The organism is Allobosea sp. 2RAB26, assembly GCF_052115465.1.
Taxonomy (GTDB): domain Bacteria; phylum Pseudomonadota; class Alphaproteobacteria; order Rhizobiales; family Beijerinckiaceae; genus Allobosea.
Map to the genome: position 1 here is coordinate 283,401 of NZ_JBFRGS010000002.1, position 111,093 is coordinate 394,493.

General features: G+C 65.3%; 112 protein-coding genes and 1 pseudogene (2 of these 113 running past the window's edge). 50 read left to right on the plus strand and 63 right to left on the minus strand.

What is annotated here, in order from left to right; all coding sequences use genetic code 11:
• The 5 genes from AB4118_RS04425 to AB4118_RS04445 form a co-directional block, all read right to left on the minus strand.
• Window positions 1–347, minus strand: the 5' end (the start) of a protein-coding gene (locus AB4118_RS04425) for a M81 family metallopeptidase (RefSeq protein ID WP_441488589.1). Its footprint begins 1,141 nt before the window's first position; only the first 347 of its 1,488 coding nucleotides appear in the window; the start codon lies at window positions 345–347; the stop codon falls past the left edge of the window.
• 62 nt (window positions 348–409) lie between these two features.
• Window positions 410–1,273, minus strand: coding sequence for an ABC transporter permease (locus tag AB4118_RS04430; RefSeq protein ID WP_441488590.1), 864 nt, complete (start codon window positions 1,271–1,273; stop codon window positions 410–412).
• A 2-nt stretch (window positions 1,274–1,275) separates the two neighbouring features.
• Window positions 1,276–2,220, minus strand: coding sequence for an ABC transporter permease (locus tag AB4118_RS04435; RefSeq protein ID WP_441488591.1), 945 nt, complete (start codon window positions 2,218–2,220; stop codon window positions 1,276–1,278).
• Between the two features lie 107 nt (window positions 2,221–2,327).
• The gene (locus AB4118_RS04440; protein ID WP_441488592.1) at window positions 2,328–3,866 is read right to left on the minus strand and encodes an ABC transporter substrate-binding protein; all 1,539 of its coding nucleotides are present in this window, start codon (window positions 3,864–3,866) and stop codon (window positions 2,328–2,330) included.
• Between the two features lie 32 nt (window positions 3,867–3,898).
• Window positions 3,899–4,936 carry a succinylglutamate desuccinylase/aspartoacylase family protein gene (locus tag AB4118_RS04445; protein ID WP_441488593.1) on the minus strand — a complete coding sequence of 346 codons (1,038 nt, stop codon included), beginning with the start codon at window positions 4,934–4,936 and terminating at the stop codon, window positions 3,899–3,901.
• A 99-nt stretch (window positions 4,937–5,035) separates the two neighbouring features.
• Between AB4118_RS04445 and AB4118_RS04450 the strand changes: the two genes are divergently transcribed.
• The 4 genes from AB4118_RS04450 (at window position 5,036) to AB4118_RS04465 (ending at window position 9,312) form a co-directional block, all read left to right on the plus strand.
• Entirely contained in the window at window positions 5,036–5,782 is a 747-nt protein-coding gene (locus tag AB4118_RS04450; RefSeq protein ID WP_441488594.1) for a GntR family transcriptional regulator, read from the plus strand.
• A 23-nt stretch (window positions 5,783–5,805) separates the two neighbouring features.
• The gene (locus AB4118_RS04455; RefSeq protein WP_441488595.1) at window positions 5,806–6,978 is read left to right on the plus strand and encodes a mandelate racemase/muconate lactonizing enzyme family protein; all 1,173 of its coding nucleotides are present in this window, start codon (window positions 5,806–5,808) and stop codon (window positions 6,976–6,978) included.
• Window positions 6,979–7,282: 304 nt separating this feature from the next.
• A complete protein-coding gene (locus AB4118_RS04460; protein WP_441488596.1) occupies window positions 7,283–7,489 on the plus strand; it encodes a hypothetical protein in 207 nt (68 codons plus the stop codon).
• Window positions 7,490–7,644: 155 nt separating this feature from the next.
• Window positions 7,645–9,312 carry an ABC-F family ATP-binding cassette domain-containing protein gene (locus AB4118_RS04465; protein WP_441488597.1) on the plus strand — a complete coding sequence of 556 codons (1,668 nt, stop codon included), beginning with the start codon at window positions 7,645–7,647 and terminating at the stop codon, window positions 9,310–9,312.
• A gap of 88 nt (window positions 9,313–9,400) precedes the next feature.
• Here the strand turns inward: AB4118_RS04465 and AB4118_RS04470 are convergent, their stop codons facing one another.
• A complete protein-coding gene (locus AB4118_RS04470) occupies window positions 9,401–10,087 on the minus strand; it encodes a TetR/AcrR family transcriptional regulator (protein WP_441488598.1) in 687 nt (228 codons plus the stop codon).
• Window positions 10,088–10,304: 217 nt separating this feature from the next.
• Here AB4118_RS04470 and AB4118_RS04475 point away from each other — a divergent pair, with 217 nt between their 5' ends.
• From AB4118_RS04475 to AB4118_RS04490, 4 genes are read left to right on the plus strand one after another with little or no spacing between them, the layout of a single operon-like run.
• Window positions 10,305–11,423 carry a TonB-dependent siderophore receptor gene (locus tag AB4118_RS04475; RefSeq protein WP_441488599.1) on the plus strand — a complete coding sequence of 373 codons (1,119 nt, stop codon included), beginning with the start codon at window positions 10,305–10,307 and terminating at the stop codon, window positions 11,421–11,423.
• Window positions 11,332–12,339: a TonB-dependent siderophore receptor gene (locus AB4118_RS04480; protein ID WP_441488838.1), complete on the plus strand. Its 1,008-nt coding sequence runs from the start codon at window positions 11,332–11,334 to the stop codon at window positions 12,337–12,339. The genes AB4118_RS04475 and AB4118_RS04480 overlap by 92 nt, the downstream gene beginning before the upstream one ends.
• Window positions 12,340–12,347: 8 nt before the next feature.
• Complete coding sequence (locus AB4118_RS04485; RefSeq protein ID WP_441488600.1) at window positions 12,348–13,490, plus strand: ABC transporter substrate-binding protein; 1,143 nt, start codon at window positions 12,348–12,350, stop codon at window positions 13,488–13,490.
• Window positions 13,487–14,626 carry a siderophore-interacting protein gene (locus AB4118_RS04490; protein WP_441488601.1) on the plus strand — a complete coding sequence of 380 codons (1,140 nt, stop codon included), beginning with the start codon at window positions 13,487–13,489 and terminating at the stop codon, window positions 14,624–14,626. The genes AB4118_RS04485 and AB4118_RS04490 overlap by 4 nt, the downstream gene beginning before the upstream one ends.
• Before the next feature lie 123 nt (window positions 14,627–14,749).
• Here AB4118_RS04490 and AB4118_RS04495 read toward each other — a convergent pair whose 3' ends face one another.
• Together AB4118_RS04495 and AB4118_RS04500 are read right to left on the minus strand one after the other, a co-directional pair.
• Window positions 14,750–15,553 (minus strand): lipid II flippase Amj family protein, encoded by an 804-nt coding sequence (locus AB4118_RS04495; RefSeq protein WP_441488602.1) that lies wholly within the window; start codon window positions 15,551–15,553, stop codon window positions 14,750–14,752.
• Between the two features lie 120 nt (window positions 15,554–15,673).
• Window positions 15,674–16,198, minus strand: coding sequence for a hypothetical protein (locus AB4118_RS04500; protein ID WP_441488603.1), 525 nt, complete (start codon window positions 16,196–16,198; stop codon window positions 15,674–15,676).
• Between the two features lie 30 nt (window positions 16,199–16,228).
• Here AB4118_RS04500 and AB4118_RS04505 point away from each other — a divergent pair, with 30 nt between their 5' ends.
• The 3 genes from AB4118_RS04505 to AB4118_RS04515 all read left to right on the plus strand — a co-directional run bounded on the left by AB4118_RS04505 (window position 16,229) and on the right by AB4118_RS04515 (window position 18,204).
• A complete protein-coding gene (locus AB4118_RS04505; protein ID WP_441488604.1) occupies window positions 16,229–16,636 on the plus strand; it encodes a hypothetical protein in 408 nt (135 codons plus the stop codon).
• Between the two features lie 415 nt (window positions 16,637–17,051).
• Window positions 17,052–17,585 (plus strand): peptidase associated/transthyretin-like domain-containing protein, encoded by a 534-nt coding sequence (locus AB4118_RS04510; RefSeq protein WP_441488605.1) that lies wholly within the window; start codon window positions 17,052–17,054, stop codon window positions 17,583–17,585.
• Window positions 17,566–18,204, plus strand: a complete 639-nt coding sequence (locus AB4118_RS04515) for a ferric reductase-like transmembrane domain-containing protein (RefSeq protein ID WP_441488606.1) — start codon at window positions 17,566–17,568, stop codon at window positions 18,202–18,204. Before AB4118_RS04510 ends, AB4118_RS04515 begins: the two co-directional genes overlap by 20 nt.
• A gap of 59 nt (window positions 18,205–18,263) precedes the next feature.
• Here AB4118_RS04515 and AB4118_RS04520 read toward each other — a convergent pair whose 3' ends face one another.
• Window positions 18,264–19,157 carry a LysR family transcriptional regulator gene (locus AB4118_RS04520; protein ID WP_441488607.1) on the minus strand — a complete coding sequence of 298 codons (894 nt, stop codon included), beginning with the start codon at window positions 19,155–19,157 and terminating at the stop codon, window positions 18,264–18,266.
• Window positions 19,158–19,270: 113 nt separating this feature from the next.
• Between AB4118_RS04520 and AB4118_RS04525 the strand changes: the two genes are divergently transcribed.
• The gene (locus AB4118_RS04525) at window positions 19,271–20,011 is read left to right on the plus strand and encodes an SDR family oxidoreductase (protein WP_441488608.1); all 741 of its coding nucleotides are present in this window, start codon (window positions 19,271–19,273) and stop codon (window positions 20,009–20,011) included.
• 67 nt (window positions 20,012–20,078) lie between these two features.
• Window positions 20,079–20,990 (plus strand): SDR family oxidoreductase, encoded by a 912-nt coding sequence (locus AB4118_RS04530; protein ID WP_441488609.1) that lies wholly within the window; start codon window positions 20,079–20,081, stop codon window positions 20,988–20,990.
• 63 nt (window positions 20,991–21,053) lie between these two features.
• On the opposite strand, the gene AB4118_RS04535 is transcribed toward AB4118_RS04530, so the two are convergent.
• Window positions 21,054–22,469: an aldehyde dehydrogenase family protein gene (locus AB4118_RS04535; protein ID WP_441488610.1), complete on the minus strand. Its 1,416-nt coding sequence runs from the start codon at window positions 22,467–22,469 to the stop codon at window positions 21,054–21,056.
• A 103-nt stretch (window positions 22,470–22,572) separates the two neighbouring features.
• On the opposite strand from AB4118_RS04535, the gene AB4118_RS04540 reads away from it, so the two are divergent.
• Window positions 22,573–23,475: a LysR family transcriptional regulator gene (locus AB4118_RS04540; protein ID WP_441488611.1), complete on the plus strand. Its 903-nt coding sequence runs from the start codon at window positions 22,573–22,575 to the stop codon at window positions 23,473–23,475.
• 6 nt (window positions 23,476–23,481) lie between these two features.
• On the opposite strand, the gene AB4118_RS04545 is transcribed toward AB4118_RS04540, so the two are convergent.
• Both AB4118_RS04545 and AB4118_RS04550 read right to left on the minus strand, forming a co-directional pair.
• A complete protein-coding gene (locus AB4118_RS04545) occupies window positions 23,482–23,784 on the minus strand; it encodes a HigA family addiction module antitoxin (protein ID WP_441488612.1) in 303 nt (100 codons plus the stop codon).
• Entirely contained in the window at window positions 23,784–24,071 is a 288-nt protein-coding gene (locus AB4118_RS04550) for a type II toxin-antitoxin system RelE/ParE family toxin (protein WP_441488613.1), read from the minus strand. The genes AB4118_RS04545 and AB4118_RS04550 overlap by 1 nt, the downstream gene beginning before the upstream one ends.
• Before the next feature lie 444 nt (window positions 24,072–24,515).
• Between AB4118_RS04550 and msrB the strand changes: the two genes are divergently transcribed.
• The 4 genes from msrB to AB4118_RS04570 are packed head-to-tail and all read left to right on the plus strand — an operon-like array spanning window position 24,516 to window position 28,059.
• Window positions 24,516–24,998 (plus strand): peptide-methionine (R)-S-oxide reductase MsrB, encoded by a 483-nt coding sequence (msrB, locus tag AB4118_RS04555; protein ID WP_441488839.1) that lies wholly within the window; start codon window positions 24,516–24,518, stop codon window positions 24,996–24,998.
• Window positions 24,999–25,009: 11 nt separating this feature from the next.
• On the plus strand, window positions 25,010–26,842 hold the full coding sequence (locus tag AB4118_RS04560) for a cytochrome c biogenesis protein DipZ (RefSeq protein ID WP_441488614.1): 1,833 nt from the start codon (window positions 25,010–25,012) through the stop codon (window positions 26,840–26,842).
• A 15-nt stretch (window positions 26,843–26,857) separates the two neighbouring features.
• A complete protein-coding gene (gene msrA / locus AB4118_RS04565; RefSeq protein WP_441488615.1) occupies window positions 26,858–27,610 on the plus strand; it encodes a peptide-methionine (S)-S-oxide reductase MsrA in 753 nt (250 codons plus the stop codon).
• Between the two features lie 29 nt (window positions 27,611–27,639).
• Window positions 27,640–28,059, plus strand: a complete 420-nt coding sequence (locus tag AB4118_RS04570; protein WP_441488616.1) for an NUDIX hydrolase — start codon at window positions 27,640–27,642, stop codon at window positions 28,057–28,059.
• Window positions 28,060–28,096: 37 nt separating this feature from the next.
• Here the strand turns inward: AB4118_RS04570 and AB4118_RS04575 are convergent, their stop codons facing one another.
• Window positions 28,097–28,987, minus strand: a complete 891-nt coding sequence (locus AB4118_RS04575) for a LysR substrate-binding domain-containing protein (RefSeq protein WP_441488617.1) — start codon at window positions 28,985–28,987, stop codon at window positions 28,097–28,099.
• 232 nt (window positions 28,988–29,219) lie between these two features.
• Between AB4118_RS04575 and AB4118_RS04580 the strand changes: the two genes are divergently transcribed.
• On the plus strand, window positions 29,220–30,011 hold the full coding sequence (locus tag AB4118_RS04580; RefSeq protein WP_441488618.1) for a class I SAM-dependent methyltransferase: 792 nt from the start codon (window positions 29,220–29,222) through the stop codon (window positions 30,009–30,011).
• A gap of 19 nt (window positions 30,012–30,030) precedes the next feature.
• Here the strand turns inward: AB4118_RS04580 and AB4118_RS04585 are convergent, their stop codons facing one another.
• The 7 genes and pseudogenes from AB4118_RS04585 to AB4118_RS04615 form a co-directional block, all read right to left on the minus strand.
• On the minus strand, window positions 30,031–30,420 hold the full coding sequence (locus tag AB4118_RS04585; protein WP_441488619.1) for a DUF779 domain-containing protein: 390 nt from the start codon (window positions 30,418–30,420) through the stop codon (window positions 30,031–30,033).
• Window positions 30,421–30,604: 184 nt separating this feature from the next.
• Window positions 30,605–32,122 (minus strand): aldehyde dehydrogenase, encoded by a 1,518-nt coding sequence (gene adh, locus AB4118_RS04590; RefSeq protein WP_441488620.1) that lies wholly within the window; start codon window positions 32,120–32,122, stop codon window positions 30,605–30,607.
• A 158-nt stretch (window positions 32,123–32,280) separates the two neighbouring features.
• Window positions 32,281–33,255: a GAF domain-containing protein gene (locus tag AB4118_RS04595; RefSeq protein WP_441488621.1), complete on the minus strand. Its 975-nt coding sequence runs from the start codon at window positions 33,253–33,255 to the stop codon at window positions 32,281–32,283.
• 347 nt (window positions 33,256–33,602) lie between these two features.
• Window positions 33,603–34,418: a 3-methyl-2-oxobutanoate hydroxymethyltransferase gene (gene panB / locus AB4118_RS04600; RefSeq protein WP_441488622.1), complete on the minus strand. Its 816-nt coding sequence runs from the start codon at window positions 34,416–34,418 to the stop codon at window positions 33,603–33,605.
• An 88-nt stretch (window positions 34,419–34,506) separates the two neighbouring features.
• Window positions 34,507–34,920, minus strand: a pseudogene (locus AB4118_RS04605) (cell wall hydrolase); the annotation flags it as partial.
• Between the two features lie 434 nt (window positions 34,921–35,354).
• Window positions 35,355–35,627, minus strand: coding sequence for a hypothetical protein (locus AB4118_RS04610; RefSeq protein ID WP_441488623.1), 273 nt, complete (start codon window positions 35,625–35,627; stop codon window positions 35,355–35,357).
• A 338-nt stretch (window positions 35,628–35,965) separates the two neighbouring features.
• Window positions 35,966–36,487 carry a hypothetical protein gene (locus tag AB4118_RS04615; RefSeq protein WP_441488624.1) on the minus strand — a complete coding sequence of 174 codons (522 nt, stop codon included), beginning with the start codon at window positions 36,485–36,487 and terminating at the stop codon, window positions 35,966–35,968.
• A 42-nt stretch (window positions 36,488–36,529) separates the two neighbouring features.
• Between AB4118_RS04615 and AB4118_RS04620 the strand changes: the two genes are divergently transcribed.
• Entirely contained in the window at window positions 36,530–37,561 is a 1,032-nt protein-coding gene (locus tag AB4118_RS04620) for an AraC family transcriptional regulator (protein WP_441488625.1), read from the plus strand.
• Between the two features lie 103 nt (window positions 37,562–37,664).
• Here the strand turns inward: AB4118_RS04620 and AB4118_RS04625 are convergent, their stop codons facing one another.
• From AB4118_RS04625 to AB4118_RS04635, 3 genes are read right to left on the minus strand one after another with little or no spacing between them, the layout of a single operon-like run.
• On the minus strand, window positions 37,665–38,459 hold the full coding sequence (locus AB4118_RS04625; RefSeq protein WP_441488626.1) for an ABC transporter ATP-binding protein: 795 nt from the start codon (window positions 38,457–38,459) through the stop codon (window positions 37,665–37,667).
• 2 nt (window positions 38,460–38,461) lie between these two features.
• Window positions 38,462–39,529, minus strand: coding sequence for a FecCD family ABC transporter permease (locus AB4118_RS04630; protein WP_441488840.1), 1,068 nt, complete (start codon window positions 39,527–39,529; stop codon window positions 38,462–38,464).
• Between the two features lie 11 nt (window positions 39,530–39,540).
• Window positions 39,541–40,722, minus strand: coding sequence for an ABC transporter substrate-binding protein (locus AB4118_RS04635; RefSeq protein ID WP_441488627.1), 1,182 nt, complete (start codon window positions 40,720–40,722; stop codon window positions 39,541–39,543).
• 724 nt (window positions 40,723–41,446) lie between these two features.
• Here AB4118_RS04635 and AB4118_RS04640 point away from each other — a divergent pair.
• The 3 genes from AB4118_RS04640 to AB4118_RS04650 all read left to right on the plus strand — a co-directional run bounded on the left by AB4118_RS04640 (window position 41,447) and on the right by AB4118_RS04650 (window position 43,257).
• The gene (locus AB4118_RS04640) at window positions 41,447–42,118 is read left to right on the plus strand and encodes a LuxR C-terminal-related transcriptional regulator (RefSeq protein WP_441488628.1); all 672 of its coding nucleotides are present in this window, start codon (window positions 41,447–41,449) and stop codon (window positions 42,116–42,118) included.
• A 97-nt stretch (window positions 42,119–42,215) separates the two neighbouring features.
• Entirely contained in the window at window positions 42,216–42,821 is a 606-nt protein-coding gene (locus AB4118_RS04645; RefSeq protein ID WP_441488629.1) for a hypothetical protein, read from the plus strand.
• 214 nt (window positions 42,822–43,035) lie between these two features.
• The gene (locus AB4118_RS04650; RefSeq protein WP_069876938.1) at window positions 43,036–43,257 is read left to right on the plus strand and encodes a hypothetical protein; all 222 of its coding nucleotides are present in this window, start codon (window positions 43,036–43,038) and stop codon (window positions 43,255–43,257) included.
• A 72-nt stretch (window positions 43,258–43,329) separates the two neighbouring features.
• Here AB4118_RS04650 and AB4118_RS04655 read toward each other — a convergent pair whose 3' ends face one another.
• Together AB4118_RS04655 and AB4118_RS04660 are read right to left on the minus strand one after the other, a co-directional pair.
• Window positions 43,330–43,968 (minus strand): alpha/beta hydrolase family protein, encoded by a 639-nt coding sequence (locus tag AB4118_RS04655; protein WP_441488630.1) that lies wholly within the window; start codon window positions 43,966–43,968, stop codon window positions 43,330–43,332.
• 195 nt (window positions 43,969–44,163) lie between these two features.
• Window positions 44,164–45,282: an FAD-dependent oxidoreductase gene (locus AB4118_RS04660; protein ID WP_441488631.1), complete on the minus strand. Its 1,119-nt coding sequence runs from the start codon at window positions 45,280–45,282 to the stop codon at window positions 44,164–44,166.
• A gap of 54 nt (window positions 45,283–45,336) precedes the next feature.
• Between AB4118_RS04660 and AB4118_RS04665 the strand changes: the two genes are divergently transcribed.
• A complete protein-coding gene (locus AB4118_RS04665) occupies window positions 45,337–45,783 on the plus strand; it encodes a MarR family winged helix-turn-helix transcriptional regulator (RefSeq protein ID WP_441488632.1) in 447 nt (148 codons plus the stop codon).
• 22 nt (window positions 45,784–45,805) lie between these two features.
• Here AB4118_RS04665 and AB4118_RS04670 read toward each other — a convergent pair whose 3' ends face one another.
• Window positions 45,806–46,282, minus strand: a complete 477-nt coding sequence (locus AB4118_RS04670) for a MarR family winged helix-turn-helix transcriptional regulator (protein WP_441488633.1) — start codon at window positions 46,280–46,282, stop codon at window positions 45,806–45,808.
• 143 nt (window positions 46,283–46,425) lie between these two features.
• Between AB4118_RS04670 and AB4118_RS04675 the strand changes: the two genes are divergently transcribed.
• The 9 genes from AB4118_RS04675 to AB4118_RS04715 all read left to right on the plus strand — a co-directional run bounded on the left by AB4118_RS04675 (window position 46,426) and on the right by AB4118_RS04715 (window position 56,447).
• Window positions 46,426–47,196: an alpha/beta hydrolase gene (locus tag AB4118_RS04675; protein WP_441488634.1), complete on the plus strand. Its 771-nt coding sequence runs from the start codon at window positions 46,426–46,428 to the stop codon at window positions 47,194–47,196.
• Between the two features lie 194 nt (window positions 47,197–47,390).
• Window positions 47,391–48,098 (plus strand): GntR family transcriptional regulator, encoded by a 708-nt coding sequence (locus tag AB4118_RS04680; RefSeq protein WP_441488635.1) that lies wholly within the window; start codon window positions 47,391–47,393, stop codon window positions 48,096–48,098.
• 123 nt (window positions 48,099–48,221) lie between these two features.
• Window positions 48,222–49,184 (plus strand): dihydrodipicolinate synthase family protein, encoded by a 963-nt coding sequence (locus AB4118_RS04685; protein ID WP_441488636.1) that lies wholly within the window; start codon window positions 48,222–48,224, stop codon window positions 49,182–49,184.
• Between the two features lie 87 nt (window positions 49,185–49,271).
• Window positions 49,272–50,513, plus strand: a complete 1,242-nt coding sequence (locus AB4118_RS04690; RefSeq protein WP_441488637.1) for an NAD(P)/FAD-dependent oxidoreductase — start codon at window positions 49,272–49,274, stop codon at window positions 50,511–50,513.
• 12 nt (window positions 50,514–50,525) lie between these two features.
• Complete coding sequence (locus tag AB4118_RS04695; RefSeq protein WP_441488638.1) at window positions 50,526–51,527, plus strand: 4-hydroxyproline epimerase; 1,002 nt, start codon at window positions 50,526–50,528, stop codon at window positions 51,525–51,527.
• A gap of 249 nt (window positions 51,528–51,776) precedes the next feature.
• Entirely contained in the window at window positions 51,777–52,601 is an 825-nt protein-coding gene (locus AB4118_RS04700) for an inositol monophosphatase family protein (protein ID WP_441488639.1), read from the plus strand.
• Between the two features lie 57 nt (window positions 52,602–52,658).
• A complete protein-coding gene (locus AB4118_RS04705) occupies window positions 52,659–53,717 on the plus strand; it encodes an ABC transporter ATP-binding protein (protein ID WP_441488640.1) in 1,059 nt (352 codons plus the stop codon).
• Window positions 53,714–55,354 (plus strand): ABC transporter permease, encoded by a 1,641-nt coding sequence (locus AB4118_RS04710; protein WP_441488641.1) that lies wholly within the window; start codon window positions 53,714–53,716, stop codon window positions 55,352–55,354. The genes AB4118_RS04705 and AB4118_RS04710 overlap by 4 nt, the downstream gene beginning before the upstream one ends.
• Window positions 55,355–55,439: 85 nt before the next feature.
• Window positions 55,440–56,447 (plus strand): ABC transporter substrate-binding protein, encoded by a 1,008-nt coding sequence (locus AB4118_RS04715; protein ID WP_441488642.1) that lies wholly within the window; start codon window positions 55,440–55,442, stop codon window positions 56,445–56,447.
• A gap of 90 nt (window positions 56,448–56,537) precedes the next feature.
• On the opposite strand, the gene AB4118_RS04720 is transcribed toward AB4118_RS04715, so the two are convergent.
• On the minus strand, window positions 56,538–57,170 hold the full coding sequence (locus AB4118_RS04720; protein ID WP_441488643.1) for a LysE family translocator: 633 nt from the start codon (window positions 57,168–57,170) through the stop codon (window positions 56,538–56,540).
• Window positions 57,171–57,601: 431 nt separating this feature from the next.
• Between AB4118_RS04720 and AB4118_RS04725 the strand changes: the two genes are divergently transcribed.
• Genes AB4118_RS04725 through AB4118_RS04735 form a run of 3 tightly spaced genes read left to right on the plus strand, consistent with a single transcriptional unit; the run spans window position 57,602 to window position 62,578 of the window.
• Window positions 57,602–58,711, plus strand: a complete 1,110-nt coding sequence (locus AB4118_RS04725; RefSeq protein ID WP_441488644.1) for an efflux RND transporter periplasmic adaptor subunit — start codon at window positions 57,602–57,604, stop codon at window positions 58,709–58,711.
• 16 nt (window positions 58,712–58,727) lie between these two features.
• A complete protein-coding gene (locus AB4118_RS04730; protein WP_441488645.1) occupies window positions 58,728–61,922 on the plus strand; it encodes an efflux RND transporter permease subunit in 3,195 nt (1,064 codons plus the stop codon).
• A gap of 5 nt (window positions 61,923–61,927) precedes the next feature.
• A complete protein-coding gene (locus AB4118_RS04735; RefSeq protein ID WP_441488646.1) occupies window positions 61,928–62,578 on the plus strand; it encodes a TetR/AcrR family transcriptional regulator in 651 nt (216 codons plus the stop codon).
• A gap of 67 nt (window positions 62,579–62,645) precedes the next feature.
• Here the strand turns inward: AB4118_RS04735 and AB4118_RS04740 are convergent, their stop codons facing one another.
• The 5 genes from AB4118_RS04740 to AB4118_RS04760 form a co-directional block, all read right to left on the minus strand.
• On the minus strand, window positions 62,646–63,923 hold the full coding sequence (locus tag AB4118_RS04740; protein ID WP_441488647.1) for a c-type cytochrome: 1,278 nt from the start codon (window positions 63,921–63,923) through the stop codon (window positions 62,646–62,648).
• A gap of 5 nt (window positions 63,924–63,928) precedes the next feature.
• Complete coding sequence (locus AB4118_RS04745) at window positions 63,929–64,474, minus strand: (2Fe-2S)-binding protein (RefSeq protein WP_441488648.1); 546 nt, start codon at window positions 64,472–64,474, stop codon at window positions 63,929–63,931.
• The gene (locus AB4118_RS04750) at window positions 64,471–67,290 is read right to left on the minus strand and encodes a xanthine dehydrogenase family protein molybdopterin-binding subunit (RefSeq protein ID WP_441488649.1); all 2,820 of its coding nucleotides are present in this window, start codon (window positions 67,288–67,290) and stop codon (window positions 64,471–64,473) included. The genes AB4118_RS04745 and AB4118_RS04750 overlap by 4 nt, the downstream gene beginning before the upstream one ends.
• 306 nt (window positions 67,291–67,596) lie before the next feature.
• The gene (locus AB4118_RS04755) at window positions 67,597–68,622 is read right to left on the minus strand and encodes a hypothetical protein (protein ID WP_441488650.1); all 1,026 of its coding nucleotides are present in this window, start codon (window positions 68,620–68,622) and stop codon (window positions 67,597–67,599) included.
• Window positions 68,623–69,013: 391 nt separating this feature from the next.
• On the minus strand, window positions 69,014–70,030 hold the full coding sequence (locus AB4118_RS04760; RefSeq protein WP_441488651.1) for a S1/P1 nuclease: 1,017 nt from the start codon (window positions 70,028–70,030) through the stop codon (window positions 69,014–69,016).
• A gap of 235 nt (window positions 70,031–70,265) precedes the next feature.
• Between AB4118_RS04760 and AB4118_RS04765 the strand changes: the two genes are divergently transcribed.
• Window positions 70,266–72,713: a DUF4238 domain-containing protein gene (locus AB4118_RS04765; protein ID WP_441488652.1), complete on the plus strand. Its 2,448-nt coding sequence runs from the start codon at window positions 70,266–70,268 to the stop codon at window positions 72,711–72,713.
• Window positions 72,714–72,750: 37 nt separating this feature from the next.
• Here the strand turns inward: AB4118_RS04765 and AB4118_RS04770 are convergent, their stop codons facing one another.
• The 3 genes from AB4118_RS04770 to AB4118_RS04780 all read right to left on the minus strand — a co-directional run bounded on the left by AB4118_RS04770 (window position 72,751) and on the right by AB4118_RS04780 (window position 77,017).
• A complete protein-coding gene (locus AB4118_RS04770; protein WP_441488653.1) occupies window positions 72,751–74,784 on the minus strand; it encodes a hypothetical protein in 2,034 nt (677 codons plus the stop codon).
• Window positions 74,781–75,317 carry a hypothetical protein gene (locus tag AB4118_RS04775; RefSeq protein WP_441488654.1) on the minus strand — a complete coding sequence of 179 codons (537 nt, stop codon included), beginning with the start codon at window positions 75,315–75,317 and terminating at the stop codon, window positions 74,781–74,783. Before AB4118_RS04775 ends, AB4118_RS04770 begins: the two co-directional genes overlap by 4 nt.
• Before the next feature lie 104 nt (window positions 75,318–75,421).
• Window positions 75,422–77,017 carry a VPA1262 family N-terminal domain-containing protein gene (locus AB4118_RS04780; protein ID WP_441488655.1) on the minus strand — a complete coding sequence of 532 codons (1,596 nt, stop codon included), beginning with the start codon at window positions 77,015–77,017 and terminating at the stop codon, window positions 75,422–75,424.
• 213 nt (window positions 77,018–77,230) lie between these two features.
• Between AB4118_RS04780 and AB4118_RS04785 the strand changes: the two genes are divergently transcribed.
• Entirely contained in the window at window positions 77,231–77,449 is a 219-nt protein-coding gene (locus tag AB4118_RS04785) for a MerR family transcriptional regulator (protein ID WP_441488656.1), read from the plus strand.
• A gap of 3 nt (window positions 77,450–77,452) precedes the next feature.
• Here AB4118_RS04785 and AB4118_RS04790 read toward each other — a convergent pair whose 3' ends face one another.
• The 6 genes from AB4118_RS04790 to AB4118_RS04815 all read right to left on the minus strand — a co-directional run bounded on the left by AB4118_RS04790 (window position 77,453) and on the right by AB4118_RS04815 (window position 80,393).
• A complete protein-coding gene (locus tag AB4118_RS04790) occupies window positions 77,453–77,749 on the minus strand; it encodes a hypothetical protein (protein WP_441488657.1) in 297 nt (98 codons plus the stop codon).
• Between the two features lie 308 nt (window positions 77,750–78,057).
• The gene (locus tag AB4118_RS04795) at window positions 78,058–78,618 is read right to left on the minus strand and encodes a hypothetical protein (RefSeq protein WP_441488658.1); all 561 of its coding nucleotides are present in this window, start codon (window positions 78,616–78,618) and stop codon (window positions 78,058–78,060) included.
• A 335-nt stretch (window positions 78,619–78,953) separates the two neighbouring features.
• Window positions 78,954–79,292 carry a hypothetical protein gene (locus tag AB4118_RS04800; protein WP_441488659.1) on the minus strand — a complete coding sequence of 113 codons (339 nt, stop codon included), beginning with the start codon at window positions 79,290–79,292 and terminating at the stop codon, window positions 78,954–78,956.
• Window positions 79,289–79,531, minus strand: coding sequence for a hypothetical protein (locus AB4118_RS04805; protein ID WP_441488660.1), 243 nt, complete (start codon window positions 79,529–79,531; stop codon window positions 79,289–79,291). Before AB4118_RS04805 ends, AB4118_RS04800 begins: the two co-directional genes overlap by 4 nt.
• Before the next feature lie 185 nt (window positions 79,532–79,716).
• On the minus strand, window positions 79,717–80,151 hold the full coding sequence (locus AB4118_RS04810) for a hypothetical protein (RefSeq protein ID WP_441488661.1): 435 nt from the start codon (window positions 80,149–80,151) through the stop codon (window positions 79,717–79,719).
• Window positions 80,148–80,393 (minus strand): hypothetical protein, encoded by a 246-nt coding sequence (locus tag AB4118_RS04815; protein ID WP_441488662.1) that lies wholly within the window; start codon window positions 80,391–80,393, stop codon window positions 80,148–80,150. The genes AB4118_RS04810 and AB4118_RS04815 overlap by 4 nt, the downstream gene beginning before the upstream one ends.
• Window positions 80,394–80,676: 283 nt before the next feature.
• Between AB4118_RS04815 and AB4118_RS04820 the strand changes: the two genes are divergently transcribed.
• The 5 genes from AB4118_RS04820 to AB4118_RS04840 all read left to right on the plus strand — a co-directional run bounded on the left by AB4118_RS04820 (window position 80,677) and on the right by AB4118_RS04840 (window position 83,439).
• Window positions 80,677–80,991, plus strand: a complete 315-nt coding sequence (locus tag AB4118_RS04820; protein WP_441488663.1) for a hypothetical protein — start codon at window positions 80,677–80,679, stop codon at window positions 80,989–80,991.
• 53 nt (window positions 80,992–81,044) lie between these two features.
• Window positions 81,045–81,542 (plus strand): hypothetical protein, encoded by a 498-nt coding sequence (locus tag AB4118_RS04825; protein ID WP_441488664.1) that lies wholly within the window; start codon window positions 81,045–81,047, stop codon window positions 81,540–81,542.
• Between the two features lie 3 nt (window positions 81,543–81,545).
• Window positions 81,546–81,722, plus strand: a complete 177-nt coding sequence (locus AB4118_RS04830) for a hypothetical protein (protein ID WP_441488665.1) — start codon at window positions 81,546–81,548, stop codon at window positions 81,720–81,722.
• A 174-nt stretch (window positions 81,723–81,896) separates the two neighbouring features.
• The gene (locus tag AB4118_RS04835) at window positions 81,897–82,901 is read left to right on the plus strand and encodes an ABC transporter substrate-binding protein (RefSeq protein WP_441488666.1); all 1,005 of its coding nucleotides are present in this window, start codon (window positions 81,897–81,899) and stop codon (window positions 82,899–82,901) included.
• Window positions 82,902–83,094: 193 nt separating this feature from the next.
• Window positions 83,095–83,439: a hypothetical protein gene (locus AB4118_RS04840; RefSeq protein WP_441488667.1), complete on the plus strand. Its 345-nt coding sequence runs from the start codon at window positions 83,095–83,097 to the stop codon at window positions 83,437–83,439.
• Window positions 83,440–83,479: 40 nt separating this feature from the next.
• Here the strand turns inward: AB4118_RS04840 and AB4118_RS04845 are convergent, their stop codons facing one another.
• From AB4118_RS04845 to AB4118_RS04885, 9 genes are all read right to left on the minus strand, one after another.
• Window positions 83,480–84,469 carry a succinylglutamate desuccinylase/aspartoacylase family protein gene (locus tag AB4118_RS04845; RefSeq protein ID WP_441488668.1) on the minus strand — a complete coding sequence of 330 codons (990 nt, stop codon included), beginning with the start codon at window positions 84,467–84,469 and terminating at the stop codon, window positions 83,480–83,482.
• A gap of 104 nt (window positions 84,470–84,573) precedes the next feature.
• Window positions 84,574–85,569: an ABC transporter ATP-binding protein gene (locus AB4118_RS04850; protein WP_441488669.1), complete on the minus strand. Its 996-nt coding sequence runs from the start codon at window positions 85,567–85,569 to the stop codon at window positions 84,574–84,576.
• A complete protein-coding gene (locus AB4118_RS04855) occupies window positions 85,562–86,542 on the minus strand; it encodes an ABC transporter ATP-binding protein (RefSeq protein WP_441488841.1) in 981 nt (326 codons plus the stop codon). Before AB4118_RS04855 ends, AB4118_RS04850 begins: the two co-directional genes overlap by 8 nt.
• An 11-nt stretch (window positions 86,543–86,553) precedes the next feature.
• Window positions 86,554–87,375, minus strand: coding sequence for an ABC transporter permease (locus AB4118_RS04860; RefSeq protein WP_441488670.1), 822 nt, complete (start codon window positions 87,373–87,375; stop codon window positions 86,554–86,556).
• Between the two features lie 8 nt (window positions 87,376–87,383).
• The gene (locus tag AB4118_RS04865; protein WP_441488671.1) at window positions 87,384–88,319 is read right to left on the minus strand and encodes an ABC transporter permease; all 936 of its coding nucleotides are present in this window, start codon (window positions 88,317–88,319) and stop codon (window positions 87,384–87,386) included.
• A 70-nt stretch (window positions 88,320–88,389) separates the two neighbouring features.
• Window positions 88,390–89,976, minus strand: a complete 1,587-nt coding sequence (locus AB4118_RS04870) for an ABC transporter substrate-binding protein (RefSeq protein ID WP_441488842.1) — start codon at window positions 89,974–89,976, stop codon at window positions 88,390–88,392.
• 148 nt (window positions 89,977–90,124) lie between these two features.
• Window positions 90,125–91,789: an amidohydrolase gene (locus tag AB4118_RS04875; RefSeq protein WP_441488672.1), complete on the minus strand. Its 1,665-nt coding sequence runs from the start codon at window positions 91,787–91,789 to the stop codon at window positions 90,125–90,127.
• Between the two features lie 171 nt (window positions 91,790–91,960).
• Complete coding sequence (locus tag AB4118_RS04880) at window positions 91,961–93,448, minus strand: M81 family metallopeptidase (RefSeq protein WP_441488673.1); 1,488 nt, start codon at window positions 93,446–93,448, stop codon at window positions 91,961–91,963.
• A 222-nt stretch (window positions 93,449–93,670) separates the two neighbouring features.
• Window positions 93,671–94,798, minus strand: coding sequence for a saccharopine dehydrogenase family protein (locus AB4118_RS04885; protein ID WP_441488674.1), 1,128 nt, complete (start codon window positions 94,796–94,798; stop codon window positions 93,671–93,673).
• A 119-nt stretch (window positions 94,799–94,917) separates the two neighbouring features.
• Here AB4118_RS04885 and AB4118_RS04890 point away from each other — a divergent pair, with 119 nt between their 5' ends.
• Entirely contained in the window at window positions 94,918–95,349 is a 432-nt protein-coding gene (locus AB4118_RS04890) for an Lrp/AsnC family transcriptional regulator (protein WP_113518217.1), read from the plus strand.
• A 92-nt stretch (window positions 95,350–95,441) separates the two neighbouring features.
• The gene (locus AB4118_RS04895) at window positions 95,442–95,666 is read left to right on the plus strand and encodes a hypothetical protein (protein ID WP_441488675.1); all 225 of its coding nucleotides are present in this window, start codon (window positions 95,442–95,444) and stop codon (window positions 95,664–95,666) included.
• A 158-nt stretch (window positions 95,667–95,824) separates the two neighbouring features.
• Here AB4118_RS04895 and AB4118_RS04900 read toward each other — a convergent pair whose 3' ends face one another.
• Window positions 95,825–96,448: an alpha/beta hydrolase gene (locus AB4118_RS04900; protein ID WP_441488676.1), complete on the minus strand. Its 624-nt coding sequence runs from the start codon at window positions 96,446–96,448 to the stop codon at window positions 95,825–95,827.
• Window positions 96,449–96,530: 82 nt separating this feature from the next.
• Window positions 96,531–97,463: a ring-cleaving dioxygenase gene (locus AB4118_RS04905; RefSeq protein WP_441488677.1), complete on the minus strand. Its 933-nt coding sequence runs from the start codon at window positions 97,461–97,463 to the stop codon at window positions 96,531–96,533.
• A gap of 196 nt (window positions 97,464–97,659) precedes the next feature.
• Here AB4118_RS04905 and AB4118_RS04910 point away from each other — a divergent pair, with 196 nt between their 5' ends.
• From AB4118_RS04910 to AB4118_RS04920, 3 genes are all read left to right on the plus strand, one after another.
• Window positions 97,660–98,085 carry a DoxX family protein gene (locus AB4118_RS04910; RefSeq protein WP_113518213.1) on the plus strand — a complete coding sequence of 142 codons (426 nt, stop codon included), beginning with the start codon at window positions 97,660–97,662 and terminating at the stop codon, window positions 98,083–98,085.
• 211 nt (window positions 98,086–98,296) lie between these two features.
• Window positions 98,297–99,229: a LysR family transcriptional regulator gene (locus tag AB4118_RS04915; RefSeq protein ID WP_441488678.1), complete on the plus strand. Its 933-nt coding sequence runs from the start codon at window positions 98,297–98,299 to the stop codon at window positions 99,227–99,229.
• Between the two features lie 59 nt (window positions 99,230–99,288).
• Window positions 99,289–99,456, plus strand: coding sequence for a hypothetical protein (locus tag AB4118_RS04920; protein ID WP_176733240.1), 168 nt, complete (start codon window positions 99,289–99,291; stop codon window positions 99,454–99,456).
• 40 nt (window positions 99,457–99,496) lie between these two features.
• Here AB4118_RS04920 and sugE read toward each other — a convergent pair whose 3' ends face one another.
• Window positions 99,497–99,811, minus strand: a complete 315-nt coding sequence (gene sugE, locus AB4118_RS04925) for a quaternary ammonium compound efflux SMR transporter SugE (protein ID WP_069876975.1) — start codon at window positions 99,809–99,811, stop codon at window positions 99,497–99,499.
• A gap of 323 nt (window positions 99,812–100,134) precedes the next feature.
• On the opposite strand from sugE, the gene AB4118_RS04930 reads away from it, so the two are divergent.
• A complete protein-coding gene (locus AB4118_RS04930; RefSeq protein WP_441488679.1) occupies window positions 100,135–100,596 on the plus strand; it encodes a translation initiation factor 2 in 462 nt (153 codons plus the stop codon).
• Window positions 100,597–100,631: 35 nt separating this feature from the next.
• On the opposite strand, the gene AB4118_RS04935 is transcribed toward AB4118_RS04930, so the two are convergent.
• From AB4118_RS04935 to AB4118_RS04960, 6 genes are all read right to left on the minus strand, one after another.
• Window positions 100,632–101,210, minus strand: a complete 579-nt coding sequence (locus tag AB4118_RS04935) for a MerR family transcriptional regulator (protein WP_441488680.1) — start codon at window positions 101,208–101,210, stop codon at window positions 100,632–100,634.
• Window positions 101,207–101,521: an integration host factor subunit alpha gene (locus tag AB4118_RS04940; protein WP_069876977.1), complete on the minus strand. Its 315-nt coding sequence runs from the start codon at window positions 101,519–101,521 to the stop codon at window positions 101,207–101,209. Before AB4118_RS04940 ends, AB4118_RS04935 begins: the two co-directional genes overlap by 4 nt.
• A 188-nt stretch (window positions 101,522–101,709) precedes the next feature.
• The gene (locus tag AB4118_RS04945; protein ID WP_441488681.1) at window positions 101,710–102,687 is read right to left on the minus strand and encodes a beta-ketoacyl-ACP synthase III; all 978 of its coding nucleotides are present in this window, start codon (window positions 102,685–102,687) and stop codon (window positions 101,710–101,712) included.
• A gap of 11 nt (window positions 102,688–102,698) precedes the next feature.
• A complete protein-coding gene (gene plsX / locus AB4118_RS04950) occupies window positions 102,699–103,754 on the minus strand; it encodes a phosphate acyltransferase PlsX (RefSeq protein ID WP_441488682.1) in 1,056 nt (351 codons plus the stop codon).
• Between the two features lie 112 nt (window positions 103,755–103,866).
• Window positions 103,867–104,427: a YceD family protein gene (locus AB4118_RS04955; RefSeq protein ID WP_441488683.1), complete on the minus strand. Its 561-nt coding sequence runs from the start codon at window positions 104,425–104,427 to the stop codon at window positions 103,867–103,869.
• A complete protein-coding gene (locus tag AB4118_RS04960; RefSeq protein ID WP_441488684.1) occupies window positions 104,420–105,100 on the minus strand; it encodes a ubiquinol-cytochrome C chaperone family protein in 681 nt (226 codons plus the stop codon). The genes AB4118_RS04955 and AB4118_RS04960 overlap by 8 nt, the downstream gene beginning before the upstream one ends.
• Here AB4118_RS04960 and AB4118_RS04965 point away from each other — a divergent pair.
• Complete coding sequence (locus AB4118_RS04965; protein ID WP_441488685.1) at window positions 105,090–105,602, plus strand: outer membrane protein assembly factor BamE; 513 nt, start codon at window positions 105,090–105,092, stop codon at window positions 105,600–105,602. The two genes, AB4118_RS04960 and AB4118_RS04965, sit on opposite strands and share 11 nt — an antisense overlap.
• A gap of 183 nt (window positions 105,603–105,785) precedes the next feature.
• On the opposite strand, the gene AB4118_RS04970 is transcribed toward AB4118_RS04965, so the two are convergent.
• From AB4118_RS04970 to AB4118_RS04985, 4 genes are all read right to left on the minus strand, one after another.
• Window positions 105,786–106,730, minus strand: a complete 945-nt coding sequence (locus AB4118_RS04970) for a DMT family transporter (protein ID WP_441488686.1) — start codon at window positions 106,728–106,730, stop codon at window positions 105,786–105,788.
• 226 nt (window positions 106,731–106,956) lie between these two features.
• Window positions 106,957–109,113, minus strand: coding sequence for a sodium-translocating pyrophosphatase (locus AB4118_RS04975; protein WP_441488687.1), 2,157 nt, complete (start codon window positions 109,111–109,113; stop codon window positions 106,957–106,959).
• A 251-nt stretch (window positions 109,114–109,364) separates the two neighbouring features.
• Window positions 109,365–110,162: a (S)-ureidoglycine aminohydrolase gene (allE, locus tag AB4118_RS04980; RefSeq protein ID WP_441488688.1), complete on the minus strand. Its 798-nt coding sequence runs from the start codon at window positions 110,160–110,162 to the stop codon at window positions 109,365–109,367.
• Between the two features lie 76 nt (window positions 110,163–110,238).
• On the minus strand, window positions 110,239–111,093 hold the 3' portion of the coding sequence (locus tag AB4118_RS04985; RefSeq protein WP_441488689.1) for an MFS transporter. It continues 351 nt past the right edge of the window; the window shows 855 of its 1,206 coding nt (coding positions 352–1,206); its start codon lies beyond the right edge, outside the window; its stop codon occupies window positions 110,239–110,241.

Sequence of the window (111,093 nt, forward strand, 5' to 3'; positions counted from 1 at the left end):
TCCGGGTCGAGTTCGCCCTCGGCTGCCATCGCGCCGTGCAAGCAGATATAAATGCCGTCGATGCCGTCGAGACGCGCGAAGACGGCGTCGAGGAACTCCTGCGACAGGCGCTTCCAGCCTTCGGCGGAAAGCAGGCCGGCGCTGCCAGCGCGGGCGCAGATGGTCGGCACCACGGTGATGTCACCGCGCGCCTCGAACACGGCCAGCGCGCCACCGATCTCCTGGTTGGTGCCGCGCTGCTCATAGAGCGCGTCCCCCCGCCTGATGTGGAAATTGCCGTAGCCCGACGGCAGCGGATTGAACGACGAGATCTCCTGCTTGCATTCGGCGATGAGGATGCGTTTCACGTCTGGTCTCCGGTTTATCGCTCGGGCGCGGCTCTCCGCGCCGGCCTTCGGGATGGCGGTGGCTACATGGTCGAACGCGGATCGAGGGCGTCGCGCAGACCGTCGCCGAGCAGGTTGAGGCCGAGCACGGACAGGACGATCGCAAGCCCCGGGAAGATCGTGATCCACGGCGCCTCGCGCATGAAATCGCGGCCCTGGGCGATGATCGCGCCGAAGGAGGGTGCCGGCGGTGGCGGTCCGGCGCCGACAAAGGAGAGCGCGGCTTCGGCCAGGATGGCGACGGCGAAGACATAGGTCAGCCGGACGATCAGCGGCCCCATGGCGTTGACCAGCACATGCCGGAACAGGATCGACAATTCGCCCGCGCCGAGCGAGCGGGCGGCCTCGACATAGTCGAGTTCGCGCGCGACCAGCACCGAAGCGCGGACGATACGGGCCGTGTGAGGCATGGTGGCGATCGACAGGGCGATCACGACATTGGTCAGCGAGGCGCCGAGCACCGCGCTGACCACCATGGCGAGCACGATGGAGGGGAACGCCATCAGCGCATCCATCAGCCGCATGATCGGGTTGTCGAAGCGCGGGAAGAACCCTGCGACCGCGCCGATCACGGTTCCGAAGAGGCCGGTGAGAAGGACCGTCGCCGCCCCGATGCTGAGCGAGATCCGGGCCCCGACCATGACGCGGGAGAGGATGTCGCGGCCGAAATGGTCGGTGCCGAACCAGTGCGTCGCGTTGGGCGGCGTCAGGCGCATGCGGGCATTGCTGCGCAGCGGATCGAAGGGCGCGAGCAGATCGGCCAGCAGCGCGACCAGGACGATGGCGAGCACGATCGCGGCCCCGATCTGGAAGGAGCGGCTGCGGGCGAGCCGGCGAAGGCTTGCCTGCCGCGGGCTCAGGGCCGGTTTATGAAAGGCGATCGTCATGGTCAGGACAGCCTCACCCGCGGGTCGACGACTGCGTAGAGGAGATCGACGATCAGATTGATCAGGAGATAGACCACCGCCAGGAAAAGCAGGCCGCCCTGGAGCACGGGAAAGTCGCGGGAGGCGATGGCGCCGACGATCAGCCGGCCGATGCCCGGAATCGAGAAGACCTGCTCGATGATGACGGTGCCGCCGAGCAGCGCGCCGGCGACGATGCCGATCACGGTCAGGATCGGGATCATGGCGTTGGGCAGGCCGTGGCGCACCACGATGTAGAAGCGCGACAGGCCCTTGGCATTGGCCGTGCGGACGAAATCCTGGTTCAGCGTTTCCAGCATCGAGGCGCGCGCCATGCGGGCGATGAAGCCGACCTGCACGAGCCCGAGCGTGAAGGCGGGAAGGATGACCGTCTTGAGCCAGCCGAGCGGGTCGGTGCCGAAAGCGGTAAAACCGCCGCTCGGCAGCCAGCCGAGCGAGACGGCGAAGACCAGAACCATCACCAGCCCCAGCCAGAAATCGGGGACGGAGAGGCCGAGCAGCGCCGTCGTCATGAAAAGCTGGTCCGGCCAGCGATTATGGAAGACGGCGGCAGCCACTCCGGCGGGCACGCCGAGCGCAATCGCGATGGCGAGTGCAAAACTGGCGAGCGAGAGCGTCACGGGCAGCCGCTCCAGCAAGGCGCCGGCGACGGAGCGGTTCAGCAGCACGGATTGCCCGAGATCGCCGCTGAGGACGCGCCCATACCATTCCGCCATCTGCAGCGGCAGCGCCTTGTCCAGTCCGAGCGCGGTGCGCAGCGCCGCGACCTGCTCGGGCGTGGCCGAGGCGTCGAGGAAGGCGGCCGCCGTATCGCCCGGAACCAGCCAGATCAGGGCGAAGGACATCAGCGAGACCAGTGCGAGCACCAGGATCGCGCTGGCGATCCGCCGGATCATAAAGCTTGCCATCAGTTGTTCCGCTTCGAGAAGGCGCAGCCGCGCAGCCCGCCAGCGGCGGGCCGGCATATAGCGGGCCGATCTGCGGGCGCGCTGTCTGACGCGCCCGCGGGCTGGCGTCAGCGCTCGAGCCAGACACCCCACATGCGCGGGATGCGGTAGGGCTTGAAGTTCTTCAGCTTGGCAGTGCTGATCTGGAAGACGCCGTAATTGCCGGCCTTCATGGCGACCGCGTTGTCGTACATATGGGTCTGGAAGCGGTCGAACAGCGCCTTGCGCTTCGCCTCGTCCATCTCGCTGCCGAGCGACGCCGCCAGCTCGTCGATGACGGGGTCCTTGGCCTGCTGCGAGAGACCGTTGACCCAGGGCGCCATGACGGAGGCCGGCCCTTCGAAGGGCTCGATGCCGAAGCCGTGGGTCCAGAAGGTCCAGCCCTGCGGGGTGAAGCCGATCTTCGAGACCGTCGGCCAGTCGGCGATCGAGATATCGACAGTGATGCCGATCTCCTTCAGCCGTTCCTGCAACACGGTTGCGGTGTCGACATTGGCCCGCAGGTTGTCGACGATGAAGGTGGTCTTGCCGCCTTTGTAGGAGGATTTTGCCAGGAGCGCCTTGGCCTCAGCCAGATCGGCCTTGTTGTACTTGGCGCTGCCGGCCGTGCTGTAGAACGGTGCGCCGGGATAGAGCCAGCTCGGGTCGATCTGGTTGATGTCGGAATAGGCGATGCTCATGATGTCGTCCATGTTCAACGCGGCCTGGACGGCGAGCCGGAAATTCTTGTCGTTGCCTGGCGCCTCGGCGTGGTTGAACTTGATCACCTGGAGGCCGAAGGGCACCACCTTGTGGATCGCGAAGCGCGGATCGCTGCCGAGGCGCTTGGCGGTCGGCCCATCCGCGGTTTCGTTGAACTGGATCTGACCGGATTCGAGCGCTGCGGTGCGAGCGCCACCCTCAGGCATGAAGCGGAAGGTCACAGTGTCGAGGAAGGCTTCCTTCTTGCCGGCAAAACCATCGCGGCCCGTACCTTTGGGATTGGGCACATAGCCGTCGAAGCGGGCGAGCTTCACATGGCTGTCGGGCTTGTACTCGACGAATTTATAGGGGCCGGTGCCGATGATCTCGATCTTGCCGGCCTCTTTCGCGGCCTCGCTCGCCGGATAGATCGCCAGCGGCGCCCGCGGCGAGGACAGGTTGTCGAGGAATGTCGCCTGCACCTGCTTCAGCGTGATGGTGACTTCATGGGGGCCGGTCGCCTTGATGCTGTCGATCGCCGAAACCAGGGCCAGCGAGGCGCCGATCTTGCGGTAGCGTTCGAGCGAGGCGACGACGTCATTGGCGTCGAGCTCCTTGCCGTTATGGAACTTCACGCCCTTGCGGATCGGGAAGACATAGGTCTTGCCGTCGGGCGAGATGGTGACGCCCTCGGCCAGCTCCGGCACCGGCTTGGCGTTCTCGTCGCGGGCGTAGAGCGTCTCGAAGATATGCAGGGTGACATTGCGCGAGGCCTGCGCCGAGGTGATCTGCGCATCGAGCGAAGGCGGCGCCTGGCTGATGCCGATGACGACGTCCCCGCCCTTCTGCTGGGCGGAGGCTCCGACCTGCATCGACAGGAGCATGGTTGCTGCAAGCGCGTGGCCGAGAATGCTGTGCTTTTTCATGCCTGATCTCCCCTTTTTGATTATTCAGGACGTCACTGGGCAGCGCGGGTCTCGTCGTAATCCTCCATCACCACGGCCACGGCGTCGCCACGCTGGACGCGGCCCGGACCGGCCGACATCCACAGGACGCCGTCGAGCTGGTAGCGAAGCTCGATCGGTGGCCGGTCGACATCCTCGACGAAATGCAGCAGCCCGGCGAGTTCGCCGGCCCGGCAGATGTCGCCGACGACATTCTTCGGCTCGAACAGCCCGCCCGATGGTGCAAAGCTGTATCCGGCAGAGTTGCGGACCATCATGTGGCGGGTGCCTTGCGCCCCATCGCGCTGGCGCGTATCGGGGCTGCCCTCCATCAGCTTGAAATGCTTGAGGATGTTGAGCAGCGCACGGTCGGCGATGCGCACGCCCTCGACATTGACGCGCCCCCAGCCGCCGAGTTCGGTTCCAAGCGAGAGGATGCCCCGGCGCTCGACCGAGGATGTCAGCGTCGCGCCCTCGTCGACGCCCCAGAACACGACATTATAGGGAGCACCGAAGGCCGCGGCCGCCGCCATGGTGCGCTCCCGGAGCCCGGCATCGGCGACGTAATGCATGTTCGTCGACAGAGCTGAATCGCCGGAATGGCCGGCCGTGTGAAGGTCGACGGAGATATCGACATGCGGCAGCAGCACCGCATCGACGAAATGGGCCAGCATCTCCGAGAAGGTCCCGCGCGGATTGCCGGGGAAGCAGCGGTTCATGTCGCGGTTATCGACCGGCGACAGCCGCGTATCGTTCATCACGGCCGGGATGTTCAGCGCCGGTATCATGATGACGCGCCCCTGGATCGCGCCAGCATCCAGGCTGCGCGCGAGCCGGGAGATGGCGATCGGACCCTCATACTCGTCGCCATGGACGCCGCCTGTAAACAGCACGGTCGGGCCGGCGCCGTTGCGCACGGAGATGATCGGGATCTCGACCGTGCCCCAGCCGGAGGTGTTTCGCGAGAGCGGCGCCTTCAGGTAGCCGGCCTGGCGGCCTGGCGCATCCAGATCGATTTCGCAGCGAATGCGGCTCTCGGCAACGGTGACCATCCCTACCCCCTCCTTGCTCTTGTGATCGTATGATCGTATACGATTCTACGATTAGTCAAGTGAGGCCGCCGCAGGGCGAGGCAAGTGCAGCAGACGAAGATGCAGCAGACAAAAACCAATGCGAGGGCGGAGGCGCCAAGGCCGGTATCGCGCGGCACGGGCTGGCTGCCGCTGCAGCCGCAGACCCTGGTCGACCAGGCGATCGAGGCCATCATCGCCGGCGCGGCCGCCGGCCTGATCCTGCCCGGGGACCGGATCGTCGAGGCTGAACTCGCCCGCAAGCTCGGCGTCAGCCGCGTGCCGGTGCGCGAGGCGCTGCGGCTGCTGGAGAGCCAGGGCGTCGTCGTCAACGAGCCCTACAAGGGCATCCGGCTGCGCCCGGTGACGAATGGCCGGGTTGCCGACCTCATCGAAACCCGCATCGCGCTCGAAGCCAGCGCGATGGGGCGGGCGACGGCGGCCGGGCGCAATCGCGGCCACCATCTCGACCCGCTGCGCAGGGCGGTTGCGGAAATGGAGCTGATGGCGGCCCGCCACGATGCCTATGGCGTCGCCGCAGCCGACACGCTGTTCCACCGCGCTCTCTGCGAACTCGGCGGCAACAGCGTGACGCTCGATCTCTGGGAGACGCTGTCACGGCAATTCACCATCATTTTCGGCCTGGCGACCTTCGGCAAACCGATGCTCGGCGTCGTCGAGGAGCACCAGGATCTGCTCGTGGTGTTCGAGGCCGGCGACATCGCGGCGATCCGCGCCGCGCTGGACGAGCACATCACCGTGATGAACCAGGCCATGGATTACGAAGCCATCATTGCCCGCCGCCGCGCAGAAAGGGACGAAGCGTGACTGTTTCCCAGACGAGCCTAGCCATGACGACCCAGCGCCCTGCCAGCCTGCCCCCCTTCAAGATCACCCGGATCGAGGCCGCCCCGCTCTTCGGCGACAGCCCCAAGGGCGGCTGGTCGGCGGAGATCCGGCCCGACGACTCGATCCATGCCCTGATCGCGGTCCATACCGACCAGGGGCTGATCGGCTATGGCAGCTCGTTCACGGATGGGCGGCTGGTGCAGGCCGGGCTCAAGGTGCTCGAGCCGCTGTACCTCGGCGAGGACGCGCTCTCCCCCGATCATCTCAGCGAGCGGCTGCACCAGAACACGTTCTGGATGGGACGCGGCGGCACGCTCACCCATACGATCAGCGGCATCGACATCGCGCTCTGGGACATTCTCGGCCAGGCGACCGGGCTCAGCGTCGGGCGGCTGCTCGGCGGCAGCTATCGCCGCCGCGTGCAACCCTATTGCTCGCTGCTGATGGAAGAGCCGGCGGCGATGCGCGAGGTGATCGCGACCTATCGCGACAAGGGCTTCACCGCCTTCAAGATCGGCTGGGGGCCGTTCGGCCGGGCGCTGGACACCGGGCTCGACGAAGCGATCGTGCGAGCGGCGCGGGAGGCCGCCGGCGACAAGGCAAAACTCTTCGTCGATGCCGGCGCGAGCGATGCGCTCTGGCCGCATGGCTTCAAATGGGCCAAGCGCACCGCGGAAATGCTGGCGGATTTCGATGTCGGCTGGTTCGAGGAGCCGGTGCGGCCCGACGCGATCGAGGAGTATCGCGAGCTGCGGCTGTGTTCGCCGGTGCCGATCGCGGGCTGCGAGGTGCTGACGCGGCGCCAGGCCTTCCTGCCCTGGCTGGCGCGCGGCGCCGTCGACATCGTCCAGCCCGACGTCACCAAGGTCGGCGGGCTCTCGGAGCAGCGCCGCATCGCCTGGATGGCCGATGATTTCGGCGTGAAATATATCGGCCATGGCTGGAACACGGCGCTCGGCCTCGCAGCCGACCTGCAGATGGCCGCCGCGTTCCCGAGCGCGGATCTGGTCGAGTTCATTGGCGGCAGCCCCTATGTCGACGGCATCCTCGCCGAGCCCTTCGTGCTCGACGGCGAAGGCTGGCTGACGATCCCAGACCGGCCGGGCCTCGGCGTCAGCATCGACCAGGACAAGCTCGCCCGCTACACGCCGAACCCCGGACTGCTCTTCGCCTGAGCCAGGCTTTGGGTGAGCGCAAGCAAGGCCCTGACATGCGAAGCCCCGCCGGATCATGTGAAACGGCGGGGCCGATGCACGCACGACACAAGAGCTGGGGGGCTGAAGATGTGCCGCGCTGGAAGAAACATACACTCAGCAAGCTGACATTTAGCTGACAGCCTCTGGCCTGCTCGTGCAGATCGACCGCCTGCGCCAAAGGCGAGGCCCGCCCCGGCCTGCGTTCGCAGACGGCAGCGGCGCGGAGTTCGCGTTTCCACTTTCATGACGGGCTAGATTGGATGCGAACCTTCGGAGATTCGCCATGTGGCCGAAGTCGCGAACCGGGCAGACCGTACTCCTCGCCACCCTCGCCTATTGCGGGCTTTGGGCGCTCTACCTGCTCTTCCCCGGCTTCAAGGCCGCTCTGCTGGCAACGCCGTATCTCGGCGGGGCAATAGAGCTGTTCACCGGGCTCTTTGTTGCGGCCGTGATCATCTGGCTCGCGCGTCAGGTGATCTTTCGAGGCTGAGCCAGCTCACCTCAGCTGCAAGGGCACGACGCTTGATCCCCAAGGGGCGCAAGGCTAGATGACGCTGGTTATCAGTTCCCACAGGATGTCTGCAGCAATGGATTTCACCCCGACCGCAAAGCCCGTCCGCCTTGCCCCTGGGGAGATCCGTGTTCATGCCTGCCTCCATCATCCTGTCCCATCTGACGCTGTCGGCACCTGACGGCCGCTCTCTCCTCCCTGACCTCGACCTGAGTTTCGGGCAGGAACGCGTTGGCCTCGTCGGCCGCAACGGCATCGGAAAGACATCGCTTCTCCGGCTGATCGCCGGCGAATTCTCCCCCCAGTCGGGGCGCGTTTCCGTGAGCGGAACGCTCGGCGTCCTGCGCCAGGCCGTGCAGATCTCAGCGGACGAAACGATCGCGGGGCTGTTTGGAGCGACCGACGCGCTGGCGCTTCTGCGCCGTGCCGCAGGGGGCGAAGCCACCATCGACGAACTCGGGAAAGCCGACTGGACGCTTGAGGCGCGCCTGTCGGCCGCCCTCGCCCAGGTCGGGCTCGATGCGCAACCGGACATGCGTCTGACCGCGCTTTCCGGCGGGCAGCGCACGCGGGCCAGCCTCGCTGCGCTTATCTTCGCGGAACCCGATTTCCTCCTGCTGGACGAACCCACGAACAATCTCGACCGGGAAGGCCGGAGCGCCGTGATCGATCTCCTCGCCAACTGGCGCTCTGGTGCCATCGTCGTGAGCCATGATCGCGAACTGCTCGAGACCATGGATGCCATCGTCGAACTGACCTCGCTGGGTGCGACGCGCTATGGCGGCAATTGGAGCGCCTATCGCGAGCGCAAGGCGCTCGAGCTCGCGGCCGCGCAGCACGATCTCGCGGACGCCGACAAACATGTCGCCGAATTGGCCCGCAAGGCCCAGGCGGCAACCGAACGCAAGGCCCGCAAGGACGGGGCCGGCCGCAGGACAGGGGCGAAGGGCGGCATGCCACGGATCGCGCTGGGCCTGCAGAAGGATCGCAGCGAAGACAGCGGAGGCGGCAATGCCCGCCTCACCGAGGACAGACGCTCGCAGGCCTTGGCGGCCGCGACTGCCGCACGCGAGCGCATCGAGATTCTGCAGCCGCTCTCTGTAACCCTGCCCTCGACAGGGCTGCCGGCGAACAGAACCGTGCTGACGATCGATCGCGTCAGCGCAGGCCATGAGCGGGAGCGGCCGATTCTCCGCGACCTCTCCCTGACGGTGACCGGCCCGGAGCGCCTCGCGGTCACCGGCCGCAATGGCTCGGGAAAGACGACCTTGCTTGCGTTGATCGCCGGACAGTTGCGGCCCTGGGCGGGGAGCGTGCGCGTCCTGACCGGCTTCGCCATGCTCGACCAGCGCGTCAGCCTGCTCGATCCAGCGCTCTCGATCAGGGACAATTTCCTTCGGATCAATCCGCAGGCCGACGAAAATGCCTGCCGGGCCGCGCTCGCCCGCTTCATGTTCAGGGCCGATGCCGCGCTTCAGCGTGTCTCGTCCCTCAGCGGTGGACAGATGCTGCGTGCCGGCCTCGCCTGCGTTCTCGGCGGAAAGACCCCTCCTCCGCTGCTCCTGCTCGACGAGCCGACGAACCATCTGGACATCGACTCGATCGAGGCTGTGGAGGCCGGGCTGCGCGCCTATGACGGCGCGCTCGTCGTCGTCAGCCACGACGAAGCATTCCTGGAAGCGTCGCAAATCTCCCGGCGGCTAGAACTGCCTTCGGGGGCGCGACCACCCTGTCCTAAAGCATCGGCCCGAAAAGTGGATTGCGGTTTTCGGGGCAAAGCCGATGCAAAGACAAAGGGTTAGATCATCGGACTGGATACGATATCCGGTCCGATGATCAAGCAAGCGCAAGCAAGGTGGCGGGGCCGCGGTCGCATGCGAATCCGCGCGCTTATCGCGGCACGCCGGCAGCTCCGCCCATGAACAGCACCCATGCCTTGTCGAAGAAGGCATCCTGTGCCGCGCTCGTCGCATAGGCGCTGCCGCCAAGCATGGCCTCGATCGAGGGACCGGTCGCGACGGCGTGGATCAGCTGCACGGCAAGGAAAGCGGGCTCGAGGCTTGCGATCGCCCCTTCCGCCTGCGCCTCACGGATGATCTCGACCAGACCCTCCATGATCGGATCACGAGAAGCAGGCGCCGGGACGTTTTGAAGCAGAACCGCCTCGCTGAAGGCAATACGCTTCAGAGCCACCAGCTCGGCTTCGACATTGACGGTCAGGAACCAGCGCGCCGTCCGTCGCAGGCGCTCGATCGCCGTTCCCTGCTCGGCGGCAACGGTTTCCAGGCGCTTGAGGACGCGGGAGCGCAAACGTTCGACGACCGCGTCGAACAGCGCTCGCTTGGAGGGGTAGCGGCGATAGATCGTGTCCTTGCCGACCCGGCAGGCGACCGCCAGCCGCTCGACCGACATGGCCGCATAGCCCTGGCTCGCGAACATCTCGGATGCCAGGTCGAGAATCTCGTCCGAGATCTCGCCTTCCCGCGCCTTGGACGGCCTGCCGCCCCTTCCGGTACGGCGGGGTTTTAGCGTGGGCGCGGCGTTCGGCGACGCGCGAGAGGGCGCAGGCGGTGACATGACGCCGTCTTAGCCGATACAGCCCTAGTTTAGAAGCTTGAAAACAAAGAAAAATAAACTGGACAGGTCAGTCCCGTTTTGTTTAGGCGGAGATGAACTCACTTGCCGGGCCGCCGCCATGAATCCTCGGATCTCTCGTCTCTCCACCTCAGCCTGCCTCATCGCAGCCTTGGCCGCATCGGAGGCCCGCGGCCAATCGCGCGCCGGCGATGCGGCCATGCAACTCGACACGCTGGTCGTGACCGGAGAACGGGACAACAGCCGGGACGAATATCTTTGCCGCAGCACGACCACCGCCACGAAGACCAGGACGCCGGTGATCGAGACGCCGCAAGCGATCTCGACCGTGACCCGGCAGCAAATGGACGACCAGAACCCGCAAACGGTCGGCAATGCCCTGCGTTACACGGCCGGCGTCCTCTCCGAGCGGGATGCAACCTCGCGCTATGACAGCGTCTTCCTGCGCGGATTCGGCGGCTTCGGCACCTCGACGGATTTCGTCGGCTTTCTCGACGGCCTGAAGCTGCCGCGCGGGCAGGCCTTCGCAGTGACCTCGATCGATCCGTTCCTGCTCGACCGGATCGACGTCATCAAAGGCCCGTCCGCCGTGCTGTACGGTGAGATCAGCCCCGGCGGTCTGGTCAACCAGGTCAGCCGGATGCCGAGCACCGCGCCCTATAACGAACTGCGCATCGAGGCCGGCAGCCATGGCCGGGTCCAAAGCGGCTTCACCAGCCAGGGACCGGTCGATCGCGACGGAAAGCTCTCCTACAGCTTCAGCGCCATCGGCCGTCTCGCCGACACGCGCTACGACGATGTCGAAGAGAAGCGCTTCGGAATCGCGCCGGCCTTCACCTGGCAGCCCAGTGCCGAGACGCGCCTGACCGTCTCCGGCTTCTACCAGCGCGACCCGCAGGGTGGGTATTTCAACTCGCTCTATCCGCGTTTCCTGGCTCCGGCCTATCGCGGCTATCTCAACCGGGACCTGAATATCGGCGATCCCGGCTTCGATGGTTTCCGGCGCGAGCAATATGGCGTCGGCTACAGCTTCGAGCACCGCTTCAACGATACGGTGAGCCTGCACTCGAGCCTGCGCTATGGCGAGGTCGACATCAATTTCCGCTCGATCCAGATGGCAGCTCCGATTGGGGCCACGGGCATCATTCCGCGTATCGCACTGAATTCCATCGAGGATGCGCGGCGGCTGTCGACCGACAACCACCTTCGGGGCGGAGCATACGATCCTGACCGGGCTCGACTATCAGACCGGCGGCAGCAACTGGCGCTATCGCTTCGGACCGGCGACAGCCCTGAATGTCGTCGCGCCGCGCTATGACCAGCCGGCCGGCCCGCTGGCGACGATCATCGACAGCAAGCAGGACCTGAGCCAGGCCGGGCTCTACCTGCAGGACCAGATCAAGTTCGGCGGCTTTCGCCTGACCCTCGGCGCCCAGCACGACTGGACGGAACAGTCCACGCTCAACCGCCTTACCGGCACGAAGCAGAGCCAAACCAGCGACAAGACGAGCTATCGGGCGGGCCTGCTCTATCTCTTCGACAACGGCCTCGCGCCCTATGTCAGTTACTCCACCTCCTTCGAGCCGGTGATCGGGGTCGATGCGACGGGTGCGCCCTTCCGTCCCAGGACCGGCGAACAATATGAGGCGGGGCTGAAATACCAGCCCGGGTTCATGAATGCGCTGCTGACCTTCTCCGCCTTCGACATCAGGCAGGAAAACGTGCTGACGCCGGGCGCGGTGCCCGGCTTCAGCGTGCAGCAGGGTGAGGTTTCCTCGCGCGGTCTCGAATTCGAAGCGCGCGGCGAGGTCGTGGACGGGCTCGATATCATCGCGGCCCTCACTGTGCTCGACACCGAGGTCACCCGCTCCCCCGCCGCAACCATGATTGGCAAGCGGCCCCAGGCCGTACCGAACCAGTTCGGTTCGCTCTGGGCGAATTATCGCTTCTCGTCGGGGCCGCTGGCAGGCCTTTCGCTCGGCGGTGGTGTTCGCTTTGTCGGGGCCAGCTTCGCCGACGATGCCAATACGATCCGTACGCCGGGCTATGCCGTGGTCGATGCCGCGATCCGCTACGATCTGGCCAGGCTGCATGCATCGCTGACGGGGGCCGAGGCGACGCTCAACGTCTCCAATCTCTTCGACAAGGACTATTACACGAGCTGCAGCTCCAATTTTTACTGCCAGTTCGGGGCAGGCCGCGAGGTTCTCGCCGGTCTGCGCTACCGGTGGTGAAGCGGCCGATGTCCAGCTTGAGCCGCCGGGCAATGCTCGGCATGACAGCCGTGCTCATGGCGCAGCCGTCCCTGTCTCGCGACACCAGCATCCGCGTGGTCGACATGCTGGGCAGGAGCGTGGACCTGCCACGCCCACCACGGCGCATCGTGCTGCTCGAGGCGCGCGACCTCCTGACCATGGCGTTGTTCCATCCTCGCCCCGCGGAGCTCGTCATCGGCTGGGCGGCGGCCGATCGCCTGGACAGCGACCTGCTGCGCGCGCGCTTCGAGGGCTCCGCGGGGCACGCCATCGCCGTCATCGGCGCGCAGACCGCCGACACGCTCTCGCTCGAAGGCATCCTGTCCCTGGAGCCCGACCTCGTCGTGGCCACAGCCTTCATGGCGCCAGGAGGCGATCCGCGTGACGCGGTGGAGCGTTTTGCGCAGCTCGGGATCCCGCTGGTGTTCAGCGATGCCGCCAGCAATGGGGCCAATCCGGTCGATACGGCGTGGCGCTCGCCGCGCGAGACGTTGCCGGACGTGATGCGCATGTGGGGCACGCTCCTCGGGGCCAGCGCGCGCGCCGAGGAGATCATCGCCTTCACGGACCAGAGGTTTCGGGCCGTGGCCGCACGCCTTGCCGGCACTGAACCGGTCAAAACCTATCTGGAGATCATGTCGCTCTATGACGAGTGCTGCTGGGCGGCGGGAACGCGCATCTGGGGAGAGCTCCTCGCCGATGCGCATGGCCGCTCGCTCGACGGTCTCGCTGCGCCGTGGACGGCCCGCTTGTCGATCGAACATCTGCTTGCCCAGCAGCCGGCGGTCTATATCGCAACCGGAGGAGGTTACGCGTCCGGCATGCGCCCGGCCATCGGGCCAGGCCTCGACGAGCAAGCGGGTCGCGGCGGATTGCGGCGGCTGACCCAGAAAACCGGCTTCGCATCGCTGCCAGCGGTCCGCGACGGCCGGGTTCACGGCATCTGGACGGGCCTGATCACCGTCCCCTTGCTCAACATCATCTTCGTCGAGCTTGCGGCCAAATGGCTTCATCCGGAGCGTTGCCGGGATCTCGATCCATCCGCAACGCTGGCCGAACTCAATCGCCGCTTCCTGTCGCTGCCACTCGACGGCCCCTTATGGATCAGCCTCGACGGAGCTGCGCGATGACGACGGAAACCGACCTCCCGCACGAGCTGGCGACGCGCCGCTTCACGGCCTCGGCTGCGATCCCGTTTCCCCGCGTCGCCGCGTTCCTGCCTGCCATCCTCGACTCGATCGCCACCCATGACATGGCGGTCACCCCCGCGGGATCCGGCTACGCCGTCACCTCCCCCTTTGGCGCAGCGATGCTCAGCCCGCGGGCGGACACGCTCGACCTCTTCGTCGGCACGGACGAGGCGACCCATCTCAATCGCCTGAAACATGCGCTCACCGGGCCGATCGGCTTCATCGCCCGCTCGGAACAGCTCAGCATCGAATGGCATGGCGACGTGACCGGCCCCTCGCTTCCGGACGATCTTCGCGTCCTGCGGGTCCTGCGCGTCGAGGACGTCACGCCGCGCCTGCGAAGGGTCGTTTTCTCCGGCCGTGATCTCGGTCGCTATGACCGCCCCGACCAGATCCATTGCCGGCTGCTGTTCCAGCCCGAAGGCGTCGAGGAACCGCAATGGCCGACGCTGGGCGACGACGGAAAGATCGTCTGGCCGCGATCGGGCCTGCTCTCCTCCCGGGTTTATACGATCAGGGAGATCGACGCGGCCTGCGGGCAGGTGACGATCGACTTCTTCCTGCATGACGCGCCGGGTCCGGCGACGCAGTGGGCCATGCAGGCCCGGCCCGGGCGCATCGTCGGCATTCTGGGCCCGGCCGCCAATGGTCCGAGGCGGGCGGACTGGTATGTGCTTGCGGGCGACGAGACGGGATTGCCCGGTATCGCGCGCATCCTGGCAGGCCTGCCCCATGATGCGCGTGGAATCGCGCTCGTCGAGATCGGTTCCGCCGGAGACGAACAGGTCCTGCGGCGTCCTGCAGGCATCGAGCTGCGTTGGCTGCATCGCGGTCACGTTGCGCCGGGACTGTCGACGCGCCTGGTCGAGGCGCTGCGCATCTGCCCCTGGCCCGAGGACGTGTCCTCCGCGTTCTTCTGGGGCGGCTGCGAGTTCCATGCCTTCCGCACCATCTACCGGCATTTGCGCGACGAGGTCCGCCTGCCGGCCGCTCGGCGGATCCTTTACTCGCACTGGCATCGGAGCATGAGCGAGGAGGACATTGTCGCCGCCGGCGGCGAAGCCTATCTCGCGTGACGGGGGATGCACCGCTCGGGCCGCCGCTGCCGGCGAATATCCGCCCGGCCGGAGCCCGGGCAGTCTTGCGTCCGGCATGGCGAGGCGGAATCCCACCTCTTCGCGCATCACGGCCTCACGTCGCTAGATTGCCTTGGCGACCCAGACGATCAACTGCGCAGCCGGCACCAGAATGGCCTGAGCAGCGATGGTTCCCGCCAAACGTCCGACAATCATCCAGACCACGACCTTTCGGAAGAAGCCGTCATCCGAGGTTCCGCTGACGGTGTCGTCCGTAAGGGCCGCAAGATAGGGATCGATCAGGATGAACATCATGATCGTCGCGACGCCGTTGATCACTGAGGACAGCGTGCTCGCGGTCACGCGCAAGTCCGGATCGATCGCTCCGGCATAGATCGCCGCCAGCACGCCAACGGTCCAAAGCGCACTGGCTACGAAATTCATCAGGATGACCGACACGGGAACATCTGTCGGGAGCTTGAGAAGATAGAGATTCTGGTAGCTCGGGATCTTGGCCGATGACCCGATGAGGGAAACGCCGCGCGGCGTCAGAGAGCGAGCCAACAGGCGCGGCATCGAACGATTTCGTTTGAAGCTCGACACCGCGATCGTCGAATAGCGTTGAAAGGTCGGGATCAGCAGGCCGCCGATCAAGGTGGCGGCCGAGGCACTGGCGATGATCAGCGCGAAATCGAAGTGAAGATCGTGGAGTACGGGACTCTTGATGGCGTTCTCGACACGTTTTGCCAGAAATGGCCCCTGAAATGAATTTGAAGTCCGCGAGATCAGGACGAGAACGTTGAAGAGGGAGAACGCGATGGCGATGTGGCCGGTGCGGATGCCCGCAATCCTGAAGGCATAGGCGAGGGTGCCGATCAGGTGGATCACGAAGGTCAACCCAATGATGAGCGCCAACTGAAAATCCATCGTTCCCTCCCCAGGCGGCCGTGATCCCTGTCCCGGGCTCAGCGCTATCATGCCGACCGAGCCTCAGCCATGATCCCGGCTTTGCCTCTCCTTTCAGAGGGCGACCGCCTCGAGGCGGCGTCACGGAGGCGATGTCGTTTCGTCGAAGCGGCTCCAGCCTGCCCGCTCATATTCGCCGCGGCGCACCTTCGCATCGATCGGACCGGCTCCATCCAGGATCTTCTCGATGACCGCGGCATGGGAATCGGAGGTGCGGACCGAGACCATCGTAGTGCCGCGCCGGATCGTTTCCGCGTAGAAATGGGCCTCGTCCTCGCTCAACCCGGCGCCGGTCAACGCCCCCAGCAGGCCTCCGGCTACGGCGCCGGCCGTCGTGCCAGCAGTGAATGTGCCGATCAGCCACCCCGCTGCGAGAACCGGCCCGACGCCCGGCAGCGGAAAGGCCGTCAAACCGGCCAGGAGCCCCGCCCCCGCACCGACGGCGCCGCCAAGCCCGGCTCCCCGCGCGGCGTCGTTCCCCATGGTGCCGGTGGAAGAATGAATGATGCTGATCTCCTCCGGCGGCAGGCCGGCCGCTTCAAGTCTCGTGATGGAGGTCTCGGCATCGGCAGGGTCGTCGAAAGAGCGGATGATCGTGCGTGTCATCAGATCCGTCCTCGCTTGATGCGCCTTGGGATGAACCAAGATTGCGGCCGGCGGTTCCCGGCCTATGCCATGGCCCTGTTCAATCGGAACGCCTTCCTGAGCCGAAGGTTCGCGCGACGGGCCCAGCCCTGTCTGGCGGCGTTCTTGCTGGGCATGTGGTGCGGGCGTGAGGTGTTCCGGAATGGAACAGCTCGGGGCCGTGAAGACAGCCCAATGGGCACCAGAAATGAGGATCACACCATGCCGGATATGCCTCGCCTGGTCGAAAACCCCTCCCTGTTTCAGCGGCTTGGCCTTGAGCCCGAGCCAGCCCGAGCCGGTGTCAATATGGCACAATTGCTGGCCATACTCGAAGACATGTGCCGCATTCAGAAGCAGCACGGCATCCGGTTGATGCTTCTCGAGCGCCAGCTGCGCACGCTTCGCCAAAGGGCTTGACGCGGTTTCCCTGACTGCCGCCATCCGACCGATCACTCGCCATCAGGCCGCCGCCGTTAGCACGGCGGCGCGCCTTTGTGGCGGTCGCCCCTCCGCCGTGGCGCGGACCTGCCGACACGCCTTTCGGGCGGGCTTTCGGCGCGCGGCGCCCCATGGCCGAGCCGCGGGCCGGTGGATCGACGCGTCGCGCCCGCACCCCTCTTCGGCGCGCCATTCCCCGCGTTTCGCACGGAGAGCCGGTGTGTCATGACGCGAAGGTGATCGACCGCGCCGCAAGCGGCGGGCCCAGTCGGTGGACTTGGCGGGCGCAAAACCGATAGGTTGCAGCAAGATCGGGCCTTTCAGGCCGCCCGATTGCCGCGTCGCAACACAGTTGAGGGCTACAGACGTCAAATCCATAGCGAAGGAAGAGACAATGACCCGCAAGATCATCGTTAGGGATCGCAGAGCCGTTCTCGCAGGTGCGGCAGCGGTCGGAGCCGCAGCCTTGCTGCCGCGCTCCTTCACCTCCGCCATCGCGCAGTCATCGGCAAGCAGCGCGTTCTCGCCCACCGAGACCATGCCCGGCGGCTCCAATAATTACGTCGCCAACGCGCCGGTGGTGCAGAATCTCGGCACCGGCTTCGTCGCCTCGGGCGTGGTTCGCAGAGCAGGCGACGGCGCGCCTCTGTCCAATCTCCGCATCCAGATCTGGGCTGCGACCGAGCGCGGCGGGGAGCGGGTTCCAAGCAACCGCGGCAGCGTCATGACGGGGCCGGATGGCGCCTACCGGCTCGAGATCTCGCCGATCGTCCCGCAGTTCGGGCAACCCCACATTCACATTGCCTATGATGATCCCGGCTTCACGACGCTGTTCCTGCGACCGGTCCTGAACAGCCGGCATGATACGAGCATCACCGCCGATTTCGTCCTCGCGCCCGCCGCTTCGAATGAGCCGCGCCGGAGCTGACGGAGGCCGCCGCATCGCGGCATGGTTTCTTGTGGCGGCCATCGCCGCCGCGCCGGTCATTGCCGCCGGCTTAAGCCCATTGCTAGGCGGGCGGGAACTGCTCTGGCTCACCGGGGGCATGGCTGGCGTGGTGGCGCTCAGCCTGCTGTTTGTGCAGCCTCTCCTGATGGCGGCCGCCCCGCCGCTGCTTGCCGCCAGGGACGGCATACGCTGGCACCGCCTGTGCGGTATCGCGATCGTCGCCGCGGTCGCGCTCCACGTCGGCGCTCTCTATGCCTACAGCCCCGAGGACGTGACCGATACGCTGCTGCTGGTCGCGCCGACGCCATTCTCGGTCTATGGGGTGATCAGCCTGTGGTGTCTGGTGCTGACGGCCGTGCTGGCGGCGACCCGGCGGGCGATGCGGCTCGACTTTCGGCTCTGGCGCATCCTGCACAGCATTCTGGCGGTTTCGGTCGTCGGCGCCGGCGCGATCCACGCCATTCTGATCGAAGGCGCGATGGAGGAATACTCCAAGCTGGCGATCTGCATCGCGGCCATGGCCGCGACGACGGCCGGCGCGCTCGAGGTCAATGTGCTGGCGCCCTTGCGTCGGCGACGCGCCGTGAGGGGCACATAAGCCAAGCCCCGCCAGGCTTCACGCGCGTAGCTGCGGCTGCGGCAGGATCGGCAGGCGCCTCAGACAATGCGGGACCGGAATTGGTCCGCCATCCAGTCGATGACGACGCGCACGCGCGGCGAAAGCTGGCGCGTATGCGAATAGAGGACATGGACGGGCAGCGGGGTCGGAGGAAAATCCGCCAGGATCTCGACAAGGGCACCGCTGGCCAGTTCGGGCGCGACGCGGTAGCGCGGGACCTGAATGATCCCGAGGCCGAGGCAGGCGCACGCGACATTCGTCTCGGGGCCGGTCACGGTCACCACGGAAGGCGGTGTGATCTGCCGTTCCCGGCCGTGTTCGGTGAAGACCAGCGGACTGACGCTCGCCGCATCGGGAGCAAACAGGCCGATGATGCGATGATGCTCCAGATCGTCCGGCGTCCGCGGCTCGCCGAAGCGTTCGAGATAGGACGGGCTCGCGAAGGTGCCGCGGCCGAGCTCCGCGAGCTTGCGCCGGATCAGGGGGCTGTCGACCAGCGGTCCCGCCCGCAGGATGCAGTCAAACCCTTCCCGGACGAGATCGAGAGCCTGGTGCGCCTCGCCGATATGCAGGCGAATGCCGGGATAGGCCTCGAGGAAACGGCCGAGCCCCGGCAGCAGGAAATGCCGGGCCTGGGTGCCGTGGACATCGATCCGCACCAGGCCGCTCGGTTTTGCACCGGCAAAGGCACCCTCCGCATCTTCGAGATCGGCAATCAGCGCCAGGCAGCGCCGGTAATAGGCCTCGCCGTCGAGCGTCGGGCTGACCTGCCGGGTCGTCCGCTGCAGCAGCCGCACGCCCAGCCTCGCCTCCAGACCCTTGACCGCATCGGTCACCGATGAGCGCGGCAGGCCGAGATCCTCGGCGGCCTGCGTGAAGCTGCGGCACTCCACGATCCGGGCGAAGACCCGCATGGCATCGAAGCGGTCCATTATTCGACTATCCGAATAGTGATGCCGGATAATGGCTGATTATCCCGCGCAAGGGAACGTCCATTCTCCCCTCACAGCCGCCGGACACCGGCAGTGAGCCAAGGAGAAAGACCATGACGAACCCGAGCAGCAAGGTCGCGATCGTGACGGGCGCCTCAGGCGGCATCGGCGCTGCGGTTGCCGAGCGTCTCGCCAAGGACGGCTTCACCGTGGTGGTGAACTATGCCGGCAATGCCGCGTCGGCCGAGGCGCTCGTCGCCCGGATCGAGGCCGCGGGCGGTCGCGCCGTCGCCGCCCAGGCCGACATCACGAATGTCGAGGCGGTGCGTCGCATGTTCGACAGCGCGGAGGCCGCCTTCGGCGGCGTCGATGTGCTGATCAACAATGCCGGCATCATGACCCTGGCGAATATCGCCGACAGCGACGACGCCCTGTTCGAGCGCCAGATCGCGGTCAATCTGAAAGGCACCTTCAACACCCTGCGCGAAGCCGCCCGGAGGCTGCGCGATGGCGGCCGGATCGTCAATTTCTCGTCCAGCGTCGTCGGCCTGCTGCAGCCGGGCTACGGCGTCTATGCCGCGACCAAGGCTGCGGTCGAGGCGATGACGAGCGTCCTCGCCAAGGAGTTGCGCGGGCGGACCATCACCGTCAACGCGATCGCGCCCGGCCCGACTGCGACCAAGCTCTTCCTCGACGGCAAACCGCAAGAGGTGATCGAGCGCCTCGCGAAGCTCGCCCCGCTCGAGCGCCTGGGCCAGCCCAAAGACATCGCGGATGCCGTCGCGTTCCTGGCAGGGCCGGACGGCGCCTGGATCAACGGCCAGACGCTGCGAGCCAATGGCGGGATCATCTGATCCGGCACGCCCGGGATTTCCCCGGGACCGCTCCACTTCATCTCACACTCAGCAAGGGACCAGCGTCATGCCCAGCCCGTCCAGCCAAGTCATCCTCGTCACCGGCGCCTCCTCGGGCTTCGGCCTGATGACCGCCAAGGCCCTCGCCCAGGCCGGCCACATCGTCTACGCCTCGATGCGCGAGACGAAAGGCCGCAACGCACCGCAGGTCGCGGCTGCGGCGCAATGGGCGAGCGCGGAAGGCGTCGATCTGCGCACGGTCGAACTCGACGTCCAGTCGGACACATCTGCCGAGGCCGGTGTCGCCCGGATCATCAGCGAGGCCGGCCGGCTCGACGTCATCGTCCATAATGCCGGCCACATGGTCTTCGGGCCGGCGGAGGCTTTCACCCCCGACCAGTTCATCCAGCAATATGACGTGAACGTGCTCGGCGCGCAGCGCGTCAACCGCGCCGCCCTTCCCCGGCTGAGAGCCCAGGGCAAGGGCCTGCTGGTCTGGGTCGGCTCGAGCTCGACGCGTGGCGGCACGCCACCATTCCTCGCGCCCTATTTCGCCGCCAAGGCGGCGATGGATGCGCTGGCGGTCTCCTATTCCACCGAGCTCGCGCTCTGGGGCATCGAGACCACCATCATGGTGCCCGGCGCCTTCACCAAAGGCACCAACCACTTCGCCCATTCCGGCAAGCCTGCCGACGAGGCACGCGCGGCGGAATATGCGTCAGGCCCCTATGCCGGCATCGCCGACAAGGCGCTCAAGGGCCTCGCCGGTCTGGAACCCGCCGATGCCGACCCGGACGAGGTCGCCCGCGCGATCGTCCGGGTCGTCGACGCGCCTTTCGGGAAACGCCCGTTCCGCGTCCATGTCGACCCGTCGCAGGACGGCGCGGAGATCGTCAACGGCGTCGCCGACCGCATGCGCCGCGAGATCTACCGCAATATCGGCCTGGAAAACCTGCTCCATCCCGCGATCAACGCCTGAACCGGTTCGGGTGGAGGCCGGGGCCCGCCGTTCAGCCGGGCCCCGGCTCGTGATCTGCCCCGATCAGCCCATCACCGCCTTGGGTTCGAGATAGGCCTCGAGCCCGAACACGCCGTTCTCGCGCCCGATACCGGATTGCTTGAAGCCGCCGAACGGCGCCATCGGCTCCATGGGAGCGCCGTTGATGACGACGCGCCCGGCAACCAGCTGGTCGGCCACAGCCTGCGCGCGAGCGGGATCGGAACCGGCGACATAGGCGTGGAGGCCGTAATCGGTGTCGTTTGCGATCGCGATCGCGTCAGCCTCGGTGCCATAGGGGATGATCGACAGGACCGGCCCAAAGATCTCGTCGCGCGCGATGGTCATGTCGTTGCGGACATCGGTGAAGACGGTCGGCCGCACGAACCAGCCATCCTTCGTCCCTTCTGGCCGTCCTTCGCCTCCGATCAGGAGCGTCGCCCCTTCCTCGCTTCCCTTGCGAATATAGGACTGGACGCGGTCCCATTGCCGTTGGCTGACCATCGGGCCGATCGCCGTTTCCGGATCGCGCGGGGCGCCCGACCTGACCTCCGCCACGGCCGCCTTGATCGCCGCCTCGAACTCCGCGAGCCTCGCTCGCGGCACCAGGATACGGGTGCCGGCGATGCAGGCCTGGCCGCTGTTCATGAAGCCGGCCATCAATGCGAAGGGCACGGCTTCAGCGAAATCGGCATCGTCGAGAATGACCATCGGCGATTTTCCACCGAGTTCGAGCGTCACGCGCTTCATCGTTTCGGCCCCGGCACGCAGGATTGCGCGGCCGGTCGCGGTCGATCCCGTGAAGGAGACCTTGGCGATATCGCGATGTGCGCTGATCTCGGCCCCAACGACCTCGCCGCGACCGGTGACGATGTTGAACACGCCGGCGGGAACGCCGGCCTCGTGCAGGGCCTCGGTCACGATCTGGGTCTGGATCGCACTCATTTCGCTCGGCTTGATCACCGCGGTCGAGCCCGAGGCGATCACCATGGCGAGCTTGTTGCAGATGAAGCCGGCATTGGCGTTCCATGGCGTGATCAGCCCGACGACGCCGAGCGGCTCCATCGTCACCTTCGCCGAGCCGATCCGGCGGGTGAACTCATAGGTCTCCAGCGTCTGCGCGGCGAGCCGGAAACCGCCGACCGCATAGTCCGACATCCACTCCGCCCGGGATATTGGCGCCCCATATTCCTCGATCACGGCCTCGGTCAGCTCGGCACTGCGCGCCTGCACCGCGTCGGCCAACCGATTGAGCAAGGCGATGCGCTCCTGCCTTGAGCTGCGTGAAAACGCGGGAAAGGCGCGCTTGGCGGCTGCGATCGCGGTGCGGGTGTCGATCTCGTCGCCGAGCTGGACCTGGCCGATCACGCGGCCGGTCGCCGGGTTGTGGAGGTCGAAGAGTTCGGTTCCGTGCGGCGTGACGAACGCCCCGTCGATATAGATCGTGTCGATTGTCATCATGGCTGGCCTCCGGTGCCTCGGGTTTGATGAAGCCGAGATAGGGCGCTAGGATCGATTGGATAATCAGGATAAAGCGGCATGGAGTGATGCAGAATTCGGGACAATGAAGACAGGCCTCGGCGAATACGACGCGATCGCCGCCGTTGCGCGGCTCGGCAGCTTCCGCGCCGCTGCAACCGAACTCGGCATGTCCTCCTCGGCGCTGAGCCATGCTGTGGCCGCGCTGGAGGCGCGGCTGGGGGTGCGGCTGTTCAACCGGACGACCCGAAGCGTTGCGATGACGGATGCCGGCGAGCAGTTCATCGCCCGGATCGCTCCGGCGCTCGCCGAGATCAGCGGCGCGATCGAGGGCATCAACAGCCACCGGCAAACCCCGGCCGGCACGCTGAGGATCAACACATCAGCCGGCGCGGCGCGAATGATCCTGACGCCGCTGATCCTGGACTATCTCAGGCGCTACCCGGACATGAACGTGGTGCTCGTCACCGAGGGACGCCTGGTCGACATCGTCGGACAGGGGTTTGATGCCGGCATCCGGCTGGCGGAGACGGTCCCGCAGGACATGATCGCGGTTCCGATCGGCCCCGCCTTGCGACAGGTCGTGGTGGGATCGCCCGGCTATTTCCAGGGGCGCACCAGGCCTGTCGTGCCGGGCGACCTGCTCCAGCACCGATGCATCCGCGCGCGGATGGCAAGCGGCGCGATCTATCACTGGGAGTTCGAGCAGCGCGGCGAGCAGGTCGAGATCGATGCGCCGGGATCACTCACCCTCGACGAAATGACCCTGATGCTGGAGGCGGCCCTGGCCGGGACCGGTCTTGCCTATCTCAGCGAATGGTCGGTCGCACCGCATATCGCCTCAGGGGCGTTGATCCCGGTGCTGGAGGACTGGAGCCCGCCCTTTCCTGGCCTCTGTCTCTACTATCCCGGCCGCCGGCACGTCCCGGCGGGCCTGCGCGCGCTGATCGCGCTGATCCGGGAGACGAATGAACGGAGCCGCAAATAGACGGCCTCAGGCAGCCACGGCGATCCGTTGCACCTTGATGTCGTCTTCATGGGCCCTGGCCTCGGCGAGATCATGCGCCGCCTGCATCCGCAGCATCGTATCGGCGCGGACGCCGAACGCCTTCTCGAAGCGGATCGCCATCTCGGCCGACAAGCCGGCCTTGCCGTTCAGAAGATTGCTCATGGCCTGACGGGTCACGCCCAACTTCTCCGCGGTGACGGTTACGCTCAGCCCATGCGGCAGGACGAACTCGGTCTTGAGCCACGCCCCAGGGTGGACGGCGAAGCTTGGATGAAGCTTGATGGCCATCAGTGACAATCCTCCAGATCGATGTCCTCGATCGCGCCCGCCTCGTTGATGTGAAAGGTCATTCGCCAGTTCTTCGTGACCGTGAGCGACCAAACGCCAGAGCGATCGCCAGTCAGAAGGTGAGCGCCGAAATTGGGCGGAATGTTCAGTTCTTCGACTGCCTCGATCACGGCCAGATAGGCCAGCATATTCCGAAGTCGTCCGACGAGATTGCCAGGCACCCCCTTGGCTCTCCCTGTCTCCGCGAACGTCCGGAGCGCCTTATGCCTGATGCTCTCGATGTCCACGCCGACGATGTAGGCCCGCAGCCGTCACGCGTCAAGTGTCGCTTTACACCCAGAAGGCAAGCCGCAGCTGGCTTGTAGACGTGCCATCCTGCCCCCGCGACATTGCCCCAGCTCCGGAAGCCCCGCCCGGCTGCGATTGACGTGGTGCCGATCTGGTCCAGCCGCATCCGTCCCGTTGGCCGCCGCGGGGCGGGAGTGCCTTCGGCGCGGGCTTCTCGCAATGCGTGTAGCGGCCCCGCGTTGCGCCCTCATGGATACAGCGCCGGGCCGTTCGCGGCCCCGTGTCATCGCCCCTTCGCGATAGCCGGCCGGGATGAGATTGCGACATCACGCAGCGATCACATGGTCGCGCGGTGAGCGCTATGCCCATGGAAGAATAGCGGTCTCGTCGCTAGCTTGTTCGGGGACACAGGAATCATCCCGGAGCGGGAGGCCAGCACCATGATGACGAGGCGACATATCCTGCTGAGAAGCGCAGGCCTTGCGGCGGCATCATCGCCCTTGCTGGCCCTCATCGCGCGTTCCGAGGTGACCTTCCCCGTCACCCATACCGACGCCGAATGGCGCCGCCTGCTCAAGCCCGAGCAATACGCCGTCCTGCGCCAGAGCGGCACGGAGCGCCCCTATACGAGCCCGCTGCTGAACGAGAAGCGCCGTGGCGACTTCGCCTGCGCCGGCTGCGACCAGCCGCTTTTCTCCTCGACCACGAAATATGACAGCGGCACCGGCTGGCCGAGCTTCTGGGCGCCCCTGGACAAGGCGGTCGGCACCGAGACCGACAACTCGCTCGGGATGCAGCGCACGAGCGTGCATTGCAGCCGCTGCGGCGGCCACCAGGGCCATGTCTTCAACGACGGTCCGAAGCCTACCGGCCTGCGCTACTGCATGAATGGCGTTTCCATGACCTTCAAGCCGATGGCGGCCTGAGAGCGGCAGCGATGACCCTGTTCCTGCTCGCCTATCTCGGCGGTGTGCTGACGATCGTCAGCCCCTGCATCCTGCCTGTCCTGCCCTTCGTCTTCGCCCGTGCGGGCCAGCCCTTCCTGCGCAGCGGGCTGCCGATGCTCGTCGGCATGGCCGCGAGCTTCGCCGGCATCGCGACGCTGGCGGCCGTCGGCGGCAGCTGGGCCGTCGAAGCCAACCAATATGGCCGGCTGATCGCAATCGGCCTGCTCGCCATCTTCGGGCTCGCGCTGCTGTTCCCCTCCCTTTCGGACTGGGCGACACGCCCGCTGGTGGCGCTCGGCGGACGCCTCTCCGAGCAGGCGGAACAGGGCAAGGGCGCGGTCGCACCTTCGCTCCTGCTCGGCGTCGCAACCGGCCTGCTCTGGGCGCCCTGCGCCGGGCCGGTTCTCGGATTGATCCTGACCGGGGCTGCCCTGCAGGGGGCGAATGCCGGCACTTCGCTCCTGCTGCTCTCCTATGCCGCCGGAGCTGCAACCTCGCTCGCATTGGCGCTCCTGGTCGGCGGCCGGGTCTTTTCCGCCATGAAGCGCTCGCTGGGCGCCGGCGAGTGGCTGCGGCGGGGTATGGGTGTTGCGGTGCTGGCTGCGGTCGCGGCGATCGCGCTCGGGCTCGACACCGGCTTCCTGACACGCGTCTCGCTGGCGAGCACATCGGCGCTGGAGCAACGGCTGGTCGACCGACTCCGGCCGGAAACGGAGGCGCCCGGACAGTCCCCGGTGGCCATGCAGGGCGGCCCGGCGATGAGGGGCGCCAACCCCGCCATGATGGCCGCGAACCCGGCCATGACGGGCGGCAACGCCATGATGATGCAGGGCAAGCCTGCGCAGGCAAGCGACGAACTGCCCGTCGAGGGCGCGATGCCGGCGCTGGCGGGGGCGGTCGAATGGTTGAACTCGCCGCCGCTGACCAATGAGCAGCTCAAGGGCAAGGTCGTCCTGATCGATTTCTGGACCTATTCCTGCATCAACTGCCTGCGGACGATCCCCTATGTCCGCGCCTGGGCCGAGAAGTACAAGGATCAGGGTCTGGTGGTGATCGGCGTGCATACGCCGGAATTCGCCTTCGAGAAGACCATCGGCAACGTCAAGAAGGCTGTGAACGATCTTCAGATCGGCTACCCCGTCGCGATCGACAATGATTTTGCGATCTGGCGCGCCTTCAAGAACCGCTATTGGCCGGCGCATTATTTCATCGACGCGCAAGGCCGGGTCCGCCACCATCAGTTCGGCGAGGGTGACTACGACGCCTCCGAACGGGTGATCCAGACGCTGCTGGCCGAGGCGGGCGGGACCGGTACGCCGACAGAACTCGTTGCGGTCAAGGCCGTCGGCGCGGAAGCCGCGTCCGATGCCGGCAATGTCCGCTCGCCGGAGACCTATCTGGGGTATGAGCGGGCGGAAAACTTCGTCTCGCCCGGCGGCATCGTCCAGGACACGCACCAGGCCTATGCGCTGGGCCAGCCCCGGCTCAATGAATGGGGCCTGTCAGGCGGCTGGACGATCGGTGCCGAGCACGCAACGCTGGATGAGAAGGATGGCAGCATCGGCTTCCGCTTCCATGCGCGCGACCTGCATCTGGTTCTCGGTCCGGGAGCGGATGGCAAGCCGGTGCGCTTTCGCGTCACCATCGACGGCGCCCCGCCCGGCGACGACCATGGCATGGACAGCGATGCCGACGGCCAGGGGATTGTGAGCGAGCAGCGGCTCTACCAGCTCATACGCCAGAAGGGCGAGGTCGGCGATCGCCTGTTCGAGATCCGCTTCCTCGACCCCGGCGTACAGGCCTATGCCTTCACCTTCGGCTGAACAGGGAGATTGGACATGACACATCCACGCGCCAAGACCGCCGGATCGCCCGTCGCGCGCTACGGCCGGCCTGCCCTCGCCGCCCTGGCGCTGATCGGGCTCGTCGGCCTCGGCCTGCGGATTTCACCATCGGCCGCCGAGAATGCGCCCCGCGCGATTCCCGCCCTCTCGGCCGCTGAACCGGCCCCGCAAGCCACGTCCGAAGTCGCTGTCCTGGCCGGCGGCTGCTTCTGGGGCGTGCAAGGCGTCTTCCAGCATGTCGACGGCGTCAGCAATGCCGTCTCCGGCTATGCCGGCGGCGAGAAGGCGACCGCCCGCTACGAGCAGGTCGGCTCGGGCCGCACCGGCCATGCCGAAGCGGTCCAGATCACCTATGATCCGCGCAAGATCAGCTATGCGCGCATCCTGCAGGTCTATTTCTCGGCAGCGCATGATCCGACCGAGCTCAACCGCCAGGGTCCCGATATCGGCACGCAGTATCGCTCGGCGATCTTCCCGACCAATGCGGACCAGGCCCGGATCGCCAAGGCCTATATCGCCCAGCTCAACCAGGCGAGGGCCTTCAACGCGGCGATCGTGACCAAGATCGAGCCGGACCGGCCCTTCTACCCGGCCGAGGCCTATCATCAGGACTTCCTGACGAAGAACCCGAGCCACCCCTATATCGTGATCAACGACCTGCCGAAGATCGAAAGCCTGAAGCGCCTGTATCCCGCGCTCTATCGCCCGGACCCGGCGCTCGTCGCCAAGACCGGTCTCTCCAACTGAAGGAACGGACCAATCGGCCTGCCGGACAGATGCCTTTGCCCCCCCCGCCGACGATCAGGATCGCGGCCGCCCTGCTCACGGACCGACAGGACCGGCTGATCCTGGTGCGGAAGCGCGGCACCAGCGCCTTCATGCAGCCCGGAGGCAAGATCCAGCCCGACGAGACGCCGCTGGCGGCGCTGATACGCGAGCTGCACGAGGAACTCGGCCTTGTCGTCGCGTCGTCGTCGCCGCGCTATCTCGGCTGTTTCGCGGCGCCTGCAGCCCATGAGCAGGGTTTCACCGTCGAGGCGGAGCTGTTCAGCCTGTCCGCGGATCGGACGCTCGCCCCCGCCGCGGAGATCGCGGAGCTGATCCGGTTCGATCCGGCTTGCGCGCCCCATCCCGAACTCGCCCCGCTGACGCGCGATGCCATCCTGCCGCTCCATCGGACACGCGCCGGTTCCTGACACGCCGTCTCCCGCGATCTCGGCGACAGGCGACGGCTCAATGGGCGGCAGCTTCGGCGGCGAATTCTTCGGCGATCCAGGCGAGGAAGGCGCGCGCGGCCGGTGAAACGCCATGATCCCTGGCGGGGATGGCGGCAAGGCCATCGGCGAACGGAACAAACCCGCAAGGCGCAACCAGCCTGCCGGCCGCAAGGTCTTCCCCGACCATGCGCTGCTCGACAAGCGCCACGCCCAAGCCCGCCAGCGCGGCCTCGATGCAGAGATGCGTGTGCGGAAAGAAGAGCTCCGCCTCGTGGCTCGCCGTCAGGCCCGTATTGACCTGCCAGGTCTCCCAGGCGCTCGCGCTGTGCTCATGGGCAATCCGGGTCGAGCAGACCAGGCGCTCGCCGTCCCGCGTGATCGCATGCCCGGGAGCGCAGACGGGCCCGAAGGCGATATCGGTCAGGCGGATCGCCCTCTCCCGGTCGCACGCGGGATAGGAGCGGCGATCCCAGACCAGCACCAGATCGGCGCCCTGGTGCCTGATCTCCTGCGCGGAAGTCATCGACAGCCGCAGCCGGATCTCGGGATGGCGACGGTAGAAGCCCTGCAGATGCGGCACGAGCCAGCGCATGGCGAAGGTGGCGCTGCAGGCCACATGCACGCTCGGCCCGCGCGCCTCCTCCAGCACGCGCAGCCAGCCCTGCTCGAGCGCATCGAGCGATTTGGCGACGACCTGCCGCAAGGCCTCGCCGCGTTCATTCAGCCGCAAGCCGGTCCCCGCCTTCTCGAAAAGCTCCACACCCGAATGATCCTGCAGGCTCCGAAGCTGGCGGCTGACCGCGCCATGGGTTCGGCCGAGCTCCTCGCCCGCACGCGTCACCGAGCCGAGACGCGCCGTCGCCTCAAAGGCCCTGAGGGCGGAAAGCGGCGGAAGCTTGCGCGGCATGACTGATGGTCCGGGAGTTTTACTCACCATGATCGGATTTTAACTCGATAGCATGAGGGGCAGCGCACCTCTAGAAGAACCGCCATGGCCGGCCAGCTTTCAGTCGATCCCCTGTCCTCATGGGTGGATCGAGGAAGGCAGGTGGCTGTGCATTGAATTAACTGAACGCGCGCGATGCGCGGCGCAAGCCCGCGCGCATAGCCAGCCCTTTTGACGCAACAGGGAGATCTCGATGACGGTCGGTTCGGTGAATCCACGACAAGCGGATGGCAGCGCCGGGGACGCGAATTACGGCGTCATCGGCGCGGGCTATACCGCGTATCGGCAGCCCGAGCCGGCAATTGCCGCCCAGATCGAGCAGGCCCTCGGCACCGCGCGGACCGTGCTGAATGTCGGAGCCGGCGCGGGCTCCTACGAACCGCGGGATCGCGACGTCATCGCCGTCGAGCCCTCGGCCTCGATGCGCGCCCAGCGCCCCTCCGATCTCGCCCTTGCCATCGATGGGATCGCCGAGGCGCTGCCTTTCCCGGACGGGCATTTCGACGCCAGCATGACGACCTTCTCCATCCATCAATGGAAGAACCTGGAGGCCGGGCTTGCCGAGATGCGGCGCGTGACGCGCGGACGGATCATCATCCTGAGCTGCGACCCCGATCTGGTGCAACGCTTCTGGCTGAACGATTACGCGCCCGAGGTTCTCGCCACCGAGGCCCGCCGCTACCCCGCGCTTGGCCGCATCCGCACATTGCTCGGCGGCCAGACGCGCGCCGACCCGGTCGCCATTCCCTTCGACTGCCGGGACGGTTTCAACGAGGCCTATTATGGGCGCCCGGAACGCCTGCTCGAAGCCGGAGCCCGGGCGGCGAATTCGGCCTGGAGCTTCGTCGGCGACCCGGCCCGCGCGGGCTATGTCGCACATCTCCAGCGCGCGCTCGAAGACGGCAGCTGGGACGCGCGTCACGGGGCGTTGCGCCGGCAAGCGGCCTTCGATGGTTCCTTGCGGCTGATCATCGCCGAACCGTAAGGCCGGCTGGACCTGCAGCTCAGCCGGCGGAGCTGATTGTCCCGCCATCGAGGCGGCACATCTCCTCGCCGGAAAAGGCACGCGAGCGCGTGAGGAAGCGCTGCTCCGTGCCGTTCTCCAGCGAGAACATTCCGCCCCGGCCGGGGACGACGTCGATGATCAGCTGGGTATGGCGCCAGAGGGCGAATTGCGAACCGCTGATATAGACCGGAACGCCGCCAACCTCGCCCAGCTTCACGTCATGGTCCGAGACGATGAAATCGCCCTGCGGATAGCACATCGGCGAGGAGCCATCGCAGCAGCCTCCCGACTGATGAAACAGAATGTCTCCGTGCTTGGCCTGCAGCCGCGCGATCAGGCGTAGCGCAGCCGGAGTGGCGGTGACCTGCTCGATGGCTTGCTCGCTCATGCCGGAGCTCCGCGGGGTTGTGGGACGAGGATGAAGCGCCGCTCGCCGATGCTCAACACCGGGCAATGCGGCCTGCGGGACATCCCAGCGTGCCCGCAGCAAGGTTTTCGCTGCGGGCAAGCGCCTGAAGACGCCAGCTTCCTCAGGGAGAAGCTGGACGTCTTCAGGAGAAGCCCCAGGGGCTTCAGAAGAAGCCGAGCTTCTTCGGGGAGTAGCTCACCAGCATGTTCTTGGTCTGCTGGTAATGGTCGAGCATCATCTTGTGGTTCTCGCGACCGATGCCGGACTGCTTGTAGCCGCCGAAGGCCGCATGCGCGGGATAGGCGTGGTAGCAATTGGTCCAGACCCGGCCCGCCTGGATCGCGCGGCCGAAGCGATAGGCGCGGTTGCCGTCACGGGTCCAGATGCCGGCGCCGAGGCCGTAGAGCGTGTCATTGGCGATCGAGAGCGCCTCTTCGTCGTCCTTGAACGTCGTGACGGAGACGACCGGCCCAAAGATCTCCTCCTGGAAGACCCGCATCTTGTTGTGGCCCTTCAGGACGGTCGGCTTGACGTAATAGCCGCCCGCCAGGTCGCCCGGCAGCTCGTTTCGTGCGCCACCGATCAGCACCTCGGCGCCCTCCTGCCGGCCGATATCGAAATAGCTCAGGATCTTCTCGAGCTGCTCGGACGAGGCCTGCGCACCAATCATCGTCGCGCTATCCAGCGGGTCGCCCTGCTTGATCGACTCGACGCGCTTCAGCGCCTTCTCCATGAAGCGATCATAGATGCTCTCATGGACCAGGGCGCGGCTCGGACAGGTGCAGACTTCGCCCTGGTTGAGCGCGAACATGACGAAGCCTTCGATCGCCTTGTCGAAGAAATCGTCATCCTCGAGCGTCACATCCTTGAAGAAGATGTTCGGGGACTTGCCGCCCAGCTCCAGCGTCACCGGGATCAGGTTGTGACTGGCATATTGCATGATCAGGCGGCCGGTCGTGGTCTCGCCGGTGAAGGCGATCTTGGCGATGCGGTTGCTCGAGGCGAGCGGCTTGCCGGCCTCCAGGCCGAAGCCGTTGACGATGTTCAGGACGCCCGGCGGCAGGATGTCGGCGATCAGCTCGGCCAGGACGAGGATCGAGGCGGGCGTCTGTTCGGCCGGCTTGAGCACGACGCAGTTGCCGGCGGCGAGCGCCGGCGCCAGCTTCCAGACTGCCATCAGGATCGGGAAGTTCCAGGGAATGATCTGGCCGACGACGCCGAGCGGCTCGTGGAAGTGATAGGCGACCGTATCATGGTCGATTTCGGAGATGCCGCCTTCCTGCGCGCGCACCGCGCCGGCGAAATAGCGGAAATGGTCGATCGCCAGCGGCATGTCCGCAGCGGTCGTCTCCCGGATCGGCTTGCCGTTGTCCCAGGTCTCGGCCAGCGCGAGAAGCGCGAGATTCTCCTCCATCACATCGGCGATCTTGTTGAGGAGCAGCGCCCGCTCGGCGGCGCTGGTGCGGCCCCAGGCACCCTTGGCGGCATGGGCGGCGTCGAGCGCCGCCTCGATGTCGTTCGCGTCGGAGCGCGCGACCTCGCAGAGCAGCCGGCCATTCACCGGAGAGGTGTTCTCGAAATAGCGCCCTGACTGGGGCTCGGCCCATTTGCCGTTGATGAAATTGCCATAGCGCGCCTTGAACGGCGTCGCGGTCGTGCGGTTGAATTCGGACTTGTTCATCTCATCCTCCATCGCAGCGCTGTGAGGCCGCGCCCTGGAGGGCAGGATCGGCCGCAATGCTTGGCGTTGTCAGGAGGCGTGCGGCGCTTTCAGATGCCCGACTGTCTCAGCTTTGCGACAGGTTTCGGAAGAGATTGCATGTTCGGCCACGCGTGCGCTCACCGGCCGCGCTGGAGCCCGAGCCTTGTCAGCTTCCGGTGCATGGTGGCGCGGCTGACCCCGAGCATGCGCGCCGCCGCCGAGACATTGCCATTGGCCCGCGCCAGAGCCCGCTGCACGACGCCGCGCTCGGCGGCGCTCAACGCCTCGGCAGGCCTTGCCTCGTCACCCGCCAGGAGATCGTCGGCGGGAAATGGGTGCGCGAGCCGCTCGTCGGTCAGTCCATAGGCCAGCCGCGCCGCCCGGCTCGCCCCGATGACGAGATCCTCCTTGTCGACGGCCAGCAAACCGCCGCCGCCGCCGAAGCGGTCCTGGGCGACGACGATGCGTGCCTTGGGAAAAGCCATCCGGAAATGATGAGCCTCGATCCTGTGCGCCGCCTCGACCGTCGCGCTGGCGACGAGCTTCAGCATGGCCGGCGTCAGGTCGGCCCGGCAGGTCGAGACATCCAGCGTCGCGATCAGCCGCCCCTGCGCGTCCCAGATCGGGGCGACGCTGCAGCTCAGGCCGATATTGCGCGTCAGGAAATGCTGGTCGCGGTGGATCGTCAACGGACGCCCCTCCGCGAGGCAGGTTCCGACGCCGTTGGTGCCCTCGCTGGCCTCGCTCCAGACCATTCCGGTCCAGAGCCCGATATTGCGGAAATCGACATCGTCGCCGACGACGCCCCGTCGATCGAGCGGCACGCCCTCGCGATCGGTGAACAGCACGCAGCAGCCGGCATCGCCGACCGACTGGAAGAGCCGATCAAGGGTCGACTGCGCCACTCGGATCAGCGGATCCAGGCGTTCGAAGGCGGCATCGAATTCATGCTGGCTGAGCCGCCAGGGCGGCCGGGCGTGGTTGGGATCGAGCCCGTATTTGACCGCGGAACGCGACCAGGACGCCGCCACGGCCGATTGCGCCACTGCCGCAGCGTTGTTCAATGTCGAATATATCCGGTCAGCGTGCAGGCCTCGCGCAGTCTCGACCATGCTCGGCATCCATTTCCACCCATTTCGCACATTCAGTCCGAGCCGAGGGCAGTTTCGCCATTGGCATCCGTGCGATTTTCGGCATGTTCCAGCCGTTCAGGCGCTGGTGTCAACAGTCAGATCGGCGAATGCCGGGAAAGCGGGGCCTTTCGGCGGAACCGGCACCGGACGATGCAAGAGCGCGCCCTTCCGGGATGCGCCCGAATCGTCATGGGCGGGCATCCCTCAAGGAAGCCCATCGCTATATTCTAATTGATATAATGAAAAATCGATCAGAGCCGCCTTTGACTTGACGAGTCCTGGGCCCGCGAGCCCCTCCGACAGATCGCGCCTGCCCGCACCGGCGCTCAGTAACTATGTTCCGGACCGGGAAACTCCCGGCTTTTCACCGCGGCGACATAGGCCTCGACCGCCTGCTGGATCGAGCCCGCGCCGACCATGAAGTCCTTGGAGAAACGTGGCCTTTTGCCGGGATAGACGCCGATTGCGTCGTGGAGGACGAGCACCTGACCATTGCAGTGGACACCGGCGCCGATCCCGATCGTCAGCATGGCGTCGCTCGCCTCGCCAATCTCGGCGGCGAGCGTCGACGGCACCATTTCCAGCACGAGGAAGCGCGCACCCGCCTGCTCCAGCGCGGCGGCGTCGGCCTTCAGCTTGGTCGCAGCATCAGCCGATTTGCCCTGGACCCGGTAGCCGCCGAGCTGGTGTACCGATTGCGGCGTCAGCCCGAGATGGCCGCAGACCGGGACGCCACGCTCGACGAGAAATCGAACGGTTTCGACCGCATAGTCGGAGCCTTCGAGCTTCACCATATGGGCGCCGGCAGCCATCAGCCTGGCGGCGTTGTGCATGGCTTGGGCAGGACCTTCCTGATACGAGCCGAACGGCATGTCGGCCATGATGAAGGCGCGCCTGGCGCCGCGCGCCACGCAGGCCGTGTGATAGGCCATCTGCTCCATGGTCACGGGCAGGGTCGTGGCGTGCCCCTGCAGCACATTCCCCATGGAATCGCCGATGAGCAGGATCTCGACACCGCAGCTCTCGAGCAGGCTCGCGAAGCTCGAATCGTAGCAGGTCATCATCGCGACCTTCTCGCCCGCCGTTTTCATCCGGGCGAAATCGGCCAGCGTGAGGGCGCGGGCATCGGACAGATAGGCCATAGGCATGACTCCCGGCGAGACTGATCGCCGCGCAACCTATAGGGGCCGCGCTCGCAATTGCGAAGCGAGCGCCGGCCTCAGGTCCGGGTCACCCTGAATGGGCCAGTCCGGTCGTGCCGCGGCTGTAGAAGATGTGGCGGCCGATCACATCCATCTTCTTCAGCCTCTTCGCCCAGGAGGGCTGGACATAATCGGCGTGATAATGCGTGGAATCGCCGACCTCCACCAGATAGGTCCGGCCCTCGTAAACCTCACGTGCGATGCGCTGGGCCACCTGCCACTGCTCCGGCTCCTTGATGCGCAGCGACTTGCCCTCGCAGGCGAAGGTGAACTGGCAGGCGAGCCTGCGGTGGCGGTTCTGATAGACGACGCCGCAGACGGACCCCGGATAATACCCGCTCTTGACCCGGTTGAGCACCACCTGGGCGACGGCGACGCGCCCGTCCTCCGCTTCGGAGCGCGCCTCGAAATAGATCGCCTCGGCGAGGCAGCGCTGCTCGCTCGCCAGCGTGTCGCCGTCGACGACGACCGGCACGCCGGTGAGAATGAGCTGCGTGGTCGCCAGGGTCGTGGCGGGCGGCTCGACAAAGGCCGCAAGCGAAAGCAACGCCAGTGGGGCGATGCGCTTCATGGGGATACTCCGGGGGTAAGGGTCAAGCCGTGCGTTCGCGGTCCGGATCCATCGTCGGCAGGATCAGCGGCCCTTGTGGCTTGGTCTGTTTGCTGGGTTTGGGCGCCGCGGCCTGACCGGAGACGAGCACGTCAAGGCTCTCACGGAGGCTTTGGAGGCGGAAAAGAACTCGTTCTGCTGGAGCTTGTCCCGAAGCATGGCGAAGGCCCTGCGTAGCGCAGCGTCTCGATATGCCGAAGGCGACAAGGCTGTTTGACTAACGGGAGTTAACTGGCGTTACGGCCATTGCGCTGAGGGGTGCGGCATCAAGCGGCCTCGTGCCGAGGCGTTACCTCGCCGCTCAGCGCGCGGGAGAACCACGGAACGGCATCAGGTTTCAGGCTATTCATCGACGATTGATCTGTATTAGCGCGCCGCCCGGATGCGCCGGCGTCGCGCCGGAACGCGACAGTGGAAATGACGACCACTTCGCAGGCGACAATCTTTCCCGCCGTCGACCGAGAGTGATGACCGTTACTTGAAGCAAAAATCTGTATCGCAAACATACAGTCTGCATCACCGTTGAGTTTAACGTTCATGGCAGATCTACCTCGACAACGTCGGCTCGGCGCACCCGAAAAATGTTGCTGACGGCTCTGCCTCTTTTTCCTAACTACCAAAGATTTTTTCTCTCCCGATTTGAGACTGCATTGTTCGCCGATCGAAGCGCTATGGACAGGGAGTTCGGCAACTTTGTGACCGTTCCTGCCGGTAGGTGATTCAGACGCGCATCGCGCCGGGATCCCTCAGGAATATGCGCGCCGAGTTTCGTGCTCAATATTTTGGTAAATCGCAATTAATATTATTAGTTTAATTTAATAAACATAAATCGATCCGATAATACTGACGCATATTAGCAGGCGCGCAGATTTTAGATTCATCGCCTTTGCCCGCACTGACCCGAATCTTGCGAGGGAACAAACTTCCCGCCGACAATGGCATTGCGGCTATGAATCGCTTCTCCGGTGTTGACGATGATCGTTGTCGTCTGGATGGCTCCGCCAGAGGTTGGCTCAGCGAATGAGACAACAGCCTGCCCGGAGCCGATCGTGCCGAAATTCGGCCACAAGGTCACCGAGCCCGCGCCGCCAGTCAGGGAAGCGGAGCTTTTATCGGTGTCCCAAACAAAGGTCAGGGCATTGCGAAAGCTAGGGAACCTGCATTCCCAGGCAAAGGTCGCAGCGTGACCGGTCGAAGAAATCATGATCCCGACAGCGCTCAATGAGGCCAGACGCGGGCGAGATCTCATCCATAGGCTCCAATTCCGCGACAGGTTTGTTCTGGGCTTATTGGTTTGTCCTGGGCCTATTGCCTTCGAGGCGTGGCCGGTGTGCGCACGCAGACCGGACATCCCTGAAATACGTTGCTGGAGCATCCGACGCTTGTTAATTTCGGCCAAGATTTTGCTCGTCCCGGACATGAGCAGGGGAGTTCGGCGGCTTTGCCACGCGATCTGACCTCCCTGCCGACCACGCTAGCGGGCATCTCGCGTCTTGCCGTTGCGCGTCTTGCCGGCGCCGGCATACCGGCCGCGCCTCTCCTGAACGAGGTCGGCCTGACCGAGGACATGCTCGCCGATCACGATCAGAGAGTGCCCTCCCGGCGTCAGGTCGCATTCCTGGACCGGGCCGCGGCGGCACTGGGTGATGATTGCCTCGGCTTCACTCTGGCCCAGGAATTCGACCCCCGTTCCATGGGTTTGCTGTTCTACGTGATGGCATCCTCACAAACGCTCGGCGACGCAACGCAACGCATTGCGCGCTACAGCGCGATCACCAATGAAGCGCTGGTCTTCAGCATTGCCGAGGGAAGCGGGTTCACCGTCACGCTGAGCTATGCCGGCCTTCCCCGGCATTGCGATCGGCACCAGGCCGAGTTCTGCATTTTTGGAGCAATCAGGATCTGCCGCATCCTGACCGGCGCAAACCTCGTCCCACAACACGTCTCGATCGCGCATCACCGATCGGGCGACACCTCTGCGATGTCGCGGTTTGCCGGGACGAAGGTGGAGTTCGGCGCCGAGACCGATGCATTCGTTCTGCAGGCCGATGCGCGCGAACGCCATCTCGTGAATGCCGACCCTTACCTCAACGATCTCCTCCAGACCTATTGCGAGGCGGCGCTATCATCCCGCACGACCAATGCGAGCCCGCTTCGGGTGAGCGTCGAGAATGCGATTGCTCCGCTGCTGCCTCACGGCAAGGTTCGCGCCGAAGTCATCGCCCGCCAGCTTGGATTAAGCGAACGGACACTGGCGCGAAGGCTTGCCGAGGAGGGGCTGAGCTTTTCGGAAGTCCTCCGGCTGCTGCGGCGTGATCTGGCTTTGCGCTATCTCAATGATGGCGACCACCATGTCTCCAAGGTCGCCTGGCTGCTGGGTTTCCACGAAGTCAGCGCGTTCTCGCATGCGTTCAAGCAATGGACCGGGCTGGCGCCGAGCCAGATGCGGCTGGGCGGCATCCCGAACGGATGAATGTCGCTTGGCCGACGCCAAGGCCGTTGGCGCAGTCGGCGCGGCCAGAGTGCATGCGACGCCCATCTGCCGGGGCGAAGAGCGGCGCCCCCCCCCTGCCCTCTCAGGCCGTCGGCCGCTCGGTGCCGGCGCGCAGCGCGGTGTCGACCAGGAGATTGCCGGTCGCACCCTGTTCCAGCGTGATGTCGACGCCATACACGTCCGACGCCGCGGGATGGGAGAGGACATCCCTGGGGCGGCCATCGGCGACGACGGTCTTGCGGTCGATCAGCAGGAAGCGATCCGCGCAGCGGCTGGCCAGTGCCAGATCGTGCAAGGCGACGAGCGTGACCTGACCGCGCCGCCGCGTCGTCTCGCGGATGACATTGGTCACCTGCAACTGCCGGCGCAGGTCGAGCGCGCTTGTCGGCTCGTCGAGCAGGAGCACGCTGGGCGCGCGCACCAGGGCCTGGGCCACGGAGACGAGCTGCTGCTGGCCACCCGAAAGGTCCGACACCGGAACCTCCGAGAGATGGTCGATATGCAGCGTGCCGAGCGCCTCCTCCACCGCCCGCAGATCCTCGCGCGTGGCGCGGCCGCCATGGGCTTTCCGGGCGAGCAACACATAATCGAAGACGCAGAGCGCAGCCCGCATCGCGACATGCTGCGACAGGAAGAAGATCGCATCATGCCGCTGCCGCGATGTCATTCCGGCAAGGTCGGCCCCGTCGAGCCGCATGGTGCCGGCGCGCGGGCGCAGCAGCCCGGCGACGAGGCGAAACAGGGTGGATTTTCCAACTCCGTTCGGCCCGACCACGGCGGTGACGGTGCCGCGCTCGAGCCCGAGCGCGCTGAGCCCGTCGAAGACGTCGCCGCGGCCGCGATAGGCGAAACCGATCGACTCGATCGAGAGGCTCATTGTCAGCGCTCCCGGCGGATCGACATCACGAGGCTGAGGAAGAACGGCACGCCGACGAGGGCGGTGATGATGCCGATGGGATAGATGATCCCCGGGGTAATGCCCTTCGACAGCGTCGACGCGACCGACAGGATGAGGCCGCCTGCAATCGCCGCGACCGGCACGAAATAGCGCTGGTCCTCGCCGACCAGCAGCCGGGCGATATGCGGCCCTACCAGGCCGATGAAGCCGATCGTGCCGACGAAGGCGACGGCGGTCGAGGCCAGCAGCGAGATGCAGACCAGCATTTCCAGGCGCAGCCGCGCGACGCGCACGCCGAGGGCGGCGGCCCGCTCGTCGCCCATGGTGAGCGCGGTCAGCATCCAGCTGCGATGCAGGCAGAACGGCAGGATGACCCCAAGCAGGCCGGCGCAGATCCCGAGCTTCGTCCAGGTGGCGCGCGACAGGCTGCCCATCATCCAGAAGATGATCTGCTGCAGCTGGGTTTCGGACGAGTGGAACTGGATGAAGGCCAGAAGCGCGTTGAAGGTGAAGAACAGCGCGATGCCGACGAGCACGAAGGTCTCGACGGTGACGCCGCGCAGCCGCGTGAACAGGAACAGGATCGCCGAGGTCGCGAGCGCGAACAGGAAGGCGTTCGCCGTCACCAGGAAGGCCCCCGCGAAGGGCACGAGCGAGACGCCGGTCGCGATGGCAAGCGCCGCACCGAAGCTCGCCGCCGACGAGATGCCGAGCGTGAACGGATCGGCGAGAGGATTGCCGAGGATGGTCTGCATCTGCGCCCCGGCAGTGCCCAGCATGGCACCGACGAGAATGGCCATCACCGCGACGGGCAGGCGCACATCCCAGACGATCACGTCGAGCTTCGGGCCCATCGATCCCGGTTCGAGGATGACGCGCGCCACATCCATCAAGGGGAAATTGCCGGGCCCCACCGAGACATCGACCACGAGCGCCAGCGTGAGCAGCGCAAGCGCCCCGACAGCGAGCAGGAGCTTGCGCAGCACCCGCCGCCGATAGCGCTCGCTGGCCGTATCGGCAGGCGGCTGGAAGGCCGGCGTATCGGACAGGGCCATGGCGATCAGTTCATCTCGATCCAGAACTTGCCGGTCAGCTTGATCGGCAGGAAGCGGTCATGCAGCTCCTGGAAGGTCGCCCAGGCGTCGAGATCCTTGAACTCGTTGGGGTGCATCCACTTGGCGAGCGCCTGGATCGCCACGAAATGGTACGGGCTCTGGTAGAACTGGTGATAGATCGCCATCACCCTCCGGTTCTTCACGGCCGTCAGTCCCGGAAATCCGGCCCGGGCGACAAGGCCCTTGAGCTGCGCGGCGGCGCGTTCGGGCTGGGTCTCGTAGCCGAGCCAGACAGCGATATTGCCGGGGTTGCTGTTCGACCAGTTGGCGCCGGTCATCAGCAGGAATTGCGGATCATCGACGATGATCTTCTCCGGATTGACCATGCCGCCGGCACCGGAAAAATACTTCGATCCCCAGTTCATGCCGCCGGCTTCGGAGACGAATTCGCCGAAGTTGAAATTGCCGAACGACTGGCAGCAGGCAGACGGGTTGAGGCCGGCAGCCTGCTCGGCAAAGACCAGCGGCCGCTGATCCTGCTTCAGCCGCGTCGTGACGTTGTAGACCCGCCGCATCTGCTGCGAATAATAGTCGATGAAGCTATTGGCCGCGTCGATGCGGTCGAAGACCCGGCCGAGCAGAAGCATGCTCGGCACGGTGTTCTGCGTCGGGCGCTCGCGGAAATCGATGAAGATCGTCGGAATGCCGGCCTTGGCCAGGTTGTCGACGACGCCGGACTGCATCGCCTTGTCCAGGAAGCCGAGCGACAGGATGACGAGGTCCGCATCGAGCGTGATCGCCTTCTCCACGCTGAAATCGCTCGAGGCGAGCGCGCTCACCAATGTCATCGACTTGGCGGCAGGGACATCCGCCAGGTAGCGGTTCCAGGTGTCGGGGTCGAATTTCGGCAGGTCGTCGCCGATGGCGGCGAGTTGCGCGAACGGCTTGTCCTTGCCCATCAGCACGACCGTCGCGGAGAACAGCCGGCCCTCGCCGAGGATGGCCCGTTGCACGCCCTTCTTGACCTTGACGGTGCGGCCGGCAAGGTCGGTCACCTCGATCATGGTGTCGGCAGCCTGCGCGCTGCGGATGCCCGGTGCGGCAAGCAGGGCCAGGGCGGCCATGAGCGCCACGCGCCGGGTCAGCCAAGCAAACCAGCCCGGCACGGATTGTGAATGCCTGTCCATCATGATCCTCGCTCTATCGATTGCCGTTTGCGCATGGGGATGGCGCAGCGGTCCTGGCCCAGCCGCCAGTGTTCAACCGGCGGCCTCCCCTCGCCCGACCGCCCTTGATCTGCTCCTGCTCCAGGAAGACGGTTCTCGTGCGGATCGGTTCAAGCAATCGCTGGCTATCGCGCGCACCGAGATACGCAGTCCCGATGGGCAAGAAGATCTCGCGATTCCGCAATACATCGGACTTGGCCGACGGGCGGTTCCAGTCACGCCGGATATTATCCTTGATCGATCGCGTGCTCAGAAGATCCACCGCATCTGTCCTCGTGCAGAATAGCGACCAGTTACAGACTGCGCGGCGATTTGTCACGATACTTCAATAACTTAGAAATACTCAAATCTATAATTAGAATATTTTTAATCTAAACGCTTGGCGAGATGGGCCGGCGCCCGACCTGGCGGGGATGGACAGACCTGGCGATTGCGCTGAACGAGATTGCCATTGCTGGTCTCAGCCGGCCTGGGTGACCGCCGCAGCGGCGCCAGAATGCCCTCCCGCCTGCCGTCATCCACAACCGCAGGCGCAGAAAACGGAACTATTCTACCTAAGGTTTAGCAAGACAGGTTTGTCGACCAGATTGAATCGAGATTGTTCTCATTTTGAGAGGATTTACAAAGAGCGTTGACTACGCAACCATCCGGTCAGGCTTGGGGGGGTAGAGTACAGAGGTCAGCCATGCCGGACCTTTCGGTTGCGATCGTCGATGATCACCCCATGCTGATGGAGGGGATCGCCGTGCTGCTGAAACGCTGGGGCGGTTTCATGCTCGCCGCGACGGGGACTGTCGCAGATCACATCGTGCCGATCGCCAGAACGCATCGCCCTGATGAGATGATCGTCGATCTCAGCATGGCGGGGGATGTCTTCCAGGCGATTGCGGACGCGTTGAAGATCGCTCCCGAGACGAAGATCGTGGTGTTCACCGCCTCGGCCAGCACGGAAGACGCGATCAGGGCCCTGGATGCCGGGGCCAAGGGCTATGTCCTGAAAGGCAGTCCCGGAGAAGACCTCTTCCAGGCTCTTCAGGCGGCACAGCGAGGCGATGTCTATGTCACGCCCTCCTTCGCGACCAAGCTGATCTGTGCGTTGAAAGAAAAGACCCTCGAAAGACAGAAGGCGATCAGCAACAGGCTCAGCGTCCGGGAACAGCAGATCGTCAACCTGCTGCTGCTCGGCAAGATGAACAACGAGATCGCCCGCGAGCTGTCGCTCAGCGCCAAGACCGTCAAGGGTTACATGACCAATCTGATGGCCAAGCTGAACGCGCGCAACCGCCTGGAGGTGGTGCTTGCGGCGCAAAAACTGGCTGCGGGAGCGAACACCCCTGCCGTGATCAGGCGCCCGTGAACGACGCCCGGCCCTGCCGGGCCCGTTGAGAGGGCCGCAGCCGATGGGCTCCAGACGCTAGCCGGGCTCAAGCCAGCCAGAGCCGGGGAGGCTCCGCATGACGGTCGCGGACACTCTTACGCCCGGCACTCCGGTCCAACTGGCTTCCTGGGCGCTCCCGCAGCACCGGGTCATGGGCAGGGCGACACGCTGCGGCATCGCGGCGGCTTGCCTGTGCTGCCTCCTTGTCATCCTCGTCTGTAATCCTGCCCGCGCTGCCGAGTCCGACTTTCTCGAGCGTTTTCGGGGCGACTGGTCCGGCTCCGGCAAGGTCCAGCGCGACGGCGGTAGCCTGCCGCGGCACGTGACCTGCTCGATCATGGGACGCCCCACCGACAATCGGATCAGCGCGCAAGGCAGCTGCCGCGCCTATCTGATCTTCGTGCGCCCGGTCGCGATCGATGTCACCTATGATCCGCGCTCCGGCACCTATCACGGCACCTATACCGGCGCCCGGATCGGCCCCGCCCGGCTCAGCGGCACGCGCAGCGGCGACACCCTGAACCTTCGCATCGAGTGGCCGCGCCCGGTCAATGGCGACACGCAGGCCGCGATGGTCATCCAGAATGACGGCCGCGGCATCCTGCGGATGACCGTCGCGGATAACCTCACGCCCGGCGGCCCGATCCTGCAGACCTCCGAGATCATCCTGGTGCGTCAATAGGCGGGGCCTGGTCGGAGCTGCCCTCGCCCACTCCGGAGAGATGATGCCCTGGCGGGGACCTGCGTCCCGGCTGAAGCGCGCCCTCGAATTCGAGTGCCGTTGGACGAATCGCTCCCCTCTCGCGCCCAATGGTAATCTCGGGGTTGCGATTGGCGTGAACCGGCCTCACTCTAAGGCATGAGCAGTATCGTCTCACGAACCGGCATGGCCATGCATGCGTGAAGAGCGACCCGACCGCCGGCGGAACCGCGCGCCAGGCTACCCGAACCGGCGCTCCGTGATGCTGAGCTCGGAGGCGGACTATATTCGCGCCTGCGCCAGGGCGCGTGATCTCCACGCCGCCGCCCACCATCCGATGGCCGAGCTGGAGCTTGAGAACCTGGCTCTCGCGATCCTGACCTGGGAACTCAAAAGCAGCGGGCCGGACGGAACCTGAGGCCGGCCAGACCGACGAAGCGGCGCCGGGCCCGGGGTCGCGCCGCTTCCCCTGCCCGCGCCGGCCGTGCCCCTACGCCGTGAGGCGATCCGCCCAGGCGGCGACCTTGTTCGACAGCGTCCTCAGATGGTCGTCGATGGAATAGCCCGAGACCGCCTTGCGCGGCTTCAGGTCGTGATCGCCATCGTCGAGCCAGAGGATCTCGATGGCGCTGGAGAGTGTGTAGGTCGACACCTCCTCGCGGGTTCCGAACAGGTCCCTCGTCCCCTGCGCGATCAGCGTCGGCGTCTTCATGGTCGCGAGATGCGCCGTGCGCAGCTGCTCGGGCTTGCCGATCGGGTGGAAGGGATAGCCAAGGCAGAGCAGGCCGGCGATCCGGCCGGATGCGTGCCACTCGTCGGCCAGCATGCTGGCGACACGTCCACCCATCGATTTGCCGCCGATGATGAGCGGCCCCTTGCAATCGAGCGCGCCGATGGCGGCGGCATATTCCGAGATCAGGGTTTCGGCGCGCGGCGGTGGCTTACGACCGGCTGATGTCCGGCGCCCCGCCATGTAACCGAACTCGAACCGGGCCACGCGAAGACCGGCCGCAGCCAAAGCGCCGGCATTGGCCGTCATCGAAGCGGAATCCATCGGAGCCCCCGCGCCATGCGCCAGGAGGATCGTTGTCCTCGCCTCAGCCGGGCCATCCATCAGAAATGCCACCATCGCCGCCTTCGCCTTGCCGGAGTTGTCGGCTTCTCGCCGCGGGCCAATCTTTGGGTTGGCCGAGATGACGCGGAAGCCACCGCAATCAACAGCGTCGCCAGCTCGCGCTCGTCAAGTCCGGCAGCAATCGCGCGCCGATCCACGCGCACATGGCGCCTTGCCGCGCTCGGGCCGATGAATGCCTCCAGGGGCATGTCAGGCTTCGACCCGCTGGCGATACTGATCCAGAACGGCCGCGACGCCCGCGGCCGAAATTGCACCAGCCAGGCCCTCCGCCGCCCCTTCCGCGGCAGGTCTCGCCCGTCGCATCATCGCGGCTTCGTAAGCGGCAACCGCGCCCCATCCATCGCCGCTCGTCAGCGCGTCTGCCAGGTCGACGGCATCGGCGAGCGCCAGATTCACGCCCTCGCCGCCGAAGGGCGACATCAGATGGGCTGCGTCCCCAAGCAAGGTCAGCCCCACCCGGCTTTGCCAGGAATGATCGATCGGCAGCGCATAGAGCGGGCGGACGGCGATAAGCTCGCCACTGTCGATGAGATGGACGAGGGACGGCGCCCAACCTGCGAAACGATCGCGCAGCATTGCCCGGATGCGATCGTCGCCGAGCGACATCCAACCGCGCGCCTCCGCCTCAGGAAGACGCAGACCCGCGTAGCCGCGGATATGGCGGTGTCCATTGCGTTGCGCGATCAGCACCCGATTGTCGCCGACGGCGAACATCTTGCCGCTCCCGACCAACCCATCGACGTCGGGATGGCGTTCGGCAGCGAAGCCGAACTCGACCAGCGTTACCCCCTCGTAGAGCGGCCGGGCATCGGAGAGCAGGGCGCGGACACGCGACCATGCCCCATCCGCACCGATGACGATATCGAAGCGTTCCGAGATTCCGTCGACGACGACATCAAACCCGCCCGCCTCGATCGGTGTCACGGCATCGACCTTGCTCGCCCAACGCAGCGTCATGGGCGCAAGCGAGCCGAGCAGGATCTGGCGCAAGGCGGTCCGGTCGACCTCCGGTCGATTGTCTCCGGCACCGTCGCGGTCGAACAACAGCGTGCCGTTCTGGTCATAGAGCCGGTCGCCCTGATCCTCGGGCCGCGCCACGGCGCGAAACTCGGCTTCGAGCCCAGCCCGGGCGATAGCCTGCTGGCCGGTCTCGGCGTGGAGATCGAGCGAGCCACCCTGTGGCCGGTCACCGGCATGGCGATCCCGCTCGAAGACTGTCGGCTCAAGCCCGCGCAACAGAAGGAGCCGGGCGAGCATCAACCCGCCGGGCCCGCCGCCGATGATCGCGATTTTCGGTCTGGTTGTCATGACAGGATCCTCGATATACATAGGAGCCTATATAACAACATAGGAGCCTATGCAATGACATCCGAGGACTGGGACCCGATGGCCTATCCCGGCCATTATTTCAGCCGGATCGCGCGCGGCCTGGCCCGGATCGGTGATCTACGCCTCGGAAAGATCGGTTTCGCCACCGCTCAGCTTCCGGTGCTGGCCGCCCTGAAAGACGGGGACAGCCGATCGCAAACCGAGCTCGCGCGCTGGGCAAGGGTCGAACAGCCGACAATGGCGCAGCTTCTCGCGCGCATGGAGCGTGACGGCATCATCCGGCGGGAGCCCGATCCGGCCGATCGCCGCAGCAGCCTGATCTCGCTGACGCAGGAGGCACGCGACCGCCTGCCGGCGGGACGGGCGATCCTTCAGCAGAGCAATGAAGAGATGACGCGCGGTCTCTCGGCTGAAGACCAGCAGACGCTGATCGCATTGCTCGGTCGCGTACTCGGGAATCTCGAGGCGATGGAGCGATAGCGCCGGGCGGTCGATCACATGGTCATTCCACGCCCTCCGCTCCGGCCGCCTGGTGGGCGCCGGTTGCGTCGCGCATGCCCTGGCGCAGGGCCTGGACGCGGCTGTTGAGCTCGATCATCTCGGGGACGGCGAAGCCGGAATGGCGCAAGAGCGCATCGGTCAGGCACCCTGTCTTGGGATGCAGGCTCCTGCCTTTCTCCGTGAGATGGACCTCGACCAGACGCTCGTCGATGGTGCTGCGCTGGCGGGCGAGAAAGCCCGCCGCCTCGAGCCGCTTGACCGCGGGCGTGATCGTGCTCGGCTCGAGCGCGAGGCGCTCGCCGATCGCCCCGATCGTCAGGCCGTCCCGCTCCCAGAGCGCGCTCAGCACGAGATATTGCGTATAGGTCACGCCGAGCGCGTCCAGCATCGGCTTGTAGACGCGCTGGATCGCCAGCGAGGCGGAATAGATCGAGAAACAGAGCTGGCCGTCGAGCGGCAGCGTCGGGGCATCGGTCATCGGCATCCTCCAGGGGCCTCGCGGGCCCAGATCTCGAAAAACAATATCGCGATAAAGAAATTGCTTTACAAGGCCGCGGGGCCTCTGTATTGAATTACATATCGCGATAATGATTATCGCAGAAACAGGAAGGAGCCACCGTCATGACCAAGTCCCTGATCGCTGCCGCCGCCCTCTCCGCTACCGTTGCCCTCTCCGCCGTCGTCGCCGGCACGAGTGCCGAGGCCGCCCCTGCCGTGAAGAACGTCGTCCTCGTCCATGGTGGCTTCGTCGACGGCTCGGGCTGGCAGGGCGTATACAATCTCCTCCGCAAGAAGGGTTACAGCGTCACCATCGTCCAGAACCCGACGACCTCGCTGGCCGACGATGTCGCCTTCACCAAGCGGGCGATCGCCCAGCAGGATGGCCCGGTCATCCTGGTCGGCCATTCCTATGGCGGCGTCGTCGTCAGCGAGGCCGGCACCGATCCGAAGGTCAAGGCGGTCGTCTACATCGCCGCCTTCGCGCCGGATCAGGGCGAGTCGGTCTCCTCGCTGATCGCCAACCCGCCTCCCGGCGCCGCCGTCCCGCCGATCCTGCCGCCCGTCGACGGCTTCCTCGCCCTCGACAAGGCCAAGTTCGCCGCCGCCTTCGCCGCCGATGTCGATGCCGACACCGCGGCCCTGATGGCCGACTCGCAGGTGCCCTGGGGCGTCGCGGCGCTCACCGGCGCGGTCACCAATCCGGCCTGGAAGGTCAAGCCGAGCTTCTATCTTGTCGCCAGCGACGACCACATGATCCCATCCCCGGCCCAGCACCAGATGGCCAAGCGCGCCGGATCGACCGTCGTCGAGACCAAGGGCAGCCATGCCGTCTATGTCTCGAAGCCGACCGTCGTCGCCGAGATCATCGAGAAGGCCGCCAACGCGAAGTGACCGGACCAGGACGGTCGAGCCGATCCATCACCGTCGCCATCGATCTTCAGGGCGGGCCCAGAGCGGGCCCGCCCTTCCCGCTTTGGCTGTGCGTCAGGCGAGTTTCGTTTCGTTGCGTGCGCAAGGCGCCCCTCGAAGCGATTGATCCGCCTTGGCGCCGCCAGTATCCTTCTTGTCGACAAGAGGATCTGCCGATGAAGACGACGAAACAATCTGCCGCCGCTCCTGAGCGCAAGCGCGGCTCGGGCGTGAAGGTCGTCTATGATCTGTTGCGGGACGAGATCCTCGACCTGGTGCTGCCGCCGGGCAGCCCGATCGACGAAGTCCAGCTCGCCGAGCGGTTCAAGATGTCGCGCACGCCCATTCGCGAGGCCCTGGTGCGGCTCGCGGGCGAAGGGCTGATCGACACGCTGCCCAACCGCTCGACGATGGTGTCGAACCTCGATTTCCTCAACATGTCGCCCTTCTTCGACGCTCTCGTGCTGATGTACCGGGTGACGACGCAGCTCGCGGCCCAGCATCACCGCCCGCAGGATCTGGTCACCATCCGCGCCCGGCAGAAGGAATTCGCCGCCGCCGTGCAGGCGCAGGACGCGCTGGCGATGATCGCGACGAACGCGGCGTTTCATTCCGCCATCGCCGAGGCCGGCCGCAACCCGTATTTCAACAGCCTGTTCAGCCGCCTGCTCGATGAAGGGCGGCGCTTCCTCAGGCTCTACTATCAGTCCTACGAGGACCGGCTGCCGCAGCGTTTCGTCGAGGAGCATGAAGCGATGATCGCCGCGATCATCGCCCGGGACGTCGTCGCAGCAGAGCGCCTCGGCAAGGCCCACGCCGATCAGATCGTCCAGCAAATCCAGAAGCTTATGGTCGGCGACGAGCGCCTGGAGATTGCCCTTTAGGACGCTCGCCTAATTCTTGTCGACAAATAATATGCAAACAGATATATCAGGACGCAGAGACGAGCATCGTCGCCCTTGCGGCGCTGCGAACTCCACCATTCGGCAAGCCAGAAGGAGATCGACATGAAGGCCAAGATTTTCTCCGGTGTGATCCCCGCGCTGATGACCCCGTGCAAGGCGGATCGAACCCCCGACTTCGATGCCCTGGTGCGCAAGGGCAAGGAGCTGATCGCTGAAGGCATGTCGGCGGTGGTCTATTGCGGCTCGATGGGAGATTGGCCGCTGCTGACCGATGCCCAGCGCATGGAAGGCGTCGAGCGCCTGGTGAAGGCCGGCATTCCGGTGATCGTCGGCACCGGCGCGGTCAACACCGCTTTAGCGGTGGCTCACGCGGCCCATGCGCAGAAGGTCGGCGCCCAGGGCTTGATGGTGATCCCGCGCGTCTTGTCCCGCGGCACCGTCCTCCTCGCCCAGAAGGCGCATTTCAAGGCGATCCTCTCGGCTGCGCCGGATCTGCCGGCGGTGATCTATAACAGCCCCTATTATGGCTTCGCGACGCGGGCCGACCTGTTCTTCGCCCTGCGGGCCGAGCACAAGAACCTCGTCGGCTTCAAGGAATTCGGCGGTCCCGCCGACATGCGCTACGCCGCCGAGACCATCACCAGCGGCGACGATGACGTTTCGCTGATGATCGGCGTCGATACCGCCGTCGTCCATGGCTATGTGAATTGCGGCGCGACGGGCGCGATCACCGGCATCGGCAATGTGCTGCCGAAAGAAGTGATCCATCTCTGCAAGCTCTCCCAGGCGGCGGCGGCCGGCGATGCCGAGGCGCGCCAGCGCGCACTGGAGCTCGAACAGGCTCTCGGCGTGCTCTCGTCCTTCGACGAGGGTCCCGATCTCGTGCTCTATTTCAAGCATATGATGGTGCTGAAGGGGGCCAAGGAATACACCCTGCACTTCAACGAGACGGATGCCTTGACCGCGAGCCAGCGCGGCTATGCCGAGGCGCAGCTCGCGCTCTTCGACAGCTGGTATGCGGCCTGGAACACGCTTCCGGGCGCCGTCCAGAAATATGCCGCCTGAGGGTGGATTTGAGGTCGGGCGTGGCGGCGGAGCTTTCCGCCGCCACGCCGCGTCCGCTCGCCGATTGAGCCAAGCAGGTCTTCGTTGATGGCCGATCCCGATGTCATCGTCATAGGCGCCGGCGTCGTCGGCCTCTCCGTCGCGATCGCGGCGCAGGGGCGCGGCCTGTCGGTCATCGTGCTTGATCGCGAAGGACCGGCGGCCGGCGCGTCAGCCGGCAATGCCGGCGCCTTCGCCTTCACCGATATCCTGCCGCTCGCATCGCCCGGCATTCTCAAGAAGGCGCCGCGCTGGCTTGCCGACCCTTTGGGGCCGCTCTCGGTGCCGCCGCGCTATGCGCTGCAGATCGCCCCCTGGATGTATCGCTTCTGGCGAGCCTGCTCGCCCCGGAACGTGGAGCAGTCCACGGCGGCGCAGACGGCCCTGATGGACCTGTCGAAAGCCGAGCTCGAGCCGCTGCTGCAGGCCACCGGCACCAGCTTCATGCTGCGCAAGGAGGGCAACCTCCAGGTCTATGAGAGCGAAGCCGAGCTGAAGGCCTCGCTTCCCGGCTGGCAGGCGCGGGAAAGGCACGGCGTCGCATTTCGCCATCTCGATGCCGCTGACATGGCCGAGATCCAGCCCGGCCTTGCGCCGCGCTTCACGCATGGCACCTTCACGCCCGGCTGGTACTCGATTGCCGATCCCAAACTCTACACCCTGGCCCTCGCGGAGGCGTTCCGCAGCAAGGGCGGCGCGATCGAGCGTCTCGACGTCTCGGGCCTCACGCCACTCGGGGATACTGTCGCGATCCATTCGCGCGACGGCGGCACACGCCGCGCGCCGCAGGTCGTCATCGCAGCGGGCGCCTTCTCCCATCTGATCGCCCGCAGCCTCGCAGAGCACATTCCCCTCGAAACCGAGCGCGGCTACAACACCACCCTCCCCACTGACGCCTTCGACCTGCGCACGCAGATCACCTTCGGCGGCCACGGCTTCGTTGCGACCCGGCTCTCGACCGGCATCCGCGTCGGTGGCGCCGTCGAGCTTGGCGGCCTGAAGCTGCCGCCGAATTTCGCCCGTTCGGACGCGATGCTGAAGAAGGCGCGCCTCTTCCTGCCCGGCCTGAAGCCCGAGGGCGGCGTGCAGTGGATGGGCTTTCGTCCCTCGGTGCCCGACAGCCTGCCGGCGATCGGGCGGGCGCGGGCCACGCCACGCGTGATCCACGCCTTCGGCCATGGCCATCTCGGCCTGACCCAGTCGGCAGGCACAGCCCGGATCGTCGCCGATCTCTTGACCGGGCGCGAGCCCGCGATCGACCTTGCCCCCTTTTCCCCGCAGCGCTTCTGAAGGGCCCGGACCATGGCCAGCTACACCTTCTCCTGCATCGACGGACATACCTGCGGCAATCCGGTCCGCCTCGTCTCGGGCGGCGGCCCGCGGCTGGAAGGGGCCGACATGCTGGAGAAGCGCGCGCATTTCCTGCGCGAGTTCGACTGGATCCGCACCGGCCTGATGTTCGAGCCGCGCGGGCACGACATGATGTCGGGCTCGATCCTCTATCCGCCGACCCGGCCCGATTGCGACGTCGCCGTGCTCTTCATCGAGACCTCCGGCTGCCTGCCGATGTGCGGCCACGGCACCATCGGCACGATCACCATGGGCATCGAGAACGGCCTGATCACCCCGCGCGAGCCGGGCAAGCTCTCGATCGACGCGCCCGCCGGCAAGGTCGACATCACCTATCGCCAGGAGGGCCGCTTCGTCGAGGAGGTGCGCCTGACCAATGTGCCGGGCTTCCTCGCCGCCGAAGGCCTGACGGCCGAGGTCGAAGGGCTCGGCGAGATCGTCGTCGATGTCGCCTATGGCGGCAATTTCTATGCGATCGTCGAGCCGCAGAAGAATTTTCGGGATATGGCCGACCATACCGCCGGCGAGCTCGTCGGCTGGTCGCCAAAACTGCGCGCCGCGCTCAATGCCAAATACGAGTTCGTCCATCCCGAGCATCCGCAGATCAGCGGCCTCAGCCATATCCAGTGGACGGGCAAGCCGACGAAGCCCGAAGCGCACGCGCGCAATGCCGTGTTCTACGGCGAGAAGGCGATCGACCGCTCGCCCTGCGGCACCGGCACCTCGGCGCGCATGGCGCAGCTCGCGGCCAAGGGCCGGCTCAAGGTCGGCGACGAGTTCGTGCATGAATCGATCATCGGCTCGCTGTTCAACGGCCGCGTCGAGGCGGCGACCACCGTCGCGGGCAAGCCGGCGATCGTCCCCTCCATCGCCGGCTGGGCCAGGATGACCGGCATCAACACGATCTTCATCGACGATCGCGACCCATTCGCCCACGGCTTCGTCGTCACATAGGCGACAGAACAGACGCGAGCGCGGCATCGGGTGAACGCCGCGCTGGCCGTGCGCTTGCTTCCCGGCTAACAAGTTTTCGCGGAGCGACGGCCCGCTGTGTCACGCTGGAGCGGCCGTTCCTGAGGGCGGCAGGCGCGGCCCGGCGGTTTTTCCGGGCATCGCTCCTCGTTCCATGCCCCGCACGGCGCCCGATTCCATAGTCGGCGAAGCAAAATACTTATTGTATTTTTCTTGTATCATGACATTCTGATGACATATCGAAGCGGTGGTGAGGCGGGGATGCGCTCCAAGGAAGAGGAAGACAGCTGGCTCGCCTTCGCCTGGCAATTGGCGCAGGAGAGCGGCAGCATCCTGCGGGAGGCGGCAACCGTCCGGCCCGATGTCGAGGTCAAGCCCGACCGCAGCTTCGTCACCGCGCTCGATGCGCGCATCGAACGGCGCCTGCGCGAGCGCATCGCCGACCGCTTTCCCAGCCATGGCATCATCGGCGAGGAGGAAGCCTCCGCGAATCCCGACGCCGATCTGGTCTGGGTGCTCGATCCGATCGACGGCACCGCCGCCTTCATTGCCGGCCTGCCGGTCTATGGCACGCTGATCGCGCTGATGCGCGAGGGCGAACCGATCATCGGCATCATCGACCATCCCGTCACCGGCGACCGCTGGATCGGCGTCAGGGGCCGGCCGACCCTGCATAATGGCAGCCCCTGCCGCACCCGCGCCTGCGGCGCGCTGGGCGAGGCCATTCTTTCCGCCAGTAATCCCGATTTCTTCGACGACGAGGAGCGCCCGGCGCTCGATGCCATGCGCGCGGCGACCGCCTGGCGGATCTGGGGCGGCGCCTGCATGAGCTTTGGCCTGCTGGCGAGCGGACGCACCGATGCCGCCTTCGACACCAGGATGAAGCTCTGGGACTTCGCGCCCTTCCGCCCGATCATCGAGGGCGCCGGCGGTGTCGTCACCGACTGGGAAGGCCAGCCGCTCACCCAGAGCACGGGCAAGCGCATCATGGCGGCGGGCGATCCCGCGCGCCACCGCGAGATGCTGCGGCTCGTCGAGACCAGCATGAAACACTGAGCCAACCCGCTCCGAGACGGCGCCGATCCGCCGGAGTTCCAGCACTGAGGGGGAGATATGGGTATCGCGATCGAGAATCTGGCCGTCGCCTATGGCGGCCAGCGCGTCATCGACGGGCTCGAACTGACGATCGAGCCGGGCTCCTTCTTCACCCTGCTCGGCCCCAGCGGTTGCGGCAAGACCACCCTGCTGCGCACCATTGCCGGCTTCGTCCCGGCCGAGCGCGGGCATCTGCGCTTCGGCGGCACCGAGGTGACGCATCTGCCGCCGCATAAGCGCGATATCGGCATGGTCTTCCAGGACTATGCGCTGTTTCCCGACAAGACCGTCTTCGACAATGTCGCCTATGGCCTGCGTGCTCGCCGGCAGGCGGAAGGCGTGATCAAGTCCAAGGTCCAGGCCTCACTGGAGCGCGTCGGCCTCGGCCATCTCGGACAGCGCCATCCGGCTGCGCTCTCGGGCGGCCAGCGCCAGCGCGTCGCGCTGGCGCGTGCCCTCGTCATCCAGCCGCAGGTGCTGCTCATGGACGAGCCGCTCTCCAATCTCGATGCCAAGCTGCGCCTGCAGGTGCGCGAGACCATCGTCGAGCTGCAGCGCGAGGCGAAGATCACCACCGTCTTCGTCACCCATGATCGCGAGGAGGCGCTGGCCATGTCCGACCGCATCGGCGTGATGAACCAGGGCCGGCTCGAGCAGGTCGGCACCGCGGCGCAGATCTATCGCGAGCCCCGCACCAGCTATGTCGCGGACTTCGTCGGCGGCGCCAATCTGGTCGAGGTCGACACGCTGGCGCGCCAGGCCGGCGAGACCGGCCCCGTCGTGCTCGACGGCACGGCGATCGCGGCCCGTGCGCCGGCGGCGCTTGCAGCCGGCCGCGCGACGCTGGTGGCACGGCCCGAAGACATCCTGCTTGCCGAGCCCGGCAGCGCCGGCACCCTGCCCGGCCGCATCGCGCATCGGCAATATCTCGGCGGCAAGACCAGCTACAAGGTCGTGCTCGACAGCGGGCGCGTTCTGGCGGTCGATCTCCAGAGCGGCGCCCATGACCGTTTCGAGCCCGGCGCCAAGGTCGGCCTCGGCTTCGATCCGGCCCGGACGCTGGTGCTCGCATCATGAGCCGGCAGTTCCGCTCGGTCTGGTTCTGGTTCTCGGCGCTCGCGCTCGGGATCCTGGCCGTGTTCCTGCTCTATCCCCTGCTCAGGGTGCTGACCGGCAGCCTGGGCAGCGGCAGCCATAGCGGCTGGGCGCTGCTCGCGGCCGATCCGAAATATTTCGCCGCCATCCTCAACACGATCGTGCTCGGCGTCGCCGTCACCCTGACCACGACGCTGATCGGCGTGCCGCTCGCCTATTTCACGGCGCGCTTCGAATTCCCGGGCAAATCGATCGTCGCGGTGCTGCCGCTGATCACGCTCGTCATCCCCGAGGTCATAGCGGCCCAGACCTGGCTGATGATGCTCGGCAATAACGGCTTCATCACCCGCTATCTCGGCGCGCGCGGCATCGACATCCCGAGCTTCTACGGCTGGCCCGGCCTGATCACGGTGATGACCTTCACCTATTACACCTACATCTATATCGGCACGCTCGCCGCCATCCGCGGCTTCGACGTCCAGCTCGAGGAAGCCGCCCAGAGCCTCGGCACCTCGCCGGCCCGCTCGCGGCTGCGCGTGATGCTGCCCGTGGTCCTGCCCTCGGTTCTGGCGAGTTCGCTCCTCGTCTTCACGCTCGTCGTCGGCAATTTCGCGACCGCGACCATTCTGGGCAGCCGCGTGCCGCTGCTCTCGGTGCTGACCTACCAGGCGGCGGTCGCCGAGGGCGGCTCCGACCCGGTGATGCAGTCGACGCTGGCGACGGTCTCGATCGCGCTCGTGATGATCGTGCTCTTCGTGCAGCGCTGGATCGTCTCGCGCGGCCGCCACGAGGTCACGCAGGGGCGCGGCGCCAGGGCCGAGCGGCTGCGCGGCCTGCCCGGCCTGTTCATCGGCCTGCTCGCCGGGCTGCTCGTCGTCGTCTCGCTGCTGCCGCTCGGCTCGATCGTGATCGGCGCCTTCACCGTCTCGCGCGGCCCGGTGATGCGCTGGGGCGAATGGACGACGGCCCATGTCGAGCGGCTGGTGCGGATCGCGCCCGATCCGGTGCTGAACACGCTGGCCTATTCCGCCGTCGCGACCGTGATCGGCATCACCTTCAGCGCGCTCGTCAGCTATCTCATCGTTAAGAAGCGCAATATCCTGACGCCGGCGCTGGATTATCTGACGGCGCTGCCGCTGGCACTGTCGGGCACGATCATCGGCCTTGGCCTTGTGATGTCTTTCAACACCGGCTTCCTGCCGCTGACCGGCACGGCGAGCATCATCGTGCTCGCCTATGTCGTGCGCCGCCTGCCTTTCGGCATCCGCAACTCCTCCTCGACGCTCTACAACATCCCGAATTCGATCGAGGAGGCCTCGGTCAGCCTCGGCGTGCCGCCGGTCACGACCTTCTTCAAGGTCGTGCTGCCGCTGATGCTGCCGGCGGTCGCCGCAGCCGCCGTTCTGACCTGGACGACCACCGTCGCCGAGCTCTCGGCCTCGATCATCGTCTATTCCGGCGGACGCGAGACGATGCCGATCCAGATCTACAAGCTGATCGATTCCAACCTGATGGCCTCGGCCTCCGCCTATGGCCTCGTGCTGGTCGCGGTGATCCTGATCCCGATCATCGTCGCGACCCGCGTCTTCAAGATCGACCTGTTCTCGTCAAAGGCCTGAACGGTTCCAGCCAACGACCAAGCCGGGCCGGCTCCGCCTCGCCGTCCGGACACAGCAAGGGGAAGGCGGGGAGAAAGGAACGACCATGACAAACCTGATCGACCGCCGCGCTGTCCTTGCCGGGCTCGCCGGCCTTGCGGCCGCACCGGCGCTACCGGCTTTCGCCCAGGGTGCTGCGGGCACCGTCGTGCTCTACACCTCGAACAATGCCCAGGCGGTGGACGCCGTGCTCGGCGTCGCCAAGGACAAACAGGCAAAGCTCAAGATCAGCACGATCACCGGCGGTTCGGGCCAGCTCCTGCGCCGGATCGAGGCTGAAGCCGCCAAGCCCCAGGCCGATCTGTTCTGGAGCTCGAGCGCCAATACGCTCGGCGCCTTCAAGCCGCTCTTCGAGCCCTATGCCTCGCCGGAAGCCGCCGCGATCCCGGCAGCCCTGCGCCAGCCGGAGAACCTCTGGACCGCCTCGAACGTCCATCTCGTCGTGGCCATGGTCAACAAGAACCAGCTCGGCGGCAAGCCGGCGCCGAAGACCTGGAAGGAGCTGCTCGACCCGGCTTTCAAGGGCAAGATCATCATCGCCGACCCCGCCAACAGCTCGACCGCCTATACGATCCTGTGGGGCGTCGAGAAGCTGCTCGGCCCCGATGGGCTGAAGGCGCTCGCCGCGAACCTGACCGTCTCCAGCGCCGCCTCGACCGTGCTGCGCAGCGTCGGCCAGGGAGAATACCCGATCGGCCTGACCTTCGAGTCGAACGCCTATGCCTATGTCGCCGGCGGTCAGCGCGAGATCTCGCTGGTCTACCCCAGCGAAGGCACGTTCAGCACGCCGGAATTCCAGGTGCTGATCAAGGGTGCGCCGGGCGGCGCCACGGCAAAGGCCGCCTATGACCTGATGCTGTCGAAGGAGGCCCAGATCGCGCTCCTGGAGAACGCCTTCCGCCGGCCGAGCCGCAGCGACATCGACGTCTCCAAACATGTCGAGCTGCCGGCCATGGACAGCGTCAAGGTCTTCGGCATCGACGAGGACGAGGCGGCCGCCAAGCGCGACGAGTTCCTGAAGCGCTGGCAGTCCTTCTCCAGCGCCGCGAAGTAAGGCCGAAAGCTCATCTCTTGAAAACGCCCGGCCACGGTTTCCGCGGCCGGGCGTTTTTTTGCCTCGGGTCGTGTCACGCGCGAGGCGCGCTCAGTTCCTGGCCCCGAGCGCAAGCCGGCAGGCGAGCCCCGCAAACACGCCCGCGAGCAGATACTGGGGCAACCTGGGGAAGCGGAGCCGGCCGGCAACAAGGCTGCGCAGCCGGTGGCCGAGCAGGATCACCGCGCCGTTCACGAGAAAGCCGATGCCGTTGATGATCGTGGCGAGCACCAGCATCTGCGCCGCCATCGAGCCGCCTTCAGGCGTCACGAATTGCGGAAACAGCGCCAGCACGAAGAGCGCCATTTTCGGATTGAGCAGGTTGGTCGCAAGGCCCTCCCCGAGGATCCGCCGCCCCGACAGCCGCTGCAGCGTCGCCGTCGGGGAGAAGCCAGCTCCGTCGGAGCGCACGGTCTTCCAGGCGAGATAGAGCAGATAGGCGCAGCCGGCCCAGCGCAGGATCTCATAGGCGATCGGCACGGTCAGGAAGAGCTGGGAGAGCCCGAGCGCGGCAGCAAGCGCATGGCAATAGGTGCCGAGCGCGATGCCGACATAGGTCAAAAACCCGGCGCCGCGCCCCTGGCTGATGCTGCGCGAGGCAATCAGCAGCATGTCGGGACCGGGCGTGGCGGTGAGCACCAGGCAGGCGGCGGCAAAGAGCATGAGGGTGGAGAGATCCGGCATTGCGATTTCCTTCGAAAGGAGCCGGAATTCCGCTCTATCAGGATTCGCTGATCGGGCAAGGCGCCCTCCCCGGTGTGACCGGCCCCAGCGGCAGATCGAACGCGCGCGGCGATTTCGGGCTCCCCGTCAGCGCTCTCACGACCACGCTCGAGCTGACGCTCGGTGCGCGCCATGGCCCCTTTCAGCGAGTACTGACACTTCGCGGAGACTGCCCCCCGAACGCGGCGAGCGCCGGGGCGGCCCAGGCGGAAGGTCCCGCAGCGACGATAATCAAATGACAAAATACGTGTGATGAATATTGACATTCGTCACACGTTAGCCGATCATGCTTGCGCTACCGGTGTTTCCTGAAGGTGCGATCCGCGCGTCAAACCCGCGATCCAGACCTTCCGCAGCACCCCTGTCCGGCCTCACAACAGTTCGAGGGCGCCATGCGCGGATCACCACTGCTTTCCAACGTCTTTCGCGCCACATCCATTGTGGGGCTCGCCGCGGTGCTCGCCGGTTGCGGGCCTTCGGACGGCGCAGAGCGCGCCGAAACGCACGACCAGGCCCGCCCCGTCCTGGCTCCGGCCGTCGCCTTCGAGCCAAGGACCGGCGAGCGCAGCCTCGTCGGTGTCATTCGTGCCCGCGTCGAAAGCGATCTTGGCTTCCGCGTGCAGGGGAAGGTCGCCAAGCGGCTCGTGAATGTCGGCGACGTGGTCCGGGACGGCGACGTGCTCGCCACGCTCGACGAGGCCGATTTCGGGCTCCAGGTCGCGCAGGCCGAGGCGGAGCGCGCGGCAGCGGCCGCAAGCCGGGCGCAGGCCGAGGCCGATTTCGATCGTGCCAGGTCGCTGATCAAGCAGGGCTGGACGACGGCCGCCACGCTCGACGCAAGGCGCGCCGCTTCGGAGGAGGCGAGAAGCCGCCTCGCCCGCGCCGAACGCGCGCTGGACCTCGCCAGGAACGCCTCGTCCTACGCCGTCCTGCGCGCCGACGCGAACGGTGTCATCACGGCGACCGCGGTCGAGCCCGGCCAGGTCGTCCAGCCGGGATACGCGGCGATCCGGCTTGCCCGCACGGCAGAAAAGGAGGCCGTCGTGGCGATCCCGGAGGCCTCGGTCGAACGCGCGCGACAGGCGAAGGCCGTCGTCACGCTCTGGTCGAACGCCGGGGTCCGCTATGGCGCGACCTTGCGTGAATTGTCGCCTGCCGCCGACGCCGCGACGCGGACCTATCTCGCGCGCTTCCCTGTCGCGGCAGCAGGCCCGGAAGTGCAACTCGGCATGACGGCGACCGTAACCCTGACCGATTCCGATCCCGAGCGCATCGTTCGCCTGCCGCTGACAGCGCTCGTCAACCAGGGCGCGGGGCCGTCGGTGTGGACCGTGCGCCCGGACGGAAAGCTCGCAGCCAAGCCGGTCACTGTCGCCGTCTACGAAGCGAAGGACGTGATCGTCTCTGCCGGGCTCGCGGAGGGCGACCGCGTGGTCCTGCTTGGCGCGCAGAAGCTCGACGCCGGCCTGACGGTTCGCGCCGTCGATCAATTCTCATTCTGAGAAGGCCCAGGACGCCATGAAAGAATTCAACCTTTCGCGCTGGGCTGTCGAGCACCGCGCCCTCGTCCTCTTCCTGATCATCGTGATCGCGATAGCGGGGACGCTGTCTTTCATGCGGCTCGGGCGTTCGGAGGATCCGAACTTCACGATCAAGGACGCCGTGCTGACGGCGGTGTGGCCAGGCGCCACGGCGCGCGAGATGCAGGACCAGGTCGCCGACCCCATCGAGAAGAAGCTCCAGGAGCTGGCCTATTTCGACAAGGTGCAGACCTATGTGAAGCCGTCATTTGCGGCCATGCAGATCTCGTTCAAGGACAGCACTCCGCCGGCCGAGGTCGCGGGCCTGTTCTATCAGCTCCGCAAGAAGATGGACGATGTCCGGCCCTCCCTGCCGGCGGGCGTGATCGGCCCGAATGTCAATGACGAGTACGGCGATGTCGACTCGATCCTCACGATGCTGACGGGAGACGGCGCAGATTACGCTCAGCTCAAGAAGGTCGCCGATGCGTTGCGGCAACGGCTGCTCCGGGTTCCCGGCGTCGCGAAGGTGAACATCTACGGCGTCCAACCGGAGCGCATCTATGTCGAGTTCAGCCATGCCAAGCTGGCGACGCTCGGCGTGGCGCCGCAGGCGCTCTTCGACTCGCTTGCCCGCCAGAACGACGTGACGCCCGCCGGGACCGTCGAGACGAACGCGCAACGCATTCCGCTTCGCGTCACCGGAGCGCTCGACGGCGTCAAGGCGGTGGCCGAAACGCCGGTCGATGCAGGAGGACGCACCTTCCGGCTGGGCGATATCGCAACCGTGACGCGCGGCTTCGTCGACCCACCGACCTTTCTTGTCCGCCAACGCGGCGAACCCGCGCTCGGCGTGGGCGTCGTCATGGCGCGCGGCGCCAATATCCTGAATTTCGGCAAGGACGTGACCGCGGCGACGCGCGCTTTCCAGTTGGACGTGCCGCAGGGGGTCAAGTTCGAGCAGATTGCCGACCAGCCCGAGATCGTCGCGGAGTCGATCTTCGAGTTCGAGCGCTCCTTCGTCGAAGCGCTCGCCATCGTGCTCGGCGTTTCCTTCCTGTCGCTCGGCTGGCGCACGGGGATCGTGGTCGCGCTTTCGGTGCCGCTGGTGCTCGCTGCCACCTTCGTCGTCATGTACATGCTCGGCATGGACCTGCACCGGATCACGCTCGGTGCGCTGATCATCGCGCTCGGGCTGCTGGTCGACGATGCCATCATCGCGGTCGAGATGATGGTGGTGAAGATGGAGCAGGGCTACGACCGCATCCAGGCGGCAGCCTTTGCCTGGCGATCGACCGCCTTCCCGATGCTGACCGGCACCGCCGTCACCGTCGCGGGTTTCCTGCCCGTCGGCTTCGCGAAGTCGGGTGCGGGCGAGTATGCCGGCGGCATCTTCTGGGTCGTCGGGATCGCGCTCGCCCTGTCCTGGATCGTGGCGGTGGTCTTCACGCCCTATCTCGGGGTCCTGCTGCTGCCGTCGTCGCTGTCCAAGGGCGGCGCACATGGAGACCCTGGCGCGATCTACGATACCCGCCTGTACCGCGCGCTGCGCCGGGCGATCCAGACCTGCGTGCGTTGGCGGCTGACGACTGTCGTCGTCACGGTCGGCATCTTCGCTGCTGCTGTCGTCGGGTTCGGCTTCGTCCAGCAGCAATTCTTCCCGTTATCGGAGCGCAAGGAGCTGTTCCTGCAGCTTCGCCTTCCCGAGGGCTCGTCGATCGGGGCCACGTCCGGCGTCGTCGCCGAGGCCGAAAAGCTGATCGGCCAGAGCGATCCCGACATCCAGACCTTCACGGCCTATGTCGGACAGGGCTCCCCGCGGTTCTGGCTCGGCCTGAATCCGACGCTGCCGAACGAGGCCTTCGCCGAGATCGTGATCCTGACGAAGTCGATCGAGGGCAGAGAGCGCGTCAAGTCGCGCCTCGATGCCGCGATCGGCGCTGGCGCCTTGACCCAGGCGCGCGCGCGCGTCGACCGCTTCTCCTTCGGACCGCCTGTCGGCTTTCCCGTCCAGTTCCGCGTGATCGGCCCTGACCCGATGAAGGTGCGCGAGATCTCCTACCAGGTCCGCGACGCCGTTCGCACAAACAAGAACGCGGTCAACCCGCATCTGGACTGGAACGAGATGTCGCCCTCGGTGAGGCTGGTGGTCGATCAGGAGCGGGCTCGCGCTCTTGGGCTGAACGTGCAGGATGTCTCGCAGACGCTGCAGACCCTCGTCTCCGGGGCGACCGTCACGACCGTTCGCGACGGCGTCGAGCAAGTCGCCGTGGTCGCGCGGGCTGGCGAAAGCGAAAGGCTGGATCTCGGCCATGTCGGCGACCTGACCATCGTCGCCCGCAACGGCGTCGCCGTTCCGCTGTCCCAGGTGGCAAGGCTCGACTATGTCCATGAGGATCCGATCCTGCGGCGTCGCAATCGCGACACCGTCATCACCGTGCGCGCCGACGTGGTGGACGGTGTCCAGCCGCCGGATGTGACGGGTCAGATCCTGCCGCGCCTGCAGTCGATCAAGAACAACCTGGAGCCGGGCTATCGCATCGAGACAGGAGGCGCAGTCGAGGAATCGGAGAAGGCGAACGCCGCGCTTTTCGTGCTCTTCCCCATCATGTTTCTCGCGATGCTGACCCTGTTGATGATCCAGCTGCAGAACTTCTCCCGCCTGGCCCTGGTCTTCATGACGGCGCCGCTTGGCCTGATCGGGACATCGGCAGGTCTCAATCTCGCCCACCAGCCCTTTGGCTTCACCGCGCTGCTGGGGCTGATCGCACTCGCCGGCATGATCATGCGCAATACGCTCATCCTCGTCGACCAGATCGAGAGCGATGTCGCATCGGGATCGCACAGCCGGCGCGAGGCGATCGTCGACGCGACGGTCAGGCGGGCGCGCCCCGTGGTGCTGACGGCGCTTGCGGCGATCCTGGCCATGATCCCACTGTCGTCGAGCGCATTCTGGAGCCCGATGGCCGTCACCATCATGGGCGGGCTCTTCGTCGCGACCTTTCTCACGATCCTGTTCTTGCCGGCGCTCTACGCGCTATGGTTCCGCAAGTCGCTGGATGAGCGTGGCGCGCCGGCGGGGCCGGAGCCAGTCACGCTTGTGCCGAGTTTCGCGACCTCGGTTGCCCACCAGATCATCGGACCGGCATCGCATCCGGCTCGACGATCGAACCTCACGACTGTCTCGGAGTAGCCTTGGTGACACATCCATCCCGTTACACGGCGCGCGTGACTGCCCAGAGCGAGAACGCGAGCCGCCGGCAGGACGGCATCGAGCCGCTGCAGGAGATTCTCGCGGTCGCCCGGCGGCTCTTCACGACCATTGGCTACCAGAAGACCACGGTCGCCGAGATCGCGGCCGAACTCGGCAAGAGCCCGGCCCATGTCTACCGCTTCTTTGACAGCAAGAGGGCCATCAACGAGGCCGTCGCCGAGCTTCTGCTGGGTCAGATTGGCGACGAGCTCGCGGTGATCGCCGCCGGACAATCGTCCCCTTCCGAGCGTCTTGCCGCCTTCCTGCTTGCGCTCTCCGAGCTCAGCGAGCGGCATTTCATGACCAATAGCCGCGTGAACGACATGGTCGAGGACGCGATGGCTGAAAGCTGGGGCGTCTGTCTTCGCTACATCCAGCGCGTCGAAGGCATGATCAGGACAATCGTCGAGGACGGCCAGGCTTCAGGCGATTTCAGCATCCAGGATGCGGCAGCCGGCGCAGCCTGCGTGAAGACGACCATGGTCTGCTTCATGCACCCGACGATGATGGCGCTGAGCGCGGAGCATGCGAGGCCCGAGATCGAACAGGTCATCGCCTATGCATTGCGGGGGCTCGGGGCCAAGCCCCGGCGCTGAGGAACGAAGCCCGCGCCGACCTGAGCGCCCGGTGCGTCGCCCGCAGATTGCGCAGACGGCTGGCCGATCAGCGCAGCCGCCGGACCTCTTCCACCGTCACGGTCGGCTTCTGGCCGCCCCAGTTCGCCCGCAGCCAGTTGGAGAGGTCGGCGACCTCCTGGTCGCTGAGCTGCGCGGCAAAGCCCGGCATGGGCTGCATCCGCTCGAGCCCGGGGAAGCGCTGGGCCGGGATGCCGGAGAGGATGACCCGGTTCAGGTTGCGCGCATCCGCCAGCCGCAGCGAGGCGTTGGTCGCCAGCGGCACCACGACATGCGGGATGCCCTGCCCCTCGACGCCATGGCAGCTGGCGCAGACGGCGAGATAGGTGGCGCGGGCCGATGCTGCAGTCTCGGCCGGAACGGCAACCGGCTGCGGCGGCACTGGGGGCGTCGCGCTCTCCGGCAGTGTGTCGAGGTCGAACAGATAGGCCGACATCGCCGCCAGATCGTCGGCGCTCAGATATTGCGTCGAGAAATGCACGACCTCGAACATCTGATTGGTCATGGCGCCCTGCGCCGAGATGCCGGATTTCATGAAGCTTGCGAAGACCAGCGGATCAAAACCCATGCGCGTCAGCCCGGCCTTGGTGATGTCGGGCGCTATGACGCCTTCCAGCTCCGCGCCCTGGAGATAGGCGCTCTCCTTCATGCCCATCGTGAGGTTGCGCGGCGTATGGCATTCGCCGCAATGGGCGAGCGCGTCGGTGAGATAGCGGCCGCGGTTCCAGGCCTCCGACCGTCCCGCCACCTCCGTCCTGGTGTCGCTCGAGAGGTTGACGAGGTTCCAGAAGGTCAGCCCTTGCCGGATATTCATGGGGAAAGGCAGGTGGTTGGTGCGGTTTGCCACCTTCATCGGCTCGCGGCTCATCAGGAAGGCGTAGACCGCGTCGACATCCCCAGCCGTCAGCTTGCGATAGGAGGCGTAGGGCATCGCCGGATAGAGATGGCCGTTCTTGCCGACGCCGTCGCGCACCGCGCGGTGGAACTCGGCGCGCGTCCAGGCGCCAATGCCGTGCTCCTTGTCGGGCGAGATATTGGTCGAGTAGATCGTCCCGAACGGCGTCTCGAATGGCAGCCCGCCGGCCCAGGGCGCGCCGCCCTTGGTGACATGGCAGGCATAGCAATCGGCGGCGACGGCGACATAGGCGCCGCGCTTGACGAGCGCTTTCATCTGCTCCGCCGTCAGCGGCTGCTCGATATCCCGGGAAACGACGCTGCGCTCCAGCAGGCCGAGGAAGACGGCTCCCGCCGCGAGCGCACCGATGAAGGCGACCGTCAGCACGGCCAGAAGCAGCTTCCTCGCCATGCGCGCTACGCCTTCACCAAGCCGGGTGTCCTGAGGACGAGATCGCGCACCGCCTCGAAATAGCGGACATAGCCGGTGCAGCGGCAGATATGCCGGTCGAGCGCCTCGCCGATCACCTGCTCCAGCGCCTCGCGCCGGACCGGGTTGCGCTTCAACTGGTCGAGCAGCACCGTTGCGCCGATGACGAAGCCGGGGGTGCAGTAGCCGCACTGGAAGGAGAAATGCTCGATGAAGGCCTGCTGGACCGGCGAGAGCTGCGTGATCGCGCCCTTGGCGTCGCGCCTGGCCTGACCCTCCACCGTCCTCACCTTGCGGCCAGTGAACCAGTGGGCGCCGGTGATGCAGGTGCGCATCTCCTCGAGCGAGCCGTCGCCCTTCTCGACGATCACGGTGCAGGCATGGCAGATGCCCTGGCCGCAGCCCATGCGCGAGCCGGTCAGGTTGAGATACTCGTAGAGGAAATCCTGCATCATCATCGTCTCCGGCACGTCGATCGGACCGACGGCCTCGTCGTTGATGGTCAGGGAGAGCGTGCGGGTCGCGATGGTCATGCCAGCGCCTCTCGGATCTTCTCGGGCGTGATCGGCAGGCTGTAGAAGCGCTTGCCGATGGCGTGGGCGACCGCGTTCACGATCGCCGGCACGACCGCGATCATCACCACCTCGGCCATACCCTTGGGCGGATCGGTCTCCGACAGCGGCGGCAGGATTTCGGCGGTCTGCGACCAGACCGCGACATCCCTGGAGGTCGGCAGCTCGTAGCGGTTCCAGTTCCAGGTGCCGTTGCCCGGCCCGTCCTCGTAGAGCGGCAGATATTCCTTCAGGGCGTGGCCGATGCCCATGGCGAGCCCGCCCTGGATCTGGCCGGAGACCAGCTCCGGCACGATCTGGTTGCCGCATTCGAGGATGGAGTGATGCGACAGCAGGCTGACCTCGCCGCTGCCGGTGTCGACGGCGATCTCGGCGAGCGTCGCCATCGGCGCGTAATAGGTGACGCCGGCATTGTTGCGCTGCGTCGGCGGGTAGGAGACCGAGGCCCGGTCGACGAAGTGCCAGCCTGCCTCCGTCATCAGGGCCTTGCGCTCGGCCGGCGCCCCTTCGCCGTATTGAACCGCCAGCGCATCGATGGCGAAGCGGCGGCGCCCAGTGCCCGGTACTTCGAACTCCGCCTCGGCCCATTGCCAGCGGTTGAAACTGTGCACCGTGACGCCGGTGACGAGGCCGAGCCGGTGCGCCTCGGCCGCGACCTCGGCAAAGGACAGAGGCTGCATGGCGGCAGCATTGATCGTGCCGCGGATGATGCGCAGATCCTCGCGGCGCACCACTTCGGGCGCCATCTGGCCGCCACCGATGCCGCGCGACCAGAGCGAGCGCGCCGCCGGCCAGAGCGCGAGATCGATAAGCGCGCGGGCCGCCTCGCGCGTCGCATGGCCGAGATAATAGACGCTGTTGGAGGCGCTCATCGGCGAGGTGAAACTCGGCGTCCAGCGCGGGTTCACTATACGCCGGTCTTCCTCCTCCTGGGAGAGCGTATAGGGCTCGTCGCTGGTCTCGAGCGGCATCTGCGGCCAGCGCACCTTGCCGAATTCGGTCTCGTCGGGTTGCCGGCCGAGGATGCCGGCGGCCATCACCGCCTGCGAGGTCGTGGCGCCCGTGCCGATCTCGTGCGCGACATGCGAGAGCTTAAGGCGGCCGCTCGCGTCGAATGCGAGCGCGCAGAGCGCCGCTTCGGCGCCGGTGCCGTAATCCTTGTGCACATGGCCGTAGCCGACGCCGTATTTCTTGCCGGGATTGGCAGCCTCGAAGGCGGCCTTGCGCTCTCGTCGCCCGGCCCAGAGCGGGTGCTTTTCCGCCCGCGCCAGGATCTCGTCATGACGCAGCGCGCCTGAGGGGATCGCGCCCTGCGAGTTCTTCATGCCCGATTTCAGCGCATTGCGCCGCCGGAACTCCATGGCATCGAGGCCGAGCGCTTCGGCGGCCTCGTCGACCATCATCTCGGTCGCCGCCATGGTCTGCAGGGTGCCGTAGCCGCGCATCGAGCCGGCATCGACGGCGCGCGAGGACAGGATCGCCGCGGAGAAATCGCTCTTCGGCAGGTAATAGATCGACTGCGCCGCCGTCGCACCGACCGTGCCGACCGAGACCGAAAAATTCTCGCGCCCGCCGCCATCATTGCGATAGCGCCCGGTCATCGCCCGGAATTGTCCGGTCTTGCGGTCGATGACCATGACCTTCTCCATCTGGAAGGCATGGCGCTTCAGCGCGGTCTGGAACTGCTCGTAACGGTCATTGGCCAGCCGGACCGGCCGGCCCTCTGCGTAAAGTCCGGCGAGCACGCAGTAGAACGGGAAGATCGCGTGGTCCTTGGTGCCGTAGCCGACGGTGTAGCCGATCTTGAGATCGATGCTCTTCAGCGGGAATGTCGACTTCGACACCATATGGGCCGCCATCTCGGCGACCTCGTGCGGGGACTGCGTGGCGATCAGGGCATGCAGGATACCGGTCGCGCGCTCGTACCAGACATTGCCGTTATCGGCCTCCATGGCCGAGGCATCGGCCGACTGGCTGGTAAAGCTGCGCCGCAGCACCAGCACGTCGTCACCGGCAGTGGCGATCTCGCGCTCGATCTCGACTGCTGCCGCCATGCCGCGCGCCATGGCGTCGCCGTCCCCAGCGGCGGGCCATTGCGGCTCCTCGCCCTTGAAACCGGTGCGGATCGTCGTGTCCTTGAGCGCGGAATAGCGGTCCTCGGCCTCAGGAGTACCGCCATCGATCCGGACATAGCGCGCCGCGCCATAGGGGCCGGGCGTGGTCGAGGGGCCCTCCGCGCCGTAGCGCACGACCGTGTCGTTGAAGCGCAGCCTGCGCTTGGCCGCGTCATAGCGGGCAAAATCGTGATAGATCAGCAGCGCGACCGGCTGGCCGAGCAGGCGCGCGGTCTCACCCTTCGGGACGAAGAAGACGTCGCCATAGAAGCCGGGCACCGGGATCGCGACGCCGTCCGCGACGAGGTCCTCGTGCAGCACCAGCCGATCCGGCCGGAGGTCCTCGCCGAGCAGGCTGAGATCGACGCCATCGAAGACGCGGTCGACCCGCGTCGCATGCAGCATGAAGGCATGCGCCTGCTGCTTCGGCCAGCCTGCGAGGTCGCGGGCGCGGTAGTCGCGCGTAAAGGTCTTGCCGCCGGTGACCTTGGCGATGGCGTCGAGCCGGTATTTCGGCTTGCCGCCGGCGAGCCAATCGGCGCCGGGATGCGGCGGCGTCTCGATCAGCTCCGCCTGGGTGGCCGAGGGCAGCAGCGAAATCCTGATGGCGACACCGGCCGCTGCGGCCTGGATGAAGGTTCTGCGGGATAGACCTGTCTTCACGCCGACACCCCGCTCGCTGACGAGCCGACTCTGCTCTCCCGCCGATATTATGGGCACAGGGACGGCGCGTATATCGATATTCGAATTGGTTTGGTTTCAGGGATTGGGGGTGCGCTTCGGCTGGGGGAATAGCCGCGCGGCCCTTTTGGGGCCGCCAACGCTGGCTGCAGCTTCGCGCCATACGCTGACATTGGCGGGCAGCCAGAAAGCGGATCTTCCGCACTCGTGAGGTAGGTGGCGGCTCTCGACCTGTTGCTGACTCCGGGTGGACTAAAGTGCCGTCCAGCAAGCGCCCCTTACGGTAGGCTATGCCGAGAGGAGCTCGGCGTAATCCTGCATAGGTCCAATGTCGAGAAATTCAGGGTGTAGGGTTCGGCGTGGCGTGTGCCGCGCTTCCATCACGATCCTTACTTCGCGTTGGTAGGCATATCCGAAATGCTTCGACATCTGGTGGACCCGCACTTTTATAAAATCTCGATACGGATCGTAGTAGGTGACAGGGCCGTAATGAGGCTTCCAGTCGGGGTATCTCGCAAGAAAACTCGAAATAACGCGCTGTGCGAACCTGCTCGGATCGCGGATGATCAGGGCAGAATCCGCGTCGAAATCGGTGGGCATGCGGTAGTAGATGCTGTCGCACAGGCTCACGAGAAAATAGTCCGGTGCCTCGACTGGTATGACAAGATCGCCGTCTCCGTACTCGATACGGTGTCCTTGAACCACCGTGTGGTGAATCCCCTTGAGCCGCTCGTGGAAGGTGGGGATGAAGAAGGTACGGTGGATCTCGTCGTCTTTAATCGCGGCATTATGAGAGACATCGTTGTAATATGAGGCAGGGCAAATGCGTAGACGTCCCGTGCGCAGCATCGGTTCTAGGAACTCGTGTCGCCCATACTTGACAGTGAAAGGCGTGGTTGGAGCTACGTAACCCCGGAATATCTTCGTGGCTATCGGCTCGCCGTTCTCGAAATATTTGAGCACAGGAGACTTTGCGGCAGCGATCACCTCCGTTGGGGGGCCACCCGTCCTCAGACCGTACTCGTCTAGAAGGTGGGTGAACTTCGCCATGAACGCATGCTCGTCCCCGAACGGAAGGAGCCCGATCTTGGCATCCGAACTCAACTCAGTTTGGTTGATGAATACGTCCTTGAAGCGCGAGCCCAGCCGTTCGTCCGGAGCACCAAGAAGGTAGGGGAACGAGGCGTACTCATGTCGCCAAATGTCGTCACGCTTGAGGGTGCCGTTCTGCCGGACGGCCATATCTTCGAAATGTTGCCGGCGCGCTTCCATCACCCGTGCGCGGTCTCTGAGCTGGCTGAGTGTGACTGTCATGGCCAAATCAACAAGAACTTTGGAACTAACGGCGCAGGCTGGCAAGTCTGTCAGAACTGGAAAACTTCCAGTGTCCCGTCTGTTGGTTGGGGTGCCCGAAAGCAGATAGCCCCCTTTCCACCCAAGCGGGTCGTTTGAGTGCCAAATGCCTTAGATCGCGATGCGCGTTCCAGCGGAGAACCAAGCATTGCGCGCTATGACGCGGAACTCAAGACGCGCGCCAGTTGGGGACATTGGCCCCGGCGCCAGAAAGCGAGCACTCCCGGCTAGGCGGATCAAGTGCCCACTATGACCCGTGGCAGGCCTACCGCCGTTGCAAAATCCAGCTACGATTGGTCTTTCGTAAGCTGCGGGCCGGCACTACCACACATCGGCTAGCGCACGGCACCTGTTACGGCTTTTGGAGATTGTCGCGCACCGGTTCGGTGTAACTCGGGTCAAGGGCTAAATTGACCAGATGCGCCAATCTAAATCCGGCCGCCTTGATGCGTTCCATCGCCGTTCGCTCGAAGGCTGCAAGATATGCCTGATCGAATGTTTCGGCGCGCTTCTTTCCACCACGGGCAGGCAATTCTGCGAGGACTTCAGAGTAGCGGCAGGTGCCAGCAATCATAGTGCAATATCGGACCGCTGGCTGCAGTGTGATCTCGAAGGATTCGTCGGCCCACTTCCAAGGGTCCATCCCGACCAGTTGCTTCTCCTCGGCGAGCGAGGTGTTGGCCTGCAAGGTATCAACCGCCCGATACGTGATCGTGTTTCTCGTCCAGCTCTTCTTGAAATCAACCCGTTTGCGAACGCGTTCGAACAGCCCTGCTTCAAGCAGGCAATTGTCCCAAATGGCGTGCAGATTATCGACGGACTGCCTGGAGGTGCCGCACCTACCGATGACCTTCGCATCGATCCCATTGCCGCCGCGATCGTCTGCGAATGACACATGAAGTGGCTGGTGTATGTCCCCGATCCAGTGCCCCAGCGCCATCAGCGCAAACACACGCTCCTCATTTGGTTTCGTAGCGTCCTTCAGAATGGCAAAATCTCGGCCGATTCCTGAGAGGATGCAGTCGGCACCAGCGGGGCAGGCACCGCTTACGATCGATTTCGTATCACGGCTCACATTGATGAAGTGATCGTCCTTGTGCCGTCGAGGCATCTCGTCCTCTTCAAGGCAGCCAAGGTTGTAGGACGTGTAGTGGCGGTCGGCCAACTTGCCGCGGCCTTTCACAAAAATTCCGCCCTGACGCACCTGAAATAGCCGCTTCAACTCATCGCGCGTGTGGTCAGTGAAGTTGCGGTATGCGAGATCGCACACAGTTAAGTGTCCCAGCTTGCCCCAGGCCTTTGCCTCCTGGCCAGAAGCAAGCCCGATCCAAAGAAATAGGCTTGAGATATAAATCACCACCTGACGCATAGTCGCCCCCCTTATTTTGCGCTTAGTAGCGAACGCGGTTGCCTCCACAATCAGGCCAAAGACATTCCTGCGCTAGCCTGCAATTGGGAAGCACTTGCGGTCATGGTTGCCCAGATCCGGGAGTCTCCAAATTTTCGTGGAAGAGCAGCAAAGCGTCCATGAATTTCAGCAGCGATATTGGCTTGATGCCGGACCGGCGTCGGTATGATCGATTTGTGGTATTGCGAGAGTGGCGATGTCCAAGACGAGAAATAATCATTATGTCCCGCAATGGTACCAGGAGGGGTTCTTCGAGCCAGGCCGCTCGTCCCTTGCCTTTGTGGACATGACGCCGGACCGCAAGATCCTGCCGGATGGGCGCGTGATCACTCAAAACGGTGCGTGGAACGATACGCCGACTTCGAAGGCGTTCGTTCAAAGGGATCTGTATTCGACATTCTTTGGAACGTCGGTCAACGACGAGATCGAGCGGCGCCTTTTCGGTAACATCGACGGCAGGGGCTCTCAGGCGGTTCGCGCATTTGCTGGCACCGACGTGGGCGAGTGGCACAATCATTTCCAGACGTTTTTCGAGTACCTCGACATCCAGAAAATCCGAACGCCGAAGGGCCTGGACTGGCTCAGGGCTCAATATCCCAAGCTCTCGCAGAACGAGTTGATGTACGAGATGCAGGGTATCCGCATGATGCACTGCACGATCTGGGTCGGGGGCGTGCGCGAAATCGTCTCCGCTGAAAACTCCGACGTGAAGTTCATCTTCAGCGACCACCCGGTGACGATCTACAACCATGCCATTCCCCCAACACACGCGATGGGCGCGTATCCGCTCGATCCCGGCATTGCGCTGAGGGCGTCTCAAACCATTTTCCCGCTGAACCGCGATCTGTGCCTGATCCTCTCGAACCTCGAGTACGCAAAGGATCCGAGCACTGGCCCGCTCGAAAAGCGGACCTTCGCGCGAAATTACCGGCAGTCCATGACCCGGATCGACGCGTTCATTCGCACTAGGAAGCTGACCGCTCAGGAAGTCTCGCACGTCAACTTCGTTCTTAAATCGCGCGCGCGGCGCTATATCGGCGGCGGCCGCAAGGAGTGGCTGTACCCGGAAAAGACGGTCTCCCAGCCTTGGGCCGAACTCAGGAAAACGCTTCTTCCGCCAAAGAACGAGCTTTTCCACTTCGGCGGCGAAATGTTCGCGCAATACGAGAGTGGACATGTCCACTATCAAGATGAATTTGGCAGGACGGAAAAGCCGCGTGACTTCCTGATCAAGACGGCGCCGAAGCAGCAGCGCCCAGGAGACGCCTGCGGGTGCGGATCGGGGAAACTCTTCAAGGCTTGTTGTCAAGCCAAACCCGAAGCGCTGCGCCCCTCTTGGAATGAGCGCAGCATCCGGGAGCGGAACATCATGCTGCAAAACGGGATCGTACGGATCCTAGGGCTCGACGGGGAAAAAGACTGGGTTCAAGTCCGGCGCGAGCTCACCGATGAGAAGATCAAGGACATTTATTTCCTGTACGAGGCCTTGTGGCCGCTAGAGACCGATTTGCTCGCGCTATTGCCGAAGCCGGACGGGGTCCCTCGCGCGGTCTACACCGGCTCTATCCATCCCTCGTCGATCATCGACTTTGCGTTGGCGGCCCCGCTGTATTTCGGCGAGTTGATCGTCGCACACCCGTTCATCCACTCGGGGATCGTGGCAGAGAAGTACCGGCCTACCGAACATCCGAAGCACTATCGGCAGGATGTTCTGAGGAGCATCATGTTCTTCATGACAATCATGCCACTCGTGCAACTCGGCTTGGTCAATCTCATCCCCGATCCCTGTGATTTCGATTTCCATCTCCGCGAGCAGATGTTGAGCATGGCTGAAGCGCGAGCGACCTTTATGCCGTTGAATCCGGATAAGGAGCCTCGCCTGAAAAAACAGATGGAAGAGGACGCCCTGCGCAGCATGATGCTGATGCCTCCGGATGCGCTGCGCAGGCAAATCCGTAAGCTCAATCCAGAAATAAGCGACCACGAAGTTGAGGCCACAATGCGCTTCGCCGAGCGCAAGCGAGAGCTCGATCCTCTCGCTGTGCTTCAGGACGGTTCATTGGAAGGCGAAGATGGCGGCCAGATGAACATGTTCAGCCTCGCGCCAAATTTCGAGATGACGATGTACTTGGCCCAGGCGACGGGCGCCTGCATCGTTACGGACAGCCCTTCCCGCTGGAATGAAGTGATGAGGGCTATCCGTCGCCGGGTGGCAGCAGCGACACCCGGGCTCGCCAGGTTTTCGGAACAGTTAAAGTCTGAAAAATTCTCTTTCCCGCAGAATGTTACGGATGTCTTCGAACACGCGTTGATTAAGACCTGCGGGGGATATTCGGATTTGTTTCGGGATTTGTTCAGCTATCTCTCGCGCCTGGAAGATCGCGGAGCAAAACCCAACCGAGAAGCGCAGTTTTCTGCTCGGTTTCCCAATATTCATGCGGCAGCCCAAGCCGCTATCAAAAAGTCAGGCGGCGTCACAAAAGAGGGCCGCATATCCTGCGTCTTGCCACCCGGAGGCATTCAGGACAACACGATCAACCGCCTGCTTTTGATGTCAAGCTCAGAACAGCACCTTTCAAGTGTACCGATGGCGTTCTTCATTGAAGATTGCAGGGTCGGCGAACCTCCAATACTTGCGCGGTGACAATCCCTAAGGTCGCATACGATAACATCGCCCTATGTCAGCTTCTATCTCTCCGTGGACCAACCGCGAAGCCAGTGAGGTCGATAGCCCGATTGTGCTCAATCTCATTCAGGCGGTGCGCCTGTGCGACAAGATGGTCGAGACGGACGCCGACGCTCTCTAGTGCGCTCTCAATGTGCTCGACCTGGGCGCCGTTCGCCCGCAACATTTGCAGGCTCTCAAAGAACGACCGGCCGACGCTGCATCTCTCATATAGGAGATCCCCGATTGTTGGCTGATCGGTCTTCGTCAACGGCGATCCTGCGCCTCTGCCCTCGACAGATACTTGTTCGTAGACGAATCTGCGGACGCATAAATGGTCATGCACGTTCACCAGAGTGCGTCGGCCAATAGGATCGATCGCGAGCATTTCGCGTGTGGCGTCGTGAAGCGTCGAGAAAAGAGCCAAAACTGTAGCTCGCCGGTCGTCGAATGTGACCGGCTGTCGTTCGTCCAGAACGTAGTCGATCAGGCTGATCCCAAGCGCCATTACAAAGCGGATCGTATCCGATGCTCGCCTCGCATAATCGTCGAACGCATGGTCGTCCGACCGGAAGGCGTGGCCATGTTCGGCAATCTCGCGGAGCGTCAATGTGCGTCGCCATAGCTCTGCGAAGGTAGCGGCAACTTCCCCATCGAAGAGGGCAGCGGCGATCACGCGCGCACCTATGGCGTCAGCGCGATTACCCCAGATCACGAACAGAGACGGCAGCTCTCTTCTGCGTCTGCCACCCTCGCCTTCCAAGAAGTCCTCCGGCTCATCCGGCAGCATCTGGAACAGCAAATCCCGCCCTGGAACACGGTGACCATGTTCGCGCGCCGCAAGGATGCGCATGGCCTCCAGGCACAATTCATCCTCGGCCGCTACATCTGTCGGTCGGAGGTTAACCCATGCTGCTGATGTCGGAGAATGCAAAAGAGCTTCGATTACTAGCCAGATGGGTCGCGCACGGCTCCTAAGGTCATGGGGAAAAGGCAATCGTTCGGCGTCGAGCGTTGACATCGTTGAGCGGAACAACCAGCTCCCCCAGCGAAGCGTGGCCGCCTCGCCATCTGATCTTGCCCAAAGAGCTTCGGCGGTCGCTTTTGCCAACTCTGACAATCGAGTGTCGTTTCGCTCGGTTTCATGTTCATCGTCGCTGCGGTAGCCTTGTCCGCCGCGCAATGCATCCTGGGCTGCGAGAAGCACCAAGGGCAGCAATACCCGTCCATTCCAGGTGCCATCGACTTCAAAGGCAGGCAACGCGCAGTTCGCCAAGCGTAGCCAGTCGGCAAATCGGCGGTTTGGATCAAGGGCGCCGAACTGCAGGATGAGAGCAGGTTGATAGGGCTGGCCGTACGCTTCGATCTGCTCGGCAGCGAAGCCAATGTCGGTCTCAAAGAGAAGATCAAAAATATGCCAGTCACTGCGAAATGGCATGATGTAGCCGAGTGGGCGCAGACCAAACCAGATTTCGTGAAGGTCAGGCTTCGCTTTCCATCGCCGTTGCATCTCGGCGACAGTTGCTCCATCGGAGCGATGCGCGTGCCCGCTTGGCGCCTGCTTGAAGCGCTCGACGATTCTGCGGGCAACCTTTCGAATGTCTTCGCGAAGACCGGATCGCTCCGACATGCGACGCTCAACCAGATCGACGAGAATCCTCCGCGCGGCAGGATCTCTCCCGATCAGCCGACCGACCATCTGCCAGTTCAAAATAGTTGGGCGATTGCAGAACAATATGCCGGCGGCCTCAACCAGAAGCAGATTGCTGATCGAGACGCCGTTATGGCTGTCGTTCTCTTGGAGCGCATCCGCAAGGTTTGAAAGTTTATGCTCGTCCAGCCATTCGCGAAGCTGCTCGCCATCGGGCGGCTGGGGACTCTGGCCGGTATCCTTGGCTGCCCTTAAGCAGCTCTCAATGAGTTTTCGGGCGTTCGCAATGGCTGTTCTGCGCCAAGACGCTGCCTGATAATGCTCAATTGTTAGTCCCGCTGCCCTCCAATACTGGCCAGGGTAGTCATCCTCGCGCTGCTCCTCTTCAGGCCATTTCACGCCGATACCTCCGCCGCATTCCAAAGGCGCTCGAAGTATTCAAACGCCAAGGTGTCGTTCGCCGACCATCCGTGGCTAAAAGCGTTGATTTCATGATGCGTACCGCCGACATTTGCACCCCAATGCCAGAGTTCTTCGTCAATCACCGCGAAGCGATCATGCGGCAGTCGAGTACCGGTTCGCCCTCCTCGCAGCATCCGAACCTCGATCGTGAAAGGCTCGTTTCGAGGGGGCGCACGGCGCGCGTCCTGAAGTGCGAGCAGATGCTTGACCTGCTCCTTATGTCCATCCTTGTTGGAAGTGAGCAGGCGGATGTCCTGCGCCGATGTTTGGCGCAGAACGCGATCGAAGACGCCAATGAAACTACCTTTGGCGAATCCGTCGATTTTCAGGAGGAAGCCGTCGACTAGCCAGATGCGGGAACTGGCGTTGCGGACGGCGGATTTGAACCCATCGGACCAGGCGCCGAATTCACCGGCCGCATATCGGTTGATTTCCTCATGGTAGGAGGGGAACCGATCCAAGTCGGCCATTGAACAACTAATGTCAAAGCTCGGCCATCGCAGCTTCGGTACGAGGTGATATACCGGCCGTGGCGGAGGAGCGCTCTTAATCGGCAGGACGGGCGGAAGTGGGGTCATCGGCCGCCCTCCTCGGCTGACACCGGCAGGGCTTCATCAAACAGACGCTCCAAACGCTCGCTGACACCAGTTGGATCTGGCAACTTCAGCATGACGCTTGCCCGTTCTCCAATAGCATTGAGCGAATTGCCTGAAAGCCAGACGTCGCCATCGATGACAAGGAAGCGGTCGTGAATCGGCGGGTTCTTTGCGCCGCGCAAAATCCTGATCTCGGGAGCGGGCACCCCGCGTTCTGCAAAGCTCCTTAACGCGTCCCTGAATCCGGTTCGCATGACCTCCTCGTCGTCGAATGGCAGGCGCGATGTCAGCAAGCGCAGCTTGATATCGCGCCGTGTAATGAAGTGCCCAAAGTCAAATAGGTCTTTTCCGTCCGCATAGGGATCAACGATCAAGATCGTCTCGCGAGCGCGGCCGATTCGCTCTCGGATGAAACCTAGTGCAGCATCACGTTTGTCAAACCACTGCAGCTCTTGTTGCCGCGCGACACGCTGCTTCTGGCGTCTACTTGAGCTTGCGTAAAAGCGGGAGATGGCATTTCTGGAGGTGGAAGCATCGGGCTCGAGGCCAACGACGCTATTGCTGGCGCGCGTCACCTCGTTGACGTCGTGCGAAACTTTCGCCGCGTCTTTGCGGCGCCCTTCCTGCGTCTCCACCTTAAAGCGCCGGCTGACCACCCCCATGTCGATCCCTATCGTGCGCAGGTAAGGGAGCGCCTTCTGCTGATCGACGAGACCGCGTTCGACATGCGAAAGCGCATGACCTGTATGCTCCAACTGACCGTCGGCCCGGACGATCATGAGCGTGTCGTCGACGTTGAGGTTCTTGAACAGATGCATGGCTCCGAACCGCTCCTCGAAGAGTGTGAGGGTGAGACCATTCAGAGAACGACCGCGACGGGGGAGAACTTCACCGACAAGATGCTCGTGCCCGTCCACATCACGCGCCATGAAAGTGCGTACTGCTCGCACGTCCGGGTCAGGAACAACGAGCACCGCGCCCCCGATCAGCTCGTCATGTCGATCGATGTCGAAGTGGATGCGCCGACGGAGCCACGCGCGCGCGCCGGGATCGTTTATTACGCGGTCAAGGAGCGGCGTCTGTGTCGCGAGTTGGCGATGGACGCGCGCCGGATGTGCCCCGGAGCCAACAAAGGGGGTGGGGTAGAAGTCATCAGCGGAGCCGAACAAGGATGGATCGGCGAGAGGGGTCGAGAGCCCTGGCCATATCGGCTCATCAGTCAGTGCTGATGTCGAGATTGCAGTGCCGTCATACCGCCCCCGATCGCCGTCAAGCCGTGGAATCGGAAGTGTCGGATTTTCATTTAGTGACCGATACCAGGCGACCGCACTGACGGCATCCATCGCAACCCGCCGAAAAGCGAGATCGATCCCGCTTTCCCTAGCACGATAGACTTGCGGGACACCTTTTGCATCGACGGCCATACTATCCGGCTCCGGCCGGCCTTCTGTGACCAATTCGACGCTGGCGAACACCAGGCTCACATGTTTGGCGTCGGAATGGCTGCGCGCAGTGGCCACCCGAACGATAGCACCATGATAGGCATCGAGATCGGGTATCTTCTTTTTGCTCAAGCAGAAAACCCTCTCCCAAAGGCTAGACATAAGGACATATTATAATTCGATTACCGCGTAAGCTATTGATAACGCTAGTGAAAAGCCGCCTTTCGGGCGGCTTTTCTTTGGCGCCATGCCTTCCGAGCGTGTTCAAATCTTACAATGGGTTACGCCCATCGAGCGCTGGTGTTCGGCAACTCCACGCAACATCGACGCAACAAGGAATGCAACATGAGCGAAGTAGATGCGGACCTGCTTTACGGCGTCCCCTCGATAGCCCAGCACCTTCGACTGAAGCCTCGGCAGGTCTATCACCTGATCGAGGTTAGCGGCCTTCCAACCTTTCGCCTCGGCGGCAAGGTGTGCACCCGCCGCTCGACGCTTACGGCCTGGCTCACCGAGTGCGAGGCGAAGGCGCGGATGATCCAGCCCGCGCCCCATGCCGGGTAACAGTCACTCTTTCGGCGCCGACTTTTTGGCTTTGTCGTCGTAGTGAAATTCCTCCGCTCGGCAGATGATTTCGCGCGTCACCGCAAAGCCGGGGTGATCACGCTTCACCTTGTTCTCTGCGGCTCGGAATGAAGCTCTTGCCTCAGCCACCGTGTCGCAGTTGCGGGTCAAAGTCGTCTCGGGGAAGCGATAGACGAAGCCGTTTGCTCTGAAGGTGGAGAACCACCTATCGGCTTGAAGGGCGGCCTTGAACTCAGCCTGAAAATCGTTCGCGTCGTACGAAGCCAGATAGCGCGCCATGTTGCCTCCCGTTCGGTTTTTGTTGGCCACGCGGCCGTGGCGATCTCGCCAATTCGAACAGGTAGTGAGCGCGGTCCCGGTGCGCGACACTCATTCTCGCCGCCCTGACCTTGCGGAACTGTCGCTTGCATCGGAGCCGAGAAATCTGAATTCGCGCGCGCGAACAGGCTTTGCACTGGCCAGGCCCGTCTTCTCAGTGCTCATTTGCTGTTCGCATCCTCCTCGCGTGGTGCAGCGCCCGTGAGCATCGCAAGAGCCTCGAGCGGCCCGAGGGTGTTTGCGCCGTGATAGGGCGACCGCTGACGGGCTTATCGGTTGCTGATTACGACAGACTCGACAACGCCCACTATCGCGGTCTGGATGATACCGGTCGCGCCCATCTTGAATTCCAGATCATCTCGTGGCTGCGCGATTAGGCCGGCTCTATTAAGATAGATTCGCAGATCGTCGGCATAGCGATAGCACCGCAGCATCGCGAGCCAGGCAAGTGCTTCTCCCGGGCGTGGACTGTTTATTGCGCTTTCGAGGGTTGATGCTGCGCCATGGCAGCGGCTGACTTGATCAAACGCCATGTAGAGGCCTCCTTCGCGCGTCTCCATAAACTTGCTGACGCGCGCCAAATCAGGCGCCTCTGCCTCGCCCTTTGCCCAATCCTGTTCACGTGGGGTTAGGCGCGGAATCCGCTCGCGAAAATTCGACCAGTACGCTGTCAGGGCGGAGGCCAGCTGACGGCGCTGGTCGATTGTGTAGAGCTGCGAGCCCCAGATGATCGAGCGGTACACCGCTGTCTCAAGTTCGGGGGTGCTGGCTCGCGCCGCCGGAGCGGAGGCGACGCAAAGCGCTAGGAAAACTGCAGCGGCACGGATCATGGCGGACTCTCGCGTGGATACGACATTCATGTTTGACGGCTCTGCAACCGCGCGCAAGCGCGAGCAGCGCCCCGAAGGGCGGCGCGCTATTGAACAGCTAAGCGAATGAGGGCAGCGTGATCGCGGTACTTCAGAACACTCGAGATGCAAGCTTAAAAGATACCCTTCAGCGAATTCGCGCGGACGGGTTCCCCAACCTGATCGGCAGGGCGATTCTTGCGCAGTTTAACCGAGACGCAGGGGATTTTGTCGACACATTCAGATGCCCGGAAGCGGACGTTCAGAGTGTCGGTAACGGGCCAACTCCGACCACTAGACACCGTATCTCAAGAGTCTCAGATAAATCGATCCTCCCCGCTGCCCGCGCCCCCTAAATCCGCCCGCCCCGGATCAAACGCCCCCACCGCCGCCTTGATCTCCAGCATCCTCGCCAGCCCCGGGGGCTTCTTCAGCCTGCCGCTGGCATCGTCGCCCACGGTTCCACAGACCGGCAGGATGCTGATCTCGTCATCCATGGCGATCGCGGTGAGGCCGAAGCTGTAATCGGGGAAGCGCGCCTTGAGATGGGCGAGCAGGCGCGGCCTGGCCGCGCCGAACTCCGCCTCCCGGCCGAGTGGCGGGAAGATGACGAACTGCGTGGCCTGCTCGAGCCCGTCGCTCCAATGGCGGTTCATGCGCTCCTCCTGACGGCCGGCATGAGGGTGATGGTCGTGCCGAGCCCGCCGCACTCGCGGCAGGAGCAGGAGAGCCGGTTGTCGGGGCGCATCAGGGTGCGCGCCCCCTGCCCGATCACCTCCTGGATCGCGCCTGGCCAGATCCGCTTCGTGCGCCCGCAATCCTCGCATCGGATGCCCGGCAACGCCCCCGCCGCCGCCCTGATCTCCCACAGCGAACGCGACGGAGGTCCGATCAATCGCAGGGCTGCTGCTGCATATGCTGCAGCATATGCAACAGCATTACCGGGGGATGTGCTGCAGGTATGCCAATCACAATCACAATCACATACAACAGTATCTAACGATCCTGTTGTAGGGCGCGCCAGGGCGCCGCCGGACATGTCCCGATCGTGGATGGCCTGCAGTCGGTTCGCTGGAATAGTCATGCGCTCCTCCTGAAAATCGGCACGAGGTTGATGTTCTTGCCGAGCCCGCCGCGCTCGCGGCAGACCGAGCGGACGAGCCGGTTGTGCTGGGCCATCAGAGTGCGCGTCCCCTGCCCGATCACCTCCTGGATTGCGCCCGGCCACATCCGCTTCGTGCGCCCGCAATCCTCGCATCGGATGTCCGGCAACGCCCCCGCCGCCGCTCTGTTCTCAAGCAGCGAACGCGACGGGTGCCTGATCAATCGCAGGGATGCTGCTGCATATGCTGCAGCATGTGCTGCGGCATTGCCGGGGGATGTGCTGCAGGTATGCCAATCACAATCACAATCACATACAACAGTATCTAACGATCCTGTTGTAGGGCGCGCCAGGGCGCCGCCGGACATGTCCCGATCCTGGATGGCCTGCAGCCGGTTCGCTGGAATCGTCATGCGCTCCTCCTGAAAATCGGCACGAGGGTGATGTTCTTGCCGAGGCCGCCGCGCTCGCGGCAGACCGAGCAGGACAGCCGGTTGTGCAGGCCCATCAGGGTGCGCGTCCCCTGCCCGATCACCTCCTGGATCGCGCCCGGCCACATCCGCTTCGTGCGCCCGCAATCCTCGCATTGGATGTCCAGCGACGCGACGTAAGACAGTTCGGGCCGCTCACCACTTCCCGAATAGGCCAGGCTCATCACAAATCCCTTTCGTTCCTGTTTCGTTCTCATTTAAGCCAGAGGGGGGCGGACAAGTCGAGTCGGTTTCGACGGCTCGCCCCAGTGGATTCGATAACTTTCATTATTGACACGATGATAATTTAAGTTATCATCCCTGCATCAAACGGAGAGGCGGGGATGACGGGAATGAGCGGGATCGGCTTCGACAGCATGGACGGCGAAGGGGCCCGCATCGGGCGGCCGGCGGATCATTCTTCGCCGCGCTGCGCCAGCCCCGCGGCTGCGCTGGTCGGGGCCTGAGATGGCCCGCAGCTTCCCCATCAGCATCGAGACGCTGGAACTCGGCCATGATGACCGGTCGGAGGGGTTTTACGAGCTGGTGGTCGCCACCGATGCGGAGGCCAGCTACTTCGATCTCCAGGCGATGACCAGCGACGGCAAGACGGTGCGCTCGCAGGACTGGCGCTGGGGCATGGCGCAGGAATGGATCGCGATCCAGGCGCTGCGAAAATTCAGCCAGCTGCATGACGCGATGATCGAGGCGACCAGCCCCGATGACCGCGCCGCGGCTTATGCCGATTTCAGCCGCGCCCGGCGCCTCGAGGCCGCGGAGTGAGCGCCATGGCCATGACGAGCCTTTCCAAACCCATTCCTTCCGAGGATTCGCAGATGACACCGCTCGCCATCAGGGGCGCCTTGCGCGCCATTGCGGGGGAAGCCGGGCCGGCGGCCTGGGCCGATCTCTCGGTCAGCACCGAGCACCCGGATGAGTCCGCCGTGCGCGGCGTGCTCTACCCCCAGGGCATCGCGGCCGGCCACTGCATCCATGGCCGTGGGCCAGGCTTTGCCGAGGCGCTGGACGATCTCCGCAGCAACTGGGCGCAGGCCCGTTCGCTCGCGGACACAAACAGCATCCGCCGGATGGCCGTGGCGATCATCGAGATCACCGGCGACCAGGGCGAATGCAGCGATGCGGCGCTGCGCGGCGCCGGCTTCGACCAGGGGCAGATCGCGCGCCTTGGCGCACTCGCCTGCTCGGAAGCGACCCGGCTCGCCGCCGGCGGGCCGTTCCGGATCATCGCCCTGACCGGCGCGAATGCTGAGGCCACCGGCCGGCCCGCGCCGCTGCGCACCGACATCACCCACGCATTGCCGCTTGGAGGCTGACCGATGGCACCGACCATCCTGGAATATCTGATCGCCGCGCTGGTCGCCCTGATCCTCCTGGGGGCGCTGATGATGCTGTTCATCCGCGTGCTGTTCTGGAAGCCGATCCCCGAGGAGGACTGGTCGCAGCACAGCGACGAGCGACGGTTCGACCAGCGCTATCGCGACGCGGGTGAATGAGCGCGGCGCGACGGGTCCCCCTGGCCATTCCGGCGGCGCGCCGCAACCGCGGCCCCCGGCAGGGTTTGCTACCAAACGGCGCATTGATGCGTATGATGGGGAGCCGCTCGTGTCCGGCCTATCCGTCGACGAGAGGCCTGCTCCTGCTCAAGGCTGAGACCTGTGGAGTGACCGATGAAGCCAAGCTGGCGTCTCGCTTTCAGCCCCGTCCTCCTGGCCGGCCTTGTTCTGTTGGTCGGCCTCGTTCTTCCCGGCAATTCCGCCCATGCGCAAACGGGGCGTAGGCCCGCCCGGATCGGCTGGATTTCCCTGTTTCCGCTGGCTCAGGTCGAGAGCTATCTTGGCGCCTTCCGAAGCGGCCTCGCGGCGGAAGGCTATATCGAGGGCCGGAATATCGAAGTCCTCGCGCACTCGGCCGACGGGAATCCGGAACGGCTGTCGGCCGTCGTCGACGAGCTCATCGGCCTCAGACCCGATGTGATCATCGCTCAAGGCACGGCCATTTTCGGCCTGCGAGGGCTGACCGAGATCCCCGTCGTCTATGGCTTCAGCGGCGACCCCGTCACGGCTGAACTCACCGACAGCCTGGCCCGCCCGAGCCGGAACCTGACCGGTGTCAGCTTCATGGCGATCGAGTTGAACGAGAAGCGGCTCGATCTGCTGCGGATGGCCGCGCCACAGGCCAAAAGGGTCGTCCTCATGGGCGACCCCGTCCATCCCGGCGCCGCGCTCGAAATCGCCGCGTCCCAGGCCATGGCACGCCAGCTCGGGATGGAGCTTCGGTGGGTTCCGACGCGCAATGTCCAGGAGGTCGGCGACCTGCTTGCAAGCCTCGCCGGGCATCCGCCGGACGCGCTCGTGGTGCTGCCTGACAGCGTCATGCTGCAGAGCCAGAAGCAGATTGCCGCGTTCGCCTCGGCGCACCGGATCCCGGCCCTATCCGGCTGGAGCACGTTTGCCCGCAGTGGCGGGCTCCTGACCTTCGGTCCTCGCCTCGAGGAGAGCTTCAAGAGGCTGGCCTATTATGCCGCTCGCATCCTCAAGGGAGCCAAGCCCTCCGAGCTGCCGGTTGAACGATCCTCCGAGTTCGAACTCGTGCTCAACCTCAGGACGGCAAGGCAGATCGGTCTGATCATACCCGATGCCTTGATCGCCCTGGCCGACGAAATCATCGACTGATCTCGCAGCGAGGCTGCCACGCGGGTGAGGCCGACCAGAAGCGGGCACGTGCCGATGCGCGTGGCAAGACTGCAACGGCTCCCGGCCGTATCAAGGGCCGCGTCGTATATCCCCTGAAGCCGCTTTGAAAATCGACAGTTGCACCGGACTATGCTGAGTTTGTCGCTGTCGGGTCGCGGGGGCTTGAGTCGCCATGAGAAGTCAGGCCTTGCTCGCGCTGGCGCTGGGGGCGGCCCTGTCGGGCTGCGCCAATTCCGTGCTGATCGATATTCCCGACGGCATCAATGCCCCGACCGGGCCGATCAAGTACTCGGTCGAGAAACTCGGCCTCTACAGCCATCTCCTGAAGATCCACACCAAGCGCGAATTCGACGAGCCGCGCGCCTCGGTGGTGCTGCGCATGGATTCCTTCGCGAACCGCTATGCGTCGACGATCTGTCCATACGGTTTCGACTTCAACGACAATTCCGATCCGCCGGGCGGCCTGACCGACCGCCTGCTGCAGACCCAGAAAACCTATTCCTTCACCTGCTTCTGAGGCCGGGCAGAAGGCGGCGCCCCCTGCCCGGCCGATAGCATCAGAGCGTTCTCGTGCTCTTCACCCCGAAATAGCAGATGCCTTCGCCGGGCTTGGCCGTCGTGCTCGGGAAGATGATGTAGCCGTCCTCCGGCGCCGTCACGGCCTCGCCATTGGCGCGGCGCGCGATCACCTGGCCCTTGGCGAGCGCGTCACCGGTCTTCCAGTCGCCCTCGACCTTGTCGCCTTCAGCCTCGCAGATGATCACCTGCGTGATGTGGATGACGGTCCGGCCAGCGGTTGAAGGCGCCGGGGCATCGATCAGGCCGAGATGGGCGAGCGCGTTCAGGATCGCGGCATAGCCGATCTCGATCGAGGCCGGGTCGTCATGCGAGCCGCATTCGAGCGTCACGCCATAGCCGCCGGCAAAGCGCATATATTCGGTCGTGCCATAGCCCTCGGTGACCGAGAGGCGCGGCAGGTTCAATTCCTCGCGCGCCGCGATCAGCCGGACGTAATTGTCGAGCCAGCCATGGATCACCACCGGCACGCCGAGGCAGGCGGCAAAGGCGCCCTCGGCCTGCGCCTGGCTGAACGGCTCGAGCTCGCCCCGGTTGTCCTCGGGTCCGAAGAAGACGAAGGGCTCGCCCTCGCCCCGGAAGGAATGGACATCGAGCAGGACCTCATGCTGGCGCAGCAGCGCGCAGATATGGTTGCCGATCCGGTCCTCGTAATTCGCCGGCAGCGGCTTCTCGCGCATGTCGCGGTTGAGGTTGCGGTCGCCCTCGCGGGTCTTCAGCCGGTAGGCCTTGGGATTGGCGACCGGCAGGAAGGTGACCTCGCCGCGGCGAATGACCAGCTTGCCGGAGCGGCACTCCTCGATGACGCGGCGGATGGCGTTGGGGCCGCAGGTCTCGTTGCCATGGACGGCGCCGAGCACGATCAGCTTTGGGCCGGCGTTGAGGCCGGTGAAACGGATGCTCTCGAGCGGCCCGTCATCGAGGCCCGCAGTCGCCTGAGGCGCGGAATGGTTCGGCATGGGTTTCGCCATGGTTCTTATGTCCTTCGGATGATCAACAATGCCGTAGCGGTTGTTCGCATCGGCTTTGTCCCGAAAACCGCAATCCACTTTTCGGGCCGATGCTTTAGGGCCGCTCAGACGAGTTCTGCGGCCCTGATGCAGCGGACCTCGTGCGGGACGGCGTGCGCGCCACCGATCGAGGCCAGCGGCGGCGTCGGCTGGGCGCGGCAGCCCTCCCGCATCTCCGGGCAGCGCGGGTGGAAGCGGCAGCCGGAGGGCGGCTCGAGCGGGTTCGGCACCTCGCCCGACATTTTTACCGCCAGCCCGTGGTTGAACGGATCGGGGATCGCGGCGATCAGCGCGCGGGTATAGGGGTGGCGCGGCTGCGTGAAGATCGTGTGCCAGTCGCCGGTCTCGACGATCCGGCCGAGATACATCACCGCGACGCGGTCGCTCATATGCTCGACGACCCCGAGATCATGGCTGATCATGATGTAGGAGAGCGAGAGCGTGTCCTTGAGCTCGAGCAGCAGGTTGATGATCTGCGCCCGGATCGAGACGTCGAGCGCCGAGACCGGCTCGTCCAGCACCACGATCTTCGGCTTCAGGATCAGTGCGCGGGCGATGCCGATGCGCTGGCGCTGGCCGCCGGAGAATTCATGCGGATAGCGCTCGGCCTGCTCCGCCCGCAGGCCGACATGGCGCATGATCTCGGCGATGCGGTCGTCGACCTCGCTCTTCGTCGTGACGCCATGCATGCGCAGCGGCGTTTCCAGCGTCCGCCGCACCGACTGGCGCGGGTTCAGCGAGGAATACGGGTCCTGGAACACCATCTGCGCGATGCGGGCGCGGGCCTTGCGGTCGACGCCGGGCGCGGCGATGTCCTGCCCGTCGAGAATGACGCGGCCGCGCGTCGGCGCCTGCAGGCCGAGGATCGAGAGCGCCAGCGTCGATTTTCCGCAGCCGGATTCCCCGACGAGCCCAAGGCATTCGCCCTTGCGCAACACGAGATCGACACCGTCGACGGCATGGACGGTGCGGCGCTTGCCACCGAACAGCCCGCCGCCGAGATCGAACTTCACCTCGAGGTCCTCGACCTTGAGGATGGTCTGGTCGCCCGTGTCACTCATGATGATGGCACCTCACCAGGCCGTCCTGCGGCAACGGCGTCACTCCGGGATCCTGCGCCACGCAGATCTCGGTCCTGGCATAGCAGCGCGGGTTGAAGCGGCACCCGTCAGGAAAAGCCGTCACCGCCGGCACGACGCCGGTGATCTCCTTGAGCTTGTGGCGGCCATGGCGGGCGCGCGCGCCCAACAGCGGCAAGGAGGCGACGAGGCCCCTGGTATAGGGGTGGCTCGGCGTCCGGAAGACTTCCTGGGCCGGGCGCTGCTCGACGAGGCGGCCGGCATACATCACGCCGACGCGGGCGCACATATTGGCGATCAGGCCGAGATCATGGCTGATCATCAGAACCGCCGTGCCCTGCGCCGCCGAGAGGTCGCGGATCAGGTCGAGGATTTCGGCCTGGACGGTGACGTCGAGCGCCGTCGTCGGCTCGTCGGCCAAGAGCAGGTCCGGCCGGCAGGCGAGCGCGATCGCGATCATCACGCGCTGGCGCATGCCGCCCGAGAGCTGGTGCGGAAAATCCTTGACGCGCCGGTCCGGCGCCGGGACGCGGACATTGGCCAGGGCCTCGACCGCCTTGGCTTCAGCCTCGTGCCAGGTCGCGCCCTTGTGCAGTACGAACATCTCGGCGATCTGGCGCCCGACCGGCGAGAGCGGGTTCAGCGCCGTCATCGGTTCCTGGAAGATCATCGAGATGGCGTTGCCGCGCAGCTTGCGCATCTCGCCCGCCGAGAGGCTCTGGATCTCGCGGCCCTTGAAGCGGATCTTGCCGCCGCCGATCGCGAGCGGGTGCCTGAGCAGGCCGATCAGCGAGAGCGCGGTGATGCTCTTGCCGCAGCCGGACTCGCCGACGAGGCCAAGCGTCTCGCCGCGCCCGATGGTGAAGGAGACATCCTTCACCGCCGGGAAGCGCCTCGCACCGACGATCAGGTCGAGCCGCAGGTTCTCGACTTCGAGAAGCGCCTCGCCACTCATGCCCGTCCCATTCATGCGCGTCGCGCCCGTGACTGCGGATCGAGGATGTCGCGCAGGCCGTCACCGAGCAGGTTCAGCCCGAGCACGGTGACGAAGATCGCCAGGCCCGGGAAGACCGAGATCCAGGGCGCGGTGGTGATCTGGTCGCGCGCATCCGAGAGCATGCTGCCCCAGCTCGGGAAGGGCGGACGGATGCCGAGCCCGAGGAAGGAGAGCGCGGCCTCGGCCAGAACCGCACCGCCCATGCCGAGCGTGCCGATGACGATGATCGGCCCCAGGATATTGGGCAGGATCTGCGTCACCATGATGCGGATATCGCTGTAGCCCAGCACCTTGGCGGCCTGGACATAGCCCTGGTTCTTGAGCGAGAGCGTCGAGGCGCGCGAGAGCCGGCAGGTATAGGACCAGTTGGTCAGGCCGAGCGCGATCAGGAGGCTGGTCAGGCCGGGGCTCAGGATCGCCATGATCGCCAGCGCGAAGATCAGCGAGGGGATCGCCAGCATCATGTTGGTCAGGCCGCTGACCAGATCGTCCCACCAGCCGCCCCAATAGCCGGCCGACAAGCCGAGCGCGACGCCGATCACCGTGTTGATCAGCTGCGAGACGATGCCGACCGTCAGCGAGATGCGGGCGCCATGCAGCACGCGGCTGTAGATGTCGCGGCCCTGCGCATCGGTGCCGAACCAGAACTCGCTGCCGGGCGGAACCTCGGCATTCATCAGGTTGGCGTCCATGACCGGGTCGGTATGGGCGAGGAAGGGGGCAAACGTACCGGCGACGACGACGGCCGCGAACAGCACGCCCCCGATCACGAGATTGGCTCTGAATTTCATCGGCACCCTCAGGTGTATCTGATGCGGGGGTCGATGATCGCGGCGAGAACGTCCACGAGCATGTTGACCAGCAGGAAGAACAGCACGATCACCAGGATGCAGCCCTGCACCACCGGGATATCGCGCAGCGAGACGCTGTCGACGAGCAGCGAGCCGAGGCCCGGCCAGGCGAAGAGCTTTTCGACCACGACGGCCTGGCCGATCACCGAGCCGAACTGCAGGCCGACCGTGGTGAGCACGATGACGAGCGCATTGCGCGCCAGGTGCCATTGCACGACGCGGCGCTCGCTCATGCCCTTGGACCGGGCGGTGCGGACGAAATCGGCGTTCATGATCTCGAGCACGGAGGCGCGCGTGGTGCGCGCCAGCAGGGCGAGCGGCGCGACGCCAAGAGCGATCGAGGGCAGGATCAGGTTCTTCAGCGCGCCGTCGCCATAGCCGAAGCTCGGCAGCCAGCCCAAGGTCAGCGCGAAGAGATACATCAGCATCAGGCCGAGCCAGAATTTCGGCAGGGAGAGGCCGGAGACGGCCGCCACCATCGAGACCATGTCGATCCAGCTGCCCGGCCGCAGCGCCGCCAGGAAGCCTAAGGGGACGCCGATCGCGATTGCAAACAGCATCGAGGCGAAGGCGAGTTGGAGCGTCGGCCAGAGACGTTCGGCAATCAGGTGCCAGACCGGCTGGCGGGTGCGGAACGAGGTGCCGAGATCGAGCGTCACCAATTGCCCGATATATTTCACGAACCGCGTCGCGACGGGCTGGTCGAGCCCGAACTGCTGGTTCATGCGGGCGACGGCTTCCGCGTCCATGACGGTGCGCCCGTCAGCCATCTGGCTGGAGGCGAAGCTGCCCGGAATGACGCTGAACAGCAGGAAGATCAGCGCCGCGACAGCGAGCAGAATCGGGATCGCCTGCAGCAGGCGCCGAAAGACATAAGACAGCATGCAGAACTCCTGGCCACGGACGCCCGGCAGCGAAGGCCGCCGGGCGTCGGGCTTGGATGCGCTCTAGAGATTACTTCGCGGCCGGGGACGACGCGTCGACCCAGAGATCCTCGTAGTACTGCAGAGCGAGTTCCGTCGCGTTGGGCTGCAGGCCCTTCAGCCAGGGCTGATAGGCCATGACCGCCTTGTTGTAGTTGAAGAACCAGACCGGGGCGTCTTCATAGACGATGCCGTTCGCCTTCTTCAGCAGGTCGATGCGCTTGGCCACATCGTCCGTCGCGCCGGCTTCCTCGATCAGCTTGTCGACGGCCGGGTTCTTGTAGGTGGTGTAGTTGCAGGCGCTCTGGGGCGTCTGCGAGTAGAAGCACTTCATCTGGGTCAGCGGATCGGGACCAGAAGTGTTCGACCAGATATAGGCCTGGAAATCCCCCTTCGAGACGATGCCGCCGAGCGCCGAGCCTTCGACCGGCTTGATCTTCACCTTGACGCCGACCTTGGCCAGCATCGGGATCACGGCCTCGACGATCGGAACGCCCCAGCTCTCGTTCGGGCTGGCAGTCCACTCGAACTCGAAGCCATCGGGATAACCGGCCTCGGTCAGGAGCTTCTTCGCCTTCTCGGGATTGAAGTCGTAGGGCTTCATGTCCTTGTCATAGGCCGGCGAGGAGAGCGGCAGCCAGCCGGTGGCGCGATAGGCCTTGTCACGGACGAGGCGCTTGATGATCAGGTCGGCGTCGATCGCATGGTTGATCGCCTGGCGCACGCGCTTGTCGGAGAAGGGCTTGAAGTTCGGGTTCATGCCCATGTTGCGGGTGAAGACTTCCGCGACCTCGAGGATGCCCTTCTTCAGGTTCGGATCGGCCTGGTAGGCGACATATTGCGTCGGCCCCAGGATGGAGACGTCGATCTCCTTGTTGCGGAAGGCGATGTCGCGGGCAGCCGCCTCACCCATCGGCGAGATCACGACCTTGTCGGCATAGGGCTTGCCGGCCTGGTAGAACTTCTCCCAGCGCTCCAGCACCATGCGCGAGCCCGGAACATGCTCGACGAACTTGAACGGGCCAAGGCCGATCGGCTTGTTGAAGAAGTCAGGCTCCTGCGCTTCCTTGGCCGGGTAGATCGAGGTCGTGGCTGTCCGGAACAGGAAGCCGGGATCGGCCTTCTCGATCAGCGTGATCTCGAGCGTGAAATCATCGATCTTCTTCAGGCCCGAGATTTCCTTGGCCTCGCCCTTCTGGAACTCCTGGGCGCCCTTGACCCGCCGGACATAGGCCGCGCCGGGATAGTTCTTCGTGGGGTCCATCAGCCGGGTGTAGGTCCAGATGAGGTCGTCAGCCGTCATCTTGCGGCCGTTATGGAAGAGCGCGTCGTCGCGCAGCTTGAAGGTGTGGACCGTGCCATCGGCGGAGGCGGTCACGCTCTTGGCGAGCTCCAGCACCGGCTTGTTGTTGGTCGAGTCCCACTTGTAGAGCGCGCGGTGCAGCGCGTTGCCGTAGATCTCGTCCTGGATCTGGTTCGAGACATGGCTGTCATTGCTGACGAAGGATGCGGCATAGGGCGCCGTGAAGCGGATCGTGCCGCCGCGGCGCGGTTCCTGCGCCTGGGCCGAGAACGCCATCGTCAGCGTCAGGGCAGTGGTCAAAGCCAGTCGTTTCAACACGTCAAATCCTCCCAAATTTCCCGTTGATTTTTTTGGTGGCGCCCCCCTTTTCAAGGGCGGCGCCGGTCAGTCCCGTACGGAACCTTACTTGGTTTTTCCGGTCTGTCTCCGTCGTCTAGCCGGCTGTCCCCGAGCAATTATCCGGTCAGGCATTCTGCGCAGCGCGGTCGAACACGACCTTGCCGTTCAGGATGGTGAGATCGCAGCGCGTGTCCTTCAGGATCTCTTCGGGCGCTGCGGTCAAAAGGTTGCGTGAGAACACGGCAACGTCGGCGAGATAGCCCGGCACGAGCCGGCCCTTCACGGCCTCCTGCTTCTGCGAGAAGGCGCCGAATTCGGTATAGGCCTGCAGCGCCTCGTCGATCGAGACGCACTGGGCCTCATCCATCACCGTGCCGCGCCAGGTCTTGCGGGTCAGCATGGTGTAGAAGTTCGGGAACGGATTGGGGTCGCAGACCGGCGCGTCGCTGCCCGTCGCCGGCTTCAGGCCGAGATCGAACCAGGTCCGCAAGGGGTAGCTCGACAGCGCCCGCTCCGGCCCGAGCACCTTCACATAGGCATCGCCGAAATCGTAGATGAAGACCTGCTGCGGGCAGGGATAGATGCCGGCCGCGACCATGCGCTCATGCTGCTCGGGCGTCGAGAAGCCGCAATGCTCGATGCGGTGGCGGCGGTCCGGATCGGGATGGGCGGCAAGCGCCTTCTCATAGGCCGTGATCAGCTGCTCGATCGCCGCATCGCCAATGGCGTGGCAGGCGAGCTGGTAGCCCTTCACATGGGCGTCCATGACCTGGCGCTCGACATCGGCGTTCGAGCACATCTGCACGCCGGTGGTCTTGTCCTCGCCGAGATAGGGCGCGTTCATCCAGGCGGTGCGGCCGCCGGCCGAGCCGTCGAGGAAGAGCTTGACCGCGCCGACCATCAGCATGTCGTCGCCGGTGCCGGAGATCAGCCCGGCCTCGTAGCATTGCGGCACGACCGAGCGGCCTTCGTCGCCGAGCAGGGTCAGCCAGGTCCGCACCGGCAGGCGGCCGTCGCGCTTGGCGCGGTGATAGGCCGAAATCTCGCCGAAGGCGCCGCGCTGGCCGACCGCCGCATCCATGCAGCTGGTGATGCCGAGCGAGAGCAGGTAATTGCCGCCGCGTTCGATGCCGGTGACGAGGTCTTCCTCGGTCGGGCGCGGGATCGCGGCCCAGACCGGCGCGCGGGCGTTTTCCGCCAGCATGCCGGTGAGCCGACCGTTCTGCTGTTCGATCAGGCCGCCGGGCGGGGTCGGCGAGGCCTCGTCGATGCCCGCGAGCTCCAGCGCCATCGAATTGCAGATCGAGACATGGCCGCAGGTCCGGATCAGCATGACCGGATTGTTCGGCGCGGCGCGGTCGAGTTCCTCGCGATAGGGATGCCGGCCGGTATCGAGCTTGGTCTGGTCGTAGCCGCGCGACAGGATCCAGTCGCCGGGCTTGGTGCCGGCGGCACGCTTGGCGATGGCATCGAGCAGGGAGGCAAGATCGGGCGCGACCGCCGGGCGGGCATCGACCCAGTCCATGGTCATGCCGAGCGAGACGAGATGCAGGTGGGAATCGTTCAGGCCGGGCGTGGCGAGCCGGCCCTCGAGATCGATCACCTTGGTCCCGGGGCCGATCAAGGCGGCGATCTCGGCATCGCTGCCGGTGGCGAGCACCCTGCCCTGCCAGATCGCCAGGGCCTCGACGATGCCGTCCTCGCGGCCGCACCAGATCGGGCCGTTCCTGAGGACGAGATCGGCCTGCGGCCGGGCGCGGTGAGCCGGGGTTTGAGCGGAGAGCGTCATGGAAACTCCGAATTCATGTCAGGGCTTTAGTCCGAACGTCACGCCGGAGGCCAAAGCCCCCGGCTCGATCATCGGACCGGATTTCCTATCCGGTTCGATGATCTAACCTTCTGTGTTCGCATCGGTTTTCCCGAAAACCGCAATCCACTTTTCGGGCCGATGCTTTAGGCGCTAGATGTCGTCGAGCGGGAAGATCGGCCGGCGAACGCTCTTGTAGGGGCGCTCCTTGAAATTGCGCGTCGCCAGCGCGCCGGTATCGACCTCGACCACTTCGCGGGCGATCGGCTCGAAGGCGGCCCGGAAATGCTGCATCGACTTGACGATCACCGTCGATTTCCGCGTCGGGTCGACGCCGAGCGAGGTGAACTGCGCGAGGTCGGTCGCCTGGCCGTTATGGGTGATGATGATGAGCTCGACGCCGCCGATGCGCAGCATGACGCTGAGCCCGTAGCTGCGCCAGGCACCGCCGCCCATCGGGCCATAAGCGATGAAATGGCCGTCGGTGATCGAGACGACCCGGCCGGTGACCTCGAGCGGGCCGCCGCCCATGTTCGGATCGACCTTGCCGCCGAGCATCAGCGTCACGGTGTTGCCGACGCCGGCAGCCTGCGCCTGCAGCGCAGCCTCGCCGTCGCAGATCGCGTGGAAAGCGACATTCTCCAGGCCGGTGGCCAGGACCGCGCGCAGCAGGTTCGTGGCGTCGCCATAGGCGCCGGCGCCGGGATTGTCGGAATAATCGGAGATCACCAGCGGCTTGCCGGCCTTACCCTCGCCGTTCTGGCCCTCACCATTCTTCGCCTTCACCATGGCCTCGGCCACGGGCGTGAAATGGATCGAGGAGAAATGCCGCTGCTCCCAGGCATAATCCATCAGCTCTTCGGCGATGGCCTGGGCCTTGTTGCGGTCATTGGCGGTGACGACGACGGAGGGGCCGATATCGTGGACGTCGGCCGAGGAGAAGCCGGCCTGGACGCTGACGACCAGCGCCTCGCCCTTCGCCTCGAGCTCGTCGCCGCGGCGCAGCAGCTCCTTGAACGGGGGCGAGGTCGTGCGCCCGCCATCGAGAGCGTAGAGGATGGGCCGGCGGGCAACGGCGGCGGTCGGCGTGATCTCGCCATCCATCGCCTTCTGCAGCAGCTCGGCCGCCTGCCAGGTCCGCTCATATTGGTCGATATGCGGATAGGTCCGGTAGGAGATCAGCGCATTGGCGCTGTCGGCCATCAGCTCTGTCAGCGTCGCGTGCAGATCGAGCACCGCGACGACCGGAACGGAGGGGCCGACCTTGGCGCGGATGCGGGAGAGCAGCTCGCCCTCGCCGTCATCGGAGCTTTCCGTCGCCATGGCGCCGTGGAGATGCAGCAGCACACCGTCGACGCCGGCACAGGCCGCGACGATCTTGCCTGCGCATAGCTCGAAGGCCGCATCGGTGACGCGGCCTGAAGGGTTGGCATGGGCGACGATGGGGTGGGTCAGGCTCCAGCCGAACTTCTCGGCCGCCTCGAAGGCTGCGCCGAGCGATGTCCGCGTGCCGCTGAAAGCCGGGGGAATCTCGTTGTCGAGATAGAGGCCGGCGTTGCGAAAGACCTCTTCTCCGGTGAGCTGAACACTGAATGTGTTCGTCTCATGCATGAACTCTGCGACCAGAACGCGTCGTGCCATAATCCTCGTGTCCCTCCCGGACCCTTTTCGACTCTTTTTAACGGTCGTTCGGGTCTATGCCAGATGTGTATACAGCATGCGCTCCCTGCGTGGAGCGCCTGCCGTTCGTCGCAAGCGCGGCCTTAGGCCGCGCTGCGTCTGGACGAAATCGCCCAGACGCAGAAAACGTGATCGAACCTCATAGTCATGCGAAAAACCGGTGCCGCTTCTTCGCAGGATGCTCTAGGCCGCGCGGCTGCGCTCGATTTCGCCCTTGCCCGGGGTGCCGTCCTCGGCCCGCGCATAGGCCTTGCCGAAGCGGTTGGCGAGGAAGGAATCGAGCGTGATCTCTTCCTGGCGGACAAATCCCTGCTGCGGCAGCTTGCCCTGCGCCAGCATGTCCAGCACCGCGCAGATGCCCGAAGCGGTGGTGATCTGGATGGCGCTGCGCGTCACGCCGCCGACGGTCGCGCTGTAGACCTTGTTGGCATAGGTCTGCTGCAGCAGGCGGCCATCTTTCATGCCGCTGACGGTGACGAAGATCACCACGACGTCCTGCAGGGTGCTCGGCAGGGCGTTCTCGAAGATGTCCTTCAGCACGTCGCGGCGATCGGCCAGGCGCAGGTCCTGGAGCAGCGCCTTCATGATCGCGCAATGGCCGGGATAGCGAATCGTGCGGTAGTTCAGCGTCCGGACCTTGCCGGCCAGCGTCTCGCAGAGCGTGCCGAGGCCGCCAGAGGTGTTGAACGCCTCATAGGTGACGCCGTCGAGCGAGAATTCCTCGCGCTCTTCCATCGCCGGGACGAGGGTCAGCTCGCCGTTGACGACCGCTTCGCAGGGTTCGCAATACTCGTTGATGACCCCGTCCGTGCTCCAGGTCAGGTTGTAGTTGAGCGCATTGGAGGGGTATTGCGGCAGGGCGCCGACGCGCAGCCTGAGGCTGTCGAGCGTGTCGAAATCACGCGCCAGATCGGCGGCGACGATCGAGATGAAGCCCGGCGCCAGGCCGCATTGCGGAATGAGGGCTGCCTTCGCCGTCTTGGCGAGTTCCTTGACGCGCCTCGTGCTGGCGACATCCTCGGTCAGGTCGAGATAGTGGACGCCAAGCGGGGCCGCGACTTCGGCGATCCGCGTCGTCAGATCGAAGGGGGCTGCGCTCAGCACGGCGAAACGGCCTTCGAGCAGGGCGGTCAGCGCCTCCTTGTCGGCGATATCGACCTTGCGGGTCGAAACCGTGGCGCTGGTGCGGATGCCGGCGAGTTGCGCCTCGGAGCGGTCGGCGACCGTGACGCGGTAATCCCCGCTGCTGCCGAGCATGTCGGCGATGGTCTGGCCGATCTTACCCGCGCCAATAACGACGATTTCCTTCATTGTGGCGCTCCGTGCGTTCGTTGATGTCCTATGCTGGCTGACGATTTCGTCGAATAGAAGCGACCATCACGACGATTCATATGGGATTTTACGGCGATCTGCCGTAAGTACTCAGCATTATGCCGATCGACCGCACAGACAGACAGCTCCTCATCCTGCTGACCGAGAACGCCCGGGCGCCGGTGGCCGAGCTCGGCCGCCAGCTCGGCCTCTCGCGCACCACGGTGCAAAGCCGGATCGAGCGGCTGGAACGCCGCGGCGTCATCACCGGCTACACCGCGCGGCTCTCCGACGAGCATGAGCGCGGGCAGGTCAAGGCCCATGTCCTGATCACCGCACTGACCAAGCTCGCTCCCAAGGTCGAGGCGGAACTGCGCCGCATTCCGGAGGTCCGGACCCTGCACTCGGTCAGCGGTCATTTCGACATGATCGCGATCGTGATCGCGCCGTCGATCGGCGAGCTCGACGAGCTGATCGACCGGATCGGCGCGCTCGACGGTGTCGAGCGGACGATGTCGTCGATCATTCTCTCGACCCGCGTCGAGCGCTGAGCCCTCGCCTGCTCCCGGCAATCGCGCGCTCGTATCCCGCCACAATCGGGCGTACACTCACGGCCAGGGGAAAACTGCGGTGGGAGAAGAAGATGGCAGGTGACGACCGTCGGCCACGCGTCTGGCATGACGTACACAGCGTGCAGGAGGCCCCGCGCGAAAGGCAGAAGGCCAGCGGGCGAATCGCAGCCGAAGAGGCTGCGGCACGCAAGAAGATCGAGGCCTTGCGGGCGCAGCGGCTGGCGAAGGAAGCAACTGAGCCTCCGCCCGAGCCCAAGCCGGCTGCACGCAGCAAGCCAAAGGCGACAGCGCCCTAGGACTGCCCCGAACGGCAGCGGGGCCGTCATCCGGACGCCCGGAAGTTACGAGATTCGACCCCGGATCCACCGAACGCCGCAGGGCGTTGCGATGGATCCGGGGTTTTTGTTTGTGCCGGAACGGCGCCCCCAATGCGGTGCGCCGATTCGTGGGGCGTTCAGGCCTGGTCGAGCCAGGCGGTGAGCAGCCCGATATCGGCCTGCGACAGGCCGTGGCCTGCCGGCAGGATGCGGTGCTCGACCGTCGCACCATTGCCCGACAGGGTCGCGGCAAGCCTGCCGGCGTCGGCGGCCGGAATGATCGGGTCCTGCGCTCCCGACAGCATCAGCACGCGCTTGCCGGTGAGATCGGCCTGCGGCGGCTCCTTGAAGGGCGACATCGCCCGCAGCAGCGCCGCCCCGGCCAGCACCTCTGGGCGCAGCAACAGCAGGCTCGCCGCGATATTCGCCCCGTTCGAGAAGCCGACGGCAATCGGCGCGGCAAGATCATAACGCCGGCGCGCATCCTCGATGAAATCCGCCAGCTCATGGGTGCGGCGGCGCAGATCGGCCTCGTCGAAGACGCCTTCGGCGAGCCTGCGGAAGAAACGGGGCATGGTGCCTTCCAGCACCTGGCCGCGCGGCGAGAGCAAGGCGGCGCCGGGCGCGACCATGCGACCGAGCGGCAGCAGGTCATGCTCGTTGCCGCCGGTGCCATGGAGCAGCAGCAGGGGCTTGCGGGCGGTATCGCTGCCCGGCTCGAGGGCATGGATGAAGGGTGTGGTCGCGACGGCGTCCAGCATGGGGTCACTCCTCAATAACGGCAGGGAACGGCCCTGCCCCGTCAGCGCGATGAGGCAGGGCGTCTTGTTTGGTCAGGTCTCGTCAGGCGAGTTCCGGCAGCACGGCCTCGATGCGGCTGCGCTGTGCCTCGTATTGCGGCGGCAGTTTCAGCGCCTGGCCGAGGCTGTCGCTCGCCTCGTCGATGCCGAAGCCCGGCACGTCGGTGGCGATCTCGAACAGGACCCGGCCGGGCTCGCGGAAATAGACGGAGCGGAAATAGTTCCGGTCGCGCTGTTCCGTGGCGCGGATGCCATGGTTCTCCTTGAGGCGGCGCACCATCGCTTCCTGCTCGGCATCACCCGCCGCCCGGAAGGCGATATGGTGCACCGAGCCGGCGCCCTGGCGTGCCGGCAGGAAGCCGCCGGCGGTGCGCAGGTCGACAATCCCGCCGCATGCCGCGCCCTCAGTCCGGAAGCGGGTCACGCTGCCTTCCCTCGCGATCTCGGCAAAGCCGAAGATGTCACTGAGGATCGCACCGGTCGGCGCCGCATCCTCGAGCAGCAGGCTGACGGAGTGGAAGCCGCGGATCGCATGCTCGGCCGGAATCGCGCCGCCCGTCCAGGCCGGCTCGGCGGCAATGCCGGGCAGGCCGATCAGGGCAAGCCGCATCCCGTCCGGATCGCGGAAGGGCAGCACGGTTTCGCCGAAGCGCTTCTGCGGCGCCTCATGGGCGACGCCAAGCTCGACGAAGCGATGCGTCCAGTAACCGATCGCCCCCTCCGGTACGCGGAAGGCGGTTTCCTGGGTCTCGCCGACGCCGAGCCGGCCCGGAGCCGCATGCTCCCAGGGAAAGAAGGTCAGGATCGTGCCGGGCGAGCCGCCCTCGTCGCCGTAGTAGAGATGATAGCTGCTCGGATCGTCGAAATTGACGGTCTTCTTGACCAGGCGCAGCCCCAGCACGCGTCCGTAGAAATCAAGGTTGCGGCGCGCCGGGCCGGAAATGGCGGTGACATGGTGGATGCCGTTGATCTGCATGGCCTGACCTCCGAAAGGGCTTGAGGCGGGGCGCCTCGTTCCGGCCAAAGATCGGAGTGCGGCAGGCAAAGCGCCAGCGCGATATCATTGCATAGAAGCAATGAATATCTTGGCATCTAACAATTTGCATTGCGCCGGAGAGAGGGCATTTTCGGTGCCGAGACCAACCCGGTCCCCTGCTTCTGGAGATGCAATCATGATCGACAATCGCCTCGCCCCCTACGGCGCCCTCGGCCTGCGTGTCGCGCTCGGCCTGATGTTCATCGCCCATGCCTATCTCAAGCTCGCCGTGTTCACTCCCGCAGGTTTCGCCGGCTTTCTGGGCCAGGTCGGCTTGCCCGGCTTCCTCGCCTGGCCGATCATCCTGGCCGAGTTCATTGGCGGCGTCGCCATCCTGACCGGCTTCTACGGCCGTCTCGTCTCGCTGGCGCTGCTGCCGGTCCTGCTGGGTGCCCTGATGGTGCATGCTCCGAATGGCTGGCTCTTCACCGCTGCCAATGGCGGCTGGGAATATCCCGCCTTCCTGGCGCTGACGGCGCTGGCCCACGGCCTGATCGGCGACGGCGCGCTGGCGCTGCGCCCGGTGCGGTTCAGCCCACGCGCTGCGGTCGCCACCGCCTGAGCGCAGTCGACTATCGGTGAGCGCGGCCCAAGGGCCCGCGCCACGCCTTTCCGATCGCCGCCGCATGGCTTACAGCATCCGACCGGGCATCCGGCCGGATGCTGTAGCGCATTGTTCTTGCATCGGCTTCTTCCGAAAACCGGTATCCAATTCCCCGGGCCGATGCTCTGGCGCCATGACCGCGGCGGACGCATGAAAGGACGAAAAGCGGATGAGCGGCACGAGCAAGACCCTCGCCTGGGACGATTTCCGGCTGATCAAGGCGATCGCCGAAGCCCGCGCCCTGCCGGCCGCCGCCAGCCTGATCGGCCTGAACCATTCCACGGTGTTCCGCCGCCTCGGCCAGATCGAGGACGGGCTCGGCCTGAAACTGTTCGAGCGGCACCGCAGCGGCTATGTGCCGACGCCCGCCGGCGAGGAGATGGTGCAGCTCGCCGGGCGGCTGGACGAGGACATCACCGCCTTCACCCGCAAACTCGCCGGGCAGGAAATCCAGCCCGCTGGCGAATTGCGCGTCACCACCAACGACACGCTGCTGGTCGACCTGCTGACCCCGGTCTTCGCCGCCTTCCTGCAGCAATGCCCCGAGATCCGCCTCGACATCCTGCTCAGCAACCAGGCGCTCAACCTTTCCAAGCGCGACGCCGATGTCGCGATCAGGGCGACCGATAATCCGCCCGAGACCCTGGTCGGCCGGCGCGGCGCCCGCATCGCCTGGGCGCTCTACGGGCTGGCGAGCCGTTTCCCGCCCGATGCCGATACCAGCATGGAGACGCTCCGGGACCAGAACTGGATTTCGCTCGGCGACCAGTTCGCCTGGCTGAAGGCCGTCCGCTTCCTGCAGGATTACGTGCCGCCGGAGCGCATCGTCTACAAGGTCAACACGGTGCTCGGCCTGGCCGAGGCCGTCGAGGCGGGCATCGGCATCGGCTTCCTGCCCTGCTTCATTGCCGACACCAAGCCGGCCCTCGTCCGCCTGGCGGCGCCCGATCCCGAATTCGCGGCCGATCTCTGGCTCTTGACCCATCCCGATCTCAGGCACTCGCCGCGCGTGCGGCTGTTCCTCGATTTCATGGCGGCCGAGATCGGCCGGATGAAGCCGCTGATCGAAGGCGAGCGGGCCGTCGCGGCGCGCGGCGGCTGAGCCGCGTTCAGGAGCACAGTCGGGTTCCCTTACGGCGCAGCCGGCGCTAGGCTCTCGTCATGGAGATGCTTATCCCCCTCGCGATCGGGCTCAGCCTGATCTGGCTGATCGGCCGCGGCGCGCCCTGGAACGCCAAGCTGATCACATTGGCGATCACCCTCGCCGTGGTCCTGCTGATCGTGCTGCTCGAAAGAAGCGGCAACTGGCCTGACGCCTTCCGCAGATGACACCGGTCGGACGGTGACGCTGGCCAGAACGTGACGCTGGTCAGGAGACCAGCTTCAGCCCGACGATCCCTGCCACGATGAGCGAGATGCAGGCAAGCCGCAGGGCGCCTGCCGGCTCGCCGAGCAGCACGATGCCGAGCGCCGCCGTCCCGATCGTGCCGATGCCCGTCCAGACCGCATAGGCTGTGCCGACCGGCAGCGTCTTCAGCGCCAGACCGAGCAGGCCGAGGCTGACGACCATGCTGGCGAGCGTCAGCAGGGTCGGAACGAGGCGGGTGAAGCCCTGCGTGTATTTGAGGCCGATCGCCCAGCCGACCTCGAACAGGCCTGCGACGAAGAGATAGAGCCAGGCCATGGCAGCGCGCTCCGCATGAGAAGGGACCAGTCGGCACAAGGCGAGGTCGTCCGCGCCCCGGGACGCGGCAGGAGACGCCGCCCTTAGCCCAAACTAGGCCGCGCCTCTGCCGGTTGGGAAGGAGCGCGCCACCGCCGACCCTTGCGCGGCTCTCATGGCCAGCTCCTTCGCGGGAGCCCGACAGACATACCCCTACGTTAGTCTTGTGGATAATGCGCGTGCCGGCCCCTGGCGTCCCGCTCGCGGCATGGCGCCCCGTTCGGGCGCTGAATACGGGCATTGCACCGGCATTGCCGGTGGGGGCAACAAGGGGCCAAGCAAAGATGAATCTGGGGAAATGCGTGGGCTTGATTGCGGTCGCCGCGGCGTTGGGCGGCTGCGCCACCGTCACACGAGGTACGACAAGCCAGGTTACGATCGACAGCATTCCGCCGGGCGCGGACGCGCGCACCTCGACCGGGCATAGCTGCCCCTCGACGCCCTGCACGATCGAGGTCAGCCGCAAATCGGAGTTCACGGTCAGCTACAGCAAGCCCGGCTTCCACGACGCCCAGGTTCCGGTCGCGACCCGGGTCGCCGGGGCCGGGGCTGCCGGTTTCGCTGGAAACGTCATCGTCGGAGGCATCGTCGGAATGGGCGTCGACGCCGCGACGGGCTCGACGCTGGAGCACTATCCCAATCCCGTCGTCGCCACGCTGGTGCCGACCTCGAGGATCGAAAGCCGCACGCGCAGCTCGCGCTTCAGCCGCCGCCTGCGCGCGGCACGAGCCACGCCGGTTTCCTGATCTCTGGGAAGACAGCCAATCGCGATGCGGGCCTCTCAGCCCGCGTCGCCGCCGAGCTCCGGCTGCAGCACGCCGCGCAGGACGCGCTGGCATTCCGTCATTTCGACGAGCGCGGCTCTCAGCAGGACAAGATCCTCGCCGAACTCGGCCCGGTGATCGGGCTCCTCCGGCTGCGCCGGCTCCATATCGAGCTGCCAGGGCAATTCATCGTCGGAGCCTTCTGGTGCGTTCGCCGGCGCGGGCCGACGCGGCGCCGGCACGGGTGCGGCAACCGCGGCGGGAGCCTGCCCGCCGATCGGCCCGCCCCGGCCAATGGCCTGGACATGGCGCGGCCCCTGATCCTTCAGGATCCGCTGCAAGCCCTTGATGGTATAGCCCTCGCCGTAAAGCAGCCGGCGAATGCCCTTCAGGAGGGCGACATCGTCCGGCCGATAATAGCGCCGGCCGCCACCGCGCTTGAGCGGCTTGATCTGGGTAAAGCGCGTTTCCCAGAAACGCAGGACATGCTGGGGGATGTCGAGGTCGTCTGCGACCTCGCTGATTGTCCGGAAGGCATCTGGGCTCTTGGTGTCCAATTCGGCCTCTACGTTGCCGGTGTGGAACTCCAGACTCACTCCTCGTCGCCCTCGCCCGCCTGCCCGTTGATGCGCGCCTTCATCACATTCGAAGGCTTGAACACCATCACGCGACGCGGCTCGATGGGGACCTCAACGCCCGTTTTCGGATTACGCCCGATTCGCTCGCCTTTGTCTCGCACGACGAACGAGCCAAAGGACGATAATTTCACATTCTCGCCGCGCGCGACCGCATCGCAGATCTCGTCGAGCACCGCTTCGACAAGTTTCGACGACTCTGTCCGCGACAGACCGATCTTCTGATACACAGCCTCGCACAAATCGGCGCGAGTGACCGTTTGCCCCGCCATTCATAGCCTCCAAGGCGTTCATGGGCCGGTGACCTCGTCACCAGCCTTGCGCCATTACGGACGCCGGACGCTATGCGTCCCGGACGGTCCGGTCAATCCTCGAGCGCCGTTTAGTAGCGCCCTCGGTCGAAATGGCAAAAAAAGGGAAGAGAAACTGTCCTAAGTGCCAGCGTTCTCAGCTGAAATGCTCACCAGCGGATCAAGGCCGACCCCCAGGTGAAGCCGCCGCCCATCGCCTCGATCAGGACGAGCTGGCCGGGCTGGATTCGCCCGTCGTGATGGGCCTCCGCCAGAGCCAGCGGAATCGAGGCGGCCGAGGTGTTGCCGTGCCTGTCGACGGTCACCACGACGCGGTCATGCGCGATGCCGAGCTTGTCGGCGGTGGCGTCGATGATGCGCCGGTTGGCCTGGTGCGGCACGAACCAGTCGATGTCGTTGCCGCTGAGCCCGGTCGCGGCGAAGGTGTGGCGGACGGTGTCGGCGAGGTTCTGCACCGCGTGGCGGAACACCTCCTTGCCCTCCATGCGCAGGAAACCGACCGTCTTGGTCGAGCCTGCGCCGCCATCGACATAGAGCTTGTTTTTGTAGCGCCCGTCGGAGCGGATATGCGTTGTCAGGACACCGCGGTCGGCCAGCGTGCCCTCCCCCTGCTCCGCCTTGAGCACGACGGCACCGGCGCCATCGCCGAACAGGACGCAGGTGGTGCGGTCTTCCCAGTCGAGAATCCGGGAGAAGGTCTCGGCGCCGATCACGAGCGCGGCGCGGGCGCTGCCCGTCTTGATGAAATTATCCGCGGTCGCGAGACCGAAGACGAAACCGGAGCAGACCGCCTGCAGGTCGAAGGCCGCGCCTTCGGTGATGCCCAGCGCTGCCTGGATCTGGGTCGCGGTCGCCGGAAAGGTATGGTCCGGCGTCGCGGTCGCGACGATGATCAGGTCGATCTCGGAGGCATCCATGCGGGCATCGGCCAGGGCCGCCTGAGCCGCCTTGAGGCCGACGACCGAGGTCGGCTCGTCATCGGCCGCAATATGGCGCTGGCGGATACCGGTGCGCTGGACGATCCACTCGTCGGTCGTGTCGACGCGCTCGGCAAGCTCGGCATTGGTGACGATGCGCTCCGGCAGATAGGAGCCGCATCCGCAAACCACAGATCGCAGAATGGACAAGTCAGAGATCCCTATTCGACGGCAGCGGCCTGAGGCGCCGTCTCCGGCTCCACCGAGGCAGCCACCATCTCGCGCAGCTTGGCCATCAGGTCATCGCGCGCCATCTCATAAGCCAGTTCGGTCGCGCTGGCGAAACCGATCGCGTCCGTCCCGCCATGGCTCTTGATGACGATGCCTTCGAGCCCGAGGAAGACGCCGCCATTGACCTTGCGCGGATCCATCTTGTCCTTCAACGCGGCAAATGCGCCACGTGCGAAGAGATAGCCGATCTTGGCCATCAGCGACCGGCTCATCGCGGCGCGCAGATACTCGCCGATCTGCCGGGCGGTGCCCTCGGCCGTCTTCAGGGCGATGTTGCCGGTGAAGCCCTCGGTCACCACGACGTCCACCGTGCCCTTGCCGAGGTCGTCGCCCTCGACGAAGCCGCGATAGTCGAGATGCGGCAGGTTGCCTTCGCGCAGGATGCGACCGGCCTCCTTGACGGCCTCGACGCCCTTGATCTCCTCGACGCCGACATTGAGCAGGCCGACGGTCGGCCGGTCGAGATCGAAGACGACGCGGGCCATGGCCGCGCCCATCACCGCGAGATCGACGAGATGGCGCGCATCGGCGCCGATCGTCGCGCCGACATCGAGCACCACGCTCTCGCCGCGCACCGTCGGCCAGAGCGCCGCGATCGCCGGGCGGTCGACCTGCGGCATCGACTTCAGGCAGAATTTCGACATCGCCATCAGGGCGCCGGTATTGCCGGCCGAGACCGTGACATCGGCCTCTCCGGTCTTGGTCGCGTCGATGGCCCGCCACATCGAGGACTTGTAGCGGCCATAGCGCAGGGCCTGGCTCGGCTTGTCGTCCATCTTCACCGACACTTCGGTGTGGTGGAAGGTAGTCACCGCCTTGAGCTTCGGGTGGGCCTCCAGAAGCGGCAGGACCTGGGCCTGATCGCCGAAGATGACGAAGCGCGCGTCGGGCCGCCGCTCGAGGGTCAGCGCCGCGCCTGGCACGACGACGGCAGGGCCATGGTCCCCGCCCATCGCATCGAGCGCGATTGTAACTGGTCGTTTCATTGGGTGCTGATTGTTCCCGAGGGGCTCGGCCGCTGTGGCGCAAAATAGGGCGGCGGCGGACAATAGCGACTTGGCGAGCCGCCGCAAGCCACTGCGCGTGCCGGTAAAGCCGTCATTCGCCGCGTTTCAGTTTGGCCAGGGCCGCGAAGGGCGATGCAAGCGCCGGGTCGTCGACCTGCGCTTCGAAACTCACCCCCGGCTTGCGCGGATAGGGATCGAGCCCGAGCGCCAGGAACTCGAGGGTGATCGCGCCAAGGTCGATCATGCCGTCGATGATCGGCTCCGGCGGGTCCTCCTCGTTGAGCATGACCTCGATGTCGATCTCGCCCTTCTTCTCGTCCTCCTCCTCGCGGCGGGCGGCGGCGAGAACCTCGGCCTCCGGCGCGAAATCGAGTTTCACGGGCAGCTTGATGCTGACCGGGAAGGCCTCGAGCGTGATGATGCAGGTCTGATGCAGCTGCGCCGCAATCTCGCCCTCCAGCTTCACGCGCTCGCCATTGCGGGCGAGTTCATAGCGCGCCTCGAGCGCTTCGATCGAAGGCAGGTCGAGCGCACGGGCGAGCCCGACGAGCGCAGGGCCCTCGGGCCTGACCACGATATGGGTGCCACGCGGCTTGATCGTCTCGACGCGGACGGGCTGGCTCAGCGGCAAGGCACGAGCGGAATCAGACACTGGGCGTACTTTCGTGAACCGGGAATGCAGGAAAGAGAGTCTCCTGCCCCAAAATTGCGTCAAGATCGAGCTGCGACAGACGTTCCTGCGCCTTACCGACATAATCGGCCAGGGCTGTCGCCCCCTCGCCCGGGCTGACATTGCGGCGCAGGGCCTCGGCCAGCGCGCCCGGCTCAGGCGCAGCGAGAGCGCTCTCATAGGCCTTGATGCGGCCGTAGAAGCTCTGCCCGATCTTCTTCATGCGCTTGGGCACGGCGATGTCGCTGATCCCGCCCTGGCGGAAGCCGAGCTCAAGATAGGCGAAGCAGGCATCGACGAAATCCTGCGCCAGATCGCTAGCCGGCGCCGGAAGTTCGCGCAGGCGCCGCAGAATCAAGAAGGCATGCAGCGTCAGCGATTCGAAGCGCCCTTCGAACGTGTCGGGGATGCCGCCGCCGATATAGAGACCGGGCTGGCGCGACGCGTCAGCCACGCGGGCCAGCAGCGCCTCGACCGGCGCGAGCCTTTTTGCGCGTTTTCCGAACAAGCCGAAGATCACCAGCGCATCTCCGCTCGCCGCCACTGCCTTGCCAAAGCCATTCTCGGGCGTTACGCCAACCTCTACCCGTTTGACAAGCGGCTTCGGATACCTCCTTGCCCACTCTGCTCCTGGATTCTCCCGCATGATCGACATGACCCGCCGCGCGGCCCTCTTCGGCCTTCTCGCGACCTCGTCACTCGCTCTAGCCGGATGCGGAGCAGATCGGGGCGGATTCGTCCTGCCGACATCGGCGGGGCTGAACGAACAATACACCCGCGGCTTCGTCATGGACGAGCGCCTGGTCGCGCAGATCAAGACCGGCATGGACGTGCAGCAGGTGCTGACCATACTGGGCACGCCCTCGACGACCTCGACCGTCGGGAACCGGACCTTCTACTATATCAGCCAGACAGTGCGCCGGCGCTTCCAGTTCCAGGAACCCAGCGTCATCGACCAGAAGGTGCTGGTGATCTATTTCAACAAGTCCTTCAAGGTCGAGCGCATCGCCCAGTACGGCCTCCAGGACGGCGTGATCTTCGACTTCATCAGCCGCACCACCGTCACCGGCGGCGAGGAGCAGAGCTTCCTGCGCAACCTCTTCCGCGGCGTCACCAAGTTCTCGCCGCTCGGAGGCCTGGGCGGGGCCAGCAACTGAGCCGACCCGACCGGATGACCGAACACGAGAAACCCCTGCGGCCCACGCCGCAGGGGTTTTTCTTTGGGTTGCGGCATTCGCCAGAGCATCGGACCGAAAGGTGGAATCCGGTTTTCGGAAAAATCCGATGCTTGACCAAAGAGCTGGATCGCCGCTCCTGCGTCCGAATGGACGCACGGCGATCTAAGCCGGCTGCGCCGGCTTGCGCTCGGGCAGCGTCATCGCGATCACGCCCAGGATGACCAGGGTGAGCCCCACCCAGGCCGTCGGGCTCAGGCGCTCGCCGAGGAAGACGATGCCGATGGCGACGCCGACCGGCACGCGCAGATAGGACACCGCCGTGGTGCCGACGGGACCAAGCGTCCGGATCAGCCGGAAATAGATGGCGAAGGCGAGCGCGGTCGAGACCGCCGCCAGCGCCAGCAATGCGAAGAGCGAATCCTGCGAGGGGCTCAGCGTCCAGGGCCGGTCGACGACCAACGCGACCGGCGTGAGCAGGGCTGCCCCGCAGATCAGCGAACCGGCGGCGGGGATGAGCGGATCGAAGCCGGTGAAGTTGCGGCCGAACAAGGCGGCGCAGGCATAGCAGACCGTGGCAAGCACGATGGCGAGCTGCGCGACCAGTTCGCTACCGAACCCGCCCAGCGCCTGCATGCCGACCACCAGGGTGATACCGGCAAGCCCGGCTGCGACGCCGAAGCCCTTGCGCAGGTCGACCACGCGGCTCCGCGTCAGCGCCAGCGTGATCAGGAAGACGAAGACCGGGGTCGTCGCATTCAGGATCGCGGCAAGGCCAGCATCGACGCTGCGCTCGGCCCAGGCGATCAGGGTAAAGGGAACGACGCTGTTCAGGCAGGCCTGGAACAGGAACTTGCGCCAGCTCTCGAGGTCGCGGGGCAGCCTCAGGCCGCAGCAGCGGATGACCGCCAACAGGATCACGCCTGCGATCAGGGTACGCCCGGCAATCAGGGTCAGCGGCGGAATCGTCTCCACGCCGATCTTGATGAAGGTGTAGGAGCCGCCCCAGAGGGTGGCGAGCAGGAGCAGCAGGGCAAGCTCGACGGCGTGCCCGGACTTGACCTGCCCGGACCTGACCTCGGCGGGTGCAGCAGCGGCCTGGATCGTCATGGTGGCTCTCCTTCTGTTGGAGAGACCATGCCATCGCGGGCCGCCCGGAGCTTGCAGGAACGCTACGGTCCCGGCCGTAGCTTCAGATCCTGATTCAAGTAGTCGCCATCGTGATTCAAGACGGGCCGCCAAGCTGCTGCAACATCAAGGGAAAGCCCTTGAGCGATCAAAGAAGAACCCCGCGGATTGCTCCGCGGGGTTGTGTCTCCGTACCGTGCCGACCGGCTCAGGAATGCGCCAGGATCGCCAGCAGCAGCAGCGCGATGATGTTGGTGATCTTGATCGCGGGGTTCACCGCCGGGCCGGCGGTGTCCTTGTAGGGGTCGCCGACGGTGTCGCCGGTCACCGAGGCCTTGTGCGCCTCGGAGCCCTTCATGTGGCGCACGCCGTCCTTGTCGACGAAGCCGTCCTCGAAGCTCTTCTTGGCGTTGTCCCAGGCGCCGCCGCCCGAGGTCATCGAGATGGCGACGAAGATGCCGGTGACGATGACGCCCATCAGCATGGCACCGACCGAGGCGAAGGCCTGGTTGCGGCCGGCAATGGCGTTGATGGCGAAGAAGGTGACGATCGGCGCCAGGACCGGCAGCAGCGAGGGCACGATCATCTCCTTGATCGCGGCCTTGGTCAGCATGTCGACGGCGCGGCCGTAATCCGGCCTGTCCGTACCCAGCATGATGCCGGGCTTCTCCTTGAACTGGCGACGCACCTCCTCGACGACGGAGCCGGCGGCGCGGCCGACCGCGGTCATGCCCATGCCGCCGAAGAGGAAGGGAATGAGGCCGCCGAGCAGCAGGCCGACGACGACGAAGGGGTTGGACAGGCTGAAATCGACCGTGACGCCCTTGAAGTACTGGAAGCTGGTCGAGCCCGCCTTGTTGGCCTCGGCGATGAAGAAGTTCAGGTCCGAGGTATAGGCTGCAAACAGCACCAGGGCGCCGAGGCCGGCGGAGCCGATCGCATAGCCCTTGGTGACGGCCTTGGTGGTGTTGCCGACCGCATCGAGCGCATCGGTGGAGTGGCGCACCTCCTTGGGCAGGCCCGCCATCTCGGCGATGCCGCCGGCATTGTCGGTGACCGGGCCGAAGGCATCGAGCGCGACGACGACGCCGGCCAGCGCCAGCATGGCAGTGGTGGCGATTGCGATGCCGAACAGGCCGGCCAGCGTGTAGGAGACGATGATGCCGGCGATGATCACGATGGTCGGCGCCGCGGTCGATTCCAGCGAGACCGCGAGGCCCTGGATGACGTTGGTGCCATGGCCGGTGACCGAGGCCTGGGCGATCGAGACCACCGGGCGCTTGCCGGTGCCGGTGTAGTATTCGGTGATGACGACGATGAAGAGCGTCACCGCGAGGCCGACCAGCGCGCAGCCGAACAGGTTGGCGGAGGTGAAGCTGACGCCCTGCCCCGTCGTGAACGTGGTGGAGAAGCTGCCGAACATCAGCCAGTTGACGATGGCGATCGCGCCGACCGACAGCACGCCGGCGGCGATGAAGCCCTTGTAGAGCGCGCCCATGATCGACTGGTTGGCGCCGAGCTTGACGAAGAAGGTGCCGATGATCGACGTCACGATGCAGGCCGCGCCGATCGCCATCGGATAGAGCATCATCGTGCCGAGCACCGGCTGGCCGGCGAAGAAGATCGCCGAGAGCACCATGGTGGCAACCAGCGTCACGGCATAGGTCTCGAACAGGTCGGCGGCCATGCCGGCGCAGTCGCCGACATTGTCACCGACATTGTCGGCGATGGTCGCGGGGTTGCGCGGATCATCCTCGGGAATGCCGGCTTCGACCTTGCCGACGAGATCGGCGCCAACGTCCGCGCCCTTGGTGAAGATACCGCCGCCGAGGCGGGCGAAAATCGAGATCAGCGAGGCACCGAAGCCCAGCGCCACGAGCGAGTCGATGACGGTGCGGCTCGATGGGGAGAAGCCGAGGAACGAGGTCAGGACGCCGTAATAGACGGCGACGCCGAGCAGGGCGAGGCCGGCGACCAGCATGCCGGTGACCGCGCCCGCCTTGAAGGCGACATCGAGCCCGTCACCGAGCGACTTCATCGCCGCCTGCGCGGTGCGGACATTGGCACGGACCGAGACGTTCATGCCGATGAAGCCGGCCGCGCCGGAGAGGACGGCGCCGATCAGGAAGCCGATGCCGACCCATTGGCCGAGCAGATAGGTCAGGACCACGAAAAGCACCGCGCCGACCATGGCAATCGTAACGTATTGACGCTTCAGATAGGCCTGCGCGCCCTCGGCAACCGCGCCGGAGATTTCCTGCATGCGCTGGTTGCCGGCGTCGCGCTTCATGACATCGCCATAGGCCCAGATGCCGTAGGCTATCGATAGCGCACTCAAAACTATGATGATGAGCAAGGCTGACATTCGGGATTCCTGACCTCGAGCTTCCGTCCAACGGGGCTTCAGACCCCGAATTCATTCGGTTTCTTGGGTCCGGAGACGAAGAATACGGGTCGAGGGAATCGCGCCCGCGTCGCGCATCGCCAGTACCGGCCAACTTTCTGCCAAGCTTTCGACAGAATCGCAAACGCGGAGGCTGACAATTTTACGCAGATGTCAGGGCGAGCCGGCCCGCTTCGAGGCGCGGCCGGCCGTTCGGGAGGTCTATGCGGGCGTCAGAGCGCCACGTCCCGGTTGACGTTCTTGTAAAGCAGATAGGCCGCATCGGCAAAGCCGGTCGGGTAGAATTGCTGCGGGCAGTAGCCGCCCATCCAGATGAAATCGCCGGCCCAGATCTCGTGCCATTCGGTGCCGAGGAAATAGAGCCCCTGCCCTTCCAGCATATAGAGCCCGTGCTCCATGACATGGGTCTCGACATCCGGGAAATGCGCGCCGGGCTTGAACCACATCAGGTTCATCTCGAAATCGAAGCGCATGTCGCCCCAGGGCAGCAGGAACTGGAAGCCGCGCCCTTCCGCCCCGGTATGGTTGGTGACCGGGATCTCGTCGCGATGCGACAGGATCGGCTCGGGCGCCGGCAGGCCGATCGCCTCGAAGCGCTTGCGCAGCCCGAGCACGCGCAGGGGCTCGGAACCGGTATTGCTCAGCGCGAAGGCGGTGCCGGGCGGGACATAGGCGAAGTGGCCCGGCCGCAGGTCAAGCGCCGGCGCATCCGCCATGACGAACCGGCCCTGGCCGGAGAGCACATAATAGAAATGCTGGATGCCCTCCTCGCGAAAGGCCTCGGGCGTGCCACCGCCGGGTGCGATCTCGAGCAGGTACTGCGCGAACTGGGCACCCAGCACCGGCGCCGCCAGGATCCGCACGATCGTCCCGCTGAAATGCGGCAGCCGGCTGATCAGCACGCCTTCGGGCGGCATGAACGCATAGTTCGGCCGCACCACACCGCGATTATGGCCAATGGCGCCGGGCGGAAACCGGCCTGTCGTGACGGGCAACTGGTGCGGGCGCATCGTATCTCCTGCCGGGTCCTGGGGGATGAAGCTTGTTCTGCGGAGCCTTGCGACCGGCCACGCGCCGGGCCGGCCCTCAGGCCAGCTGGACGCGCTTCTGCGTGGCCTGCCAGGCGACCAGCGCCAGCGCGACGGCCACCGGCGGGAAGACCAGCCAGTTGACGCTCTGCCAGCCGCCGGTGTTCAGCAGCCCGCCAGCCGAGAAGGAGGCGATCGCGACCGAGCCGAAGACAAGGAAGTCGTTGGCGGCCTGGACCTTGACGCGCTCCTCCGGGCGATAGCAGTCGGTGACCAGCGCCGTCGCGCCGATGAAGCCGAAATTCCAGCCGATGCCGAGCAGGACCAGCGCGATCCAGAAATGCGCGACGCTGAGCCCGTTCAGGCCGACGACGGCGGCGCAGGCCAGCAGCAACAGGCCGGCCGCCGTAACCTTCTCCTTGCCGAAGCGGGCGATCAGCCGGCCGGTGAAGAAGCTCGGCCCGAACATCGAGAGCACGTGCCACTGAATGCCGAGCGCGGCATCGCCGATGCTGTGGCCGCAGCCGACCATGGCCAGCGGCGCAGCCGTCATCACGAAGCTCATCAGGCCATAGGAGACCAGTGCAGCCGTGACCGAGGCGATGAATTTGGGCTGGCGCATGATCTCGGAAAGCGGCCGGCCGCCGCTCGAACGCACGGCCGCAACCGGCGGTGCACGCAGCATCATGACGACGCCGATCGCCAGCAGCGCGAGCAGCCCCTGCGCCATGAAGCTGGCGGCGAAGGGCGCGTCCGGCGTCAGGTCGCGGGTCCAGTAGACCGATTGCGGGCCGATGACACCCGCGGCAAGCCCGCCGATCATGACCCAGGAGATGGCGCGCGGCTTGAAGCTCTCGCTTGCAGTGTCAGCCGCCGCGAAGCGGTAGCTCTGCACGAAGGCGCCGTAGAGGCC

Bases quoted from the DNA above. Each gene is read 5' to 3' on its own strand.
- adh (WP_441488620.1), bottom strand. From the start codon at position 32,122: ATGAACAAGTCCGAATTCAACCGCACGACCGCGACGCCGTTCAAGGCG.
- AB4118_RS04470 (WP_441488598.1), bottom strand. From the start codon at position 10,087: ATGTCACCGCCTGCGCCCTCTCGCGCGTCGCCGAACGCCGCGCCCACG.
- AB4118_RS04675 (WP_441488634.1), top strand. From the start codon at position 46,426: ATGACCAAGTCCCTGATCGCTGCCGCCGCCCTCTCCGCTACCGTTGCC.
- plsX (WP_441488682.1), bottom strand. From the start codon at position 103,754: ATGAAACGACCAGTTACAATCGCGCTCGATGCGATGGGCGGGGACCAT.
- AB4118_RS04660 (WP_441488631.1), bottom strand. From the start codon at position 45,282: ATGACAACCAGACCGAAAATCGCGATCATCGGCGGCGGGCCCGGCGGG.
- msrA (WP_441488615.1), top strand. From the start codon at position 26,858: ATGACACATCCACGCGCCAAGACCGCCGGATCGCCCGTCGCGCGCTAC.
- AB4118_RS04965 (WP_441488685.1), top strand. From the start codon at position 105,090: ATGATCGACATGACCCGCCGCGCGGCCCTCTTCGGCCTTCTCGCGACC.
- AB4118_RS04625 (WP_441488626.1), bottom strand. From the start codon at position 38,459: ATGAGCCTCTCGATCGAGTCGATCGGTTTCGCCTATCGCGGCCGCGGC.
- sugE (WP_069876975.1), bottom strand. From the start codon at position 99,811: ATGGCCTGGCTCTATCTCTTCGTCGCAGGCCTGTTCGAGGTCGGCTGG.
- AB4118_RS04845 (WP_441488668.1), bottom strand. From the start codon at position 84,469: ATGGCGAAACCCATGCCGAACCATTCCGCGCCTCAGGCGACTGCGGGC.
- AB4118_RS04580 (WP_441488618.1), top strand. From the start codon at position 29,220: ATGACGGTCGGTTCGGTGAATCCACGACAAGCGGATGGCAGCGCCGGG.
- AB4118_RS04560 (WP_441488614.1), top strand. From the start codon at position 25,010: ATGACCCTGTTCCTGCTCGCCTATCTCGGCGGTGTGCTGACGATCGTC.
- AB4118_RS04815 (WP_441488662.1), bottom strand. From the start codon at position 80,393: ATGAGCCTGGCCTATTCGGGAAGTGGTGAGCGGCCCGAACTGTCTTAC.
- AB4118_RS04705 (WP_441488640.1), top strand. From the start codon at position 52,659: ATGGGTATCGCGATCGAGAATCTGGCCGTCGCCTATGGCGGCCAGCGC.
- AB4118_RS04460 (WP_441488596.1), top strand. From the start codon at position 7,283: ATGTGGCCGAAGTCGCGAACCGGGCAGACCGTACTCCTCGCCACCCTC.
- AB4118_RS04665 (WP_441488632.1), top strand. From the start codon at position 45,337: ATGACATCCGAGGACTGGGACCCGATGGCCTATCCCGGCCATTATTTC.
- AB4118_RS04905 (WP_441488677.1), bottom strand. From the start codon at position 97,463: ATGCAGATCAACGGCATCCACCATGTCACCGCCATTTCCGGCCCGGCG.
- AB4118_RS04510 (WP_441488605.1), top strand. From the start codon at position 17,052: ATGACCCGCAAGATCATCGTTAGGGATCGCAGAGCCGTTCTCGCAGGT.
- AB4118_RS04505 (WP_441488604.1), top strand. From the start codon at position 16,229: ATGAACCAAGATTGCGGCCGGCGGTTCCCGGCCTATGCCATGGCCCTG.
- AB4118_RS04915 (WP_441488678.1), top strand. From the start codon at position 98,297: ATGAGCGGCACGAGCAAGACCCTCGCCTGGGACGATTTCCGGCTGATC.
- AB4118_RS04890 (WP_113518217.1), top strand. From the start codon at position 94,918: ATGCCGATCGACCGCACAGACAGACAGCTCCTCATCCTGCTGACCGAG.
- AB4118_RS04730 (WP_441488645.1), top strand. From the start codon at position 58,728: ATGAAAGAATTCAACCTTTCGCGCTGGGCTGTCGAGCACCGCGCCCTC.
- AB4118_RS04640 (WP_441488628.1), top strand. From the start codon at position 41,447: ATGCCGGACCTTTCGGTTGCGATCGTCGATGATCACCCCATGCTGATG.
- AB4118_RS04500 (WP_441488603.1), bottom strand. From the start codon at position 16,198: ATGACACGCACGATCATCCGCTCTTTCGACGACCCTGCCGATGCCGAG.
- AB4118_RS04760 (WP_441488651.1), bottom strand. From the start codon at position 70,030: ATGCGTCAGGTGGTGATTTATATCTCAAGCCTATTTCTTTGGATCGGG.
- AB4118_RS04740 (WP_441488647.1), bottom strand. From the start codon at position 63,923: ATGGCGAGGAAGCTGCTTCTGGCCGTGCTGACGGTCGCCTTCATCGGT.
- AB4118_RS04755 (WP_441488650.1), bottom strand. From the start codon at position 68,622: ATGACAGTCACACTCAGCCAGCTCAGAGACCGCGCACGGGTGATGGAA.
- AB4118_RS04940 (WP_069876977.1), bottom strand. From the start codon at position 101,521: ATGGCGGGGCAAACGGTCACTCGCGCCGATTTGTGCGAGGCTGTGTAT.
- AB4118_RS04885 (WP_441488674.1), bottom strand. From the start codon at position 94,798: ATGAAGGAAATCGTCGTTATTGGCGCGGGTAAGATCGGCCAGACCATC.
- AB4118_RS04720 (WP_441488643.1), bottom strand. From the start codon at position 57,170: ATGCCGGATCTCTCCACCCTCATGCTCTTTGCCGCCGCCTGCCTGGTG.
- AB4118_RS04495 (WP_441488602.1), bottom strand. From the start codon at position 15,553: ATGGATTTTCAGTTGGCGCTCATCATTGGGTTGACCTTCGTGATCCAC.
- msrB (WP_441488839.1), top strand. From the start codon at position 24,516: ATGACGAGGCGACATATCCTGCTGAGAAGCGCAGGCCTTGCGGCGGCA.
- AB4118_RS04715 (WP_441488642.1), top strand. From the start codon at position 55,440: ATGACAAACCTGATCGACCGCCGCGCTGTCCTTGCCGGGCTCGCCGGC.
- AB4118_RS04695 (WP_441488638.1), top strand. From the start codon at position 50,526: ATGGCCAGCTACACCTTCTCCTGCATCGACGGACATACCTGCGGCAAT.
- AB4118_RS04525 (WP_441488608.1), top strand. From the start codon at position 19,271: ATGACGAACCCGAGCAGCAAGGTCGCGATCGTGACGGGCGCCTCAGGC.
- AB4118_RS04450 (WP_441488594.1), top strand. From the start codon at position 5,036: ATGCAGCAGACAAAAACCAATGCGAGGGCGGAGGCGCCAAGGCCGGTA.
- AB4118_RS04655 (WP_441488630.1), bottom strand. From the start codon at position 43,968: ATGGTGGCATTTCTGATGGATGGCCCGGCTGAGGCGAGGACAACGATC.
- AB4118_RS04930 (WP_441488679.1), top strand. From the start codon at position 100,135: ATGAATCTGGGGAAATGCGTGGGCTTGATTGCGGTCGCCGCGGCGTTG.
- AB4118_RS04690 (WP_441488637.1), top strand. From the start codon at position 49,272: ATGGCCGATCCCGATGTCATCGTCATAGGCGCCGGCGTCGTCGGCCTC.
- AB4118_RS04970 (WP_441488686.1), bottom strand. From the start codon at position 106,730: ATGACGATCCAGGCCGCTGCTGCACCCGCCGAGGTCAGGTCCGGGCAG.
- AB4118_RS04610 (WP_441488623.1), bottom strand. From the start codon at position 35,627: ATGAACGTTAAACTCAACGGTGATGCAGACTGTATGTTTGCGATACAG.
- AB4118_RS04575 (WP_441488617.1), bottom strand. From the start codon at position 28,987: ATGCCGCGCAAGCTTCCGCCGCTTTCCGCCCTCAGGGCCTTTGAGGCG.
- AB4118_RS04700 (WP_441488639.1), top strand. From the start codon at position 51,777: ATGACATATCGAAGCGGTGGTGAGGCGGGGATGCGCTCCAAGGAAGAG.
- AB4118_RS04785 (WP_441488656.1), top strand. From the start codon at position 77,231: ATGAGCGAAGTAGATGCGGACCTGCTTTACGGCGTCCCCTCGATAGCC.
- AB4118_RS04540 (WP_441488611.1), top strand. From the start codon at position 22,573: ATGAAGACAGGCCTCGGCGAATACGACGCGATCGCCGCCGTTGCGCGG.
- panB (WP_441488622.1), bottom strand. From the start codon at position 34,418: ATGGCCTATCTGTCCGATGCCCGCGCCCTCACGCTGGCCGATTTCGCC.
- AB4118_RS04975 (WP_441488687.1), bottom strand. From the start codon at position 109,113: ATGTCAGCCTTGCTCATCATCATAGTTTTGAGTGCGCTATCGATAGCC.
- AB4118_RS04775 (WP_441488654.1), bottom strand. From the start codon at position 75,317: ATGGCCGACTTGGATCGGTTCCCCTCCTACCATGAGGAAATCAACCGA.
- AB4118_RS04485 (WP_441488600.1), top strand. From the start codon at position 12,348: ATGTCCAGCTTGAGCCGCCGGGCAATGCTCGGCATGACAGCCGTGCTC.
- AB4118_RS04570 (WP_441488616.1), top strand. From the start codon at position 27,640: ATGCCTTTGCCCCCCCCGCCGACGATCAGGATCGCGGCCGCCCTGCTC.
- AB4118_RS04900 (WP_441488676.1), bottom strand. From the start codon at position 96,448: ATGCTGGACGCCGTCGCGACCACACCCTTCATCCATGCCCTCGAGCCG.
- AB4118_RS04685 (WP_441488636.1), top strand. From the start codon at position 48,222: ATGAAGGCCAAGATTTTCTCCGGTGTGATCCCCGCGCTGATGACCCCG.
- AB4118_RS04595 (WP_441488621.1), bottom strand. From the start codon at position 33,255: ATGGTCGAGACTGCGCGAGGCCTGCACGCTGACCGGATATATTCGACA.
- AB4118_RS04440 (WP_441488592.1), bottom strand. From the start codon at position 3,866: ATGAAAAAGCACAGCATTCTCGGCCACGCGCTTGCAGCAACCATGCTC.
- AB4118_RS04840 (WP_441488667.1), top strand. From the start codon at position 83,095: ATGAGAAGTCAGGCCTTGCTCGCGCTGGCGCTGGGGGCGGCCCTGTCG.
- AB4118_RS04725 (WP_441488644.1), top strand. From the start codon at position 57,602: ATGCGCGGATCACCACTGCTTTCCAACGTCTTTCGCGCCACATCCATT.
- AB4118_RS04850 (WP_441488669.1), bottom strand. From the start codon at position 85,569: ATGAGTGACACGGGCGACCAGACCATCCTCAAGGTCGAGGACCTCGAG.
- AB4118_RS04435 (WP_441488591.1), bottom strand. From the start codon at position 2,220: ATGGCAAGCTTTATGATCCGGCGGATCGCCAGCGCGATCCTGGTGCTC.
- AB4118_RS04960 (WP_441488684.1), bottom strand. From the start codon at position 105,100: ATGTCGATCATGCGGGAGAATCCAGGAGCAGAGTGGGCAAGGAGGTAT.
- AB4118_RS04490 (WP_441488601.1), top strand. From the start codon at position 13,487: ATGACGACGGAAACCGACCTCCCGCACGAGCTGGCGACGCGCCGCTTC.
- allE (WP_441488688.1), bottom strand. From the start codon at position 110,162: ATGCGCCCGCACCAGTTGCCCGTCACGACAGGCCGGTTTCCGCCCGGC.
- AB4118_RS04545 (WP_441488612.1), bottom strand. From the start codon at position 23,784: ATGGCCATCAAGCTTCATCCAAGCTTCGCCGTCCACCCTGGGGCGTGG.
- AB4118_RS04820 (WP_441488663.1), top strand. From the start codon at position 80,677: ATGGCCCGCAGCTTCCCCATCAGCATCGAGACGCTGGAACTCGGCCAT.
- AB4118_RS04855 (WP_441488841.1), bottom strand. From the start codon at position 86,542: ATGAGTGGCGAGGCGCTTCTCGAAGTCGAGAACCTGCGGCTCGACCTG.
- AB4118_RS04635 (WP_441488627.1), bottom strand. From the start codon at position 40,722: ATGGACAGGCATTCACAATCCGTGCCGGGCTGGTTTGCTTGGCTGACC.
- AB4118_RS04835 (WP_441488666.1), top strand. From the start codon at position 81,897: ATGAAGCCAAGCTGGCGTCTCGCTTTCAGCCCCGTCCTCCTGGCCGGC.
- AB4118_RS04895 (WP_441488675.1), top strand. From the start codon at position 95,442: ATGGCAGGTGACGACCGTCGGCCACGCGTCTGGCATGACGTACACAGC.
- AB4118_RS04530 (WP_441488609.1), top strand. From the start codon at position 20,079: ATGCCCAGCCCGTCCAGCCAAGTCATCCTCGTCACCGGCGCCTCCTCG.
- AB4118_RS04810 (WP_441488661.1), bottom strand. From the start codon at position 80,151: ATGACGATTCCAGCGAACCGGCTGCAGGCCATCCAGGATCGGGACATG.
- AB4118_RS04650 (WP_069876938.1), top strand. From the start codon at position 43,036: ATGCGTGAAGAGCGACCCGACCGCCGGCGGAACCGCGCGCCAGGCTAC.
- AB4118_RS04795 (WP_441488658.1), bottom strand. From the start codon at position 78,618: ATGATCCGTGCCGCTGCAGTTTTCCTAGCGCTTTGCGTCGCCTCCGCT.
- AB4118_RS04920 (WP_176733240.1), top strand. From the start codon at position 99,289: ATGGAGATGCTTATCCCCCTCGCGATCGGGCTCAGCCTGATCTGGCTG.
- AB4118_RS04455 (WP_441488595.1), top strand. From the start codon at position 5,806: ATGACGACCCAGCGCCCTGCCAGCCTGCCCCCCTTCAAGATCACCCGG.
- AB4118_RS04465 (WP_441488597.1), top strand. From the start codon at position 7,645: ATGCCTGCCTCCATCATCCTGTCCCATCTGACGCTGTCGGCACCTGAC.
- AB4118_RS04535 (WP_441488610.1), bottom strand. From the start codon at position 22,469: ATGATGACAATCGACACGATCTATATCGACGGGGCGTTCGTCACGCCG.
- AB4118_RS04860 (WP_441488670.1), bottom strand. From the start codon at position 87,375: ATGAAATTCAGAGCCAATCTCGTGATCGGGGGCGTGCTGTTCGCGGCC.
- AB4118_RS04515 (WP_441488606.1), top strand. From the start codon at position 17,566: ATGAGCCGCGCCGGAGCTGACGGAGGCCGCCGCATCGCGGCATGGTTT.
- AB4118_RS04800 (WP_441488659.1), bottom strand. From the start codon at position 79,292: ATGAACCGCCATTGGAGCGACGGGCTCGAGCAGGCCACGCAGTTCGTC.
- AB4118_RS04520 (WP_441488607.1), bottom strand. From the start codon at position 19,157: ATGGACCGCTTCGATGCCATGCGGGTCTTCGCCCGGATCGTGGAGTGC.
- AB4118_RS04645 (WP_441488629.1), top strand. From the start codon at position 42,216: ATGACGGTCGCGGACACTCTTACGCCCGGCACTCCGGTCCAACTGGCT.
- AB4118_RS04875 (WP_441488672.1), bottom strand. From the start codon at position 91,789: ATGACGCTCTCCGCTCAAACCCCGGCTCACCGCGCCCGGCCGCAGGCC.
- AB4118_RS04830 (WP_441488665.1), top strand. From the start codon at position 81,546: ATGGCACCGACCATCCTGGAATATCTGATCGCCGCGCTGGTCGCCCTG.
- AB4118_RS04710 (WP_441488641.1), top strand. From the start codon at position 53,714: ATGAGCCGGCAGTTCCGCTCGGTCTGGTTCTGGTTCTCGGCGCTCGCG.
- AB4118_RS04865 (WP_441488671.1), bottom strand. From the start codon at position 88,319: ATGCTGTCTTATGTCTTTCGGCGCCTGCTGCAGGCGATCCCGATTCTG.
- AB4118_RS04880 (WP_441488673.1), bottom strand. From the start codon at position 93,448: ATGGCACGACGCGTTCTGGTCGCAGAGTTCATGCATGAGACGAACACA.
- AB4118_RS04445 (WP_441488593.1), bottom strand. From the start codon at position 4,936: ATGGTCACCGTTGCCGAGAGCCGCATTCGCTGCGAAATCGATCTGGAT.
- AB4118_RS04585 (WP_441488619.1), bottom strand. From the start codon at position 30,420: ATGAGCGAGCAAGCCATCGAGCAGGTCACCGCCACTCCGGCTGCGCTA.
- AB4118_RS04670 (WP_441488633.1), bottom strand. From the start codon at position 46,282: ATGACCGATGCCCCGACGCTGCCGCTCGACGGCCAGCTCTGTTTCTCG.
- AB4118_RS04745 (WP_441488648.1), bottom strand. From the start codon at position 64,474: ATGACCATCGCGACCCGCACGCTCTCCCTGACCATCAACGACGAGGCC.
- AB4118_RS04430 (WP_441488590.1), bottom strand. From the start codon at position 1,273: ATGACGATCGCCTTTCATAAACCGGCCCTGAGCCCGCGGCAGGCAAGC.
- AB4118_RS04910 (WP_113518213.1), top strand. From the start codon at position 97,660: ATGATCGACAATCGCCTCGCCCCCTACGGCGCCCTCGGCCTGCGTGTC.
- AB4118_RS04680 (WP_441488635.1), top strand. From the start codon at position 47,391: ATGAAGACGACGAAACAATCTGCCGCCGCTCCTGAGCGCAAGCGCGGC.
- AB4118_RS04475 (WP_441488599.1), top strand. From the start codon at position 10,305: ATGCAACTCGACACGCTGGTCGTGACCGGAGAACGGGACAACAGCCGG.
- AB4118_RS04790 (WP_441488657.1), bottom strand. From the start codon at position 77,749: ATGGCGCGCTATCTGGCTTCGTACGACGCGAACGATTTTCAGGCTGAG.
- AB4118_RS04825 (WP_441488664.1), top strand. From the start codon at position 81,045: ATGACACCGCTCGCCATCAGGGGCGCCTTGCGCGCCATTGCGGGGGAA.
- AB4118_RS04765 (WP_441488652.1), top strand. From the start codon at position 70,266: ATGTCCAAGACGAGAAATAATCATTATGTCCCGCAATGGTACCAGGAG.